This is a genomic window from Asaia sp. Ae19-3 (assembly GCF_059801175.1).
Genome location: NZ_JBCHWF010000001.1, coordinates 1,202,597 through 1,317,939 on the forward strand (window position 1 = coordinate 1,202,597; position 115,343 = coordinate 1,317,939).

Here is a 115,343-nt window from a genome sequence, read left to right on the forward strand (position 1 = left end):
TCAATGGCACGATCACTTGGCAAAATGCAGTCCTTTCAAAAACTAGCAATGCTGGCTCCAGAGGGGCTATCTATGGCACGGGTGTGACGGCTGATGGCTATCAGGTCACCTACGCTCCAGCCTTTGATGGCATCAATACAAATACGATCACGCCCGCCCCACTCACGATCACGGCCCTCAACCAGAACGGCGTCTACGGCCAGACGCCGATGCTCGGCAGCACGGCCTTCGCGACTAGTGGTCTCGTCAATGGTGACACTGTGACGGGCGCCACGCTGACCTCAGGCGCCACTAGTGCAAGCCCTGCGGGGAGCTATGCGATTGCTGTATCGAATGCGGTCGGAACGGGACTGGCCAATTATGCCATTCTTTACCGCTCCGCCCTACTGACGATTTCTGCGCCAGCGCCTGTTGTGCCTGAGCCCGTGACGCCCACCCCCGTTACCCCGGCGCCTGTCGCGCCTGTCGCGCCTGAGCCCGTAACACCTGCGCCTATTATTCCAATGCCGGTTACCCCGTCGCCTGCCGTACCTGAGCCCGTCACACCCGCGCCCGTAACACCTCCAGCTTCTGTTGTGGCGCTTGCCAGAATTTTCTGGCCCACGCCGGTTTCGGCACAGGCCAATATCAGCTTCAGCGGGGCGAATAACCGCGCCAGCATTCCGATCGCAGTTTCATCTTCAAACAGTTTAGCAAGTTCCACCCCCTTCCCCGAACAGATCATCCTTGCAGGCGGTCGATCAGCCTATCGCATTACCCTGCCCGCCACCTCTGTTACCAACCAGCTCCGGAAAGCACAGTAATGCGCCCGATCATTCTGTCGGGCCGCGCGCTCGTCCTTCTTCCGCTCCTGGCCCTGCCACATGACGCGCACGCCCAGGCCTATAGTCGCCTAGCGCCCAAACAGCCCGTGGCGCCGGTCATGCCACCCCGCGTCATCCCGCCGGGTCGGGAGAATAATCCCCTGCCCCAGTCGGCCTCCCTCGTGACGTCCTCCCTCAAGGGGCTGGTCTTCGTCTCCCGCAGCCAGGATGTGCAGGTGGCCGGGGTTGCGGTCGATAAAACGGGTATCACCTCTTCCGGCCTGCCCCTGATTGCGGATAGAGCGCTGCAGGCCGCACTCTACGCCCGACTGGGCAAGCCCGTGACGTTCGACGATCTCAACACCATCGCCCGCCAGGTCGATACGCTCTATCGCCGCAAGGGACATCCATTCGTTACCCTCACCATCCCGCCCCAGAATGTCAGTAACGGAATCATCCAGATCCTGGTCACCGAATATCGCCTCGGCGCCGTCAGGACGCAGGGTAATCGCTGGTTTTCCGACGACCTTATCCGACAGGAAAGCGGTCTGGTTCCGGAACAGACCCTGACACTGGCAGGGGTGCAGGACGATCTCGACCGGCTCAACAGCAATCCGTTTCGCAGTACCGATGCCGTGTTTGCTCCGGGCCAGGCCCAGGGCACCACAGACGTCATTCTCCAGACAAGGGATCGTCTGCCGCTCCATGTCTATGGCTCCTATGACAATGCCGGCGTGCCCGTGCTCGGCCAATCCGAATGGGCGCTGGGCGGCACCTGGGGCAATGTTGCAGGTCTGGACCAGACCCTTTCCTATCAGTTCACCCATGCCGCCAGCGATCGCTATAGCGGCCATGCCCTGACATGGACCGCCCCCCTGCCATGGCGGGACAGGCTTCAGGTCTTTGGCTCCTATGCCTGGCAGAAGCCCGATCTCGGGGCCGATAACCGCGATATGGGACAGACCGGCCATAGCGGACAGGCCAGCCTGCGCTATATCCATGATCTGCCCACCCTGTCGCTCGGCAGGAAGATGCGTCTGATCCAGGACATTCAGATCGGTTTCGACTTCAAGACCACCAACAACACCCTCGAATTCGGCGGCATCAGCGTTTTCGACAGCCAGGCCGAGGTGGCCCAGTTCCCTATCGTCTATAACGCCGCCATGAACGATCCCTAGGGGCAGACCACCTTCCAGAACCAGCTGATCTCCAGCCCGGGCGGCATGACAGGGGCCAATCGTCGCAGGAATTTCAATGTGCTCGTGCCTAGCGCCAATGATCGTTACGTTTTCGATGCGATAAGCCTGACACGCACCACATGGCTGCCGGGCGGGCTCTCCTGGATACTTCAGGCCACAGGTCAGGTTTCAAGCACCAATCTGATGTACAGCAACCAGCTTGCGCTTGGCGGGCTCTATACCTCGCGCGGTTATTATACTGACACGGCTCTGGGAAGTGAGGGCGTGAGCGTCACCAACGAAATCCGCTCGCCTGCCTTCAGCCTGCTCGACCCGCTCGGTCTACGCTCGACCCTGCGTGACAGTGAGCAGATCGGCGTGTTCTACGATTATGGCCACGTCACCCAGGTCAAACCCATTCCCAATCTGAGCAATGAGACCGACCTTTCCAGCATCGGTCTCGATCTGCACAGTGCGATGGGGCGCTACGCCACTCTCACCTTCAACGTCGGCTGGCGTTTGCGTGGCCTTTCCGGTTCCTTGCGGCAGAGCCTCTACGGCAACAAGGGCGCTTTCGGAAACATGTCGCTGACCGTCGGTTATTAAGGGCGCAGCGCTGTTTCAGCAGGCGTGGGTGAAATGCGGTTCATTTGCCTCTCGCTCTGACAACAGGAGAGTCAGTGCGAGGGAGTCTTCGCTAGGTTTGTAACATATAGCCAGAACATAACGAATGCGGCGAGGCATTCAGCGTATCAGGACACGGTCTAGCATCTGTCGTCGCGCGTAGTGACGGGGCTCCGGCCCCTGGAGCGTCCTGATATGATCTCGATCCGAATGTAGCACCGGTATTTGCCTTAGTCATAACTTACGAGCATCGTGCGGGATCTACGTCTCATATTGCAGGGTATGCCCTCCTACACCTTCAGTCCGCCTCTGAAACAGTCGCTGTCATAGCTGCGATCACATATAAGCCATTCCGACGCAGGAAGACTGTCGATTCAGGCCACCGCTTCCGTTTAATCGTTGATCGGCCCTGCCGTCATGAAGAAGTTAACCAACTGACCATTGCTATCTGTTAGCGCGTACTACCTCGGGTTTATGCCAACTTTCAAACGCCTGATCAGGCTGCCCACATCCTTTTTCTGATCCGCAGGCTGGACGCAGCGCGGTGCGTCTTCAGATAGGTCGCATCGATCACGGTCGTCTGATAGACTGACCAGCGAGCGGCCAGGCCGATCATCATGCCGACGAAAACCGGGCGGCCTCCCAGCGCTTCCTGCGAGCGTAGAACGTCTTGGGCGGACCATATCTGCGATGCGTCACGCCAACGCAGCTTGTTGCGGTTCACGAAAATGATCCCCGTTAACACGCGCCGATCATCGACGCGTGATCTGCCATGGTACTTCTGAAAGAGCGGCTTCAGACGAGCTATCTTCTCGGCCCTTAGCCAATACAGATTGCTCGCCCTCAGTCTCATCGCAGAGGCTAATTCCGGTTTTACCGTCCGAGCCAATAGCTTTAGAGCCTAGTCGAGAAATATATCTATCACCGATGAAACGATCGCATTATACAAATAAACGGAGAGATATATGCTTTTTCCGTCTATCACCAAAACGCCTGGAGATTGTATTTTTCTCGCAAACTCCCCAATAGAAATGGACTCTACACGGTATAGCGCCCTATCGGGCTTGATATTGCCTACGATATTTTTCGCTTTTATGGCCCCTCTGCCGGCATCCCACAAAACAGCTTTCTTTATGCTCTCTTCCGGGAAGTCATGTACGATCTGTATCGACGAAGACGTCTTTCGATCCTGGTCGTAAGGAACAAAGCTGGCACCTTCTCCTTTCTGTATATAATCAAGCTGTCTTTGCGTGGCATAGGCCGTGATCCGGCTTTTACCAGGGGCTACCAGAACGGCAATTTTCTGGTGCCGCGCGATCAGGTTGCCCTTTCGTATCGAATCGGAAACGTCGCGCAGAACGCCACTAAAGGGCGCACGCAAGGTCAGGCTCGCTTCACGTTCATTCGCTTTTTCGAGGGCAGCGAGCGCAGCCGCTTTATGGGCGATACTATCATTCAGGGATTGGAGACCGACGGAGTTGCGCATGAGCTGCGTGGTAATGTCAGACCAGTATCTCAGCTCAGCTCGGGCATGGACGATATCTCTCGCAATTGCATCATCGTGCAGCACGAGGATCGGCTCTCCCTTGGCGACGGGCATCCCTTCGGTTCCGACATACGCTATGGTGCCGTGCTCGCGACTTGTCAATTCGGTCTCTTCCGAAGCCTCCATGACAGCGGGGAGATGGATTGCAGACGGCAGAGGCAGAAAGAGGGCAAGCAGCAGTAGCATGCAAAGCCCCAGAAACCGGGCACGCCCATGGTGGGGTGCCTGCGTAAACGAACGCGCCCAGATGTGGGCTTCACGCATGATAGGCATGATGATGAAGACCCCTATCTCAATCGCCATAAGTACGAGACCAAGCGCCTCGAAAGTGGCATGGTAAACGAGCAGAGCGATGCCGAAGAACAGGAAGAAACGATAAATCCATGTACTGAAAGCCCAGCAAGCGACCAGCGGTTTTTTATGCGTCGGAAGCTCACCCGGCTCACGATCGGCTGTTACGTCTCCGAATACCGCGCGACGCAGTATCCATCGCGAATAAGCGAAGGCACGTTCCTGTAGATTTTCAGTTCCGATCAGATCTGAGAAAATATAATAGCCGTCGAACCGCATGAGTGGATTGAGATTGACGGTCAGCGCCATTACCCAGCTCGATGCGGCAAGAGCCAGCGCTGCTTCGCGCGCGGTTCCATCCGGAAGGACGATCCACAACCACGCCGCCAAGCTGCCCAGAAAAAGCTCTGCGGTCATTCCGGCAATATCGATGGCTATCCGCGCACGCGGCGACGTCAGACGCCACGCATTGGTTGTATTGGTCCAGAGTACCGGACAAAGCACCAAAAGCGCGAGGCCCATTGACGGAACACGACAACCGAGGCGCTTGGCCGCAAGGCCGTGTCCGATCTCATGCATGATTTTTGACAGGAAATATGCGCAGCCAACGAGGGCAAAGCCGCGCCACGACCAAAGGTCGCCAATATCATGAACGAACATATCCCATTGCTGCGTGATAACGCAGAGGGCGCTGATGCCGAGTCCGGCGATTATCAACCATACCCTTCGGCCCGTCATGAAGCGCAGCCTGGCCTCCCACCTGCCGAGTAAGGCATCTGGATTACACAGCGTGACTGAAATGAAGAGATAGTGGTGAATCAGCCATTTCACCGGGTTGGAGCGCTTACGCGCCAGAATTTCGACGAACTGCCGCGTGTGGTCTGCTGTGTTGGGCAGGGTTAGTCGCGCACCTATCAGGAATTTTCGCAATCGTTCTATATCATCCGGACTAACACGGATCGCTGTCTCAGACCGCATGGCATCGGCGATGCGACTGGCATCGGCGAGATGCCAGCGGTTCAACGCCTCGATATCGTACCAGGGCAGTTTGATGTAGCGATGGGCAACGGGATCATAGAGGATCCACGTCGGATGACCATTCTCAGGCTGGCCGGGTAGAAGCTGCAAATCCTCCCTTAGCAACGGCCAGGCAGATTGCGTGGTCGGAGACATCACAGCCACGGGCGGATGACCTGCCACGGCCTACGAAAGATCCATAGGGCCAGCAGCGTACGTGGGCCAACGATCTTACCCGTTCCCTCGTCACCCAGATGCGCCTCGTTATCGAGATCAGCCCGGAACTCGTAGACCGATGACATATCGCCAAGTTGTTTGGGGGCATACGCGTGACTGATTAGCTGCCCATGTACAGGATGCTCGGGCCGACTGTTGTTGTAAAAGACCACCGGAGCGCTATCCGCGACATGCCAAAGCCCATCGGGCGCAATTGCGATCTTGAGCATCCTCGATCTGCGTGGCGCGACAACCAGTATTTTCTCACCCGTCTGGGCGGGCTTGCCAGTCCAGGCAAGGCGGTCGGCAAACAGGGCTATGCCATCGATGGGGGCCCGGATGACAGTTTTTTCGAGGAGAGAGGCCTGATATGTCACATCGGCTTTCGCGGATTCGATTTTGTCCTGAAGAGGGCCGATTTCAGTGCGAGCCTTGACGTCGTCAACGCCGGACTCCAGCGCTTCCTGATACTGAGTTTCGGCCACGGCCAGGCTTTCCCGCGCCACGGAAAGTGCATTCTGGATCTGCGCCCGGTCCAGCTCGATCAGCACCTGTCCTTTTTTCACTGGCTGGTTAGGGTCGACCTTGAGATCCAGCACTACGCTCTCGAAAGGGGCCACAAGCTGAGCAGGCTCGGAAGGAATGATTTCGGCACGTCCAATCATGGAGCTGTGGACAGGAAAACAACCAAGGGCGAGTAAACCTATACCGGCAATCATGACCGACCGCCTGACCCGCGGCACCTTGCGGGGCTGAGCCTGCACGCAGAATAATGCCTGGCCGATCGCGGGGCCTATACGCTGCAGAATGGCCAGTTCGTGGCCGTCGCTAAAAGCCGTATGTCGGCCGAGGAGTAGTATTCCTAGCTCATGACCATTCCATTCGAGAGGCAGGGAGAGGAAAAACGGGGGCAGAATATCTGCATTGTCGGCCCCACCCGCCAACGCATCACTCTCATGGCTCTCAGGCTGCTTCGACAAGAAACTGCCGGAAACCGCTTTGAGCCAGCGGGCAAAGGTACCATCAGGGTCAAAATCGGGAGTTCCAGATACGGCGCGCAGCTCGCGTGTGCGATCCTCAAAGAAAGCTGCATGTGAGTACTGCACGACATTACGCGTCTCGTTGACCATAACGAACGACAACGTCTCCCTGTCATGCGCCGACCTGAGCCTGTCTGAGAAAGCGATAAATCGTGCGAGGGTTTCTGCCTGCCGATGGCGATCCTGTGGCGTGAAAAGCTCAGAAATTGGCGTCACCTGTCATTCCGGGAAGTAGCCCGGGATGCTCCGATGTGATCGCCGCATACACCCTGATGGTCCTGCTGACCGGATCAGCGGCACCCGAGATACGCGAAAGAACCGCGTCGTAGGTCTTGCCTGTCTCGTCGATCGTCACGTGAAACGCCGTGCCGGTCTTGTGTGTGGTCAAAAGACGCGCCGGAATCAGAAAGGAGATTTCGAGATGCGAAGGATCAACGATACTGATCATCGGTCCACCAAGCGTCAGAAACTGATCGCGGTGCACGGCGATTTCTGACACCGTGCCATCGAAGGGAGCCACAACCGAGCAATAGGATAAGGCCGCCTGGGTTACACCCAGATCAGCCTGTGCCGCGGCAAGATCGGCTCGGGTCGTCTGATAATCTGCGTTGGACCAGCTCTGCAGCTTGCGCAGATTGTTCTGTGTTTCGACGAGCGAACGGTATTTCTGCACTTCCGCCTGCGCATGCAGATTCTGGCTCTGCGCCATCAGGCAATCAAACCCGACCAGCAAATCACCCTTGTGAAAGCTGTCGCCATCCCTGAACGGCAGCGTGGTAACCCGACCTGCCATCGGAGATGAAATCTTCGCACTTTCTGTGGCCAGAATCTGAACCGTATAGTGGTGCTGCGTGTCGCCGGAAAAAGACGTGCTCGCTCCGGCGCTTGTGCCAGGAACAACCGGTAAGCTCGCGACCCCTGGCAGGGGCGCTTGGGGCAGGCCAGGCGCGTTGCCTGACGCCGGGGCCATCGTGTCAGCCTGCCCCGCGCTGGGCAGACCAAGGACTATCGCTGCCAGCAATAGGCAGGTGCAGGGAGATTTATACGGCATGATCTTCCATCATCTTTCGCGTGTTTAAAGTGGCGCTTTTTCAGGCATGCGATGCAGCAGTGATCTGAGACAGGGTTTGGCCACCGGTTACAGGCGCCAGCCTGGGCGGATTACTTTGGGGGGCTCCGGCGTCATGGCTGTCGATCGGCGGAGGCGCCGCCGGTGCGTGGATGATCTGTGCAGGCGTGGCCGAGCCAGCCGCTGAGTTGTTTGCAAGCGTCATGTCAGGAAGAACGCCGCTCTTCCATGCAGTGATAGAGCGCGCGACCTGCGCTGTGAGGTGATCGATATGGCTCAGATCAGCATTGGCAGGCACGATATCGAGACCGACGGAATTATAGAGGTTGGCCAGAGCCCCGTGTGTCTGGGCAAGAGTACGGGCATAATCGACCTCAGCAATGAGACCAGCCATTTCGTGACGGATCATGTCCGCACCCGATTGCGCACCAGCCTGTGTGGCGCGTGTTGCGACGGTTTCCATCTGCTTGCCGATATCGTCGGTCTGTCGCGCCGAAGCAAGCATATCCAGACTATTGAGATATTGCTGCGCGCTCAGGTTGGTTTCGGCAATGAGTGATACCGAGAGCGCCATCTGACGCGCACGCGAGGCATCAATGGCGCTGTGTGCCACTGCAATTGCTCTTGGTCCCCTGATCAGATTCATCAGGTTGAAGGTCGCCCGTACGCCTACCTGCCCCCAAACATTATTATAGAGCAGTTTGTTGGTATCGTAATTCTCGCTGCCCAATGCCCCCACGCCCGGCGACATGCGCACGATCTGAGCATAAATATCCTGCCGGCTGATTTTTTGCTGATAGCTTTCTTCGCGCAGCTCGGGCCGCATCACCAGTGTAATTTCTTCCAGTTTCGCCATGTCCTGTATGGGGCGCGCCGTCAGCACCTCATCCGATGTGATCAGCGTAACAGGCGTGCCTGGAGCAACGTTGATGAAAGAACGCAACTGGATCTGGGCAGATACCAGATCATTGCGCATCTGATACAGCTGACGTAACAGCTGCATCACGTTCTGCTGGTAATCGAGCAGGATCAAAGGGTTCTGCAAATGCGCATCTGCAGCGTGTTTTGAATTATCGAGCATGACACGCGCATCAGCGATCATAGGATCGATTTTCGGCAGAATGGCCTGCGCTGCACGAGCACGCCAGTAAACTTCAGCGGTATTGCGCACGAGCGTATTGATGGCGCGACGGCGGCGTTCCACAGCAATCAGGGCACGATATCCCTGCTGACGTGCCTGAAAATAGCTTACTCCGATATCGGTCAGATCCCATGAGAACTGGACATCTGCCGTGCCATGGGTGGGAACTTCGGAGTAAGAATAATCGAGCGAACGCTGATTGGTAAATTCATCTATACTTTCTGCGGCATTGTTGTTGTTTCGGGTGGTATAGCCTGCATCAGCGGCCAATTGCGGCAGCATGTTCGTCAGCGAGAGATCAAGCTGCTTTTCCTGCTGGGTGATCTCGAGCTTCGCGACCTCGATCTGATAATTATAGGCCAGAGCTCGGGCTATGGCTTGCTCCAACGATAATTCGGGGGTTGCAAGCGGCACGTAATGCTTCTGTATTTCACTACGATCATTCACCGCACGCGTGATATTTTCGTTCATCGTCATTGGTTGCGGACGGATGCCGCAGGCCGTGAGGGATACAAGCCCTATGACAGCGGTGCCGCTACGGAACAGGGTTTTCAGACGCATTGTTTTCCTCGGAGTGAAAAGAGTTTGTTTGTGAGCCGCCCGGCACCGCCGGGAGCAAAAAATACGGCCCCCGCGCTTTAAGCGGAGCGTCAATGCTGGGCTCCAGAAGTGTCTGGCATCACGACCGTCCGCGTAACGCTGCACGTCCGCCAGGTATGGGCTGCGCCGAGGGCGCAGCGCGCAGCAACTGATGACGTAGCGGGCGATGACCATTCGTAGCGGTATTCAAAGTTGTCGGGGATGCCAGTTCCGGCACATTACCAAGAAGCTCCAGCATCGGGTCCCGCCCGATCGTTATACGGATACTGCTCTCGGCAAAGCGAAGCGCAGTGTCGCGTGCCTCTACTTTCAGATCTACAAAGTCCGGAGCCTCTATGGGGGCCACAACGGTGAAGCAGCCTGTCAACGGGTCGAAGATGATCCAGTCTGGCAAGGGTGCGCCGTTTTTCTGTGTCGCTCGCATCTCGAGAGCAGCAAGCGGACCGCTGCTGTCGAACACGCCTGCAATTGAGACCGCATCCTGCGTCTGCACGAGAACGAAAGCCTGCCTGTCGGTACCGCGCAGCCAGCCAGAGGGTGTGTCTGTCAGTCCCGTCTTTTCATAAGGGCCAAGCCAGGCCTGTACGACCGGCTCCGCAAGTGCCGAAGCCGAAAAGCCTTCGCGCAGTGTATCGGTTGTCAGTCGCGGCAAACCGAAGCGTGCACCAACATCCTGTGCAGCAGCGGTGCCGGTCAGGAAGAGTGCTTGAGCCGACGTATGGCCAAATGGTCCGGTACCAGTGTCGAGAAATCCGATAGTGGCCACATTGTTCCGCAGGAGATGTGCTTCCAGCGTGGCACTGCCAGTAAAAGTACCAGAGCCCTGAAACATGATCGTGGCATTGGCAGGCACTACGAAAGCGTGCTGCGGCGATACCTCCACCGGAATGACAACCCAGCTTTTGCCGCCATCGGTAGTATAGCGCCAGGAACCTTCAGAGGGCTGAGTCGGATTTGCCGTGATGACAATCCCGCCGAACACATCGCTTGTACTGCCTGTCGGATTGAGCGCGGTCTTCTGATTCCGCCTGAAATCCGTAAATCGGTCGGAAATCAGATCGTGAAGGTTGCCCCCCCCATTGGGCACGTTGATGTTTCCATCACCGGGCATAACCTCCGGGCGCAGCAGGTTGGCCTGGACTGTTGTGTTGAGTGGAATGGCGTCAAGGGCGACGGCTCCGTTGGGATCGGGGTTGGAGAGATCAATATTCTGTACAACGTTCTTGAGCGCATTGCCCGCCAGGCCCGGGGTGATGAGTGCATTATTTGTGGCGATCGGCCGTCCATCGAGAGGCAGAGGCGCCCCGTTGAAATCCGGCGCAGGCGCAAAGGCAATAAGCACGTCCTTCGGCAGGATCAGCGCATGCGCCGGATCGATCGATGTCGGGATTGAGATCCAGTGCTGTCCACCATCGGTGGAATAGACCCAACTTCCCTCGGAGGTCGGTGTCGGATTGCCGACGATGGCTACACCAGCAATGGGTACCGAGACGGAGCCTGTCGGGTTGATAGCGGTTTGCTGCTGGTCGGAAGTATTTCCGTACCCGGGTCCGAACAGGGTTTCGACCGTCTGCCCCTGCGGCACTCCGTCCTGCGTTATGCCCGGCAGAAAGGCCACACCGGAAGCCGTTGGTGCATCAGGTATGGCCGCAATACTCGTATTGAGATCGACCGTACTGGCCGACACGGCCATCGTACCACCATTCTGGCTTACATCGACATTGGATTGAGCGACACCACCCTGGGCGATGACTTGGCCTGTCGTTCTACCGAAAACCGGAACTGCAGAGCTGTCGATCAAGTGGGCGCTGAGCGGCAGGGGGGCGCCATTGAAATCGGGGGCCGGGGCAAACGAAAGCAGTACATCGGCACTCAGTACCAGCGCTGAGCTATCTGAGACGGTTCCGATACTGGTCCAAGTCTGCCCGCCGTCAGTAGAGTAGCGCCATACCCCTTCGGAAACTGGGGTCGGATTGGCCGTGATGGCGATACCGGCAAAGGTGTTGGCCAGCGACCCCGTCGGGTTGGCTGTGCTCTGCTGCTGGTCCGCAGCATCATTGAAGCTGGCCCCGAACAAGGTGGCAACGTTCTGGGCTGGCGACGCCATATCTTCCATCCCGGTCGGAAGTGTTGCCGAGCCTTTAGCCACAGGGGCATCATTTACCGCCACGATCGCTGTGTTGAGATCGACACTCGCAACGGAAATCGGCGTCGTGCCGCCATTATCGCGAATATCCACTCCAGACTGAACGAGGCCACCCTGAGCAATCATGGCCCCTGTCGTGGTGCCGAAAACCGAAACCGTAGAGCTGTCGATCAAATGCGCGGTAAGTGGTGGCGGCTGGCCGTTGAAGTCCGGCGCCGGGACGAACGACAAAAGCGTGTCGGCACTCATCACCAGAGCCGAGGCGTCAGAGACCGTACCGATAGCGGTCCAGGTTTTGCCGCCATCGGTAGAGTAACGCCATACTCCCTCGGAGACCGGCGTGGTATTGGCCGTTATGGCGATGCCCGCAAGAATGTTGGCCTCCGACCCCGCGGGATTGTTCACGTTGAGCTGTTGGTCTGTGCTATCGTCGAAGTTGCTACCGAAGAGAGTGGCGACGCTTTGCGCAACCGGTGTCTGATCTTCCATGCCAGCAGGTAGTGTGGCCATGCCCGTAGCTATTGGGGCGTCATTGACGGGCGCGATAATCGTTTCGATTCCGATTATATCGGCACTTACTGCGCTCTCTCCACCAAACAGCGGCACATAATCGTGCCGCGCCGTAGCCAGCGCCGCAATGTCAGAGCCCCTCATCGAGGTGGTCGCCTGTTCGGTGCTGTCATCTACCAGATGCACCTGCAGTGACATCGGTGCACCGTTGAAGTCGGAAGCTGGGGCAAAATCCAGCAGCGCACTCTTGCTCAGGACGAGGGCATTGGCTGCTGAAACCTGACCAACCGCTGTCCATGTCTTGCCGCCATCAATGGAGTAGCGCCAGAAACCTTCGGAGACCGGGGTCGGATTACCGCTTACGATAATACCCGCAAGGTGGGATTCCACCGAGCCGGTCGGGTTCTGTGGCGTTCTCTGACGGTCGGCCGAACTGTCGAAAGACGAAGAGAACAACGCGTCGACGCTTTTGCCGGAAACGGGACCGTCATCTTCAGTCCCTGTGCCGAATGCGACGTTGCTTGTGGCTCGTGGTGATGAATGCACAGCCGTGACAGACGTGCTGAGGTCGACACTGGCCGACGAGATGGCGGTGATGCCGCCATTGCTGGTTACATCCACCCCCGGTTGGGCAACATTATTTTGTGCGACGAACGCCCCTGTCGTGGCCCCGAAGACCGGCATCGTGGAGCTATCGATCAGATGGGCGCTGAGCGGCATGGGGATGCCATTATAATTGGGCGCCGGTGTGAAGGTGAGCAACGCATTGGCGTTGAGAACGAGCGCGGAGTGTGGCGAAACCGTACCTACCGCTACCCACGTCTTGCCCCCGTCAATGGAATAGCGCCACGCCCCCTCGGAAGACGGGGTGGTGTTGCCCGTAATTGCAATACCAGCCAATATATTGGCTGTGGATCCGGCAGGATTGGCCTCGCTCTGCTGCTGGTCGGCCGTATCGTCAAAATTGTTACCGAACAGGGTGAGCACGCTCTCGGAAACAACAGGGCCGTGCTCGATGGAAGCCGGCAGGCCAGCCTGATTTGTCGAAACGACCGGGGCATCGTTAACCGAGGCCACAGTCACGCCGAGAGATGACTGGCCAGCAGAGACAGCCGTCGTGCCACCATTGCTGGTCACATCCACACCCTGCTGCACAATACCACCCTGAGCGATCATTGCGCCGGTGGTGGTCCCGAACACCTGAGTTGCAGAACTATCAATCAGACGCTCGCCGAGCGGGGCGGGCTGACCGTTGAAATTGGCAGAGGGCGAGAAGGACAGCTTGATGTCCCGGCTAAGCACCAGAGCGTTGCTGTCCGAAACGCTTCCCACGGGCAACCAGGTTTTGCCGTTATCAGTCGAGTACACCCACTGGCCCTCTGACACCGGGGTCGTGTTCGAAACGATGGCGATCCCTGCGAGGGTGTTGGCTTGCGAACCGGTGGGGTTATCAGCGGTCTGTTGCTGATCGGCCCGATCGCTGAATTTCGTGTCGAATAGCGAGCCGATCGACTGTCCCGTGCTTTCGGGACCCTGATCTTCTGTTCCATTGGCCAGAGTAGCATTGCCGGTGACGATGGGGGCGTCGTTGACCGCTGACACTGCTGTGCCCAGAGGCACGGTATTCAGGGAAACTGCGCTATCGCCACCCTGATTTTTGCTGATATCTACGTTTCTTTGCGCCGTGCTGGTGCCCGCGAGCGCCTCTCCCGTTACCGCACCATAGACCGGGATCTGGGATGAAGAATCGATGAGGTGCGCGTTTAGCGGCTGCGGTGCGCCATTGAAATCGGGCGGCGCCTGATAGGTCAGCAGCGTATTGCTGCCCAGAACCAGCGCATTGGTCTCACTCAGATCCGTCGGAATGAATATCCAGGTCTTGCCACCGTCCGTCGAATAGGACCAATGACCCTCGGCATCTGGCGTGGGGTTGGAGACCAGAGCAATACCCGCGAGGGTGTTAGCCTCCGACCCTGTCGGGTTGTCGGCGGTTTTCTGGGCGTCCGCCGTGTCACTGAACTGCGCACCGAACAGCTGCGCCACACTTTTCACGGGAGCGGGCTGACCTTCTGTACCATCTCCGAGCGATGCCTTGCCGTTGGCGATAGGCGCGTTGTTCAGCGCAATGACCGTCTGCGGCAGCGTCTGCAGAGCAGAGGAATACGAGGCCGCCGCATCGGTGCCAGAGCCGAAAGATCCGATAGTAGGCAGGGCTGCAAAGCTTCCGTTTGCATGCGGGTCATATTGATCCCAGGCACGGTAAGTCAGCGCGTTAGGAATGCTGCCATTGAAGTTTTGCGCAGTTGGCACAAAGGCTACACGTGTCTGCGAATCAGCTAGCAGGAACAACCCGTTGGTGCTCGAGACCGTATCGGCCGCGCTTGCGTTGAAAGCAAGCCAGTGCGCGCCATTATCAACAGTGTAATACCAGCTGCCGAATTGTGTGCTCGCGCCCGTAATCACCATACCCGGCACAGAACCGGTTGATCCATCATGAATGTTGTTGGCATCGGGATCGATAACAGTCTGGGCGTTTATCAGCGCCGAGACAAGGGTGCCTACCGCGCCTGAGGGCAGGCCTGGCACCCCAGACTGATTTTCGCTCACCGAAACAAGCGCAACGGGCTTTGTCGTGTCGAGCACAGGTGAATCGTCATGGGCGGCAACGGCAATGGTGACGGCGTTGCTCTGCGTCAAGACGTTACTATTCGAAAGCGTAACGGTCCGAGTCAGCATGCGCGTGCCGGTCGAGGGCGTGTCGCTGCTGTCATAATAACTGATCGCTTGGAGCGCCTTGTTCCACTGCACCTGGGTGGCGGTGTTATTGGCCGATGAGAGGGTAAGAGTGCCGCTCGCAGCGTCATAGACACTGGTTATATTGCCGGTCGCGGCGCTGGCGGTGAAGGCAAGATGATCCTCCCCTGCCGATGCAGCGCCTGTAAGTGAGAGCGACACCTTGCTGATTGAAGCATTGCCAGAAAGTGCCGGAAGCGGGATCTGACTCGCCGCAGTTGACGCAGCGCTGTTATTCGGCTCGTCGAAAGAGATGTTGTTCGCCTTGGTGGCAACCGTATTGAACACCGTGAAGACGGGCGTGCTCGTTTTTATGCCGCCGGTTCCTTGGGCGTTGTCCTTGGCATTGTTGTGATCATCAATCGTGACCCCCAGCGTTGTCAGGGTCTGGTCAGTCGATGTGGCGGTGCTGGCATACGTCAGATTCTGCAGTACGGAAGTGACCGTCTGGCTTGTGGTCCCGGAGCCGAAGGTCAGAGCCAGAACACCGCTCTTGACGGTGTAGGTACCGATAGTGACGCCCCCAAGTATGGCACTACCGTTCGAGAGGGTAAGGCCATTCTGCCCGCCATAAACATCGTTTGCGTTCGGTGCTGGCGTTTTCCTATTGGCCTGATAACGCTGCACCGTCAGCACACTGCCTGAATAGCTGTAAGTGCTCGCGTCGACCGAAATCAGCTTGTCCAGTTCGGCGTCTGATGCTGTGACCGCGCTGGTTGCGCCCGAAGACGTGTGGAACATGGCGCCGGCCACGCCCGCATTCTGCGTAAGCACCGTGCTCTGGTCGGCATTGGCGATGACAGGTGCCTGATCGGGAAGGCGATAGACAATCGAGACATCCGGCATGGTATTGCCGGCAGCTGTCGACTTTGAGATGGCTGAACCAGCGATGCCGCTAGTAACGTAGATATTGGTCTCATAGGCAGGCAGGTTCTGGCTCGACGTAGCACTGTTCGCTGTTTGCGGAGCGGTGATCGTTACCTGACCGTTAGGCAGCCCATAGAAAGTGAAGTTGCCGTTGGCATCGGTCTGTGTCGTCTCGGTGATCTTGCCAGCCGTTGCAGTGACAGTGACATTTGCCAGTGGCGTATCAAGGCGGCTGTCGTAACTGGGCACCGCCCCCTTGATGCCGAGTGCCTGAAAGAGCTGCCCGGAAACAACCGAAAGGCCAACACTCTCTGTGTCGACGTAGTTATTGACATCGGTCTGGCTTACACCCGTACGTCCACCTGTCGCCGAGCTTGCCTTGTCGCCGGTCGTATCGTTCAGCGTCTGAGGAGATGCGCTGACAAGGCCTTCATAAGTGACGGTCGAGTTGTGAGTTGCCGACGGCTTCGTCTTGTCGGTCAGTTGCACCTGATAGGTGTAACTGATGCTATTGGAGCCGGCGGCATTACCGATGCTGCCGATCGAGACATGAAGCCCGGACGTATCAGACGTAACGGTGTTATCGGCAGACCCAGTATAGCTGCCAGTCACATAGGTCGTATTGTCGCCGAGGGGGTCATTAACCTGCACACGGTACGCCGGGCTGGTGCCATTATTGGTGAGGGTTACGGTATAGGTTGCAGTAGCGGTTGCGGTATCGAAACCGGTCTGCACCTGCGTCATCGATATGCTGGGTTCGACGACGGTCTGCGTAACCGGTGCAGAGGGCGCCCCCCCGATACCGGGCGCATCCGCACGGTCGCCGATATACAGGGCCTCGGTGTTGGCCGTCTTGCCTGAGGCCGTGTTGGCGCTCGTATTGGCGATAATCCCGTTGAACTCGAAAATGATCTGGTTGGCGACCGAGGTGCTGTCATCATTCGAGACGGTACCGAAATCGATTACCAGATAACCATTGGATATCTTGACAGAGTTTTTGACAAAATCGGCATTTACTTTGGCGGTGGGCGTAACATTGGCCGGGTCAGTGCGTGACCCGTTCTCCTTGACCTGGATCTGACTATTGGTGCCATCTTTGTCGAGTCTGGACGACGTGATCTGACCGCTTGTGCTCAGAAAGGCGACGCGCATATCCCCCACCAGGGCATCGACGTCATTGGTCGGAATTGTGACGCCTGCAGGGATCGAAACAGAGAGCTCGATATGGTTCGATCCTTTGGGGATATCGACAGAGCCCTTGAGGCGGACAATATCACCGATTGGCGTCGTCACGCTGGTTTGCGGGGACGATTCACTGGCCTGGTTGCCGTTGGACTCACCCACGATCGTGAGTTGCAGGTTTTTATAGGTATCGATCGTATTTGAAACGCTGGCCGCAAGGCTGAATTTATGCCCTGTCGACGAATTAGCATTAGCCACAGTGCTCTGACTCGGCATGCTGTTGTAGCTGCCGGACTGGGTGCTGACAGTATCTGCCGTCCCTGCCGCCTGGCCAGGTTTTACCTTCGCCTGAAAAGTGAAGACAGTCTTTGCTCCAACGGACAGCGCGTTGTTTACACCGCCGATCGTCAGTGTTCCATCGCTGTTTTCAGTGATGGAAACGCCAGATCCCGACTGAACGCTCGCTGAGCCACTGACGAGGGTCAGATTGCTCAGAGACAGGATCTGCGTGAGGTCTTCAGCGATCGATTTGCCGTTATTCTGCAGTGAATATGTATAGGTCACTGTCTGACCACTATACATCGCAGTTCCACCATCGCTCGTGAGGGTGCCAACGACATCAGGGTCAATCTGCGTGAAGCGCAGCGAATTAGAGCCTACCGGGCCACCACTATAAATAAGCTGTGAGACAGTATCGTATGTCGTATCGGGTGCGGCCCCTATGTTGTCCTGCCCATCGGGAAAAGTGGCCTTGAAATCAACCGTGACGGCCTTAGCGCTGTAAGTGCTTTTGCTGTCATCGGAGGTGTTAGAGACGGATGTTCCCAGAGAGACGGTGAGTGTCTTGCCATCCGCGCTCGCTACGGCGCTGCTGTCATAACTCGCGGACGAACTGTCTGACGAGTTTGGATCACCGATCTGGACAGTTACCTTACTGCCGGGCAGGACGATCATACCCTTGGGCAGAGGAACCGTGATGGTCACATTCGACCCGTTATTGCTGATTTGTCCCTCTGGTATCGACACGACAGCGGTAATTTCACGCGTTTCACCTGGCACGACATTCGTGCCGGCATCACCGGTCGGGCTGTTATACGCTGGGTATTTCGTACTCAATGTGATTGTCGGACTTGCAAGTACGGCTTGCGCGCTATCCGTGAGTGTATCGCCCGCCGGATCGGAGCCTGTACCATCTACAAAATTATCACCACCTGCGCGATTTGAGAATGCTGCGACAAGACCTGTGTTCTGAAGCGTCTGGCCCAGAACCACCGCCTGCGGCAATTTGATGTCGTAAATGACAGTCAACAGGTCACGATGATCTGCATCTCCCGTTGCGTAGAGGACGGGATCGTTTGCTGAGGTCGCAATTATTCGCGCACCGCCGGAGCTGAAATAGGCGCTCTTGTCAGTTGAGTAGTTGATCTGGTTGCCGTCAGAGTCGCGTCCAATAACCTGGAAATTGCTGACGTCGTCAACCGTGATCCCGCTCGGCAGGACTCCTGCAAGAAAGACGTCATAAGCGGCATAGGCGCCCGTGTTGCTGACAGTTGTTGCAACACGTATCGTATCGCCGCCATTGATCTGCTTTGAGGCATTGGCGTTGATGGCAATCATATCGAGGTTATCGATGGCTGACGATGCATCAGGAGCGCCCTTGACGAAAGGGTCGCCTGTTGTCCCAGCCTTGCTGAACACGGTGGACGGATCTACGACCGTGCCATCTTTCTGATTGGTGTATTGGAGCGATTTGGCATTGCCCCCATCATCCACCACAGACACGATTCCTGTAACCGTATTCAGGGCAGGTTCAGCCAGTCTGGCGCCCGCAATCTGCTGTGAGACGACCGTTTTTCCGCCGCCATTGATAAGCGCGCCCTGCACCATATTGGTTAGGGGTAGACCATCCGCCATCGGCGCATTCGAGGCCGTGGTTGTGAAATAGATGGTGACAGCGGAGTTTCCTGGCGTTTCCGAAGATTGCGACAAGCCGAAATCGAGGCTGTTGGACCCGGCACTGGCTGTTGCGCCGCCGCTGATACTCACCCCTTTCGGCGCGGAGACCAGAGCGTATTGTCCACTGGGGGGAAAGCCCGAGTTGCTATCTGACTGGCTATAGCTCGTACCGTTGCCACCGGCCTGGGTCGGATCTGTAACGGAATAGACTTGCTGCGGGAGGTAGGAAGTCAGGTGCAGGTTGTTGTAATTGCCTGAAAGCATGGAATAAGTCAGGGCATAGGTGACCTGATCGCCAGGGCGAATAGCGCTTGCGTCGGCGCTTGCGCCATTGACCGCCACAACCTTGATCGTGGCGTTACCATTGGGAACGACCAGCCCTGTCTGCCCCCCATCACCAATCTGTGAGGTATCCGTTGGAGACGACCCATCCGCATTGGCATAGTCACCCTGAACACTGTCCGTACCCCTGAGCGCATCGGACCCGGCAAGAAGCGTACCGGTAGTGGCGGTGCCATTTGCATAATGGGTGAGCGCTTTTGCCTGATAGGTCAGGCTACCTGTCGCACCGGCCGGAAGCAGGCCGTCGGCGATGGCCTTGCCGATATCGAAACGCGCGATTGTATGGCCTGTCTGACTGTCTCTTTCGAAGGACCAGAGGTTATTGCTACCGCTGACATAAACGTTATCACCATTTATTGTCTGGGTGCTGGCATTATCTATCGTGCCGAGATTCAGCGTCTGCTTTGCGCCGCCTTTCACCGAGTAAGTGAAGACCGGACTGGAAGCCGGATCGATGGTCTGGCCATCGTCGATGTCCTGAGTAATGACCGGTTTGCTAAGCGCATTGAAATCCGAGGTCTGAATTGCCGCAGTATATCTGATCGTATCGGTAGGCAGGACATAACCGGGTGTATTGCCGGTCGTTATATCCTGCGAACTGTTCTGCAGCGCAACCGATTTGGCGGTCACAACAGCACTGCTCGTGTCGCCATTACCCGATACCGGTACCTGCGTGCCATTACCGGAAGTCCAGTCATCAGCCGAGTAGGTGACGTCGGGTGCGGCAACATTGGCAGAAGCGCCAGAATTGCCGAGAACCGATGAGCCATCCGCATTATTCTGGGGCACATAAGCCTGCAATGAGACCCTGACATTGGTCGCGCTCGCGTCGAGCGACGGGATGGTGACACTGAACTTTGCGCCGTAACCGTTATCGCTGGAGACAAGTGTCACCTGGGCGTCAGGGACCACCGTCCCGTCGGCATAGAGAACCTGTGGTGCCGTGGAGCCTGGCAGGTAAACGGTGTTCGACGGAAGGGTAATGACTGTTTGAAAATTCTTGATCGGTGCATTGTTATCCTTGGTGGCCGGTGCCGGGGTAATGGTTGTGGTGTAGGTGATCGGGAAATCCGAACCGGTCGCTGTCTCTGCGTTATCTGTGGCGGTTGTGGTCTGAGATATCGTCCTGACTGTCACGAGCGAGGTATCGAGCGGATCAGTCACGGCGGTGCCTGAGATGGGCGCGTCGACGGACGGGTTGTTCTGCGCGTCCTGACCGAGGTAAAATCCCCCCAGCGCTGAAATCGGCAGGGTTGCAGACCCAACAGATGCGGTTGCATCAACCTTGAAAACTGCCTGTATCGCAGCGGCGGGCTGGCCGGGAGAATAGCTTCCGAAGGGCAATTGACTGAAAACGATATTGTCGCCAACAGAAGCCCCTGAAGGCGCTTCTATGAAAATCTGTTTGCCATTTGCATCGCGGACATAGGGATTGTTTACCCCCAACTGACCCTCATGGCCGGAAATCGTGTCGCTTACTGAAACGCGCTGCAGTGTCATCGGATTGCCGAGATAGGTGAGCGATTGCAACGCCGCGCTCTTCCCTTCGGTCTTCGGCTCCAGAACCGCGATGTATGGACCGTAGCCAACCGCGTTCGACGCCGTGTTCGAAAAGGAGATTGTTTCGGTGAACGTCCCACCTACAGGAACAACGCTGTCGGAATGCGACAGTGTGACCGTGGGCTGGGCCTGGTCCAGAACGGTGTGATATCCTGCAACGCCAGACGCGCCGAAAACGTCATGCACGATAAATTCGCGGCTTTTGCTTTCGAGTGTCCAGTCGCCGCCTTCAGCGCTGTCGCCTACGGCGTTAGAACTTGCGGCGACATCGGTCCGGGTCAGATCGTGAAGAGAATTGACAAGGCTCTGTCCGTTGGCGCCCTCACCCGTGTCGCACGCCCATAGCAGGATCTGCCCGTCACTGGCGAAATGTGACGACCAAGAGGTTATCTCGTCCCTGTTCGCTTCCAGCGTCTTCTGATCAAAGCCGCTGCCCAGAGACAGTTTTCCCTCACTACCGTACGAAATGAAGCTGACGGTTTCGAGATTTTGCGACTGGTTGATAACGTCCGTGATCTGCTTCAGCGCATCTGATCCGGGGGCGATCTGCACAACCCGCGTACCCGTAGGCAACGCGTCAGCGATCGTCCTCCAGTCGGCAACCCCCGTGTCGATAAAGGCGAGAGATCGGCTTGAATGCGATGCGGTTTCAGGAGCTCTCTCCACGCCTAGAGAAACACGAATTCCTTCAGCGCGATGATCGCTGATTGGTGCCACAACGTGCTCGTGATGAAGATTTTGTCCTTCGAAGACCCTACGAGGTTCAAGTATTCTTCGCACGCAAACACACCCTTCTCGAGTTTTCCGCGTTGAGGTTCGAGTGCACAACAGCGCTCAAATCCGCCCACCACGTCAAAAATATCGTTACGGCGGTTACATATTTTAACGTTTTGTCCTATTTCCAATTGGTTAATGATAATTAATATGCATTGATTACAATATGTTGCATGTTATGAATTAAATTAGCGATAATAAGAAACTTTTTTGGCACATCATTTTTTCACATTTTTGTCATGAAACACGTTAATTTAACGCCAAATCACTACGGTATTATCTATGGCAATCTCGCACTCCCTTCTAGATCATTATGACTTATTAAAATAGAATCTATTCCTTTCTTTAATTTAAGTATTCGAGTAAAATTTACACGGTTGTGTATTTCCCGCATTAAATATTTAAAAAATATAATTCTAGGCCATGATCTGCTTTGCCGTTACAATATCTCATAGGCCAAGCATCAGACCTCTGCACACACATTGTATCGCCAATCACGTGACCGAGGTCTCTTGCGTGTCCAAGGCCATTTGCGGCGGTCCCTCACCCGCAGGATAAGCTGATGAGGTAGCCCGAGGCTTATGCATATTCATCCAAAATGCCGCAAATGGGCGATCTGATTTAGTCGGTAGTCAAGCAATCTGAGCGTGTTCGGCTAGTTTTATAAAGTCCCCTAACCTTGTGAGATGCCTCTCATCGCATTTTTGACGGCAGCTTTTTGCAAACTGCAGTTCTCAGGACAAAACCGATATGCCTTGCAAATACGGCTTGCAAGAGACATCCCCAATCCCTCGAAATGCTCTAAATCAGGATATTTTGACTGATGAGGTCTGCAATAAGAGATGACGGCAACCATCAAATTCGTAGCAAGGATAAGATTCGAGCCAGTTCACTGTATGATGCGAGATGCCGCGTCGATACGAAGGTCCATATGGATAGGCATGAAACCGAGCGCTTTCGCAACGTCCCTAAAACCGGGATACCCGCGCATGTTGACCTGGAAGCCACCCCCGTTCCCTCTCGGGCCTGTTCCGGTCCGCGCAAAATAATTGACAGAATGCGGCAGCAACCTCGGGAAAAATTCGTCATCGCCATCCGTGATCATCACGGCGCGGCCTAGGCCGTCTAAGTGAAAATATCGCTCCCAGACAATGCAACATTCACAGTTTTCTGCGACAGAGAACGTTTCGTTAACCATTTAACCGCGCTCATGGCGCCTCACTGTCACGAGGGCGCATTATGAAATCTCACATCACAACCATGGCTACGGCGATGATTTTTACCTCGTGCCTTTGTTCCTGCCACAAGAAGCAGGAGCACACAGCAGAATTAAATCTGAAAGATGTGAATTGCCACACACTCGATAAAACGGGACTTTGCGAAGAAAAATATGGTGCCAACGGTTTCGAAATAGCGGAGATCCCCGAGGAATATCGGGAGCAATTTTTAACGGAATGCGGGGCGACTATCCCTTGCGATGTTGTGCTCACGGTGCCGTCAGATATCAGCATTAAAAAAGGTATCTGTCGGATCGTTCGAATGGAGTGGAAACTGACGATGTGAGGCCCGATCCACTATAACCAGAACCGTATCCCACCGAAATGCGGGAAGTTCTCAAAATTTAAGAGAGGGATCGTTTGATATTCCTGTCTTTTATGCCTTTTTTTTGTAATGGATTCGCAATAATACGCTTCCCGAATGTTAAAAAACAGCGTAAGCAACCGGCAATGACGAAATCAATCATCCTCTTCTGCGCGACTGGTCTGGCTTGGGCTGCTTCGTGCCTGCTGCAGGTTCTCAACCTCGAGGGAACCTGCCTTATACAGGACAGAGTGTTACTCCTCGCTAATGTGATGCTCGTCGCTTGCGTTGTCGTCCTTCTGGCGAGGCTAGTTCTACCAAAAAAAATAAGGCTTGATGAGTGAGGCGCCTCGCAAGGGATAAAGTGCAGCACGGACACGTTTTTTTAACGACTGACATTTCACCTAATGGCAGCAGCCTGTTGAGGTAAAATGCGTAGAAACTACGTCGTTGTGCCACTCATCCTATCGGCATTGGCTTTAGCTGGCGTTGCCTCTCGTCGCACCAGCTTGGCGAGACACCCCGTCGAGCTACGCCTGAAACTCGTGCAGTGCCATGTCACAGGTCTCGAAAGCTATTGCGAAGAGATTGGTGGAGGTAAGATGTTCGAAGTCGCGGACATACCTGAAGCCTTGCGAGATAACCTCATAACGCAGTGCAGTATTCGCTCCTACTGTGACATGACCCTGACTGTACCTTATAGGGAGGCTCGGAAAACGCAGATCCACACTATAATGGACGCTTCGTGGGACGAAACCTAGGAGAGCCTCCCAAAGATATTCGTTCCTGATTTAGACAGAGATGTTATCACATTCCGAAACGAGTCTTACGACAGTCATGTGCACTAAGGTCGAACCCCCTTGGCGCTTGCGAAGATGATAGACAGCTCCCTTCCCCTTCCTTCCGCAAGGCAGGTCCAACAGGGCAATTTGCGGCGCACAGCAAGTTGGAAATGCTCAATCGACAACAATCTACACATCATCTGCATGCGCAATCCACAGCCTGACCACTTAAGCCAAACGGACGCAGGGGGTCAAAGGCGCAGCATTCCCCAAATCGTTCTCGGGCTTGCAATTGGGGTTTCCCGTAGAAACTGCTTATCGTCAAGCTGTCTTCCAGCGCAGCAGTTCGTAAGACAACAAGCTGAGTATTCGCAGCCGTGAGGCAACCCTGCGCAGTTGCCGCGCCCTGTTGGAAGGCAACTGACGCTACGGTCAGGGAGAATGTCCGGCGCTCAACACGACGTTTTTTCAGAGACGTTTAGACCAGACGCGAAGCCCGCTCGCCCTTCGGACAATGTAATTGCCCCATAACGAGGTTCCGCAAGGCAACTGAAGCAACTGCCATAATATGAGCTGGTGGATACTCAGGAAGCAAGCCATGGATTGTGCCGGAACTCACAAGAGAGAGCCTTTTTTGACATTCGATTATCTGCTCCTGAAAGCTCATTATGATAATAAAGCGCCTCCGCGCCCATCGTCTTCAGGGCTTCCGATGCACCGATCCTTTGGGGCGGCGGCCCGCCGAGCCATTTTGAGAGAGCTGCAATGAATTTTGTCACCTCCAACGGGTAATCATCTACAATGTTGTAAACGCCAGACGGTGCGCACAATGCAGACACGGTAGCCATCGCTGCGTCATCAACATGGACAAGCGAGAATTTACTGCTCCCAGCCCCGAAGATCGGGCTGGGCGCCGTCCTGATACGCTCGCAAAGCGGACCCTTGTTCCAGTACCACGTGCCCGGACCGTAAAAGAAGCCATAGCGCAGGGCGACCCCCTCCATCGACCGCGCCCCCAGAACCCGGCGCTCAAGTTCTGCGTACATTTTCGCGCTTTGCCCTATGTGCCCCGGGGCCGCAATACGAAGTGCCGAAGCTTCGGTCGCAAGCTGTCCCTCCCCGTCGAGATAGAAACCCGATGATTGCTGGATATAGCGCCTGACACCAAAAGCCTCTGCTGCGGCGAAAAGATTCCCCCCCCCTTCGAGCCTCAATTGCCGATCGAAAGGTAACCGCTCAGGCATCTCAGCAGGATCGGAGGGCAAGGACGTCAGTTGATCGATAACCACATCAGGGCGCACGTCTCGCAACGCATCAAAAAGACTCTCCCGGTCAAGGGCATTGCCGCTGATCGGTGTTGCACCCATGCTAGCCATAAGGGCGGCACTTGCCGGCTTGCTCGCCAATCCATAGGTTTCGACACCGGCAGCGAGCAAACGTTTGATCAGAGGACGCCCCAAAGCGCCTGTGGCTCCTGCAACGAATATTTTCATAGCAGATAACCCTCAGTGTTTTTCCGGCAGGACAAATGGCGTGCTCGCATCCTTGACGAAAAAGGCGAGAAATTTTGCGGGTTTGGTCTGACTGGCGTTTCGCCCAACGAGATGGACGTCATTCGGCCCTTCGAAAAATGTCTCGCCTTTCGTCAGCGTTACCGCCTTCTGGCCGCGCACCTGCATGACAACCGACCCTTCAAGCACATACACAAAAACCGAGGCATTATGACGATGGATCGGGTCGCTGCCTCCAGGAGCGTAATCCACCACAAGCATAGCTCCCTCCTTTCCTGGAATGCCGGAAAGATCGTGCGTTATCAGGGGCGTTACACGCGTCTCTGCCCGTGCCTGAGCTCCAGCAAGGAGTAGAAGGGCTGCAACTGTATAGAGATATTTCTTCATGATGACCTCGTTATCGTCGTTTTGTTTCTCAGAGATTTGTTTTTGCGTGCGGCACCACGACGACGTGTCTTGATCCTGGAATCGAACCAGGATTGTGCGTCGCCAATGAAATGCGGAGGGGCCTTTTCGCGCACCTGCCCGGCCAGATCCGCCAGCGTGATTTGTGCCAGCTCATGTCGCATCGCTTGTTCGGCGCGCAGCATGGCGGCGTGAATGCCGCAGACGCCCTGGGTTGCCCATCGCGGCGGGTCTTCGGCAAACAAGGCGCATCGGCCTCTGATTTCCTGACAATTGAAGAGGCTTTTTCGCCCTTCAATCACATCGACCACCGCCAGAATGCTGATCTCACTGGCAGGCCGGGCAAGACTATACCCGCCCCGCACTCCCTCGGACGCAACAAGCAGCCCAGCTTTTTCCAGCTTCGGGAGAAGCTTGGCCATGAATGCTGCAGGTATGTCTTGCAACTCAGCCAGATCGAGACTGCTGACGGGTTCGTTGTTTTCAACAAGCCAGATCAGGCTGTGAAGAACATATTCAGTGCTTGCGCCGTAGAGTGCCATAACGCGGACTATATGAGTCCGCGTTATGATTCGCAAGAGGCTCATTCCGACTGGACGTGTGGAAGTGTGCCATCTAACCGTTCACCTCAACAGATCCGCACGACCCAATATCCTGTATGAGCTGCGGCCTGCGTCCATCAGTCGAAAGCTGAGCAAAATTTACGTCCAAACGCTGTGCTGCGTCCGACCCAATCGTGAGCCGAGCTTGCAACTGCGAGAGTGCTTTGACGAAGCTTTCGCCGAACCAAGTTCGACCGAACGAACAATAAGAGTTCCACCAAAAAACAGAAAATATTTCGATGGATCCTCGTTTAAAGCCTACGCATCACGGCAAAAGATCTGTTTTCCACCCCCTTTTGGGTGAGCCTCGCCCGACACACTCCACTCGGTCTGGATTTTTCCGATCCACCTCCAAAGATTGGAAAAAATATAAGTCACGATCAACTCAATTGCCTCAATATCGATTTCGTCTGGGGGCTATTTGAAAACGAAAGAGACATTCATGACATTCCTGTTGATATATAGAGATGCTGAAGCGAGGTTTGGCGTTCCCTCTGAAAACACCGCTTATCTTGCAGATTCTTCCATTTCGACTTCATTGTAATACATTTTTTCATCAACTATCAGCATCATTTGCAGCAATACGAATTACTTATCCGTGACATAAATTCGATATAAATATACAAAAAAAATACTTCATTAAATGTTCTTTATCAAACCTCAACTTTCAGGCCTGCTTAGGGCAATATGGATAAGCGTTTCCGCGATTACGGTAAGCCCCCTTAGCTGCGAGGGTCATTGGCTATAAGGCGTTGATGTGGCGCTCGTAGTCCCGTTCGAGACCCCGCGAGCGAGTTATCCAGTCAAAGGTGCGTTTCACAGCCCATCGATGGGGCAGAACCTTTAAGACCTTCGTTCCGTCACAGCGGCCATGATCTAGACGATGAAATTCGGTCGGCTGGGTTATCCACCAGTTGGACGCCGGCATAGGCACCATCGGCAGGCAGATGCTTTAGACCCATGGCCAGCGCTTGCGAATCGCATCTAGGATCGACCCAGCGGCGGCAGTGGCTGAGATTTCGGTCGAAAGCAAATAATCATCAGAAGACGCCCGCCAGGATCAATGGCGATATGGCGCTTACAGCCCACGATCTTCTCACCAGCATCATAATCTTTTGTTTTTGAGGGCTTGTCCTCTATGCTTTGGCTGTAGATTAGCCCGGCTGTTGGGCTCGTTTATTCCCCCGTTCACTTCTGGTCGAGCACAGGTTCACCGTCATGGATGGTCTTAAAGCAAAAACCCTCGCGTCAATTCGCGGAACCTGCCATTGATCGTGCACCAGTGGCCGAAAGGGAAAGGGAACGGCAGCATGAGTTAGCCGCAGCCCGAGCGGGCCAGATAGCGTACCAGTTTGAACACCTCTCGGAATTCGACTTCCGGCGGACGACCCATATGCTCCGCTTCATGCATCGGGCGGGCGAACCGCTCCTATTCCTCGCCTATCATGTCGGACGAACAGCGCTTCGTCTTTCGGGCAGTCCTGGCCACTGCGAATTCCTGTTTTGACGTTCAGATCCAAAGCTTGAATCATACATCAAAAGCTTTAAAGAAAGGCTATGAGGACATAGCCTTTCTGCACCATATCGTAGAAGTATTTGCAGTTTAATACTTTAATGTAAAAATTATTCTGAATTATAGCTAAAATATGATCTTAATTTCCGCCCCCTGTTGCAGTTCCTCTGCGGCACTGCTGCATCTAGCATGCATCTGGTTTGGGCCTGTCCTGTATCGCGCGATCGGTGCTAGTGTGTTGCCATCACTTCCTTTGCAGCGGACCATACTCTGCGGCATCACCGCCTTCTATCTTTTGCGCGGGATAGCCTTCGCACCGATGCAGATCTGCTTCCCCGGTAGAACTATGAACTTCTGGTTCTGGAGCTCTTCCATGTGCTTCAATATTGGGCTGCTCCATGTTGTCGGCTTACGGCAGGCATGGAGCAGGCATCGTCGCCGCGCGCCGTAATCGCTGCAACGCAAAATGGTCTGACCGACGATGAGCCAGGACTGTCACTCGCTTGCTACCCTCTGCCAAAGAGGGAAACGTTGTATTTGATTGGCTAAGCATCGAACGCCTCAATTCGGTCATGGGGCCCGGAAGCGTGTCGATCACAGACTGGGAGCTGTGACGGCCCCCAGCCCGTAATCTTGGCTTAGCGCTTCACTTCCTCAGCTTTCGCAAGGGCACGCTGCGTTGGGGGACGGCCTTCTATTGCCTCACGCCATGCCTTGATCATGGGGAAAGAGTTGAGATTGATGCCCTGCTCTTTCCAGGTGCGCGTCCAGGGATAAGTCGCCATATCGGCAATGCCATATTCATCCCCACTGACGAATGGCTGCGCTTTCAGTCGCGTCTCGAGCACCCCGTACAGGCGTTTCGTCTCATCCTGGTAGCGCTTAATCACGTATGGGATTTTTTCTGGAGCATAGAGGGCGAAGTGATGGTTCTGGCCGAGCATCGGTCCGAAACCTCCCATCTGCCAGAACAGCCATTCGAGCGTCGCAATCTTCTTGCGAGGGTCAGACGAAAGGAAACGCCCCGTCTTTTCCGCAAGGTAAAGCAGGATTTCACCTGACTCGAAGACACTCAGCGGCGCACCGCCATCCGCCGGCTCATGATCGACGATAGCCGGCATCTTGTTGTTAGGAGAGATCTTGAGAAAATCGGGCTTGAACTGGTCACCCTTGCCGATATCCACCGGGATAATCCGGTAATCGAGACCGGCCTCCTCAAGAAACAGCGTAATCTTGTGGCCATTGGGGGTCGGCCAATAATAGAGATCGATCACTGGGCACTATCCTGTTCTGTGAGGCAGATCAGGCGGTAACGTTTCCAAGCACATAGCGTTCGAGGCCGATCGCAAATCCTTCATCCTCACAGGACAAGGTGACGTGAGTTGCTGCAGCCTTGACCGTGTCATTGGCCTGCCCCATGGCGATCGACATACCGCTCTTTGCAAACATCAGCATATCGTTAGGCTGGTCGCCCATCGTCACCATTGCTGATGCGGGAATGTCGAGCAGGGTTTCAAGAGTGGTAACAACCCCTCCCTTGTTGGCGTCACGATTGGTGACATCCACATAATAGGGCTGCGAACACGCCGCAGAGGCTGTCTTTCCGAGAGCTTCCTGCAGGTCCTTTTCGAGTTTCTGCATCAGCTTGAGATCGTCACTGACCCCGGTGATTTTCACCACATCGTCGAGATGCCTTGAGACATCATCGACGCGCGGGGCGAATTTCACTGTCCACTCCTCACGCGACACATGAGGGGCATCCCAGTCGCTCACGAACCAGTCATGACTGGTGTAGATCCAGGGATCGGCCCCATGATCACGAATGATCTTGAGAACCGTATCCACCTGGGCATGGGTCAGGCGCTTGGTGTCGATGACGCTCCAGTCCGGATGGACCAGAACGCCACCATTGAAACCGGCGATCGGCAATTCGAGCGCCAAGGGTTCAATCAGCATCGCCATGCCACGAGGGGGGCGGCCGCTCGTAATGGCAAATCCTATGCCCCGATCTCTCAGGGCATGGACGGCGCGGATGGCGCGTGGCGTCAGGATCTTGTCCTGAGTAACCAGCGTGCCGTCCACATCGGCGAGGACGAGTTGAACCGGTCCCGACATCAGCCCCTGTTCCCCTGCCACTTCCAGTTCAGGATTTCGGGCATGTCCTGACCATACTGGGCGATATAACGCTTATGCTCGACGAGCTTGTCGTTGATCATCTGCGTGACATAGGCCGCATGACCCGAGAGCGACGTCACACGGCGCACGGCGTTCAGGATGATGTGGTAACGATCAAGGTTGTTACGCACAGTCATGTCAAACGGCGTGGTTGTAGTGCCTTCCTCGCGGAAACCATGCACATGGAAGTTTGCACGGTTGCTGCGACGATAGATCAGGCGATGCACAAGCTGCGGATAGCCGTGGAACGCGAACAGTACCGGCTTGTCCTTGGTGAACAGATTGTCGAACATGACATCGTCCAGGCCATGAGGATGCTCGCTGGGCGACTGCAGGGTCATCAGATCAACCACGTTCACAAAACGCACCTTGAGGTCAGGTGTGTGTTCACGCAGAAGCTGAATGGCTGCGAGCGCCTCAACCGTCGGGACGTCACCAGCAGAGGCGATCACGAGGTCGGGCTCATAACCCTTGTCGTTGCTCGCCCACTGCCAGATACCAATACCCTGGCTGCAATGAGCGATGGCTGCGTCCATATCGAGCCACTGGTGCTCGGGCTGCTTGCCGGCCACGATGACATTGATGCGATCCCAGCTTTCAAGGCAGTGCTTGGCCACATACAGCAGGGTGTTTGCATCGGGCGGCAGATACACGCGGGCAATATCGGCCTTCTTGTTCACCACATGATCCATGAAGCCCGGATCCTGATGGCTGAAGCCGTTATGATCCTGACGCCAGACATGTGAAGTCAGCAGGTAGTTCAGCGAGGCAATCGGGCGGCGCCACTGAACTTCTTTCGCCGATTTGATCCATTTCGCATGCTGGTTGACCATGGAGTCCACCAGATGGACGAAGGCCTCGTAGCACGAGAAAAAGCCATGGCGACCGGTCAGAAGATAGCCTTCGAGCCAGCCCTGAATGGTGTGCTCGCTGAGAATTTCCATGACCAGACCATCGGGAGCAAGATGATCGTCGTAAGAACGCGTCTCTGCGGTCCAGGCGCGATTGGTCACTTCAAGCACGTCATTCAGACGGTTCGAATTGTTCTCATCCGGCGACAGCACGCGGAAATTGCGGCTCTCGAGATTCATGCGCATCACGTCGCGCAGCCACGAGCCGAGAATACGGGTGCTTTCAGCCTGAACAGCGCCGGGTGACGGCACTGTCAGGGCGTGACCTTCGATATCCGGCATACGCAACGGACGGCGCAGCTGGCCACCATTGGCATGAGGATTGTCGCTCATGCGCAGTGTGCCCTCAGGCGCAAGCGCTGCGATTTCAGCCTGCAGACGACCATTCTCGTCGAAAAGCGTCTCAGGCTTGTAGCTGCGCATCCAGTCTTCGAGGATCTTCAGATGGCCCGGCTTCTCGATGTCGGTCAGCGGCACCTGATGCGAGCGCCAGTAGCCTTCGCAACGCTGCCCGTCGACTTCCTTCGGACCCGTCCAGCCCTTGGGGGTGCGCATGATGATCATCGGCCAAGTAGGACGCTCGCCCGAGTTTTCGGTACGTGCGCGCTTCTGGATTTCCGCAATCTTGTCAAAGCACTCGTCCATGGCCTTCGCCATCGCCTGGTGCACGACGTCAGGATCGCTGCCCTTAACGATGATCGGCTCGTAGCCATAGCCACGGAACAGATCGAGCAGCTCGGTTTCCGGGATACGTGCCAGAACCGTCGGATTGGCGATCTTGTAGCCATTCAGATGCAGGATCGGCAGAACGGCGCCGTCATTGCGCGGATCAAGGAACTTGTTGCTGTGCCAGGAGGTCGCAAGCGGCCCCGTCTCGGCTTCACCATCGCCGACGACACAGGCAACGACCAGATCAGGGTTATCAAGTACCGCACCATAGGCGTGGGAAACCGAATAGCCGAGTTCACCGCCCTCATGAATCGAACCGGGTGTGGTCGCCGCCACATGGCTCGGAATACCACCGGGGAACGAGAACTGCTTGACCAGACGGCCAAGGCCCTCGACATCCTGCGAAACTTCCGGGAAGTATTCGCTATAGGTGCCTTCGAGATAGGTTGCCGCAACAACGCCAGGAGCCCCGTGGCCGGGACCTGCGATGAAGAGCACGCTCTTCTGGCGCTCCTTGATGATGCGGTTGAGATGCAGATAAAGCAGCGTCAGACCAGGCGTCGTGCCGAAATGGCCGAGCAGGCGTGGCTTCACATGCTCGATCTTGAGCGGATCACGCAGGAGCGGGTTGTCCAGAAGATAGATCTGGGCAACCGAGAGGTAATTTGCAGCCTGCCACCACTTGTCGAAAAGAGCGAGCTGCGCTGTTGAAAGCGGACCTTTTTCGGTCATGACTTGTGACTTCCTTCCATTATTTTTTTTGTTTGGCGAAAGATTGTTGTTTCCTCATCCGCAGGAACAACCAGCACCATGACCCGTCCCGATCGTTGGCTGATCGTGGGACGGCCTGCAAGGTTCGCGTCTTCGCAGAGTTGAACGTCGAGCCATTTGAGTCTCTGACACACAGCGCGCCGGAAAGCGGCGTCGTGCTGTCCGATACCGCCCGTGAAGACGATGGCATCGACCCCGCCCATCTGGGCGATCAGGCCACCTGCCTGCTGCACGAAACGCTCGACAAACATATCGAGCGCAAGCTGCACATTCTCGTCGGCGTCGTTTTCGCGCAGGACACGCATATCGCTCGAAAGCCCGGAAACACCGCGCAGTCCGGACTTGTAATAGAGAGTGTCCTGAACCTCCTTCGGCGACATGTTTTTCTGTTGCAGAAGATAGAGAATGGCGCCGGGATCAATGGTTCCGCAGCGCGTTCCCATCATCAGGCCATCCAGAACCGTCAGCCCCATGGTCGTCGCAGTGCTGCGCCCATGAACAAGGGCACAAAGGCTGGCACCGTTGCCGATATGCGCAACGAGAACGCGTTTATGCGCGATGGTGGGGAAACGCGCCTCAAGCTCACTCGCTATGAAATCATAGGAAAGCCCGTGAAATCCATAGACGCGCGCGCCCCCGTCGAGCAGTTCTGCCGGGAGAGGAAGACGCGTGCGCACTGTCGGGATAGTGTGATGAAATGACGTATCGAAACACGCCACCTGCAGCAGGTCTGGCTTCTGCTCCATCAGCAGGCGCATCGGAGCAATGCTGGGAGGCTGATGAAGGGGGGCGAGAGGCACGAGAGCCTCAAGTTGCCCGATTACCTCGCGATCGACACGGGTCGGACCCTCGAAATGGGGCCCACCATGGACCACACGGTGGCCGACAGCCGCAATGCTTGAACCGCTATCATGATTTTCGACGAAGTTCAGGACATGTCGGATCATCTGACCATGGGCATCGGTCTGGTTATCACCAGACTCGATCACCATACGCTTGCTGACTCCATCCGGAGTACGCGACGTCAAGATGGCGCCCCCGGGCTGGTATTCGACCAACCCCGAGAGCAATCGCTCAGTCGCACTCGCCTCGTCGAACAGAGCAAACTTTATGCTCGATGAGCCCGAGTTGAGCGTAAGAATGGTTCTGCTGTGAGACACGTACCGTCCTCGAAATACCCGGCGCCATTGCCGACATCCGAGTGTTAAACCGCGTGATCTATCGGCGGTTCAAACATAACACGTCCGTAATAGGGTACCCGATTTACCCCAATTCGCAAATTTCCCATGTATTTCCGAGCGTTAGAGTGGAAATCTAGCATTTTTCTACACGGAGTTGTGACAATAGTGCATCATGGCTCGTCAGAAATGGGAACGCCACAGCCCACTATATGATCAGAGCTGAAATACCTGCTTCACAATTTGTCGAAACATTTAGTCAAAGACTTGTGGATACCTCAAACATAAAAAGCCTCAGACCTGTAAGGCCTGAGGCTTTCGTTGCATCCATTCTGCAGGTCTTGCCGGACTACCCGGTCACTCCGGCATATACGCCGAAGACCGCATGCCGTTATTTTACTTCGAACGCGGGCGTGACGGACGACTACCCTGCGGGCGGTTATTGCCGCCCGGACGCCCGCCTGAGGGGCGACCGCCTTCATTGCCACCGCGCGAACCCGAGCCGGGACGGCCACCGCCGCCAGAGCGCTGACCACCGCCACGAGGCTGGTTGCGACCGCGGCCACCGCCACCCAGAACAGGCGGACGCATGGTTGAATTCTGCGCCTCTTCCGAATGATAGGCATGGTCAGTCACAACCGGAATGGCCTTGCCGATGAGCTTTTCAATATCACGCAGCCATGCGCGCTGTTCGGCATCGCACAGCGATACAGCCCAGCCGTCACGGCCTGCACGTGCTGTACGACCAATACGATGCACATAGCTCTCGGCAACGTTGGGAAGATCGTAATTGAAGACATGGCTCACATCGTCCACGTCGATGCCGCGCGCCGCGATATCAGTGGCGACCAGCACCTTGACCGAACCGTCGCGGAAGCCCGCCATGGCACGCTCGCGCGCGCCCTGCGACTTGTTGCCATGAATGGCCTCGGAACGGATACCCTCAGCATTGAGGAAATCGGCCACCTTGTTCGCTTCATGCTTCATCAGCGTGAACACGACAGCGCGCTGTACCTTGGGATTCTTGACCAGAAGCAAGGTCGCGGCGCGCTTGTCTTCCGACTTCACGAACATCACACCTTGGCGGATACGATCGACCGTGGAAGAGGGCGGCGTGACCTCGACCTTTGCAGGATCATGAAGGAGCGAATGGGCCAGATCCTCGATTGCCTTGGGCATGGTAGCCGAAAACAGAACGGTCTGGCGGCTCTTGGGCAGAAGCGCCACGATACGCTTGATGTCGCGCACAAAGCCCATGTCGAGCATGCGGTCAGCCTCATCGAGCACCAGAACCTCAAGGTCGTGCAGATCGATATGACCCTGGCCGATCAGATCGAGCAGTCGGCCCGGTGCTGCTGTCAGCACGTCCACGCCGCGACGCATGGCTTCGACCTGACGCCCCTGCCCTACGCCGCCGAAAATCACGGCATGGCGAAGCTTCATGTGGCGGGCGTAGTTCTTGAAGCTGTCGTCGATCTGGGCTGCGAGTTCGCGCGTCGGCGCAAGCACCAGAACGCGCGCGCTCTTGGGTGTCAGCGGGCGCGGATGGGTCAGCAGGCGATGCAGGGCGGGAAGCGCAAACGCTGCCGTCTTGCCGGTTCCGGTCTGGGCAAGACCCAGAAGATCGCGGCCCTGCAGAAGATAGGGGATCGCGCCCGCCTGAATCGGGGTCGGGGTCGTATACCCTTCCTCGGTCAGCGCGCGCTGGATGGGCATGGCAAGCTGAAGATCGGCAAAACTGGTCATAAAAGAGGCGCCTCCTCGGGCACGAGCCATGCGAATTGCACGCGGCTCACGGGATGACGCCTCTTGGCCCGGACGTCACAAGGGAAAGATGAGATCCGGGAATGACGGGTCAGGCTACGCAAAAGGCGCCCGTTGCCAGACGCCCGTGCCGACAGAGTCAAATCTGGACCGGGAAGGCCCCCATATAGGCAGAGCCCATCCCGGACGCAAGCAGTTCCCCTAACAAAACAGTCAGGATCTTCACAAAAGTCCCGCCGCCGCGCAGATCGGCGCGGCGGTGCGCTTTCGTCAGGAGAAGCGGTTATGAATAATCGTCTCGTTCAGCGGCAGATGCCCGCCATGGGGCGGATATTCCGCCGCCTTCTTCCCGATCGCAACGAACATGACAACTTCGTGGTCTTCGGGCAGGTTGATGAGCGAGCCCACCGCCTTGAAGTCGAACCCGTCCATCGGGCAACTCTGATAGCCATGGGCAGCCGCTGCGAGCATCAATGCATAAGCAGCCATGCCGCAGGAGCGAATGCCCTCGTCACGCTGCAGCTGTTCATTGCCGCTATAGAACTGGTTGATCATGCCCTCATAGGTCGTCTGCATCTTGTCAGGAGCCGCTGCCCAATAGCGCGCCGGGTTCTTTTCCCATGCCTTGAAATCGGCACAGAGAATGATCAGCGCACTCGCCTCTTCGACCTGAGGCTGGTTCCAGGAAACTTCGCGTATCTGCTTTCTCAATGCAGGGTCAGAGACCACGACAAAACGCCAATGCTGGATATTGAACGCCGTGGGAGCCTTGCGCCCGGCGTCAAGGATAGAGCGAAGCTCCGCCTCGGAAATGGTCACATTGGGATCGAAGCGCTTGGCTGAGCGACGCTCGGCAATCGCAGTCAGAATATCGGTCATGGAAACTCCGCTCTCCTGTCATCACAGGGCGTTGGAAAACCTGAAGGAAGAAATCATGCAACCATGGGCTGTGGCGCGAGTAAAGTCTTATTTCGACAAAAATCGAAATAAGACTCGGGCGCAGGGTGCTATTTGCGGCGCAGCAGAAACAGGGCCTGCTCACCAAAGAGATTGGCCAGTCTGATCGAGCGTCGCCACGGCGCACGTTCGCCTGCCTCGTCAATGGCGAGCCAGCGATCGATTACATAGCCCTCTGCTTCGCACAGGGCGAGGAAGTCCTGAATAGTACAGGGGTGGATATTCGGCGTTTCGTACCAGGGCGTGTGCCACACGGCATTCATGGGCATCCGACCGCTGAGCAGGATCTGCAACCTCAGACGCCAGTGACCAAAATTCGGAAAGGAAACGATGGCGTGTCGGCCGATGCGCAGCATCTGGCGCAGCACTTCGCGCGGTTTCTCTACCGCCTGCAACGTGCGCTGCAACACCACATAATCGAAAGCATCGTCGGAATAATGTGCCAGATCATGATCGGCGTCGCCATGCATCACCGGCAGCCCATGCGCGACAGAGCGCGTCACCTCGCCCATATCGATCTCGATACCACGGGCGTCACACTGACGCGTGCGAAAAAGATGGTCGATCAACGCGCCATCGCCACTGCCGACATCCAGAACGCGCGTCCCCGGCTCGATCATTTCAGCAATCAGGTGCTGATCAAGACGCATGACGCCCTCCGAGACCGGCCTGCTCTGCCGCACCGTTGATGAAACCGCGCATGGTTCGCTCGAGATCGGGCTCGTCCAGCAGAAAGGCGTCATGCCCCCTGTCGCTCTCGATCTCGACAAAGGACACGTTGACCCCGGCCTTGTTGAGCGCGCGCGCCAGAAGACGCGATTGCGATGTCGGAAAAAGCCAGTCGGACGTGAACGAGATGATGCAGAACCGCGTCGCGCAGTTACGGAAAGGCGCAGAGAGATCGCCATCGTAATCAGCGCTCAGATCGAAATAATCGAGCGCCCGTGTGATGGTGAGATAGGAGTTGGCGTCAAAGCGACGCACGAAGCTCGACCCCTGATGACGAAGATAGCTCTCAACCTCGAAAATCTCGCCAAAAAGAGACGTGCCCTTCGAGGCCGCGTCATGAGACGGCACGGCATCACGCCTCGTGCGACGCCCGAATTTCTGTGTCAGCGCCTCTTCGGAAAGATAGGTGATATGCGCCATCATGCGGGCCACAGCGAGGCCCTTCGCCGGGATGGTGCCATGCGCCCAATACCGCCCGCCACGCCAATCAGGATCGCCGCAGATCGCCTGACGACTGACCTCGTTGAACGCGATATTCTGGGCTGAGTGAAACGGTGCGGTCGCAATGGGCATGGCAGCGCCGACACGTTCGGGAAAGCTCGCTACCCATTGCAGAACCTGCATTCCACCCATTGAGCCGCCGATTGCGGCAAACAGGCGCCCGATACCCAGATGATCGAGCAGTCTGGCCTGGGCAAACACCATGTCCCTTATTGTGATGGGAGGGAAATCCGTGCCCCAGGGTTCGCCATTGCCACGCAGTGTCTTGGGGCCTGAAGACCCCATGCAGCCGCCGAGCACATTGACGCATATGACGTAGAAACGATCCGTGTCGATCGCATTGCCGGGACCGACCGCCCGATTCCACCAGCCCGGCTTGCCTGTCACCGGATGGGTCTCGGCCACATATTGATCGCCCGTCAGGGCATGGCAGACCAGTATGACGTTATCGCGTTTCGGCGAGAGCGTGCCATAGGCGCAGTAGGCAATATCGAGGGGCGCTATATGGGCCCCACATTCGAGCGTAAGTCCCTCTGCAAGCGTAACGCTGAACGACGTGGAAACGCCACCACCGTCCTTACCACAAGGGGCCTCGGTCACACCGGCACCCTCTGCCCCAACCGCAGATGCGTCAGAATGATTATGCATGGCCTCTCAACTCGCATGAGCGCCGACGCCCTCCGAAGGGTGCGACCGGATCACTCGAACGCCTCATCATGACTCCCTCAATGCCTGCATGCGGCTGCCTGGTGGCGGCCCGAGACAAGGCGGGGAAGCAGATATGGCATTTGCCGCGCGTGGCTGCAATTGGCCGACAACGTCTCCAGCAGAAAGAGTGTTCGCGGGCTGAGCTCCAACTCGTCCGGCGGACGACGCAATATCTGGTCGTTCTTCGTAAAAGCATTTAATGTTTTATTAACGAATCGCCGGAGAAACCGATTATGCCCACGATCCTCAAAACGATTGGCCATTCCGGTCTTTTCGACACGGCATTCTATCTGTCCCGCAATCCCGATCTGCACGAAATCGGTAGCGGTGCGCTCCTGCATTATCACTCGGCGGGATGGCGCGAGGGGCGCAAACCAAATCCATTTTTCGATCCGCTCTGGTACCTTTCCACCTATAGAGACGTCACCGAAGATCCTCTTCACCATTACATCACACGCGGCGAGTATGAAGGACGGCGCCCGGTGCCCTGGTTCGATCCGATCTGGTATCGTCAGGCCAATCAGGTTTCTGCCAACACAAATGCCCTAGCTCATTATCTGGCAAACAGGCAGACACCCGGCATCCGGCCTATGCCCGAATTCGACCCGGAGTTCTATCTACGCAACTACCCCGACGTAGCCTCTTCCGGAATGGACCCGGTCGAGCATTACATGGTGCAGGGCTATCGTGAGGTCCGGCGCCCTTTCGAAAAATTCGATCCCGGCTTCTACCGCCTGCGCTACCTGCGTCATCAGCCTGATGCCAATCCTTTCCTGCACTGGCTCGCCCATCGTCATGAGGCGGGTGTCTTTCCCTGCCTTCCAGACCACGAAACCACCATCGCCAGGGAAATCAGACGGCGGACGCAACCTGGCCCCCTCTATGAGGAGCGCCAGCCCTTGCCGGAAGCCGCCATTCGCCGCGTGCGCCTGCTCGCTTATTACCTGCCCCAGTTTCACCCCAACGAGGCCAATGATCGCTGGTGGGGAACCGGGTTTACGGAATGGACCAATCTTGCCCGGGGCGTGCCGCGCTTCGCCGATCACTACCAGCCACGTACGCCGCGCGATCTTGGGCATTACAGGCTCGACAGCCTGGCCACGCTTCAGGCTCAGGCACGCATGGCACGCGAGAGCGGCATTGAAGGTTTCGTTTTCTATCACTACTGGTTCAATGGCCGCCGGTTGCTCGATCGCCCCATGGAGTTGCTGCTTGGGGCACCGGAGATCGACTTACCCTTCTGTCTGATGTGGGCAAACGAGAACTGGAGCCGCCGATGGGATGGCGGTGACAGCGATGTACTGATCTCGCAAGACTATCGAGAGGAAGACGACGAGGCGCTGATCGCCGATTTCGGTCGGCACATGAAAGATAGGCGGTACATCCGGATCGGATCGCGGCCCCTCTTCATGCTATACAGACCCGGTGCCATTCCCGATGCAGCAAGACGCATTGCAAAATGGCGCACCCTGTTCCGGGAACAGGAAAAAATCGACCCAATCTTCATCATGGCGCAAGCCTTTGACGACAACGATCCACGTCCTTTCGGAATGGACGGTGCTATTGAGTTTCCCCCACACAAATTGTCGGTCAGCTGCACCCCTATCGAAGACAAGGTGCAAATTCTCGATGAAGATATGACGGCCCGGATCTATGATTATGGCGAACTCGTCGAAAATGCTCTAGCTGACCCTGCCCCTGACTTTCCGCTGATCCGTACCCTAGCCCCGTCTTGGGACAATGACCCGAGACGCCAGGGAGCGGGCCTCGTCCTGCACGGTTCCACACCGAGACTGTATGAGCACTGGCTCAAGGAAAGCATTTCCAAGGCACTACTGAACCCGTTCATGGGGGAACCCTTTCTCTGCGTAAATGCATGGAATGAGTGGGCCGAAGGTGCCTATCTGGAGCCGGATATCCACTTCGGTTCAGCCTATCTGAATGCGACCGCACGGGCCGTGACCGGATTTCAGAGCAGACTTGGCGCACATCGTCTCCTGTTGATCGGTCACGATGCCTTTCCTGCGGGCGCCCAGATGCTCCTTCTGGCGCTTGGCACAGCATTGAAGCGCCATCATGGTATTGAGATTACCTTCGTTCTTCTCGGTGGAGGCGATCTGCTTTCGCGCTATCGACATGTGGCGAATGTCGAGATTCTCAATCCGGGCACACCGTCCTGCGTCGAGCGCCTTCAGTCGCTCAAGGCTGAGGGGTTTGCCTCAGCCATCATGAACAGCGCGGTCTCGGCAAGACTTGCCCCCGATCTTGCTCTTGCCGAGCTTCCTTTTATTCTGCTCATTCATGAGCTACCGGGCATGCTTCGCCAGCATCGTCTAGAAGAGCCGCTCACTCTCGCACGCAAACAGGCACGCGCTGTGGTCGTGCCTGGCGCACAGCTGACGAGGCTTTGCCCTGAAGCAATCATCGCCCCTCAAGGGCTCTACAATCAGATCGCATTTTCCAGCAACGACAGAAAACGCGCGCGACTGGCATATGGCATCGACCCAGACGCGCTGCTTATGATCGGCATCGGATATGGGGACGCTCGCAAGGGCTTCGACCTGTTCCTGCAGCTTTGGCAAATGCTCCAAAGCTCAAGCTTTCACGGCTATGATTACCATGCTGACCCCGACCGTAAACCACGCCCGATTCATTTCATGTGGGTTGGCAATCTCGACGCGCAAATGAAGCGCAGCCTACAGACCGATATCGAAGGCGCATTGGCAACACGGCGCTTCCACCTGCCGGGTCGCGTAGAAGACGTGAACCCCTTCTTGTCGGCATCGGATCTGTTTCTCCTCATGTCGCGAGAAGATCCATATCCCTCTGTGGCGCTCGAAGCCCTCGCATCTGGCTTGCCTTGTGTCGCGTTTGCCAGAAATGGAATGATCCCAGACCTCCTGTCAGAGCTCGAGCAGGAAAGAGATACACGCAATCATATCGTCGAACCTGGTGATTTGCCTGCCATCGGCGCAGTTATCCTGCGTCAGACGCATGATCGATCCGACAGCCTCGCAAACCGCATCAAGCGCGGCGCAGAGCTTGCAGAACGTTTCGCATTCGGTCCCTATGTCACGCGCCTTGCTGCACTCGCCATGCCAGACCTGCCCAGCATTTCGGTCGTGGTCCTCTCTTATAATTACGCTCACTACCTGGCAGCGCGTCTGGCAACAATCTTTGCCCAGGATTGCCCGATCAGGGAGATCATCGTTCTCGATGATGCCTCAAACGACGGAAGCGCCGAGTTGTCGGAGCGTATCGCCACGTCATTCGGTCGCACGATCAAGCTAGTCGCAGGAACCAGGCGAAGCGGTTCGGTGTTTGCCCAGTGGCGTAAGGCAGTCGACCTTGCAACCGGTGACTGGATATGGATTGCCGAAGCCGATGACCTCTCTGAGCCAGGATTTCTCTCCGCCTTGAGCAACATGATCAGCCAGTCGCCCGATGCGGTGATGGCCTTCTGCGACAGTCGCGCCATCGACGAAACCGGCGCAGAGATCTCAGCCGATTATCAGACCTATTACCGCAGCCATGTCGGCCATCGGCTCGAGCGGAACATGCTGATCGACGGTGAAAGCTTCGCCCGCGAATATCTGGGCAAATGCAATCTGGTTCTTAATGTAAGCTCAGCCCTGTTCCGTCGTCGTGCCCTGAGTGTGGCAATGGAAGCCTGTCGCGTTGACCTCACCCAGATCCGCCTGGCTGGTGACTGGCGTCTTTATATCGAATTACTGATGCGCCCGGGCAGTCAGGTTGCCTATCTTGCCAAACCTCTCAACATTCACAGACGCCACGACCGCTCAGTGACCGGGTCGCTCGATCAGAAGTCTCATCTGGGCGAAATTGCCATGATGCATGATCTGATCAGCAAGCGTCTGGGACGTCCCCTCGATTTGATGCGAGATCAACGCTCCTATCGCGAGCTGCTGAAAAAGCAGTTCGGCCTCACCTCAAGGCCGCGCAAAAAACAGTTTCCCGCTCCCTGAAGGCAACGGGAACAGGCAGGTGCTGCCCCCGTTCCGGCTCTCGATCCGCAGGAATGCCTAGGCCTGACTGAGCCGTGGCATCAGATCGACGAAATTGCACGGGCGGTGACGGCTGTCGAATTGCTGGCAGAGGATGGAATCCCAGCCATCGGCAACCGCCCCGGTCGAACCGGGCAGCGCAAAAAGAAACTTGCCTTTTGCGAGACCGCCCAGAGCTCTCGACTGGATGGTCGAGGTGCCGATCTTGGCATAGGATAGCCACCGGAAAAGCTCACCAAATCCAGGAATTTCCTTTTCGATCACCCTGAAAAATGCCTCTGGCGTCACGTCTCTGGCCGTAATGCCGGTGCCGCCCGTCGTGATGATTGCGTCGATGTCATCCCGGTCGATCCACAGGCGCAGGCGCTCGACAATTTCCCCCAGCGTGTCCGGCACAAGGTCGCGCGCCGCGAGATGATGTCCGGCTTTTTCGATGCGCTCTGCGAGAAGCGAGCCAGAACGATCGGTCTCCGGCGTGCGCGTATCGGAAATGGTCAACACAGCAAAATGACAGGGCTTGAACTCAGCCTGGTTGTCGATTTCAGTCATGATCGAAGTCTTTCCTCAAAGAAGGAAGTATAGGCTTCCGTTCTGTTTTACCAAGACGCAAAGTGGCGATCAGAGCCCAACATTGTCAGGCAAGATGCATGGTTGCGAGGATTGAGCCTCGCCGGTAGGGTAGTCCGATTAATTCCAGTTCAGGTGTGCGAACAGGTGAATTCCCCGGTGTTTCCTGCTTTTACCGATCCGGCTCCGTTCCTTGAGGTCGGCGCCCCGATATGAGCATCCCCCCAGCGCCTTCGGCTCGCTTCTCCCGGCCTCCCGAACGCATCGCCTTCCTCGCATCACCCACAGAAATCGCCCAGAAGGCTCGGGCAAAACTGGTCGAGAGTTATGGCGATGCCCCCCTCGATGAGGCCGAAGTCGTGGTCTGTCTGGGGGGGGACGGCTTTCTGCTCGAGGTGCTGCACAAGGTCGCCGAACACGGGATACCGGCTTACGGGCTCAATTGCGGCTCTGTCGGCTTTCTTCTCAACACGGTGTCAGATGAAGATCTGGTCGCCAGGCTCACACGCGCTCAGGCGTCGGAACTGCATCCGCTACGCATGAAGGCCGTGGGGCGCGACGGCACACGCCATGAAGGTATCGCCTTCAATGACGTGTTCCTGTTCCGCCAGACGCGTCAGGCGGTCAAGATCCGCATTGAGGTCGATCAGCGCGTGCGCCTGCCGGAACTGATCTGTGACGGGGTCATCGTCGCAACGCCGGCTGGATCGACTGCCTATAACCTGTCAGCCCACGGGCCAATTGTCCCTCTGACAGCCAACCTCCTGCCTCTGACCCCCATTTCGGCCTTCCGGCCACGACGCTGGCGCGGCGCCCTTCTGCCTTCCAACGCCATTGTGCGATTCACCCTGCTCGAGCAGGAAAAACGCCCCTGCGCCGCCGTGGCTGATTTCCTCGAAGTTCGCGACATTGCAGAGGTCATCGTCAGCGAAGACCGCTCGATTACGGCAACGATCCTGTTCGACCCCGACCACGGGCTTTCAGAAAGAATCATAGCGGAGCAATTCGCGGAATAAACCCGACAGCAAAGCCACACCTCCCAACAAGAAGAAGGCGCAGCCAATGAGCAGTCCAACGATACGCCCGACCCACACCCCCTATCGTGACACGCTGGTCAGTGCGGCCATGCGCCTTGCAAATGGAGAAATCACCAGCCGGGCTCTCGTCGAGCACTGCCTCGAAAAGATCGAGGCCTGTGAAAACGCCCGTGCCGCCTATACAGGCGACTTCTCAGCCGACAGGGCCAGACAATATGCCGATGCGGCCGATCGCATACGCGCCAAGGGCTATGAAGCCTCGCCCTGGACCGGATTGCCCATATCGGTAAAGGATCTTTTCGACATACAGGGTCAGGTCACACGCGCCGGCTCGACCATTCTGTCTGATCGCCCTGCCGCTCTCAGCGATGCCGATGCCATCATCCCGCTGCGCGCAGCCGGGTTCATTCTGCTCGGCCGTACGCAGATGACCGAATTCGCCTATTCGGGTCTGGGTCTCAACCCGCATTACCCGCAGCCCTGGAACACCCTTGTGGAAGAAGGCCGCGCCATACCGGGCGGGTCGAGTTCCGGGGGCGCCGTTTCCGTCGCGACCGGCGCCGCCCTCGCCTCGATCGGTTCCGATACGGGGGGGTCATGTCGCATACCTGCCGCCATGAACGCCCTGACCGGTTTCAAACCCACGGCAGGCCATATCAGCCGCAAAGGCATGATTCCGCTCTCACCCAGCTTCGACAGTGTGGGCAGTATCGCGCAGACCGTCGATGACTGCGCCTTGCTCGATCATATCATGGCAAGACGTACCGAAAACTGGGCACCCGTCGAGGCAGCAGAAGGCCCGATCCGCCTTCTGCTGCCGACATCGTTCGTTCGCAACGATGGCGATTCCCAGGTTCTCGCGGTTTTTGAAACCGTGATGAAGCATCTCGAGGCAGGCGGTATCGAGATCGTGCGTCAGCCACTACCCATTCTTCAGGACATAGCGGACCTGAACCTGCAAGGTCAGATTGTCGCCGCAGAGGCCTATCATTATTTTCACGACGACCTGATCCATCACCCCGAAAGCTTCGACCCGCGTGTCAGCGAGCGCATCGCGACGGGAGAGAACACAACCGTCCAGACGCTACGGCAGCTCTATATCGAACGACAGAAGCTCTGCGCGCGCTTCAATGCAGATATGAGCGAGTTCGATGCCCTGATCTGTCCGACCTCTCCCATTCTCCCACCCCTGATCGATTCCTGCAGCGATGCAGCGGCTTACGGACGGCTCAACCGCCTCATCCTTCGCAACCCCTCACTGGCCAATCTGCTCGATGGCTGCTCGTTCAGTCTTCCGTTTTACTGGAAGGGTCTGGCTGCCGGGCTCATGCTGACCGCCTGCCACGGTCAAGATGCCGCCCTTGCCCGTATCGCACGTCGCTGTGAAAGACGCCTCAAGGCCTGACACCAAGGTTCCCTGCATTACCCACCCGGGGTTGAGGTCGGGACGATGCCACAGGTTCGTCACCGCAGCGTTATTTGAGCCCGCCGCTCCCCGAGGGTAGCGTGCCGGGCTCTTTCTCTCTTGCTGGTGAAGCCTGTCCGCGCACGGCATATCGGGTGGAATTTCATGACCGAGACGAACCGGGCTTTCAGCCATCTGCCCTTTCTGACTGCGGCGCTTGTTCTGTCCTACATGGCTGTCGCCATGCCGCTTGCGGTCATTCCCCCCTTCGTCACTTCCTGGCCGGGTTATGGCAACGGCATTGCGGGCATAGCTGTTGGCTGCGCCTTCGTCTCGACCATTCTTACCCGAACGCTCGCTGGCGGATTTGCCGATCGCAAGGGTGGGCGCAGCGCCATGCGTCTGGGTCTCGTTCTCTATATGGCGGCCAGTGCAATCTGCCTCACCTCGGCTCTCGATCTGCTACCGAGAGGAGCCTCTCTGGCCCTGCTGATCGCGGGGCGCCTTCTGCTCGGTGTTGGAGAGAGCTATACGCTGGTCGGCATGCATGGATGGGGCATCGGCCTGACCGGACCCAGCGGGGCTGGCAAGGTGCTCACCTGGACGGGAGCTGCGATGTATGGGGCTTTTGCCTTTGGCGGTCCGCTGGGGCTGGAAATCTACCATCTTGCAGGTTTTTCCGCACTGATGGCGGTCTGCGTCGCGCTTCCCCTGATCGGTCTGGGTATAGTCCAGCGTGTTCCTGCGGCACCGATCCTTGCAGGAGAGCGTGAATCCTTCTGGCCGGTTCTGGGCATTATCCGCCCCTACGGCACGGTCGTCGCGTTACAGGGTGTCGGGTTTGCCGTACTTGGTGCGTTTCTCTCGGTCTATTTTCTTGCCGAACACTGGCGCTATGGCAGTCTGGGCCTGACCTGTTTCGGCCTTGCCTTCGTGGCAGGACGCGTGTTCTGCGGTCATCTGCCCGAGCGTCTGGGCGGAATACACGTTGCGATGCTTTCTCTGAGCATCGAGGCGGTCGGGCAGGCCTGCATTGCTCTCGCCCCCTTTCCCGTTCTGGCGCTCGCGGGCGCGGTGCTGACAGGCGCCGGATGCTCGCTAATCTACCCCTCAATGGGCGTTGAGGTCGTCAAGCGCGTGCCAGCCTCCATACGCGCCACGGCACTTGGCGGTTTCGCGGCCTTTCAGGATCTTTCTTATGCCGTCAGCGGCCCTATAGCAGGCACCCTCTCCGACTATCTGGGCTATAAATCGATCTTCATCATGGGCACCGCCTGCGCCCTGATCGGGCTTGGCCTGGTCGTCTCAATGCGCCGCCAGCCATCGAACCTGCCCGCAAAATGACGCAGCCCCTTTGTCAGAACGCGTGCTGACGCAAGCTTGAGTGCCTAGACGCCGTGTCTGAGATGGAAAAGGGCCATGTCCATCTGCGGTGGATAGGTCAGCTCGGGGGCGCTTATCCTTGCAGGCGCCGGGGACTCTTTGACAGTCTCCGACCCCACCACCGTCATTTCGACTGCCACGGGCTCGGGAACAGTCTCGGGCACCGTCACAGAGAGGTCTACAGGAGGCAAGAAGTCCAGAAGGACGCTGAAATCCGGTTCGCTCAGCATTGAGGGTTTTTCGCCCTTCGCACGCTGCACGATCCAGCCAGCCAATGCCTTGCCCAAGGCTTCCAGAGCAGCCTCACGGGAAACGCCGGACTGACTGCGTACCAGCTCATTGAGATATGAAATATCGTTGTCGTTGATACGACGTGGCTTGGGGTCGTCGCTGGCTTTGATGATCCACCCGCCAACATGTGGCGCAACATTGAGATCCAGTGCCATCAAACCCTCCATCACGTTGAGGCAGATCGCCACTCACGCGGCTCGCCTCGCTTACCCGCCAGACATCGGAACTTCCCGTTCAGCTCCGTTTTCACGAAACGCCAGACATCCCAACCTTGCCGGGCTTACTATCCTCAAAAGACGCGGCTGCAAACCGCGGACAAGCTGATCAAATCATACGATACAATCACATCGCGACCTGCACCGGCATTCTTCATTCTACACAGGTCTTTTACGACGGATGAACGGCCCATCACCGAACGCGGAATTCACGGCTTCTTCGTGAAAAGAAGGGGAAATTCATTGTCCTTGTAACGAGGATATGAGAACTGCTCTCAGGCAGGGCCGTGCCCTCTCGCCTTTTCACAGCTGGATCATGATATTGGCATACGCACTGACAACCCCGCGCAGGTCGGTCAAACGGATCTGGCTTCTCTCCACCGTTTCCGCCCTGTGTGCAGCGCCAGCATTTTCTGCGCGAGCTACCGATGACCCGGCCAAAACTCGCAAAGCCGAGCATATTGTCGTTCGTGCCACAGAACCCGAAAAGCGCGAGGCCGAGCGTGGTGGAGGGCTCATCAAGCCTCAGCATGAAATCCGGTCAGTGAGCAGCGTCGACAGCGCCTTCATTGCCAGACAGGCACCGATTTCGACCGCCTATCAGCTTGTTTCGCTGCTTCCCGGCGCCAATGTCGCCGCCTCTGATGCGATGGGCCTCTCCCCGCAGACCACGATTTCGGTACGCGGCCTGAATACGGATTCCATAGGCTACGTGCTCGAGGGAATGCCGCTCAATGATCTCGCCTTCTATTCGGGCTATCCCAGCCAGTTCGCCGATGGTGAAAACTACCGTCAGGTTGCCCTGAGCCAAGGCGCAGCCGATCTCGACAGCCCTGTTCTCAATGCAGCGGGCGGGCTGATGAGCCTGAGTTTTCGCGACCCGGCCCGCAAGGCCGGAGGAACGGTTTCTGCGTCCTACGGCTCCTATAACAGCAATCGTGAGTTCATCAGGCTCGATACCGGACTGATCGACCAGACCGGATTGCGCGGGTTCGTCTCCTACTCGCATACCAGCGCAGAAAACTGGCGCGGCCCCGGCCATGACATGCGCCACCATATCGATTTCAAACTTGTACGCGACATTGGCGAGCGTTCCCATGCCGGGCTGGTTGGCAGCTTCAACAGCACCGTCACGAGCTATTATCCGCAGGTCTCGAAAGACCAGTTCAGGCAATATGGCGTGTCATCTGGCAATGCGCTTGCAAGCGGGTACGACCCGCAGAACCCGGATGAAGCGCAGCTCTATCAACGCCTCTGGCGCGCGCCCGAGCGCACGCTCTATATGGGCGCACCTGTCAGCCTTTCCCTGACAGATCACCTGACCTTGCGGGCCACGCCCTATGCCCAGGGGGCCTATGGCAATGTTCCGAGTGGCTCCACCCTACCTTTGAGTGGCCTCTATACAGGCACGCAGGCCCTTGCAGACACGCTCGTTCTGCCCAGCTCGCAGGACGGTCAGGCAATCGTGCGCGCCAATTACACCCAGCGCAGCACGCGCTCGGGCTTCACCTCCGAGCTGGCATGGAAGAAGGGCTGGAACGAACTGGTCTTCGGTTACTGGTTCGATTACGGCGATGATCACGAAGTGCAATCGTTCTCGCCCGTCAGTGAAAGCGGGGCTTCTGCCAATATCTGGGGTAATGGCACGGGCAATTTCGTGAGACTTGCCAATGGCAAGGTGTATCTTGCAGGCGATAATCACACGATCAGCATGACCAATGCACTGTTCATTGGCGACCGAATGAATTTTCTTGCCGATCGTCTGCTGGTCGAGCTCGGCTTCAAGGAAGTCATGGTCAGCCGCACTGGCACAAATGCTGTTCCCGGGCCGCAATATCACGTGGGCAGCAACAGCGCCGTGCCGTTGCCGCGCCTTGGCATGCGCTTTCAGATCACGCCGCAGCATCAGGTCTTTTTCAACGCTACGACCAATTTCCGGGCGCCCTCATTTACAGCGCTCTACAACGTCTATGATCCAACCAGCGGTGAAGCCACCACCAACGGCGCCAGTACTCTGCGCAACGAATATTCGATCTCGGAAGAGCTGGGTTACCGCTATACTGGCCCTCTCGTGACGGGCAGCCTGACCTTCTTCAATTACAATTTCACCAATCGTCAGATCGCCACACAAATCCAGATCAACAACACGCCGATTTCCTCCACGATCAATGCCGGTGGCCAGACCTCTCGTGGCATTGATGTCGAACTCGGCCTGAAGCCATGGCATCATTTTGCGCCCTATCTCTCAGGCGAATATCTTCACGCGACCATCGATAACGACATCGCCAGCAATGGCGATCTGCTACCAACACGAGGCAAGACCGCCGTGCGCAGCCCCAGCCTGCAGGCCTCTGCCGGGCTGACTTATGATGATGGCCATGTCTTCGGCTTTGCCTCGGTTCATTATACCGGCAGGCAATATGCGACCTTCCTCAATGACGAGCGCATCAGCGACCACACGACGGGCGATATCGCCCTTGGCTATCGCTTTGCTGATATGGCGCGCTTCAAGGCGCCGTCCCTGCGGCTCAACCTCATCAATATTACCAATGAGCATTACCTTTCAGGCATCGCAGACCCAACCCTGAATGCCCGCGATGCGACGGGTCGCTATGGCACCACCATCGCCGGGTCGTCACCCGATTATTATATCGGCGGCGGATTTTCGGCGCTGGCTACGGCCACTGCCGGGTTCTGATGTCAGAAAGCACATCACCCGGGCAGTTTGGGCTCTGGGGTAAGGAGAGCAAACGCGACTGGCCGCTTATCACGCAGGATGAAGCCGCCCATGCTCTGGCGGCTTTCGCCCTGCACGATGTCACGCCAATCGAATGGCACAGTGCCCGCCCCTTTTCGGCTGTCTCCCGTTTGGGCGATAAGGCAGGCGGCGCCTGGTTTCTCAAACGACATCACAGCGCCTTGCGTAATCGCGAGGCTCTGGCTGAAGAGCACAGGCTGATTGCCCATCTTGCCGAACAGGGAATGACGGTTGTCCGTCCCCTCACAACGGAAAATGGAACCAGTGTCTTCACTCTCGGATGCTGGAACTACGAATGCTTTCCCGCCCTGGAAGGGAGAGATCTCTATCGCGATCGCCTCTCATGGGAGCCCTATCTGTCGCGCCATCAGGCATGGGAAGCCGGGTGTGGCCTCGCTGCGTTCCACCAGGCCGCACAAAGCTATAACGCTCCGGCCAGACCTGACCGCCCCCTCATCTCATCCCTGACGCCACTGCTCGACACGCAGGCCCCCGAAATCGGCCTTGAGCGCTGGATTGCCCGCAACATACCCCTGCGAGACGCGATTGAGGCGCTTGGCGGAATGGCCTCCATACTGGTGGCGCTTCGGCCCCATTTCGAGCGTGCCAAGCCTTTTCTGGAACGCCCTGCCCTGCAATGGGGGCATGGTGACTGGCACGGCTCGAACCTGACCTGGCATGGCAAGGCAGGGCACGAAAAAACTGGCGCGGTGTTCGATTTCAGTATGGCTGACAGGACCACGCGGGGCTTTGACATTGCTGTCGCTCTCGAACGCAGCATGATCGGCTGGATGAAACCGCAGCATGCGTCGAACGACGGCCCACCGGATTTCACCAGTGAGCCGGATCAGATTACCGCGTTTCTGGACGGGTATGACAGTGTACGATCTCTCTCCCCACAAGAGCGCGGAGAGATCGCGGCCTTCCTTCCCCTCGCCCATGTAACCTTCGCCTTTTCGGAAATCTGGTACTATCACTGCCTGCTTGAGAGGCCCGATCTCGCGAAAACGACACGTGGCACCTACCTCATCGACCATGCCACATGGTTTTCAGGTGCCCATGGGCAGGATGTGCTCAGGTTGATCGCCTCCGAAGCAAAGAAGCCCTGATGATGTCGCCCCTCGAAGCTCTTGCCGTGATCATCACAATGGCGGGCATCTGGCTGACGGCACGCAGGCGTGTCATCGGCTGGCCATGCTCCCTGCTCGCCTCGCTGCTTTATCTGGTGGTCTTTGCAAAAGCCCGGCTCTATGCCGATTCCGCCCTGCAGATCGTCTTCTGCCTCTTTCTCGCCAAGGGATGGTACGACTGGCATCGTTTCAGACAGGTAGCCCCGGAAATCGCCGTACAGGCAGCCCCGCCTCTGGTGCTGCTACGTGATCTGCTGATCGGCGTCGTATGCAGTGTCGCTCTCGGTACGGCCCTGCGGCTATGGACGGGCGATGCCGCGCCGATAACGGATGCCACGCTGAGTGTCCTGAGCATTATCGGGCAAATATGGACAGCAAGGCGCTTCCTCGCCTGCTGGCTGCTCTGGACCCTGGTTGACAGCGCCTATGTCGGGCTCTTCATCCTGCGCGATCTCTGGCTGAGCGCCGGGCTCTATGCGGGTCTTGTCGCCATTGCCTGGTTCGGCTGGATGAGCTGGAAAGAATCACTGAAAAACGTCGCGGCGCGTTGAGACAAAGACCTGCACGATCAAGGTCGCAAACGAACGCGTCTTGCATCGTGCAGATCATGGCCCTACCAGCGTGTCGCCAGATCTCCCACCCGCATGAAAGGCAGAGCTCCCAGTGCAGAAGAAACGGATTTTCTATCCGCGCGCCCCGAGACAGCTTATCGGCCAGTTCATGCGCTTTGGTATCATCGGAGCCATGGGACTGGTCTGGGATATCCTTATCGTCACCCTGCTACGCCCTGAACTCGGGCTGACAGCGGCGACGCTCATTTCCTATTTCGTCTGCGCCAGCATCAACTGGATGCTGAACCAGCTCTGGACCTTCCGGAACGTCGCCCATCGCGATCATCCCATTCTGCAATGGCTCCGCTTTCTTGCGGCCAACAGCTTCGGATTCCTGCTCAATAGAGGCACGGTCTACACGCTGTGTTTCACCATTCCGTTCTGCCTGCATCACGTCGCCGTTCCGCTCGCCGCCGGTGCGCTCATGGGGCTGCTGGCCAATTTCAACCTGTCACGCAAGCTTGTTTTCCGCGCCAAAGTGCCTGAGACACCGCTGGAACTGGCAGAGATGACGGTCGATCTGAATGTCGATACGTCCGATCGCGATCTGGAATCCTGAGAGCCCGCGCGCAAAACATTCCCTTTGCGGTCTCTTTGCTCTAGTGGAGATGCCATCTTCACGCCGCAATCGGGATTTTCTGCTCGCGCCATGACCACTTCGATCCATAACACCACAACAAATGAGCTGCGCAGCGCGTTTCTGAAGTATTTCGGAGACCATGGCCACAAGATCGTTCCCTCGGCCTCGCTGGTGCCGCAGAACGACCCGACCCTGCTCTTCACCAATGCTGGCATGGTGCCGTTCAAGAACGTGTTCACCGGGCAGGAAACCCGCCCGTATTCCCGCGCCACGACCGCCCAGAAGGTCGTCCGCGCAGGCGGCAAGCATAACGATCTGGACAATGTGGGTTATACCGCCCGCCACCTGACCTTTTTCGAAATGCTCGGCAATTTCTCCTTTGGCGACTATTTCAAGGCCGAAGCGATCGAGTTCGCCTGGAACCTACTGACCAAGGGCTATGGCCTCCCCAAGGAAAAGCTGCTGGCCACGGTCTATGCCGAGGATGAGGAAGCCGCAGGTCTTTGGCGCAAGATCGCCGGCCTGCCGGAAGAAAAGATCATCCGCATTCCGACAGCCGATAATTTCTGGCGCATGGGCGATACCGGCCCCTGCGGCCCCTGCTCGGAAATCTTCTTCGATCACGGACCCGATGTCTGGGGTGGCCCTCCGGGCTCGCCGGAAGAGGACGGTGATCGTTTCGTCGAGATCTGGAATCTCGTCTTCATGCAGTATCTCGAAGGGCCTCCAGGCACGCGCGCGCCTCTGCCGCGACCCTCGATCGATACGGGCATGGGTCTCGAACGCTTTGCCGCCGTCATGCAGGGCAAGCGCGATGTCTATGACACAGACGTATTGCGCAGCCTTGTCGAGGCGACCGCCAACGCGCTCAGCACCGATCCTGATGGGTCGCTGCGCGCCAGCCATCGCGTGGTGGCCGACCATCTGCGCTCGACAGCCTTCCTGATTGCCGATGGCGTCATGCCCTCCAAGGACGGTCGCGGCTATGTGCTGCGTCGCATCATGCGCCGCGCCATGCGCCATCTGCAGCGTCTGGGCGCCACCGAGCCGGTGTTCTATCGCCTTCTCCCCGCGCTGATCCGCCAGATGGGCTCTGCCTATCCGGAATTGGTGCAGCATCAGTCGCTCATCGCCGAGACCATGAAGGGTGAGGAAGAACGCTTTACCGCCCTGCTCGAGCGCGGCATGTCGCTGCTCGAAGACGAGACGGCGCGCGTCGCCGAAGGCGGCGCCCTGCCGGGCGATGTGGCCTTCAAGCTCTATGATACATTCGGCTTCCCGCTTGACCTCACGCAGGATGCACTGCGCGAACAGGGCCGCACGGTCGACGTCGCCGGGTTCGAAGCCGCCATGGCCGAACAGCGCGCCCGCGCCCGCGCCGCCTGGGTTGGCTCAGGCGATGCCGCCGCAGAGACCATCTGGTTCGACGCCCGCGAACGTTTCGGCGCCTCGGAATTCCTTGGTTACAGCTCGGAAAAGAGCGACGCCGAGGTTCTTCTGATTGCAAAATCTGGCATCGAAAGCGACAGTGCCGCTTCGGGTGACGAGGTTGCTGTCCTGCTCAACCAGACGCCTTTCTACGGCGAAAGCGGTGGTCAGGTTGGCGATCACGGTGTGCTGGTGGGCGAAGGCGTACGTGTCGAGATTACGGACACGATGAAGCGCAATGGCGACCTGCTGGTGCATTACGGCCGTGTGGTCGAGGGCACGCTGCGCCCGGGCATGTCGGTAACGGCAGAAATCGACCATACCCGTCGTCAGGCGGTCCGTGGTCATCACTCGGCCACCCATCTGCTGCATGAGGCGCTGCGTCGCCAGCTTGGCGATCATGTCGCCCAGAAGGGCAGCCTCAATGCGCCGGAGCGCCTGCGCTTCGACGTGTCGCAGCCCCGCCCCATCACGGCAGAAGAGCTGGCACTGGTCGAGCGCGAGGTGAATGCCCGCATTCGCGAGAACAGCGCCGTCGAGACACGCATCATGACGCCCGAAACCGCCGTGGCAGAAGGCGCCATGGCACTGTTTGGCGAGAAATATGGCGATGAGGTGCGCGTAGTCTCCATGGGGCTGGGCGACGAATCGCGTGGCGCCTATTCGATCGAGCTCTGTGGCGGCACCCATGTGGGTCGCACAGGCGAGATCGGCCCCTTCCGCATTGTTTCGGAGAGCGGCGTTTCGGCTGGTGTGCGCCGTATCGAGGCGGTCTGTGGCGTCGCTGCTGACCGTCTGGCGATCGAGGCAGACGAGCGGTTGCGTCGCATGGCTGACCTGCTCAAGGCGACTGTGGCCGAGGCACCCGACCGTCTGGCCGCGCTGGTTGAGGAACGCCGCGCGCTCGAGCGTCAGGTGTCGGAGCTACAGAAGCGCCTCGCCACTGGTCAGGCCGATTCGGCCAGCGAGACCATCAATGGCATCACCTTCGTGCCGCGTGACCTTGGCGATGTGGCCCCACGCGAGCTGAAGAACGTTGCTGAAGCCATCACCAAGCAGATCGGAAGCGGCGTCGTCGCGCTGATCTCGACGGCCGAGGGCAAAGGCAGCGTTGTCGTGGCCGTCACCAAGGATCTGAATGACCGTTTCAGCGCGGTAGATCTGGTGCGTCTGGCCTCGGCCGAGATGGGCGGCAAGGGCGGCGGCGGCCGTCCCGACATGGCGCAGGCCGGTGGGCCGCAGGCCAATAGCGAGGCAGTTTTCGATTCACTCAGAAAAACGCTTTCTGCCTGAGGCTTCATGACAAAGGGTGAACCATGCCGATCCGGCATGGACACCTCATCAAATCCACGGCATCGAAGCTATCTGAGTTCCAGGTGTGGCGTAAAACTCACAGCAAGCCACATCCCTTTTTCAGATGAGGTCTCGATGAAAAGCGAAATCGAAAACAGCTTGATCACCCTGCTCAAGGGCGTGCAGCATTTCGACGACGAGGTTTACGAAGAGCACCGTGAGCTCTTCGAGAGCCTTGCCGAAGGCCAGTCGCCTTCCACCCTGTTCATCACCTGCTCCGACAGCCGTATCAACCCGAGCATGATCACCCAGACTGCTCCGGGTGACCTGTTCATCGTGCGCAATGTCGGCAATATCGTCCCTCCGCATGGCGAAATGCTCGGGGCCGTATCCTCGGCCATCGAATATGCCGTGCTGGTGCTCAAGGTGAAGCATATCGTCGTTTGCGGTCACTCCAATTGCGGTGCGATGGGTGCCCTGTGCGACCTGAATAATCCGAAATTCGATGCCATGCCGACAGTGCAGCGCTGGCTGCGCAATGCCGAAGCCGCGCGCGCCGCACTCGGACCGTTCAAGGCAGAAGATGCCGGTCCGGAGACAGTGCGCGAACTCGCACAGCAGAACGTCCTGCTCCAGCTCGCCCATCTGCGCACCCATCCTGCCGTTGTCGGTGGTCTAGCTGCAGGCGAGCTCGCCCTTCAGGGCTGGTTCTATGACATCGGCACCGGCCAGGTTGTCGTGATCGATGAACAGTCGCGCAAGGAACGCACGGTACGCGATGTTCTCGGCGATCTCGGCATCACCGTCTAAGCTTCGTTACTGCCTGTTTTTCGCCGTATGGGCTCTGTCCCATGCGGCGGAAGCGGCCCCCGTCAAGATTGCCACATGGAATCTTGACTGGCTGACGCTTCTCCCCGCGTCCGCCCCTCAACTGCCAGCCAATATTCCTCATCGTGGCACCCGTGACTGGGCCGCCCTTTCGGATATTGCCCATCGCCTGAACGCCGATATCGTGGCGGTTCAGGAAGTCAGTGACGAAGCCGCACTCAAGCGGCTCTTCCCCTCACCTGACGACACGCTGCTTCTCACCACGGCGCCAATTGCCCAGAATATCGGGCTCGTCCTGCATCCGCCCTGGCGAATGGTTGCCCACGAGGAACTGCGTGACTTCGACCGCTCTCCCTCGCATGGCGGCCATGCCCTGCGCCCTGGCCTCGATGTGACCATCACCAATGGGACACAAATCCTTCGTCTGCTGGTCGTGCATCTCAAATCGGGATGCTGGGACAGGACATGGAAGGAAAATGGACATGCCTGCCCGATCCTGCGTGAACAGATCGATCTGATCGCCAACTGGATGACCGAACGCGACGATGAAGGCGAGGCCTATGCCGTTCTCGGTGATTTCAATCGGCGCCTCACCGTGCATGATCCCTATTATCTGCACATGATACAGGGCATCGACCCGGTTCTGGTGACCAGCGGATTTGCCAATCCATGCGAGGGCGGCAATTACTTTATCGATCATATCCTTCTTGGCGGTCCGGCAAGGAAATGGCTCGTCAGGGATAGTCTGCGCGTTCTTACCTACCGACCGGAAGAATCCGGTCTGACCCTGTCCGATCACTGCCCTGTTTCTGTCCGGCTGGATCTGCCCTGAACCGGCTTTTCGATAGCCTTGACGCTGCGAGATTTTGCGTGCGGCCTCGCCTGATCTAGAGTTGGTTCGGAAATTGAGGAGGCTGATGTGCGCTATCGCTCTCTCGGGCAGTCTGGCCTGATCGTGTCGGAACTTGGCCTTGGCTGCAATAATCTGGGCGGTCGTATCGACAAGGCCCAGTCCTGCCATCTCGTAGATGCCGCGCTCGATCTGGGGGTAACATTTTTCGACGTCGCCGATGTGTATGGACGTCGCGATGCCCATGCCGGAGCGTCGGAAGAAGCGCTCGGCGCCGCGCTTGCAGGCAAACGCACCAACGCTGTCATTGCGACGAAATTCGGCATGAGCATGGTTTCGGGTCCCGATCCGTCTGGCCATGCCTCCGGGGCGTCACGCCGCTACATCATGCGGGCAGTCGAAGCGAGTCTGAAGCGGCTGCGGACCGACTGGATCGACCTTTACCAGCTGCACTGCCCCGATCCGCATACGCCGCTGGAAGAGACACTCCACGCGTTCGATGATCTGACTCGCGCAGGCAAGATACGGTATGCGGGCGTCTCGAACCTGCCTGCGTGGCAGGTGGTCGATGCCTGCCATATTGCCCGACGTGACAGGTTGGCGGGGATCATCTCCTGTCAGGATGAGCTATCCCTTCTCGACCGCAAGGCACAGACCGATCTCCTGCCTGCGCTCAGACAGTTCGGTCTCGGGCTGCTTCCCTATTTCCCGCTTGCCTCGGGTATGCTCACAGGGAAATACCGAAAAGATACGCCGCCGCCTTCAGGGTCGCGTCTGGCGGCCTGGACCTATCTTCAGGACCGCTATCAAGGCGCCCCGGTATGGGAGCTGCTCGATGCACTCGCGGCCCTCGCGCAGCGCCATGAAGTCAGTCTGGTCGATCTGGCTTTCGGATGGCTGCTCCGGCACGAGGCCGTGGGCAGCATCATCGCAGGCGCTACATCGGTGGCACAGATGCAGGACAACGCCCGCTCCTGCGCGGGCAAATTCTCCGACGATCTTTTTGCTGAACTCAACGCCCTGCTTGCCGCCCATGAAGGTCAGTCATGAACCCGATCACGCAAAACTGGACCCTGACCACCCTCTCATCCGATATCGCTGTCACCTGTCACGAGCCGCCGACAGTGAGCGATCGGGTACTGGAGCAAGGCATAGAAGCCATCTGGCAGGAGACGCGGCAGAAACACCCCGGGCTGTATAACGGACGTGTTTTCTGCCTTTCGGATCTGACTGAGAACACCCTATCAGGGTTCTGGTGCGAATATCGATGGGTTCTCGCCCAGATGCGGTCTCCCGAGCTTGCCGCACAGTTGCGCCTGCGCTCACTGGCCGTAACCGCCCTGCTGATTTGCCCTGAAGGTGTCGTTTTGGGTCGTCGGAACCCTAAATCGCTCTATCTGCCCGGCTACTGGCAAGGGGTGCCCGCCGGCAGTGTCGAGGCGCGGCCCGGTGACAAAACGATTGATCTGAAAGCGCAGCTTCTCGCGGAACTGGAAGAGGAAATCGGCCTTGGCGAGGCCGTAAGCATCAGCGGGCCTTTTCTCGCCTGCGAGCACGACACCACCCATGTCGTCGATCTCGGATTTGCCATCCGGACCAGTCTGGGTTTCGCCGCCATACAGACCGCCTGGCGCGCCCGCGCCAATGACGAATATGACGCGCTCGAGTGCCACCCCTGGCACGAGATCGCCCCTCTCACATCGCGCGTACTTCCCACGACGCGCGCCCTGCTGGAGCGTCTTGCCCCATGAGCGCCTACCGCCCCCTCACCGCCTCGACACTGATCGACTACCTCTCTTCCCTTGCCCCCATACAAACCCGGCTCGGCGGCAATGCGGCCGACTGGACCGCTCGCGAGGTCAGTGATGGCAATCTGAACACGGTCTTCATTGTCTCCGGCCCGGCGGGAAGCGTCTGCTGCAAGCAATCGCTGCCCTATGTCCGCGTCGACCCGGCCTGGGCCATGCCGCTTGAGCGCACCCTGTTCGAGGCACGCTGGATGCAGGCACTCAGCCCTGCTGTGGGCCATCAGATCCCGGAGCTTTATCATCTCGATGAAGGACTCTTCCTTATCGTGATGGAGAACCTTTCCACCCATCATGTCCTGCGCAATGCGCTGATCGCCGGTGTGGCGCCTGCCGGGTTTGCCGCGCGTATCGGCGAATTTGTCGGCCATGCAAGCTATGCCACCTCATGGCGTGCTCTCGCCTTCGAGGACGTCTATGCGCTGCGCGATCTGTTTTCCCGCAATCTGGCGCTGACACGCATCACCGTCGATCTGGTTCTGACCGACCCCTATCGCACCGACTGCCCTCGCAATCGGTGGATCAGCCCCGAACTCGACGATCTGGTCGAGTCACTCCAGACAGACAGCGCGCTTCACGCAGCCGTCGAGCGAATGCAGGAGCGCTTTCTCTCAAGCAGCCAGGCCCTGCTTCATGGCGATCTGCATACCGGCTCAGTTATGATTTCGGGCGATGATGTGCGCGTGATCGACGGCGAATTTGCGCTTTACGGGCCTATAGGCTTCGATCTGGGAATGTTTCTTGCCAATCTGGCGATGAACGCCTACGCCCAGCCAGAGCATGATGACTGGATGCGCGATGAAATCGCGCTGCTCTGGTCGAGTTTCCGGCGCGCCTATCTGGAGCGCTGGGAGGCAGGCGCACAGCGCGGGGATATGGCCTCACTGACCAGACCCGCCTCCTGCGCCGCCGAACGGACACGCTTCTTCCAGCAGATCCTGCATGATTGCGCCGGTTTTGCAGGGCTCGAACTGATCAGACGCACGATCGGCTTTGCACAGATCGCCGATTACGAGGCCGGATCAGACCGTGAGAGCGAAATCGAGGCGCGTCGTCGTGGCCTGCTGACAGGGCGCTCTCTCATCCAGAAAGCCTTCCAGATCGACACAATCGAGGCACTTCTCGATCAGATCTGACAGGCTATGCGCCTGCCGTCGGATCAGGCCCGGCGATAGGCGCGGTCGAACCAGACCAGACCGGAAGCTTCCTCACGGGTGAATTCCGCGCAGAGCGGTTCGACAAAGAACACACTATGGGTGCCGATTTCCTGCGTGAGGCTGATGCGGCATTCAAGTGAGACAAGCGCCCCCTCAAGCAGCGGCATACCGATCTCGCCGGTGCGCCACCGTCCGGCAGCGAAACGCGTCTCCATGTCGTAGCGCGAGCTTCCGAACAGGGTGGAAAGCGATTCCTGATCGTGGGTCAGGATATTGATGGCCAGCAAGCCGTGGCGCACCAGATGCGCATGAGTCGATGCCGTACGATTGACGCAGACCAGAAGGGTCGCCGGATCATCCGAGACACTGCATACGGCCGAGGCGGTAAAACCGTGGCGTCCGTTTTCGCCATCCGTGGTGATGATCGTGACGGCGCTGGCAAGACGCGCCATGGCATCGCGAAAAATTTCTTTCGACAAGGGGGGACGTTCAGGCATCGTCTCGGCTCCACGCTGGGTTAACAGGTCCGGTATGCGGCAATTCTCCCCCGCCGCAAGAGGCGAAAGCGCAATTTCCTGAACAGGAGCGTGGATTAGCGCCTTGCTCCCGCCACGGTTTCCTGTGATATAAACACACGATCATCGTGGATAGTTTATAAACCACGCAGTGAAAAGCTCAAACAAGGCGGGAGCGATCATGAAACGGGCGATACGCATAGGCGCTGGCGAGGCACTCGTGCTGACGGCCAACAGACTGCTCGATGGGCTGATCGTCTGGCGCGATGCCAATGGCAGCTGGCAGCGCTCCATCGCCCATGCTGCCATTCTCTCGCCCGAGGAATACGAATCGGCACTCGATGCTGCCACAAAATCGGCCCAGAACGATGGTGTCGTGGGTGTGTATGAGGTTGTGGTAAGGCCCGGTGCAATAGCCGCACCGGTCAGTGTCAGGGAGCGGATCAGGGCTTTCGGCCCGACAGTTCATCCGCAATTTGCTACGGAGTTGAACGCATGAATGCGCCAGTCGGACTCTACCAGTATCAGACGGCAGATCGTGAGTTTCTCGCCTCGCGCATTGCCGAATTCGAGGGGCAGGTTCAGCGTCGCCTCAGCGGCGATCTGACAGAAGACGAATTCAAGCCCCTGCGGCTGATGAATGGTCTCTATCTTCAGCTTCACGCCTATATGCTGCGCGTCGCCATACCCTATGGTGTGCTCGACTCGCGCCAGATGCGCAAACTCGCCCATATCGCCCGGCGCTATGACCGCGATTACGGCCATTTCACCACCAGGCAGAACATCCAGTTCAACTGGATCAAGCTCGAGGAAACGCCCGAAATCCTGCGGCAGCTCGCTGATGTCGACATGCATGCCATCCAGACCAGCGGCAATTGCATACGCAACGTGACCTGCGACCAGTTTGCCGGCGCCGCCGCAGACGAGCTGATGGACCCGCGCGTCCATGCCGAGATCCTGCGCCAGTGGTCGACGCTGCATCCCGAATTCACGTTCCTGCCGCGCAAATTCAAGATCGCCATTTCCGGCAGCCCGCATGACCGTGTGGCCGCGCGCTTTCATGATATCGGCATTCTTGCGCGCCCGGGCGAAAACGGACCGCTCTTTCGCATCTTCGTCGGGGGTGGTCTGGGACGCACACCTCTGGTGGGACATGAGCTTTTCGACTCCGTGCCGGAAGCCGACCTGCTGATGACGCTCGAAGCGGCACTGCGCGTCTACAACGCCTATGGCCGCCGCGATAACATCTACAAGGCGCGCATCAAGATTCTCGTTCAGGCGCTCGGCATCGACGGCTATCGCAAGGCTGTCGAGCATGAATTGTCGCTGATGAACCCTGAGCATTATCGCCTCGACCCCGAGACGGTCGCCGCCATCAAGGCCCGTTTCGCAGCACCTGATCTGACGGCATCCCCCGATGCCGAATCACGCCTCAAGGCAGACCGTCAGAACGACATTGCCTTTGATCGCTGGGTGCGCAGCAATACCCATCCGCATTTCGCACCGGGTCGCATTGCGGTGACGGTATCGATCAAGCCAGCCGGCGGCATTCCTGGCGATGCGACCTCAGACCAGCTCGACCGCCTTGCCGATCTGGCAGACCAGTTTTCGTTTGGCGAGCTCCGGATCACCCATCTTCAGAATGTGGTTCTGGCCCATGTGGCGCAGGATCGCCTGCTGAAGCTGTGGCAGGCACTCAACGCCATCGGGCTCGGTGACGCAAATCATGAGCTGATTGGCGATATCGTCGCCTGCCCCGGCCTTGATTACTGCGCGCTGGCCAATGCCCGGTCGATCCCGATTGCGCAGAAACTGAGCGCGCGCTTTGGCGATAATGCGCTGCAGGAAGAAATTGGCAAGCTGCGCATCAATATCTCCGGCTGCATCAATGCCTGTGGACATCATCATGTCGGGCATATCGGCCTGCTTGGGGTCGACAAGCGCGGCGAGGAATTCTTCCAGATCACGCTGGGCGGGCGCGATGACGCACTCTCCCGCACCGGCGATATTCTAGGGGCGGCTCTGCCCGAAGACGACATGGTCGATGCCATCGCCCGCATCGTCGATCGTTATCTGAGTGTGCGTGAAAAGGGTGAGCAGTTTCTCGATACGCTGACACGTCTCGGCGACGCCCCCTTCAAGGAAGCAGCCTATGAAACAGTTTGATCTCGCTCCGGCCCGGCATCCGGCCCCGGCGAGTCTCGAGATTATACCGGTTGCCGAGATGACCGAGACGACACGCGCCATTCGCCTGACACCGGAATTCGATGTCGAGACGCTTGGTACGGCGCTCGATCATCTCGACCTGATTATCGTCAGCTTCCCGATCTTCCGTGACGGGCGCGGCTTTACCCAGGCGCGTGCGTTGCGCGAGTATTATGGCTTCGCCGGTGAGATACGCGCTGAAGGCCATCTGATCCCCGATCAGGCGCAATTCCTGCGCACATGCGGTGTCGATTGTGTCCTTCTCGAAGACGACGCCGACACGACGCCCTGGTTGAAGGCGCTGTCGCTCTTTCCCGTCACCTATCAGACCCGGCTCGGGCTGCGCTGATTTCCTCAGCGCAGATCTGAACGGTGTCGATCCGGCAATGTCATGGCAAGCAGCGACGAGCTGAGGCTCTTGCCATGAATGTCGAGATTCAGGGTACGCGTGACCCCACCCTCAAGCGCATCGTGCAGAACGAATTTCAGGGCAGCCAGCGCGGGTACCTCGAAGCGCTCCACGCGTCCCTTCACCATGCTTCCGAAATGGGCCCTCACCCGCTCTGACGTCACATAAAGACGCAGAAACTCGTAATCTTCGGGCTCATAGGCGATCACCGAGATGTCGGAAATATTGCCCTTGTCGCCCGCGCGGGCATGGGCGATGTCATGCAGGATCATGGCTCAACTCTCCAGATAATCGACGACGGTACGAACAAGCTCACGCGGTATCAGGACCGAGACGATAGCCAGCACCTCATTTGCGCTTCGCCTTGCGCCACCCCCGCCTGCGGGACCATTGAGCCAGAGCGCCTCGACCTCATGCCCGACGCGCCGGGCCATGCGCATGTCGGCCGTACGACAGGCCACGCGAATGAGAACCTCCTCCGGCTCGAAAACAGGGGCGATACGCACCCCACGGCGCACTGCGTTGACGCCGATCAGCTCAAAACGGTCTTCCGTCGCTTCGACACCGGCATCGATCAGACGCTGACGCACCATTTCAAGAGCCAGTTGCGCTCTTGCGAGAGCATTCGGGCCGCAATAGCCGATCTGCCCCTCGCCGATATAGCTGTCGACATAACCGACTGAAACCTTGAAGCATTCGGGCCTTGGATGACCCTGCGCCCCGGTAACGCGAACCCTGTCCGCAGCGATCTGTTCGAACTGCACCTGACTGAAATCAGCCACGCAATCGGCTGTTGGATAATGGGCCGGATCATGCACCTCGTAGAGCGTCTGCTCTTTCAGCGTCCGCGGCGTCACCATACCTCCGCTCCCCGGCAGCTTGGTCACGATGAAACTGCCATCGGCCTCGACTTCTGCAATTGGAAAGCCGATGCGGGCCGGGTCAGGCACGTCCTTGAAACCCGGATCGGCAAAATATCCGCCGGTTGCATGGGCACTGCATTCGAGCAGATGCCCCATATGGATACCCTTGCCGATCAGATCCCAGTCTTCCGGGTCCCAGTCGAATTCGTGAATCAGAGGCGCCAGAAAGAGCGACGGGTCGGCGATACGTCCGGTCACGATCACATCGGCCCCCATGCGCAGCGCTGCCACCACAGCCTCGGAGCCGGTATAGGCATTGGCCGAGACGATTGTCGCTCCCAGTGAAGAGAGCGTCGCACTGCGTTCCATCAGCGGGTAATCGACCGCTTTGCACGCGTCCAGAACATCATCACCTGTAACGACGGCGATCTTCAGACCGCGCAAACCCAGTCGCCGTGCGACCTCGGCGATCTTTGCTCCCGCCGCTTGCGGGTTTGCCGCCCCCATATTGGTGATGATGGTAATGCCGCGCCGATGGCAAGGCGCAAGACAGGCCAGCATCCTGTCTTCCAGCCACTCATTATAGCCAAGTTCGGGATGGCTCTGCTTTTCACGCTGGGCAAGCGCGATGGTGCGCTCGGCCAGACATTCGAAAACGAGATAATGGATGTCTGCGCGCTCTGCGAGATCCTGCGCCGGCAGGATGCGATCGGATGAAAACCCCGCTCCTGCCGCGATTTTTACAATCTTTTTCATGCACCTTCTTTCCGAGGCTTGGAAACCAGCCGTCTTGATAACGGCGTTTCCTGAGGTCAACGGTCAGGGAGGCCCTTTGGCGCATTCAAACTCTGGCGAGGTACCTTTCAGAAGCGATAATTCGCCCAGCCCGCCACAAAATCGGAGCTGGTATAGCCAGCACGCGTCAGTGCCGGGCCAGCCTGAAGATGCTCATATCGCCCGGTGAAGCTCAATCGCGGTGTCCAGGTCCAGACACCCTGCACACGGGTGGCCTGCGCGACACGACGCGCATGGGTCTTTTGCGTGCCGGAAAATGCCGTGCCATTGGCACGATAGACAGCATCTGTCAGGCTTGCCCGCCAAGCAAACTGGTGCTCGACGGTCAGACGCAGACTCTCGATGGGCGAGACCGTGATATTTGGCGCCAGGGCGATCAGATTGGTCGGCGTCAGAAAGAGCTGATAGCTGTAGTAGATATTGTTACCAAAGGGAGCGAGGGCGTTGCGCAACGTTCCCTTGCCGAACGCCCCGCCACCACTGGCGTAGTCGCCATGCAGACCGATACGCGGTGCCGTGCGCGATGACCCTAGCCGATAGGTCTGGGCGAGAAACACCTGAAATGCCTCGATGCGCCGACCGTCATAATGGCCACCCTGGTAATTCGCGACCCAGTCGACAGTCAGACGATCGACATCGCCCCACAGACGCATGCCGTAATACAGACGGTCTTCCCTCGCAGGGCCACTCCCCCATACGGCACGCCGATTGCGAAGACGCCAGACAAATGGGTCCAGAAACAGTTTGGATTTGCCCATGAAGCTTGTGGGGATCACGATCCCTGCCGTACCTCCGGAGAAGCGTATCCCCCGATCGATCACATCGTCCCGCGCGCCCCCCCGCCCGAGCAGCGTATAGTGAAAATCGAAAAAATCACCACGAAGCTTCTTGCCCCGCAGCCAGAACCGCGTGCCGTTCAGGACGAAGCGCAGCGTATTATTGTCACGCTGCGAAGTCATGAGATTGGCGCCATCCGTAAATTCCTGACGACCGTACCGCACCCCTGCATTGAGATCAGGCAACGGCGCATCAGCTTCGGCGAAATATTGCTGAAGCAGCAGTTTGTTGCGCATGCTAGCCGCAGGAACACCGATATTCGGCCCCGAGACACCGCCATGCGCAAGCTCGCCGAATGCGCGGAAATAGCGTGTGATATGCAGATCAGCACCGCCGACAAGGCGCATGATATCCTGACGCTGGGCAGGCCCTTTCTTCAGATTGGGATTGCTCGTCTGGTTCAGGCGCAGGCGCATTTCACCTGAAAAGGTCAGATAGATATTCTGCTTCTTGTTGAGTGGGATGAACTTCAGACGATCCAGAAAATCACGACGGTTCTTTGCGTCGCGCATCTTCGTCCAGTCTTCGGCCCAGCGTGAGAGATTATAACCCGATGTCGTCAGTCCATCGCCCGCTGCGGGCGCAGGATAGGTACTGACGGCGGGTTCAGCAGGCGCGCGCGTCTGCGACGCAGGATCTGGCGCAGGGTTATGCCCTTGCTGCGCGAATGCAGAAGATAGCCCGCCCCACAGGCAAAGAGCGGTCGTCGCCGCTCCGAGAAGCCGGAGGCGCGTGAAAGGCGAATAATGATTTGCCATGGGCTCAGCCCCTGTTTCTCACTCGGGAATGACAGGTGGGGCCGCTAGGCCAGAGGCGTGACCGCCAAGAGCCTGGGCCAGTTGCTTGCGATTGAGTACGCCCTCCCATCGCGCCACGACAATCGCCGCCACGGCATTGCCGATGAAGTTTGTCAGGCTGCGGCATTCGCTCATGAAGCGATCGACACCCAGAATGAGCGCGATACCGGCAACCGGTATGGTCGGCAAAATCGAGAGCGTGGCAGCCAGAGTGATGAAACCTGCCCCCGTCACACCGGCTGCGCCCTTTGATGAAAGCATCGCCATGCCAAGCAGCAGGATCTGTTGCCCGAAGCTGAGATGAATGTCGTAAGCCTGCGCGATGAAAAGCGCCGCAAGGGTCATGTAGATATTCGTACCATCGAGATTGAACGAATAGCCCATCGGAACGACCAGTCCGACAATGCTCTTGGGGCAGCCAGCCTGTTCCATCTTGGCCATGAGGCTCGGCAGCGCGCTCTCGGAGGATGACGTGCCCAGAACCAGCAGCAGCTCGGCGCGGAGATAGGCGATCAGACGTAGGATGGAGAACCCGGCCAGACGACCGACAAGGCCCAGAATGACCACAACAAAGATGATGGCAGTCAGGTAGAAGGTGACGACCAGTGTGGCGAGATCGGCAAGGCTGCTTGCGCCATATTTGCCAACAGTAAACGCCATGGCACCGAAAGCGCCGATCGGGGCCGCCTTCATCAGAATGGCGACGATACGAAACGCAACCGCCGAAATTTCTTCAAGCACGTCATAAACACGCGCGCCACGCTCGCCCATCAGGGCGAGACCGACCCCCGTCAGAATGGCGACGAACAAGGCCTGCAGGATATTGCCTGTCGTCAGCGCCGAGACAAACGTATCGGGGATGATGTTCAGCACGAACTCGGTAATGCTGCTCTCATGTGCCTTGCCGATATAGCCTGCGACACTGGCGCTGTAGTCGCCAGCAGCGCCAATCTTGGCATGAATGCCCGCCCCAGGCCGGATGACATTGGCAGTGATCAGCCCAACGATGAGAGCAAGCGTGGAAAAGAACAGGAAATAGCCAAAGGTCTTCCCTGCCACACGCGCAACAGCGCGCAGATCGCGCATGCCAGCAATCCCGGTCACGATCGTCAGGAAGATCACCGGCGGGATGATCATCTTCACCAGGCGGATGAAGCCATCACCGAACGGGCGAAGCGCCTGCCCAGTTTCGGGGGCAAAATGGCCGATCAGGGAGCCGACGACGATTGCGAACAGAACCTGAAAATAGGTATGCTTATAGAACGGCTTGCGTTTGGCCTCTGCCTGAACGGGCTCATGCCCTTCTGTGGTCGGAACGATTTTCATGTCTGGCCTCTATGTCCGATCACGCCTGAAATGCCGCGCTCAGGTTACATTATTGTAATTATTTTTGGTATAAGCAAAGACTGTCAGGACGCAAAAGCACATTTTCTTGACGACAGGCAAGCGCTCCTGATGGAAAGTAACGATAGTTCTTTCCAAAGAGCGACCAACGAAAAAGGCCCGACCAGAGGCCGGGCCTTTCAACGGGGAACCGCTTATATTTCTTTGCATGACTACTGCCATACTTAAGAGAGCGAAGCGAAAACGCCCTACCGCTCTCTCGCGGTTAAGTGCCTTCTTGCCGCGTTACGTCTCAGAGTTCGGGATGATCCGAGGCAAAGGCAGCAGCAGCGCCGAAGAGACCCGGCTGCGGATGGGTGATGATCTTGACGGGCATATCCCCCATCATGCTTTCGAACCGGCCCTTTGCGACAAAGCGCTCGGCAAAGCCCGAATGCGGCAGCTTGTCAGCGACACGCAGGCCGAGACCACCGGCAATCACGACGCCCTGTGCACGATGGGCAAGAGCGAGATCGCCAGCAACAGCGCCAAGCGACAGGAAGAAGCGCTCGAGGGCGGCAGCTGCCATCGAATCACGGCCTTCCATGGCCATTTCCCACAACGCCTTGTTGTCGCGCATGGTGATGGGCAGGCCCTGCATCTCGGCGATGATTTCGTAGAGATTGGTCAGGCCGGGGCCAGAGACGATGCGCTCAGCCGAAACACGGCGGAAACGACGGCGCAAAGCGCGCAGGATCTTGTCTTCAAACTCGTCGAGCGGGGCAAAGTCGATATGTCCGCCCTCGGTCTCGATAACGAAATACTGCCCCTTGCGACGCAGAAGACACGCAGCGCCAAGGCCCGTACCCGGCCCGACAATGGTGGTCGTCCCTTCGGTCGGCAGAGGGCGATCAGGACCACAGAGATGCTCGAGATACTGATCATCGATCTGGGCCACGGCATGACCGACCGCACCGAAGTCATTGACGAGGGTGAAATCTTCGAGATGCAGACGCTCTGCCAGCATTGCAGGCTGGATGATCCAGGGATTATTGGTCATCTTCAGCGTCTCGCCCTGAATCGGACAGGCGATGGCGATACCGGCATAACGCGGCAATTCGCGATTAATCGTTCGACCAAAGGCCTCCCAGGCGAGGGCAAGGCTCGCATGATCTGCCGTGCGGAGAGTAGTCGCCTCGCCAAGCTCGACAACACGCCCCTGATCGACCTTGGCGATCGCAAAACGCGCGTTCGTGCCTCCAATATCGACGGTGACAATATCCTGCATCACTAGCTCCATTGCGCGAGGAGATGCCTGAATACGACCCAGCCCCGGCTGACGATCAGGCGTTTCTTGCGGCAAGCAGTCGCAGGCAATCCAGCCTGCGTCAACTCCCGGCACCATGATTTCCGGTCAGAGCGCTTTCTGTTTGACGCGCGCCAGACGCAGGAGGCGATGAGCAATCGGCCGGGGCACCAGAATCGAGACCAGCTTGAGAAGGCTGAAGAGCCGGGGGAAGATCAACACGGCCTTTTTCCGTGCTGCTGCGTCTGCAATGAGGGCCGCTGCCTTTTCGGCCGTTACCAAAAAGGGCCTCGCACCATCCAGCCTGCGGCTCATCGCGGTATCAATGTAGCCGGGTTCGATCAGTGTCACGCCCACCTTGTGAGGCGCCATGGCAGCATGGAGGCAGGTAGCAAAGCGCCCAAGACCGGCTTTGGAGCTGCTATAAGCCGAGGCAAAAGGCAGATCGTGATGCGCTGCGACAGACCCTATCATCACGATACGGCCCTTCTTCCTGGGTGCCATGACCGAGGCGGCCTCGGTCGCCAGTGTGACCGGGGAAGCATAATTGATGAGCGCGGCCTCTTTCACCGCCTCAAGCGTTTCGGTCAACGCGCCCTCAGGCCGGATATCGGAAACACCGGCGTTCAGAACGAGCAGGTCGACAGGCTTGCGGGCATCATCCTGTCTGAACTGGGTAATTCCGGCATCGAGGTCATCCAGAGCAAGAACGTGACAGGTGACCGTACTACCCCGCTGACTGCAGGCTGATGCAACGGCCTCGAGACGCTGCCTGTTGCGCCCCCAGAGCGTGAGGTGGGTTCCCGTCCGGGCGTAATGAAGGGCCAGCGCCCGGCCCAGACCGCCCGACGCCCCGGTGATAAGGGCATGATCGGGTGCAAACTGTCCCTTTGCAAATCGTTCTGGACGTGACATTCAGCGCGCTTTCGTCAATTAAGGTGTGTTCCGGTCAAGCCTTGAGGTCCAACCGGCCTATCGCAATAGAGAGTTTACCTTGCCGGACGCAGCAGATTCCCGCCAGATCGTCTCCGACCACCCTGTCGCTGACCGAGTGGTCACTCCCCGCTCCGTCGCCAGGCCGCGAGAGGCTGAGCAGGACAGCATGAATCCCGCCGGGCTTCCCGCTGCTGACCCTGCGCATTCTGCTTCCGACATAACCGTAAGGCCGGTTATCTCTCGCAAGGAACTCAAGCTTTTCATCCGGCTCCCTCGCCTCCTCTATAAGGAGTGCGCGGGTTACATGCCACCGCTCGACATGGAACAGAATGATCTGCTCGATCCCAAGCGCAATGGCATCTTCCGCCATGCCTCGGTTCGTTATTTCATGGCATGGCGCAATGGCGTGGCTGTTGGCCGCATCTCTGCCGTTGTGGATGGCAAGGCGCTTGAAGCCTGGGATGAGAAAATCGGCTGGTTCGGCGCATTCGATGCCCTACCCGAAAAATCCATCGTCAACGCGCTGCTGGATGCGGCAGAGCTCTGGCTGAGTGATCAGGGCATGGCCCGTATGCGTGGCCCCGTGACCCTTGGCTATCATGGTGAATCCGGCCTGATGATCGAAGGTCAAACCGAAGCGCCGATGATTGGCACCCCCTGGCACCCGCCTGAATTGCAAAGCCTCATCGAGGCCCATGGTTTCGAGACAGGGCGTGATCTGCTCACCTTTAAGCTCGACCTCACAGACGATCTCGACGACAAGCATATCGTCCCGGGCGCGCTCAAACCCGGCCAGGGCAAGCTGGGCGATGTGACGGTGTCGCATCTCTCGAAAAAGCAGATCACGGCTCAGGGCGAGGTTCTGCGTTCACTCTATAACGATGCCTGGGCAGGCACCTATAATTTCGTGCCCCTTCAGTCTTACGAAATGACGGGGCTGATTGAACAGCTCAAGCTCGTTCTGCGTCCCGAGCACTATGTGCAGATCGACCATGCTGGCGAGCCCGCTGCCATGGCGCTGATGGTGCCCAATATCTTCGACATTGTGCGCGATATTGATGGCGCGCCAAGCCCCCTCAACTGGGCAAAGCTCGGCGTCCGTCTGCTCTCGCATCGCTTCGAATCAGCACGCGTCATCTTGCTTGGCGTGTCCCATAAGGTGCGCGGTACCTTGCTCGGGGCACTCATGCCGTCTCTCGCAATCGACGAACTGATCCGTCGTCGGGCAACGCTTCCCTACAAGTCGGTTGAACTGGGATGGATCCTCGACACCAACACGCCGATGCTGAATCTGGTCAAGCGTCTGGTGCCAGAACCAAACAAGATCCATCGTATCTACGAAAAAGAGATTGATCAGACGACGCCCTGAGAAGAAGGTCGTCTCTCGAAAAGAAAAAAGGCCGCCCCTTTCGGAGCGGCCTTTTTTAATGTTCAGAAATGCTGCCATCCCTGGCGTGACAGCTTGACCTCGCGATATGCGCCGTCGAGCAGACGCACGCCTCGACCGGGCGTGACGCGGCCAATACGCGTCACCGGGATACCCCTCGCCCTCCCCGCTTCCTCAATCAGCCCGGCTTGTGGCGAGGACGCTGTAAACAGGAGCTCATAATCATCGCCTCCGGTCAGACAGGTCTCGAACCAGGCAGGACCCGCCGCGCGGGCCTGCGCCGAGAGGGGAACGGTCTCGGCATTGATCTCAATAGCAACGCCGCTCTCATGCGCCAGATGTCCGGCATCCTGAATCAGCCCGTCAGACACATCCATGCCTGAACTGGCAAAATCCCCCAGCGGGAAGCCGACACGCGGCTGTGGCAGACGATATCGCCCCGTCAGGAACTCATCCGGGTCGGGTAGCTCGCCAAGAAGAGCCTGCAACCCGAGCGCTGCATCACCGATCGTCCCCGTCACCCAGAGATCGTCTCCTGCCACCGCGCCAGCCCGGCTGACAGATCTGCCACGCGCCACCTCGCCGAGAATGGTCAGACCGAGCACGAGCGGCCCGCGTGTACTGGTCGTATCGCCGCCCAGCAGATGCACGCCGTACCGGGCCTGATCGAGCGCAAGCCCGGTGCTGAAACTTGCAAACCACAAATCGTCAAAGGATGCAGGACGGCTGATATTGAGCAGATAGGCCTTCGGGACGGCCCCCATCGCCGCGCAGTCTGACAGGCTGACACGCAGCAATTTGCGGCTGATCGTCTCGGCCGGATCGTCCGGCAGAAAATGCACGGCCTCGACCAGCGTATCGGTCGAGAGAATGAGCTGCCTGTCTGACGGCACATCATAAAGGGCTGCATCGTTACTCAGCCCGAGCGCGCCCTCACCCGCAAGCGGCTTGAAGAAACGCTCGATGAAGTCGAACTCGCCGCCGCTCATTTCAGCCAGCGTCAGGCTCGTTCCGGGCGGCGGTCTCTTTTGGGGCGTTGCCGTTCTTGCTGATAGCGTCGAGAACGCCATTCACCAGACGGGCCTCGTCACCTGCAAAGAAACCATGGGCGACATCAAGATACTCATTGATCACGACGCGCGCCGGTGTGTCCTCACCCATCTCCCACAGAGCTGCGCGCAGCAGAGCCCGCAGCACGGGGTCAAGACGGGCAAGCGGCCAATTTGCCGGAAGCGCACCAACAAGAGCCTCGTCGATACGATCCTGAGCGAGGGTCGCGCCCTTGACGATCAGGCCGAACAGGCGAAAATCGGCATCGGGCACATAGCCCTCTTCAAAACCGTCTTCCTGGCTCGACCCCAGACGATGGCGCTGGAACTGATTGATGACCGTCTCGGCATTCTCGCCACCCTGCTCGCACTGGAACAGCGCCTGAACGGCCGCAACGCGGGCAACGGTGCGCGAACGCTTGGGCGGGTTCTTGGTCTGGGCTTGGTCGGTCATTGTCCTGTTTCCTTGTCTTTCTCACGCTCACCGGGAGCAGGCAGCAGCCCTCCCTCCTCGCCGGGACGCATATCCGTCAGGAGCTTCGAGAAAGCCTCTACTTCGCGAAAATCACGATACACACTTGCAAAGCGCACATAAGCGACACCGTCGATACTGTGCAATGCATCCATTGCCAATTCGCCGATGCGTGACGAAGAAATTTCGGCCTCGCCCGATGCTTCGAGCTGGCGAACCAGCCCGTTCACGATGCGCTCCTGCCGCTCTTCCTCGACCGGGCGCTTGCGCAGCGCGATGCGGATCGAGCGTGCCAGCTTGTCCCGATCGAAGGGAACGCGGCGCCCATCCATCTTTGTCACCACGAGTTCACGCAGCTGTACCCGTTCGATTGTCGTGAATCGCTGTGCGCAGCCGGCACAAACACGACGACGACGGATTGCCGCGCCATCATCAGTCGAACGACTATCCTTGACCTGCGTATCTTCATGGCCGCAGAACGGACAATTCATGAGAGTTTCCCCCTGATGGGCAGATGATGGCACGAACCCGGCCTGACGGACCGGGGGCAGAAAGGAGCGTATCGGTGAAAAGAGTGCAAGCTATTCTGGCAACGCTCGTGACAGTTTGCATGACGGGTGCGGCGTTTGCCCCGTCTGGAGCATGCGCACAGACGGACGATAATAGTCTTCCGGGGCAGAAAAACGCCAATCGCGACATCACGATAGATGGCTGGATACGGCGTGCCCCGCATTACCCCGGTCTGGCCGCCGCCTATTTCACAATCGTCAACAAGGGCCACGAGGCTCATCTGATCTCTGGCGTTACGTCGCCCGATTGCACCGATATCGAAGCGTTCCACAGCGAGCAGGAAGTCACGAGCCATACGGCAAGCCTGTTCTCGCATTTCACGATACCGGGTGACATGACCATGGTGTTTCCCGAAGGTGGCTATCACCTGATCTGTCGAAATTTTCCGGACACGGTCAAAATCGGTGACACTGTCCCCCTGACCTTCAAATATCTCGGCGGCTCCACCACCACGGCCAATTTCAAGCTTCACGATTAGCCTTGCGATGCCGTCTCGGCAGAAACGCTATTGTAATGGGGAATACGAGAATGCGTGCCCGCTCTCACCACCAGCCGCATTCTCTCCCCTATGAAATACCTATAAAAACGGAAAGTCCTGCCTCTGTTTTCACTATGGCCTGACGGGCGAAAACACCCCTTCTGAATAGGGGTAAAGAATTTGATAGGTCAGCTCATCCAGAACCGCTGCAGGGCAACAGCAACAATGGCGGTCATCCTTGCCGCCACGACTGCGATGCAGGAATCGGCCCATGCCGAGATCGCCCTGTTCAAGACGGCGTCCAACCCCTGGCTGCAGGGCATCAATCTCTCCGGCCTCATCGAAGGCGGCATCATGGCCAATCCGGCCCGCCCCGATAACGGCATCAATTTCGGCAATTTTCTTGGCGATCACGCCAATCAGGCGCAGCTGAACCAGATCAGCCTCACCCTCTCCAAGGCCATCGATCCGACCAAATCCGAATTTCAGGTCGGGTTCATGCTCGAGGCGCTTTACGGCTCTGACGCCCGTTATTACCACCTGCTCGGCCTGTCGAACAAAATGACGAGCGACCGGTACCAGCTTCTCCCGGCTCAGGCCCATGTCGATGTTCACGCACCGATCCTCTCAAAGGGCGGCATCGACATGCAGGCTGGCATTCTGCCAGCCCCCATGGGCGTCGAGGTGCTCGACCCGACGCTGCGTCCCTTCTACTCACTGGCCTATACGTCGCAGTATTCCGTGCCCTTCGAACATCTCGGCGCCATGTTCCACTGGCATGTCACCCCGATGTTCGATTTCAATTTCGGCGTCGATACCGGTAACCAGACCACATGGGGCCGCAATGACAACAACAATGCCGCAGCCGGGTATTTCGGATTCAACCTGAACGGCCTCGCCCATGGCAAGCTGAACATCGCCGAACTCTCCCGCGTCGGACCTGAAAACGCGGTTGCTGCCATTGGCCCGCGTGCCAATACGGCACAGCGCTGGTGGAATGACATTGCCGCCTTCTACACGGTCAATGACAAGCTGAGCCTGACGGGCGAATTCAACTTCCTGCATGATGATGGCCTGCGCGCCGAAACCTGGAGCGTCGTCACTTTTGCCGCCTACAAGATCACCCCGAGCCTGACCTTCAATTATCGCGGCGAGCTCTATCGCGATAACAGCGGCATGTTCGTCGTCAACTTCCTGACGAACCAGGCGTACATGAATGCCTTCCTTGGCGGCTATGCTCCGGTGCAGACGGCGCCAGCCACCACCTATGGTGCGCTGACGCTGGGCGTTACCTACCGGCCTGATCTGGGTCATGGCGTGCGCGTTTTCGCCCTGCGCCCCGAAATCCGCTTCGACCGCTCGCTCAACGGCACCTCGCCGTTCAACGATGGCCGCAATACAGGCATGTTCACCTTCGGTGGCGATGCCATGATCGGCTTCTGACAACAGGGGTCAGGGAGTGGCTTTGCATTTCCTGACCACCGCGCCGAAGATGTTCGGCCCACTCCAGCAAGATCCTGCACCCTAAATATCGAGTTGAGTCAGCTGCAGATCAAAATACCGACTAGCGCGACAATAAAGCACCGCAGGAGACATTTTCTGATTGAGGCGGTGCAGTTTCAGATGATGGATGGTCTGGAGCTTAAGAAGCTAGGTATCAGACAGAACGTCGATAACGGCGTCGCCGTAGCGCTTCAGCTTCGATGAGCCGACGCCCTTTATGAGGGCCAGCTCTTCAACCGTCTCGGGGTTTTCACGAGCAATCTCCGTGAGGACAGCGTCATGAAAAATGACATAAGGCGGGATTTCCTGCTCGCGCGCCTCATCACGCCGCCACTGACGCAATGCATCGAAGCGATGACGCTCCTGCTCATCCAGAGAGTCGACCAGCGTCGAGGTTGACACCCCTCTTTGAGCGCTCACCACAGGCTTTAGCGGATCGACGCGCAGACGCAGGCTCTCTTCGCCCCGTAAAAGCGGGCGGGCCGCTTCCACATCCAGGCCAAGCGCGCCGTGTTCGCCGCTCATCCTGATTGCGCCACGCGCAATCAGCTGGCGAATGACCCCGCGCCACCACTGCTCTGAATGCTCCTTGCCCACACCAAAAACCGTCAGATGCTGGTGGGCATGGCGCTCGATGGCTTCGGTCAGCTTGCCCCGCAGGACGGTTGTCAGATGTACGGCGCCAAAACGCTGGCCCGTACGATAGATCGTCGAGAGCACCTTTTGCGCGGCCTCGGTCCCGTCAAATGTCTGGGCCGGGTTTCGGCAGTTGTCACAATGACCGCAGGGCGCGGACAGAGCCTCGCCGAAACAGGCCAGAAGTGCCTGCGTTCGGCACTCGACAGTTTCTGTCAGCGCGATCATGCTCTCAAGACGCGCGTGCATGACCCGCTTCTCGGTATCGGGGGCTGTCGACTGCTCCAGCCAGTGACGCGCGCGCGCCATATCCTCGCCACCATAGAGCAGGAGCGTATCAGCAGGCTCGCCATCACGTCCGGCACGACCGATCTGCTGGTAATAGGCCTCCGGCGAGGCAGGCATGTCGAGATGAACCACGCAGCGCACATCGGGGCGGTCAATCCCCATGCCGAAGGCAACCGTCGCCACGATCACCATTGGTTCACCGCTGCGAAACCGCATAAGCGTCGCGTGCTTCTCCTGGGATGACAGGCCTGCGTGATAAGGCAAGGCATTGAAATCGCGCTCTCTGAGGCTTTTGGCCATGCGCTCGGTCCGGTTACGACTGCCGCAATAGACGATTGCCGCGTCTTCACGATGCGGCGCGAGCGCATCCTGAACCTGCTTCGTCTCAGACCCTTTTGGCAAGGCTGCCAGAAACAGATTGGGTCGATGGAAGCTCGACGTCAGCCGCTTCGCCTCGGGCATACCCAGCGCCAGCAGAATGTCGTCCTGCGTGCGTGAATCGGCGGTTGCCGTCAGGGCGATACGTGGCACACCGGGGAACACGCTCGGCAGATCGGCAAGAGCGCGATATTCGGGCCGAAATTCATGACCCCAGGCCGAGACGCAATGCGCCTCGTCGATCGCAAGTACCGAAACGGGGTTGCGTGCCAGCCAGCGCGCCGTACCGGGTGAGACAAGCCGCTCGGGAGAGATATAGAGGAGATCGATACGCCCTTCCCGCAGATCGGCGCGTGTCTGGTCGAGCCGGTCGGGAGGCAGTTCGGAATGAAGCGCCGCGGCATTGACACCAAGCTGGCGCAAGGCAGCCACCTGATCGTCCATCAACGCGATCAGCGGCGAGATGACGATGCCCATACCGTGGCGGCACAGGGCTGGCACCTGATAGCAGAGGCTTTTACCCCCGCCGGTGGGCATGATGACGAGAACGTCCTCGCCCGCCATGACTGCACTGATCACATCCTCTTGCTGTCCGCGAAAGGAGTCGAAGCCAAAGACGCGCTTGAGTACCGCATCCGGGGTTTCGTCAATGCCTGAAGCAGAGGGATCAGTGCCGGTCAAAGAGCAGAATGTATCGTGTTGTGGGAAGATCAGGGCGTCGAGGGATCGACTTCAATCGTTACCAGACGTGAGGCAACGCTTGCATCTTCGTTGTTCTTCGGCGGATGAGCAATCTGCGTGATCTGGGCACTGCCGATGCCGGCCTTCGTCAGGGCTGCGGCCACAATCTTGGCACGTTCCACAGACAGCATCTCATCGGCAGAGAGATTGCCGCGGGCGCCCGCATGACCGATCACTTCGACCGTCTTGGCATGATTGTCGCGCGCATCTGCGGCGGCCTTGTCAATAATAGCCTGTGCCGTTGGCGAAACCGTTGTCGAAGCGGGTTCGAAAAATACCGGATAGCGATCGCGATCGGCCCCGTTTGTACAGGCCGCGAGACCTGCGAGGGCGCAGACCGACAACATCACAGGCAGACGACGCATCATTATTTCCTTTTCGAATCGCCGTGACATCCACGGAGCCGTATCTCTGTCACTGCCGTGTGACACTCTTTCCGTCAAGCAGACCCACCCTGCGCCCCTCAGAGCGGAAGGGGATGCGCCTTTCCACCCTCAAGCCGCCAGGCGTGATCAAGTTTCTCTACCCCGGTCAGTCGATGGGCGATGAGAATGACCGTACGCCCCGTCATCGTGCGACCGAGCGTTTCCAGAAAGGCCCGTTCGGTTGCTGAATCGAGCCCGGTTGCGGGCTCATCAAGCACCATGACCTGCGCATCCTGCAGCAGGGTGCGCGCCAGGGCGATACGTCGGCCCTGCCCGCCAGAAAGCCTCGTACCACTCTCGCCAACCCAACTGTCCAGCCCGTCAGGCAGAGCCTGCACGGCTTCGGCAATTTCCGCCCGTTCGAGCGCATCCCACAGGCGCGCATCATCAACATTCTCACGGCCAAGCAGCAGGTTGTTGCGAATGGTATCCGCAAAAAGATGCGTCGCCTGCGACAGCCAGCCAATACGAGAACGCAGGCTCTCTGTATCAAGCGTGTCGAGCGTATGCCCTCCAAACAGGATCTGGCCGCTCTCTGGCGCCGCCACCTTGAGCAGCAAGGCAGCCAGGCTCGATTTTCCGGCTCCGGAAGGCCCGATCAACGCCACATGCTCGCCCGCATGTATCGTCATCGAGAGCCCATCCAGCACCGCCGCACGGCTGCCTCCCCAGCGGAAATGGACATCGCGCAGAACGATGTCGCCTCCCTCAGGCGCCAGACAACCAGCGGCAGCGGGTTTTTCCTGATCCGCAATCGCGACCACGCGCTGCGCCGCCTGGCTTACCTGCCCGGCGAGGACGCTGGTGCGCGCCAGAGTGGCGACAGACTCAAAGACGGTCCCCGTGAGGAAGACCAGCGCCACACCGGACAGAAAGCTCACTCCCAACCCGGCGATACCGGCAAGGGCCAATAAAATGACCGCCAGAGCCATCTGCCCACTGAGATAGGAAAATGCCCCTGCCCCTGCCATCGCCCGTTGCTGCGCGCGCTGGGCGTCATGCAAACGGGCTTCCTCACGGATGATACGCTCCGCCAGGCGGTCTTCACCGGAAAAGGCGCGCGCCTCACGCAGACCGGTTGCCAGATCGAGCGCTGCCACACGCAGCGATGATTCCGCATGGCGCATTTTGCCGCTTCGCTTCGCCGCTCGTTGCGCTGCGAGAAGCGGAACAAGCACGGCTGCAATCAGGAAAAGTCCGGCCAGCAGGACACCGAGATGCCAGTCCTGCCTGCCTGCAACAAGAGCGAGAACAGGAAGCGAAACCAGGATGCCCAGCACAGGCACGGCGATGCGCAGATAGAGATTATCGAGGAGTTCGATATCGCCCACCAGACGGTTCATCAGATCGCCAGCCCGACGAAAGCCAAGCCCAGCTGCCGCGCCTCTGGCAAGATGAGTGAAGAACCAGACACGCAAGGCGGCAAGAGCACGGAACATCGCATCATGCGCGAAGAGCCTCTCGGCGTACCGCAACACGATACGCGCCCCGCCGAAAAGGCGCAGCACCCCAAGGGCAAGGGCCGTCCCGACAGCCAGAGCCGAAACACCGAGACCCGCATTCCACATCAGCGCGAGGCTGCTCAACAATGCGAGAGCCGATAGCAGCAGACCGAAGCCCAGCCTGCCGTAGAATGGGCGCCAGATGCTCAATATGCGTCGCAGCGCGCCGCGCCTGTGGTGTAACTCGGCCTGACGGCGAGCCGTCATGCAGGGCGTTGCCTTCATGCTGTCACTCATGCGCATGGCTCCACTGATGCGGAAAGGTCAAGCTTCAGCGATTTCGTGCCGAGCGCCTTCATCGCCTGCGAATGGGCACTGAGGATCACGGTCCGCCCCTCGGAAAGACGACGCAGTGCCTCGATAATCCCGGCCTCGGTTTCCGGATCGAGATGGGCGGTGGGCTCATCGAGCAGCAGCAGCGGCGCATCCTTGAGATAGGCCCGTCCGATCGCCACACGTTGGGCCTGGCCGCCCGACAATCCGAAGCCCCCTTCACCGATGACTGTATCGAGCCCCTGGGGCAGGTCTTTCAGAAAATGGTCTATCGCTGCGGCCTCGATCGCGCGCTGCAAACGCATCTCGTCGGCATCGGGGCGGGCAAATAAAAGGTTCTCGCGCAGCGTGCCCGCGAACAGAACCGGTTTCTGACCGATCCAGGCAAGATGACGCGCAATGTCGCGACCTCGAAGCGATGCGATATCGCGATCATTGAACCGGATGGTCCCAGCACTCGGCTTGATGAAACCAAGCAGCAACTCGATAAGGGTTGACTTGCCTGCGCCAGAGGGGCCGTCGAGCACGAGTATTTCATCAGGCGAGACCGAGAAATCGAGATCCTTGAAGACGTAAGGCGCTGTCTCATTCCAGCGATAGGAGAGTGCCTTTGCCTCGACGGTCACGACCAGAACCGGAGGCGCGAGGGCGGATTGGTCGTCCGTCCCCGGCAGGGACTCACCATTGTCGATTGCTTCCATGGCCTCAGCGGCACCCGCAGCATGGGCGCGATCCTGATAGGCCAGAGCAAGCCCCCGGAAGGGAGCAAAAAACTCCGGCACGAGGAAAAGCGCAAAGAGCGTTTCTGTAAAATGCGGCGCGGGATAGATGCTCGGCGCTGCGAAAGCATCGATATGAATGAAATGCCCCTGTGTCAGCACGATCATGATGATGGCAATCACCATGGCGATGTCGATCGCGGCTGAAGAAAGAAACGCGATACGGAGAATCTTCATCGTGCGTTTGCGCAGATCATCAGCCGCACCCGACAACGCCTTGGCCTCGCGATCTGTCGCGTTTGACAAGACGATGGTCGCGATACCTCTGATCCTGTCAAGGAACCGCGCCTGCAAACGCACCATGGCCAGAAACTGGTTACGTGAGGCGAGAGCCGCCCCGATACCGAAAACCGCCTGGGAGACCGGAACAAGCGCGCCACAAACGGCCAGGATGAGCGCCGCGCGCGGATCGACCACAAAGACAGCCACCAGCACGAAAGCAGGAAACACCATCCAGGTCATGGAAGCGGGCAGCCAGCGGGCAAAATACCCGTCAAGCACCTCGATACGATCAACCAGCAGGGCGGCGATTTCAGCGGAGTGCTGGCGACGCAGCAGAGCAGGCCCAATGCCGATCACGGAATCCAGCACCGAGCGGCGAAGACGTTCCCGGGCGGCGATACCGGCGCGAGCGGCCAGATTTTCCTGGAAATACAGGCACAGGGCGCGACAGGCCGAGAGCACGGTAAAAGAAGCGATCAGGCCTAGCACCTGAGCTCCACGGGTCTGGAGCAGCGACCCGATGACGGAAGCCAGACACCAGGCCTGACCGATACCGATCAGCGTGTTGAGACACCCGACAGCGACTACGGGCAATGCCGCCCTTCTGGCTGGGCCGGATTGCTGCCGGACCCAGGCCCGTACCAGTTTCTTATCTACACCGCTCATGATGGGGGGATATAGGCAATCCGGGCACGAAACGGTAGAGTTCCACCAAAGAGATTGCAGAACATTAAGACAGCCTGCGGTGCTCACCGCCCGGAAAGTCGATGCCTGTGAGTGAGCTTTCCCCGACAGCCCTCAGATTGGCCTACGGAACTTTCCTGCCCCGCCCAGCGCAGTTCGTTGGACGAATGACATAGGGAGTCTTTGTTACGGCATCTGATGGCGCGCCCGGCCCTGCAGGCCGTGCAGAAACGAAAAAACCCCGCCGCAATGCGACGGGGTTTCCTGCGTCCCTGAACCGTCTGAAAAGGCAGTTCAGGAAAACTGCGCCTCTTACTGGCCCGAGCTGGCCGGCATGCTGGAGGACGGCATCTTCATCGAGGGGTCCATCGGCATCGGAGCAGGTGCCGGAGCCGTTGCGCTGGCGGCAGGCGCTGCTGCCGGAGCCGTCACCGGAACCGGGGTCTGTGCCTGCTGCAGGCTGCGCGCGTTGAGGTCTTCGGTTGCTTCCGAACCCTTGGCGGCCTTGGCAGCCTTACCACCCTTCTTGTGCATTTCGCTCTTGCTGGCATGAGCCTTGTGCGGCGCGTGCTTGGCGAAAGCGGGGGTTGCAACAACGAAGGTGGCTGCCATCAGGGTAGCGCCCAGCTTGGAAAACTTCATGTCTCTTCCTTCCGATAGTCTGAAATCTGGAAGTTCCGAAAAGGCAGAGTGCCGCTAGGGAACTTTTCGATGACCACAGAACGTAACGGAAGTGGTGCGGTTGCGCTGTCTTGAAAAAACGAGAGCGTGATCAGTCTCTAATAACCGCACCAGGCTGGGAAGAGACGCCGTAAATATCGCGGGCGCGTTTTATAAAGGCCGATACCATCAGACGCACGCCTTCATTGAAGACGACACCGATCGCGTTCTGCAGCAGGCGCGACCTGAACTCGAAATCGACAAAGAAATCGACCAGACACCCACGGGCATCGGGGGTGAAGGTCCATACATTGTTCAGGTAACGGAACGGCCCTTTCTCGTAGCGCACGCGAATGCGGTTCGGGCGCTCGAGCGAAACGCGGCTGGTAAAGGTCTCGCGAAAGGGGCCAAACCCGACGGTAAGATCGGCAACCAGTTCCTGCTCGGTCCTGGATTTGACCGTGGCCTTGACGCACCACGGAAGGAATTGCGGATAGGCACCCACATCGGCCACGAGATCGAAAAGCTGTTCAGGACTGTAAGCGATCAGCCGTTGCTCGGCATGGGTGGGCATTTACTGTTTCTCCGACTGGAGCGGATCGAGCCCCAGCCTGTTTTGCCTCGCCTCTCTGAGCGCGGCGAAGTCGGAATCGGCATGATAGGAGGATCGCGTCAGCGGGCTGGCGCTCACCTGCAGGAAGCCCTTGGCACGCGCCATACGGGCATATTCGGCAAACTCATCCGGCGTCACGAATTTGGCGACGCCCGCATGTTTGGGCGTGGGCTGGAGATACTGGCCCATGGTGATGAAATCGACATCGGCAACGCGGAAATCATCCATGACCTGAGCCACTTCCATCTTCTCTTCTCCAAGCCCAAGCATGACGCCGGATTTGGTGAAGATCGAGGGATCGAGTGCCTTCACATCATCCAGCAGGCGCAGAGACTGGAAATAGCGCGCGCCTGGACGGATAGACGGATAAAGCCGGGGTACGGTTTCGATGTTGTGATTGAAAACATCGGGCCTGGCTTTGACCACCACCTCGAGCGCACCCGGCTTGCGCAGGAAATCCGGCGTCAGGATCTCGATTGTGGTGGTCGGCGAGGCTTCGCGAACACGCGCAATGGTCTGGGCAAAATGCAGCGCTCCGCCATCGGCCAGATCATCACGATCGACCGAGGTGATCACCACATGACGCAGGCCCAGTTTGGCGACGGCCTCTGCCACGCGCTGCGGCTCGTCACCATCCAGCGCCTTGGGCATGCCGGTAGTCACATTGCAGAACGAGCAGGCTCGGGTGCAGATCTCACCCATGATCATCATAGTCGCATGACGCTGCGACCAGCACTCACCGATATTCGGGCAAGCCGCTTCCTCACAGACCGTTACGAGCCTGTTGTCGCGCATGAGCTTGCGCGTCTCCTGATAGACCGGGCTGTTTGGCGCCTTGACCCTGATCCAGTCCGGCTTGCGCTGGATCGGATTGTCGGGCCGGTTGGCCTTCTCGGGATGACGGAGCGAGCCCGGCTTCCGGTGATCGATGGTGATACGCTGCATGGTCATGACTAGAAGTGGAGTGCTCCACCCCAAGCTGCAAGAACCGATTCATGCATCGTTTCCGAGATGGTCGGATGCGGGAACACCGTTTCCTTGAGTTCCGCCTCGGTCAGCTCGGAGGTACGCGCAATCACGTAGCCCTGGATCATTTCCGTCACTTCGGCACCGATCATATGCGCGCCGAGCAATTCGCCGGTTTCGGCGTCGAAAATGGTCTTGGTCAGGCCATCGGGCTCGCCCATGGCCAGCGCCTTGCCATTGGCCATGAACGGGAAGCGACCGATCTTGAGCTTGCGGCCCGTTGCCTTTGCCTTCTCTTCCGTCAGACCGACAGACGCCACTTGCGGACGGCTATAGGTGCAGCCCGGAATATTGAGCGGATGCAACGGCTCGGGGTCGTGTCCTGCGATCTTCTCGACGCAGATCACACCTTCATGGCTTGCCTTGTGGGCAAGCCAGGGCGCGCCAGCCACGTCACCGATAGCCCACAGACCCGGCTCGCCGGTACGGCAGAATTCATCGACGATGATATGCGTCTTGTCGATCTTCACCTTGGTCTTTTCCAGACCGAGATCCTCGACATTGCCAACGATACCAACCGCCAGAATCACCTTGTCGACAACGAGATCATGCGATCCGGATGCCGTGGTGATCTGGGTGGAGACGGTGCCGTCCTTCTTGTTCAGCGGGCCGACCTTGGCGCCTGTCAGCACCTTGATCCCCTGCTTTTCGAACGCCTTCTGCGCCATGGCACTGATCTCGGCGTCCTCGGCAATCATGATCCGGTCGGCAACTTCGGCAATGGTCACTTCCGCGCCCATATTCCGATAGAAGGAGGCGAATTCAACCCCGATCGCTCCGGAGCCGATGACCAGCAGACGCTTGGGCAGTTCCTTGGGGACCATCGCCTCGCGATAGGTCCAGACCAGCTCGCCATCGGGCTCGAGCCCGGGGAAGTGGCGGGCACGGGCGCCAGTCGCCAGAATGACATCGGGAGCAGCAATGCGCGTGACTTCCGCGCCGTCCTTGCTGACCGATACCACATGCGCATTGCCGTCACGACCGGCCAGTTTCGCACGGCCGTCGAACACCTTGACCTTGGCCTTCTTGAGAAGGCCGGAGACGCCACGGGACAACTGACGCGATACCGCGCGCGACCGGGCGACGACCTTTTCGAGATCGAAGCTTACCTTTTCGGCGCTGAAACCGAACTCGGCGAGGTTTTGCAGCTGGTGGTTCAGTTCAGAAGCGCGCAGCAATGCCTTGGTCGGGATGCAACCCCAGTTGAGGCAGATGCCGCCGAGATGGGTGCTTTCGACAACCGCGACATTCTTGCCAAGCTGTGCAGCACGCAGGGCGGCGACATACCCGCCCGGACCGCCGCCAACGACGATCAGATCGAATTTGTCCATGGCTCAGATCACCAGACGATAGGGGTTTTGAACGATGTCACGCAGCGCGTTCAGCCATTGAGCGCCAAGCGCCCCATCGACCGCACGGTGATCGACGGAAAGCGTGGCCGTCATGACGGTCGCAACCGCAAGCTGGTCCCCACGCACAACAGCACGCTTCTCACCCGCTGCAATAGCCAGAATACCGGCCTGAGGCGGATTGATGATGGCGGAGAACTCACGCACACCGAACATGCCCATGTTCGAAATCGAGAATGTACCACCCTGAAACTCTTCGGGTTTCAGCTTGCCATCGCGTGCACGCTTGGCCAGATCGCGCGCTTCTGCACTGATCTCACGCAAGGATTTACGATCGGCCTGACGGATGATCGGTGTGATCAGACCATCAGGGATGGAAACAGCCATCGAGATATCGATATCGGGGAAATGCAGTGTCTCGGCTTCGGTGAACTGCACGTTCAGACCAGGGCAGCTGCGCAGCGCAAGCGCCACGGCCTTGATCATCATGTCGTTGACCGAGATCTTGAACTGCCCCTCGCCTTCACTTGGCGATGCGGCGTTGAGCTGGGCGCGCAGCGCGAGCAGCGCGTCAAGTTCGATATCGACAGCCACATAGAAATGCGGGACGTTCTGCTTGGACTCGCTCAGGCGACGCGCGATGACCTTGCGCATCGTGGAGTTGGCAACACGTGTCACTTCTGCCGGTGCCGATGTTGTCACTTCGGCTTTGGCGGGTGCCGCGACCTGCGCATTCTCGACATCGCGACGCAGAATACGGCCATTGGGGCCCGTACCCTTCACGCCAGACAGATCGAGCCCCTTCTTCGCAGCGATACGACGCGCGAGAGGTGACGCAAACACGCGCTTGCCCGACGATGCCGCGGCAGGCGTAGCATGCGAGGGCACAGTCGGCGCAGAGGCGGCCTCGGCAGAAGCTGGCTGGGCTGCCGTCTGCGGGGCAGGCTCGGCCTTCTTTGCAGGCGCCGCCTCAGCCTTTTCCGGCACGGCTTCGCCCTCTTCGACGAGGATGGCGATGGGCGAGTTGACCTTCACCCCTTCGGTCCCTTCCGGCACGACAATGCGGCCGAGAATGCCCTCATCAACGGCTTCGACTTCCATCGTTGCCTTGTCGGTCTCGATCTCGGCGATCAGATCGCCGGACTTCACCGTGTCGCCCTCTTTCTTCAGCCAGCGCGAGACCGTTCCTTCGGTCATGGTCGGCGAAAGCGCGGGCATCAGAATATTGATAGCCATGGTCGCAGCCCCTCAGAACAGTTTGCGAACCGCGTCCACCACCCAGTCAGGCTGCGGAAGCGCATGTTTTTCGAGATTGGCGGCATAAGGCAGCGGGATATCGAGACCGCAGACGCGCGCGGGCGGGGCATCGAGATAATCGAAGGCCTGTTCACACGCTACGGCGCAGATCTCGGCGCCGATACCGGCCACGGGCCAGCCTTCCTCGACGGAGACGATGCGGCTCGTCTTCTTCACACTGTTGACGATGGTCTCGGTGTCGAGCGGACGGATTGTACGCAGATTGATGACTTCAGCCTCAATCCCCTGCTCTGCCAGCTTGGCCGCGGCTTCAAGCGCCACACCAACCATGATCGAGAACGCGACGAGGGTCACGTCCTTGCCTTCACGCTCGATCTTCGCCTTGCCGATCGGCAGGATGAAATCCTCATCGACCGGGCAAGGGAATTTCTGCCCGTAGAGAATTTCGTTTTCGAGCATGATTACCGGGTTCGGGTCACGAATAGCGGCACGAAGCAGGCCCTTGGCATCTTCGGACGACCAGGGGGCAACCACTTTCAGGCCCGGCACATGGGCGTACCAGCTTGCATAGCACTGCGAATGCTGGGCACCGACGCGCGCAGCCGCGCCATTGGGGCCGCGGAACACGATCGGACAGCCCATCTGGCCACCCGACATGTAGAGCGTCTTGGCTGCGGAGTTGATGATATGATCGATGGCCTGCATCGCGAAGTTCATAGTCATGAATTCGACAATGGGCTTGAGGCCGGTCAGCGCTGCACCAACGGCCATGCCGGTAAAGCCATGCTCGGTGATCGGCGTATCGATGATACGCTTCTCGCCGAACTCGTCGAGCAGACCCTGGCTGACTTTGTAGGCGCCCTGATACTGGGCCACTTCCTCACCGAGCAGGAAGACATCCTCGTCACGACGCAGCTCGGCGGCCATGGCGTCACGCAGCGCTTCACGCACGGTGATGACAGAAGTCTCGCCCCATTCGCGATCCGGTGTTGCCACCAGGTCCTTTGGCTTTTCGGGCGCCTTCTCTTCAACTGCGGTCTGCGCGGCCGGAGTCTGGGCTGCTGCCGGGCCGTTTTCAAGCGCCGAAATATCCTCGCCTTCTTCGGCAATGATGGCAATCTGGGTGTTTACGGCAACGTTTTCCGAGCCTTCCGGCACCAGGATCTTCGCGAGGATGCCGCTATCGACAGCCTCGACTTCCATGGTGGCCTTGTCGGTCTCGATCTCGGCAATCACATCGCCAGAGTTGATCTTGTCACCCTGCTTTACCGTCCATTTGGAAAGCGTGCCTTCGGTCATGGTAGGCGAAAGAGCCGGCATGAGAACAGGAGCGGCCATAACTTACGCCTCCACCAGAATATCGGTCCAAAGTTCGGAGAGATCGGGCTCAGGGCTGTTCTGGGCGAAATCGGCAGCGTCATTGACGATCTGCTTCACTTCGGCGTCGATCGCCTTGAACTCTTCATCGCTGGTGCCCTTGTCGCTCAGGAGCTTGTGCAGCGCCTCGATCGGGTCACGCGTGCGGCGCATTTCCTCGACTTCCGAACGGTCGCGATAACGCGCCGGATCGGACATCGAGTGACCGCGATAGCGATAGGTTTCCATTTCGAGAAGGAAGGGTCCCTTGCCTGCGCGGCAATGGGCGACGGCTTCCTGAGCGGCTTCATGCACGGCAAACAGGTCCATGCCATCGACCTTGCGTCCGGGAATTTTCCACGGTGCGCCGATCTGCGAGAGATCATGGGCGGCGGCGCTGGAGCGCTCGACGCTCGTGCCCATGCCGTAGCGATTGTTCTCGATCACATAGATGCAGGGCAGCTTGTGCAAGGCGGCGAGATTGAAGCTCTCGTAAACCTGACCCTGCTGGGCCGCACCCTCGCCGAAATAGGCCACGCCCACTTCATCGGTGCCGCGGTATTTATTGGCGAAGGCAAGGCCCGTACCGATGGCTACCTGGGCCCCCACGATGCCATGGCCGCCGTAGAAATTCTTCTCGCGGGAGAACATGTGCATCGAGCCGCCCTTGCCATGCGAATAGCCGTCCTTGCGTCCGGTCAGCTCGGCCATCACGCCCCCCGGGCTCATGCCCATCATGAGCATGTGAGCGTGGTCACGATACGAGGTAACGATCTTGTCGCCCGGCTTCATGGCCAGCGACATGCCGACGATCACGGCTTCCTGCCCGATATAAAGATGGCAGAACCCGCCAATAAGCCCCATGCCGTAAAGCTGTCCGGCCTTTTCCTCGAAACGGCGGAGCAACAGCATATCGCGATATGCCGTACGAACGGTCTCCAGTGGCAGGATCGGTCCGTTGTGATCCGCGAGCGGCTGAGCCGCCCCTTTATGGGCTTTGCCGGACATGCTGAGTATCTCCTGAGCCTGACTGATGCGCCATGCGCAATTCAGGGACCGGTATTTACCAGTCCCGTTGCGCAAGTCCACAACCTAAGCTGTTAATATGTGCGTTAGAGCGTCCCGAGAAGGCGGCGGGCAGCAAGGCCCGGGTCTTCTTCTCTCAGGAGACTTTCGCCAACAAGAATGCCGCTCGCCCCTACGGCACCGACCCGTTTCACATCTTCGAGCGTACGAATGCCGCTCTCCGAAACAAGGATGCGATCAGGGGGTACAAGCGGTGCGAGTCTGGCCGTCGTGTCGAGATCGGTCACCAGGCTACGCAGATTGCGGTTATTGATGCCGATCAGCGAGGTATCGAGCGCCAGCGCACGGTTGAGTTCCGCCTCATCATGCACCTCGCAGAGCACATCGAGATCGAGCCCGCGCGCCAGGGCGATCAGCTCGGCTGCCTCAGCGTCGGTCAGGGCAGAGAGAATGATCAAAATGCAGTCAGCACCAATCAGACGGCTCTCATGCACCTGCCAGGGCTCGAGAATGAAATCCTTGCGCAGGATGGGCAGCGGGCAGACTTCCTTGACCGCCTTGAGATCCTCAATCGAGCCGTGGAAGCACGAGCCCTCAGTGAGAATGGACAGGCAGATCGCCCCTGCTGCCTCATAGGATTTTGCAATACCGACCGGATCGTAATCGGGCCGCAGGATACCAGCTGAAGGCGAGGCCTTCTTGATTTCCGCAATCAGGCCAACGCGCTGGTCAGCTGCCATCTGTTTGAGCGCCTGACCAAAGCCGCGCGTCGGCACATTGACCTCACGAGCACGTGCCGTAATTTCCTTGAGCGGCATGATCAGGGCGCGTTGTTCGACATCGATACGGGTTCGCGCACAGATACGGGCCAGCACGTCGGGCATGTCACGCCCGGATACGGGAAGAGCCGTGTCTTCCTGCACGATCGTACCCGGCACCTGCACATCCGGATAGCCGGAAGGCGTGTCATGAATAGGTGTGGACGATTGATCGGTCATGTTAGTCCTGACGTGTGGATCAAAGAAGATGAGCGAACCGGCTCGGCAGGTCGCTGGCTGCCCTGCTGGGCATGAACGAGGGCAGAGAGAGCGAGCCCGCTATCGATGGCATTGGCTGCGATCTCGATATTCCTGCGCAGGAGAGTGGGGACGATCGTACCGTTTTCAAGAATGGTCGACCGGCCGCCGACGTGAAGCGCCACAGCCGCATTCAGCAGGACGGTATCGCGATAGGCCCCTTCCTGCCCGGAGAGCATGTCGAGCAGCTTGCCGGCATTATGCGTGGGGTCGCCCCCGGCAATATCGGCAATCGGGCGGCGCGCCAGACCGGCCATATCGGGTGTGAGAACAAGTTCGAGAAAACGCTCATCGTCCCAGGCGCGAATATGCGAGACGCCGGCCAACGTGATCTCGTCACTCCCGCCAAGATCGGTCTCGCCGTGAACGGCCCAGACACGCTCGGCACCGAGAGAGGCCATGGTTTCGACCACAGGGCGCAGCCAGCGATCGTCATAGATACCGATCATCTGGCGGCGCACCTGCGCCGGATTGCACAACGGCCCGATGAGATTGAAAATGGTGCGAAAGCCCAGCGTCGTGCGTACTGGTGCTGCAAAGCGCATGGCGGGATGATGCAAAGGCGCAGCCAGAAAGGCGAGATGCCCGTCACGCAGGCGTCTTGCCTGCTCCTCAAGATCATCGCATGGCGCGATGCCCAGCGCCATGAGCGTGTCAGTGGCGCCGGCCCGTGAGGAAAGGGCGCGATTGCCGTGTTTGGCAACCGGAACACCCAGCCCGGCGAGAACGAAAGCAACAGCTGTCGACACGTTGAGCGTCCCCAGCCCATCGCCCCCCGTACCGCAGACATCCATGGCATCCTCAGGGGCAAAAGGCAGGCTTGTCATACATGCCCGCACGGCCCTTACGGCCCCGCTCAGTTCATCGACCGTTTCACCCCGCAACCTGAGCGCCATCAGGATGGCGGCAAGCTGCTCGGCGGGGACGGTGCCCTGCATGATTCGGGAGAAGAGGGCTTCGGTCTCTTCCTTGGTCAGCCGCCTGCCCTCGGCGAGATGACGCAGCGTCATAGTCAGGCTGCCAGCATGGGTATCCATTCAGGCCGCTTGCCTTTTCTGACGCGCTGCCCGGGCGATGTTGAGGAAGTTCGCCAGCATCATCTGACCATCTTCAGACGCGATGCTTTCAGGATGGAACTGCACCCCATGAACGGCCAGCGTACGATGACGCACCCCCATCACCACGCCATCTGCCGAGCGGGCATTGACGATGAGCGTGTCGGGAATCGTTTCCGGAGCAAGAGTCAGGCTGTGATAGCGCGTGGCCTGGGTCGGGCTCGCAAGCCCCTGAAAAACGCCAGTGCCGTCATGAAGGATCGCGTCGACCTTGCCGTGCATCGGGCGCGGTGCGCGCACGACGCTCGCGCCAAATACCTGACCGATAGCCTGATGGCCAAGACAGACACCCAGAACCGGGATCGTGGGTGCCGCCGCCTCAATGAGAGCGCAGCAGATACCGGCCTCGTTGGGCGAACATGGGCCGGGCGAGATCACGATGGCCTCCGGCTTGAGGGCCAGAGCCTCCTCCACACTCAACGCATCGTTTCGCCATACCGCGCATGCTTCGCCAAGCGCCCCGAAATGATGGACGAGGTTGAACGTGAAACTGTCGTAGTTGTCGATCAGCAATATCATGGCATCAAGATGGCGTCGTCTCGGGTGAAGGTCAAATTCGGTTACATTCCGGCGCTGCCGCTGGCCTGCTGAACCGCGAGTTCGGCGGCACGGAAAATGGCGCGCGACTTGTGACGCGTCTCCATTTCCTCACTGGCCGGATCGCTATCGGCAACGACACCGCATCCAGCCTGCACATACATCCGCCCCTTGTTTAGAATCGCCATACGCAGCCCGATACAGGTGTCCATGTCGCCATCGGCCCCGATATAGCCGATGCACCCGGAATAGGGCCCACGACGGGTCACTTCCAGTTCGTCGATGATCTCCATAGCCCTGATCTTCGGGGCGCCCGTCAGGGTTCCGGCAGGAAATGCCGCAGAGAGCGCGTCAAGCGCGTCGCATTCCGGCCTGATGACACCCTGAACGGTCGATGAGATATGCATCACATGGCTGTAGCGTTCGACCACGAAGGACGACGGAACGGTCACGGAGCCCATGCGGGCAACACGGCCCACATCGTTGCGCCCGAGATCGATCAGCATCAGATGCTCGGCCCGCTCCTTCTGATCGGCAAGCAACTCCGCCTCGAGACGCTCATCAGCCTCACGGTCAACGCCACGCGGACGCGTTCCCGCCAGCGGACGCACGGTGACAGCCCCTTCGCGCAGACGCACGAGAATCTCGGGGGATGAACCCACAAGCGAGAAACCATCCATCTCGACCAGAAACAGGAACGGCGCCGGATTGACCCGACGCAGGGAGCGGTAAAGCGCCAGAGCCGGGAGCGGAAACGCCGTCTCGAAACGCTGACTGGGCACAATCTGGAAGGCATCGCCTGCAGCAATATAGTCCTGCGCCTTGCGAACCTTCGCCATGAACGCTTCCGCCGATACGGTCGAGACTGGCGCGGCGAGCTCGGTGCCTTTGGCAAGCGTACAGGCCGCATCGAGCGGCGCCTCGACCAGCGCTGCGCGGGCACGATCGAGCAGCGCCTGCGCAGCGTCGCGCGACAACCCGCCTTCTCGCATCGGCACAGCAAGATGAAGCTCGTCACGCACCGAATCGAAGACCGCAAACAGGCTTGGACGCATCATCACGCCGTCAGGCAGATGCAGATCATCCGGTGGCGCGTCAGGCAGAGCCTCCATCTGGCGCACCATGTCATAGCCGAGATAACCGAAAACCCCGCCGATCATCGTCGGCAGACCCTCAGGCAATTCTGCCCGACTCTCTTCAACAAGCTTACGCAGCGAAACGAGAGGCTTGTCGGCACTTTCCTCAAACACGGAACCCAGCTCGAACGGCGCAGTATTGACTGAAGCCACACCGTGAGCACAGCGCCAGACCAGATCGGGCAGCATGGCGATAACCGAATAACGCCCTCTTGTTGCCCCGCCCTCGACGCTCTCAAAGAGCAGGCGATAGGGACGCCCCTCCCCTGATTGAGGCACGAGCGAAGAGAGCTTCATGAACGCCGAGACCGGCGTCAGCAGATCGGCAGCCTCAATGCTGTAGAGGAACTCTGCTGTCATTGCTGACCTGCCACACTGCTCATGACCTGCTGGAGCACAGGCATGTTCGGCACCGGCTTGAATTCGCTCTCGAGGCTATGCACGAAAACGGTCGGAACATCGCCCTGGAGCGTCTGCTCGAGCTGCCCCTGCATGTTCTCACGCAATGCCTTGGTGCTCTCCGGGCTCGCGGCTTCCGTGCCGGTAACCGTAAAGACGTAGAGCGCGTCGCCAACGGCGATCATGCCGGTCTTTCCCGGTTTGGTCGCAAAAATCTCCGAAAGGAGTGCGGAAGGCAGGCCGCCATTCTGCATTCTTGAAATCGGGAGATCCTTCTGCATGGCAGCGGCGTCGGTCGTGCCTGCCACGGCCTTATCAAGACCGCCGGAGTTGCGGGCAGCAAGCATTATCGTGGTCGCGCGCTCATCGGCCAGACGCATCTGCTGCGCCTTGAGCCAGTCATGACCAACCTGCTCGCGCACGCTTTCATAGGGCTTCACCTGGCCGGGTTCGATCGAGTCCACGAGCACGGCAAAGCCGCTATTGGACGGACCATTGATCAGGGTCGGCTTCTCACCCTGCTTTTGCGAAAAGATGCGTGCGATGATCGCCTTGCGTGTCGCGTCGTCACCCGGCAGAGGCGCCATTTCGCCATCCTTGGTGAGACCCTGCGCATCGAGCGAACCCTGAGCAGGGACAGCGCCCAGATCGGTTGGCACCCGCTCGAGATCGGCGCTGCCTGCGATCACATCCTGCAACGAGGCGAAACGCTGAGCGAGGAGCTGAGGCGCCTGTGAGCGGGCGACCTCATCGCGGATTTCAGCTTTCGCCTGATCGAAATCTGTCTTGTGCGGCGGCGTGATGGCCGTCACGCGAAACACGATCCAGCCCGTCGGCGTCTGGATTGGCCCGATGACCATATTGGCAGCAGATGCAAAAGCTGCCTTTGCCAGTTCGGGGCTGGGAATGTCGATCTCGCGTGCATGCGGGAAGGCGACAGAAGCAGCAGACGGGTTGGCCTTCTGAATTGCCTCCCAGTCGGCATTCGCCTTCCAGGTGGTCGCCAGCGCCTCGGCAGCATCGCGGCTCTGAACGGTCAGAACCTCGATATCACGTGTCTCGGGCACGTTGTATTTCGCGCTCTCGAAATCATAGATCTGACGAAGCTGTGCGTCCGGCACGGTGAGGCCGCGCGCCACGCTCTCTGCCGAAAGCAGAACAATCTTGGCGTGGCGATATTCGGCAGAGCGGTATTGCGCCTGGTGATTGTCGTAGAAACGACGCAGCTGGGCCTCTTCAGGCGCTGTCGGAACCGTCACGCCATCGCTGTCTATGCGCAGCAGGTCCGTCCTGAACTGACGCGTGTTATAGGCAAGCAGCTGGTCGAGCACCGAAGCGGGCACGACCATCGTCTTGCCGAGGCCTTCCAGCAGGTCGCGCGCGCCGAGATCATCACGCACCGAGTCGAGGAAAGGCTTCTCCTGCAACCCGAGCTGCCGGAGCTTGGCATCGAAGATCTTGCGGTCGAAACGACCATCCGTTCCCTGAAAAACCCGGTAGCCGAAGATCTCATTCCGCACCAACGCATCGGGAACCTTCATTCCATTGCGATCAGCAAGGGCCAAAACTTCTTTCTGCGCCAGAAGACGCTGCAACACACCTTGCGCCACTTCACGGCGCATGGCGGGCGTCAGCTGAGACGGATCGGTCAGCCCCATCTGCTGGGCAACGGCTGGCAGCTGGTTGCGAATGCTCCGTTCGAGTTCTTCTGCGCTGATCCTGCGTGTTGCGACCGTCACGACACTGTCGACCTGGGCCTGATTATATTTGCCCAGCATGTCGCCCACACCCCATCCCACAAAGGCGAGAAAAATGAGGAGAGCGATGAGCCGCCCGATCCAGGAGTCGACAACAAAATGCCGCAAAGTCGAAATCATACGCGCTTGAGATCCGCAATTCGCCAGGGATTGAAGCACAGGACCATAGTAGCAGACGCTCATCTTGACCAGTCTGCGCCCCTGATCACAGGCCAACGTCTCCTTTCTGAGCTACAAGGATCACAAAAGTTGTGACACAACTGACAGGAAGATGATGCGTATTAGGGCGTTATCCCCTGTCCTGCTCACAAAGACCCGAGCTATGCAGGTCCATCGCCGGATATGGAGAGACGATCATGCGCCAGATGATTATCGGCAACTGGAAGATGCACGGCCTGCGCAAGGCGGGCACCGATCTCGCAAGCGCGATCACGACAGAAATCAGCACGATCCTCAAGGAACGCGACGTTGTTCTGGCCCCTCCCTTCACTCTTCTCCACCACCTCTTCCCCCTGCTTAGCGAGCATGGCGTGGGGCTCGGCGCACAGGATTGCCATGCCGAACTCGAGGGTGCCTATACAGGCGATATTTCCGCCGGGATGCTGGCCGATAGTGGTGTGAGCCATGTGATCCTCGGGCATTCGGAGCGGCGCGAACACCATCACGAATATAACGCGCTCATAAAACGCAAGGTCATGCGTGCCCGGGAATTCGGCCTGTGCCCGGTTGTGTGCGTCGGTGAAAGCGGACGCCAGAAGGAAGAAAACCTCGCTGAGGAATGGCTCGGAAAACAGATTACCGAATGCCTGCCGCCCGATTTCGACGGGATCGTCGCCTATGAACCGATCTGGGCCATCGGTACCGGGAAGGCCGCAACGCAGCAGGACATCGAATCGCGCCTGACCTTCCTGCATGACGCGCTCGCGCGCCATCTGGAAACGGATGACAAATCGATGCGTGTCCTGTATGGCGGCTCAGTCAAGCCCGAAGATGCCGCGTCCATCCTCGCTGTTCCCGGTGTGGGGGGCGTGCTCGTCGGCGGGGCCAGCCTGTCTGCCAGATCCTTTCTCGGCATTGCACGGGCTGGACTTCCGCTGGCGTCCTGACGGCATATTTATCGTGTTTACCTGAAAGCCGGACATGACCACGCTTCTGCTCGTTCTCAATTTCTTCGTGACCATTGCTCTTATCGGCGTCATCCTCATCCAGCGGAGTGAAGGTGGCGGCCTTGGCATTGGCAGCAGCCAGGGAATGGGTTCGTTCATGACCGGTCGCGGCACGGCCAATCTGCTGACGCGCACCACGGCCATTCTGGCTGGCGTCTTCATGGTGCTCTGCCTGCTTCTCGCCGTTCTCAACCGCGGTGCCTCGACCAATGCCGGCAGTGACATTCTGGCCCAGCCCGCCCCGGCGTCCGCCAGCCCCGCACCGCAGACTGCCGCACCGGCAGCCCCTGCTCCGGCAACCAGCCCGGCACCTGCTCCGGCCGCGCCGACGAAGCAGTAAGGCAACAGGGCGTAAAATTTCTGCCGTCAGAAGCGCTCTGACGGCAATCTTCTCGTTCCCTATCAACGCGATCCAATGTAGGAGAGCCTTCCATGACTCGGTTCGTATTTATCACCGGTGGCGTGGTTTCCTCTCTCGGCAAGGGCATAGCTTCTGCTGCCCTTGCGGCTCTCCTCCAGGCGCGCGGCTACAAGGTCCGCATGCGCAAGCTGGACCCCTATCTCAATGTCGATCCGGGGACGATGAGCCCCTATCAGCATGGCGAAGTCTTCGTGACCGATGACGGGGCCGAGACCGATCTCGACCTCGGCCATTACGAGCGCTTTACGGGGGTTCATGCCCGCAAGGCCGATAATGCGACGACTGGCCGCATCTATTCTGAAGTGATCGCCCGTGAGCGTCGTGGCGATTATCTCGGCGCGACCGTGCAGGTCATTCCCCATATCACCGATGCCATCAAGGAAGCCGTCGTTGCCGGCACCGATGGCTATGATTTCGTGCTTGTCGAGATTGGCGGCACGGTAGGCGATATCGAGAGCCTGCCCTTCCTCGAATCGATCCGTCAGCTGCGCAACGATCTGGGCCATAACCAGACCATGTGCGTGCATCTCACGCTGTTGCCCTACATCCCGGCAGCAGGCGAGCTGAAGACCAAGCCCACACAGCATTCCGTCAAGGAACTGCAGAATGTCGGCATTCAGCCGCAGATGCTCATCTGCCGTTCGGATCGCGCCATTCCAACGAATGAGCGCCGCAAGATCGCGAGCTTCTGCAATGTGCGCCCCGAGGCCGTCATCGCCGCTCTCGATGTCGACACCATCTATGCCTGCCCGATTTCCTATCACAAGGAAGGCATGGACGATGAAGTGCTGCGCTATTTCGGCCTGCCCGTCGAAGGCGAGCCCGATCTGAGCCGCTGGACGAAAATCGTCGAGACACTGCGCCATCCCGACGGCGAAGTGCGCATTGCCGTTGTCGGCAAATATACTGCCCTGCTCGACAGCTACAAATCGCTCATTGAAGCCCTGCTTCATGGCGGCATTGCCAACCGGGTGAAGGTCCGCCTCGAATGGGTGGAATCCGAAACCTTCGAAAAGAACCCCGACTCCATTGCCGCGCTGGGTCGCGTCGACGGTATTCTTGTTCCTGGCGGCTTTGGCGAGCGTGGATCAGAGGGCAAGATCGAAGCGGTGCGCTACGCCCGTGAAAACGGCGTTCCGTTCCTGGGCATCTGCTTCGGCATGCAGATGGCCGTTATCGAATGCGCGCGCTCACTGGCTGGTCTGGAAAAGGCTTCTTCAACCGAGTTCGGCCCGACTGACGAGCCGCTTGTCGGCCTCATGACCGAATGGGCACGCGGCAACGAAATGCTGCGCCGCCGTGAACATGGCGAGATGGGCGGCACGATGCGTCTTGGCGCCTACCCTGCCAAGCTGAAGCAGGGCTCACGCGCTGCCGAAATCTATGGCACGACCGAAGTGCGCGAGCGTCATCGTCACCGCTATGAGGTGAACGTGCATTATCGCCAGCAGCTTGAGGCGACAGGACTCGTCTTCTCCGGCATGTCGCCAGACGACGTGCTGCCGGAAGTGGTGGAATATCCTGACCACCCCTGGTTCGTTGGCGTGCAGTATCACCCCGAATACATGTCCAAACCCTTTGCACCGCATCCGCTCTTTGCGGGCTTCATCGAAGCTGCGGTCAAGAAGGCACGCCTCGCATGACCGATATCACTCTCGGCTCGCTGACCATTGGCAATCGCCAGCCCTTCACCCTTATCGCTGGTCCCTGCCAGATCGAATCCCGAGCGCATGCGCGGGAGATGGCAGCAGGGCTTGCCGAAATCTGCGGCGGGCTCGGTATTAGCTGGATCTACAAAAGCTCGTTCGACAAGGCCAATCGCACCTCGCTCAAAGCCGAGCGTGGCATCGGCCTCGCCGAAGGCCTCGACATTCTGGCTGGCATCCGCGAGGAATTCGGCTGTCCGGTTCTGACCGACGTTCATGACGCCGCACAGTGCAAGCCTGCCGCCGAAGCGGTCGACGTGCTGCAGATCCCGGCCTTTCTGTGCCGTCAGACCGATCTGCTTCTGGCTGCCGGGGAAACGGGGCGCGCGATCAATGTCAAGAAAGGGCAGTTTCTCGCGCCTTGGGACATGGCGAATGTAGCGGCCAAGATCGCCTCGACCGGCAATGACCGGATCATGCTTTGCGACCGCGGCACGAGCTTCGGTTACAATACGCTCGTAAGTGACATGCGCGGCCTGCCGATCATGGCAGAAACCGGCTATCCGGTCGTGTTCGACGCCACGCATTCCGTGCAGCAGCCGGGCGGGCTCGGTGGCTCTTCCGGTGGCCAGCGTCAGTTCGTTCCGACCCTTGCTCGGGCCGCGGTCGCCATTGGCGTTGCAGCGGTTTTCATTGAAACACATGAAGATCCGGATAACGCGCCGAGCGACGGCCCCAACATGGTGCCGCTTGCCGGGATGCGCGGTCTTCTCTCTACCCTGCAAGCCTTCGACAAGCTTTCCAAGTCCAATGGGTTCTAAGCGACACGTCTATTCGGTCGATACCGAATGGACAGGCAATCACGGGCTGGGCACGCAGTCCTGGCATGTCTACGGCCGAAATCACGATATTTCGGCTGAGGGCAAACCCGTCATCCATGGATCGGCTGATCCCAGCTTTCATGGAGACCCCACAGGGTGGAATCCGGGCGAGTTGCTGCTTGCATCGCTAAGCGCCTGCCACAAACTCTGGTATCTCGGTCTTTGCGCTGGTGCCGGAATTGTCGTCACCGGCTATCGCGATTCAGCCGAGGCGGTGATGATGGAAAACCCGCAAGGCGATGGCGAGTTTGAAAGCGCGACGCTGCGCCCCGTCATCACCCTTGCCAGCGGCAGTTCTATGGCACGTGCGCAGGCCCTTCATGATCAGGCCCACGCGCATTGCTTCATTGCTCGATCGGTCAATTTCCCGGTGATCTGCGAGCCGGTCTTTCAGATCATATAAGGCTGCAACGGCGCACTCAGGCACGCGGCAAGGCAAAGCACCACAACAGCCGTCAGAAGGGCACGGAACGGGAAATACCCGGCTGGCAGCGCGCCCTTGCGATAGGCAGCGCGCTCTGCCAGCAGGACCAGAATAAACCCGATCATTTCCATCAGAATGCCGCCACGCGGTGCCCAGACTACGCCTGCATAAATGGCGACCCAGCTCCACAGCGCAGGCAACACCCCGAAAAACAGGCGCCTCCGGTTGATCGGGCCCAAGCCCTGCGCAGGCATGATGGCGGGCTGTTCGAGCGCAAGGCCCCAATGCACGGCCCCAAGAAAGGAGAGAATGCAGCCTCCATAGGCAAGCATGGCTACGCCGATATGGCTGATCGGCCCGAGACTGCCCCAGAACAGAGCAGCCATGGCAAGGCATAGAAACGGCACCAGACCGGCTATGCCGAGGAAAATGACGAGCGGTGACAGGGGTCTCACGGAATATCCATCCTCATTTCACATAACGCCAGTTGACAGCGCCGGTGTCTCGACGCCTTGTGATGCCCGAAGTTCGAACGTTCAAACAGGGAGCCCCCAAATGAGCGCCATTATTGATATCATTGCCCGCGAGATTCTGGATAGCCGCGGCAACCCGACTGTAGAAGTCGAGGTCGAACTGTCCTCCGGCGCCAAGGGCCGTGCAGCCGTTCCGTCAGGCGCCTCTACCGGCGCCCACGAAGCTGTCGAGCTGCGTGACGGCGACAAGTCGCGCTACGGCGGCAAGGGCGTTCTGAAGGCTGCCGCTTTCGCTGAAGGCGAAATTCTCGATGCGCTTCAGGGCGCCGAATCGTCTGATCAGATCGCGATCGACGAAGCCATGATCGAGCTGGACGGCACGCCCAATAAGGCACGTCTCGGTGCTAACTCCATCCTCGCCGTGTCGCTCGCGACCGCCAAGGCGACTGCGCTCGAACTCGACATTCCGCTCTATCGCTATGTCGGTGGCGTCTTTGCGCACACCTTGCCCGTGCCGATGATGAACATCGTCAATGGCGGTCAGCATGCCGATAACCCCATCGACATCCAGGAATTCATGATCCAGCCGGTCGGCGCACCGACGATCATGGACGCCGTGCGTATGGGTTCGGAAATTTTCGCCCATCTCAAGAAGAACCTGCATGCAGCCGGCCACAACACCAATGTCGGCGATGAAGGCGGTTTCGCACCGGGTCTGAAATCGGCAGACGAAGCGCTTGGCTTCATCTCGAAGTCGGTTGAAGGCGCAGGTTACCGCCTTGGTGAAGACGTGACCTTCGCGCTCGATTGTGCTGCCACTGAATTCTATCGCGATGGCCGCTACAAGATGGACGGCGAAGGCCGCGACCTCGACTCATCCGGCATGATCGACTACCTGGCCGATCTCGCCGCACGCTACCCGATCGTCTCGATCGAAGACGGTCTGGCAGAAGATGACTGGGAAGGCTGGGCAGAACTGACTGCAAAGCTCGGTCACAAGCTGCAGCTCGTCGGTGACGATCTGTTCGTGACCAACACGGAGCGTCTGGTGCGTGGCATCGAGAGCAACACGGCCAATGCGCTGCTCGTGAAGGTCAACCAGATCGGCACGCTGACCGAAACGCTCCGCGCCATGGAAACCGCGCATCGCGCCGGCTATAAGTGCGTCATGAGCCATCGTTCGGGTGAAACCGAAGATTCGATCATTGCTGATCTTGCAGTCGCCACGAATTGCGGCCAGATCAAGACCGGCTCGCTGTCGCGTTCCGATCGTACGGCAAAGTACAACCAGCTTATCCGTATCGAAAACGAGCTGGCTACCGCAGCTCGTTACGCAGGCCGCTCGATCCTTCCGCGCGCCTGACTCAATGAAGGGGAGCGAATTTCGCTCCCTTTCCCAAATCCCCGATTGTAAGCGGCGCAGCCCTCAGGGTAGGGTATGTCCCAACAGCCCGCTTGCAACCGTGGAGTTTCCGTGCAGATCGTTCGTGCCATCCGCCGCGTCGTGCGCGCCGTCGTACCCCCTGCCCTGTTTCTCGGGCTGACGGCCTATTTCGGATGGAACGCCCTGCAGGGCGATCACGGTCTCAAGGCCTATCACCAGCAGCTCAAGCTTATGGATCAGGCTATTCAGGCACAGAAAGATGCTGACGACGAGCAGGCTGTCTGGAAACGCCGCATCACAAGCCTTAACGAACGCGCGCTCGATGCCGATATGTTGGATGAACGCTCGCGGGCCATGCTGAACCTCGCCCGCACCGGAGACACTGTAATTCCTTACGGCCCACACGAGAAGCTGTACTGACTTCCGTCACCAGCAGCTTTGCCTAGGAAGACCAGCGCTATCCTGACGGGCTTATCCAGAGAAGCAGGTATAAAAAAAGCGGCTCGAAAGCCGCTTTTTCCATTTATCGGTGAAGCCCGATCTTACTTGATCTTGGCTTCACGGAACGCAACATGCTTGCGGACGACGGGGTCGTACTTGCGCACTTCCATCTTGCCGGTAGCCGAACGGGCGTTCTTCTTGGTGACGTAGAAATATCCGGTCTCTGCGGTCGAGACGAGACGGATCTGAATGACGTTGGTCTTTGCCATGGGGTCCTCGCAAACTGATCTGTCGCTGCGCGCGACATGAACGGCAGCGTTTTCAAGCTGGGGCCTAAATGCGTGGATTACGCGCGCAGGTCAAGTGTTTCCGGTAAAACGGTGGATTAATTTTGATGTTCCGGGGAAAAAATCTTGAAGAGATCGAAGCAAGAACTTAATAAGAACATAGTGATTCCGGGCTGACGCGGTCTCAGGCTGCCCCGACCCTGGAGAGAGGAACCCCATGCTCACGCGCAAGCAACACCAGCTCCTGCTTTTTATCGACTCCTATCTGAAGCGGACCGGGTTTTCTCCCTCTTTCGACGAAATGAAGGAAGCGCTTGATCTACGGTCGAAATCGGGAATTCATCGACTGATCTCAGCCCTTGAGGAGCGTGGCTTTCTTCGTCGTCATCATCACCGCGCCCGCGCGCTAGAAATTGTACGCCTTCCGGTTACCGAGGCCCCGACCACATCCGTCATTCAGACCCCGGCCTCTGAGAGCGGCAGCTTCCCCCGCCTTGCCCATAGTCAGGAAAGGGCTGTTTCTACTTCCGTCGAAGCCAGCCAGACGCCCGTCGTCGGCGTGCCGCTTTATGGCCGCATTGCTGCGGGCCTTCCGATCGAGGCCTTTCGTGATTCTGGCGAGCAGATCGACATTCCGGCGGGTCAGCTGACCAATGGACAGCATTACGCGCTTCACGTCTCCGGCGATTCCATGATCGATGCCGGCATCTTGGATGGCGATACAGTGATCATCCGCCAGGGCGAGACAGCAGAAAACGGACAGATCGTTGTGGCACTGGTCGATGACCAAGAGGTCACGCTCAAGCGCCTGCGTCAGAAGGGCAAGTCAATCGCGCTTGAGCCCGCAAACACGAATTATGAGACCCAGATCTTCCCGCAGAATCGCGTGCGTATCCAGGGTGTGCTGATCGGGTTGTATCGTCAGTACAACTGAGGCGGCACGTTTCATGGCGGCAAACTGCCTTTTGACAAGCACCTAGCCTGACGAGGCGCCACGCCCCAGCAAAACCGCCAGTTGGCCGATGATATTGTTCTCGGCCATCTGGGCAACGTTGAAGCGCATAAAGCGCGACGTCTCGCCAGAGGCGCTGAAGACTGCCCCCGGGGCGAGCACAATTCCCTCTTCCAGCGCGTTTCGCGCCAGATCTGTAACATCGCAGCCAGCAGGCATTTCACACCAGAGACTGAAGCCGCCTTCAGGCATGATGACAGGTTTGATCCCGAGCGATCCGAGCTGCCCAGCCCCGTCCTTGCGCGCCTTAGCCAGACGACGATGAAGCGCCTCGATGTGACGGCGATAGGAGCCGCCAGTCAGGACGTGTTTCACGATCTCGGCTGCAACAGGACTGACACCGGCAAAGCCAGTCGCAATCAGCAGATCCCCGAGCCTCTCGATCATCTCTGAAGAGGCGGCGATGTAGCCACAGCGTAGTGAGGCCGAGAGGGTCTTCGAGAAAGAGCCGATCCGGATCACACGGTTAAGCCCGTCTAATGGGGCAAGGCTCGCAAAGGGGCGTGGCGCGAAATCGGCGAAGATGTCGTCTTCGATTATCGTGACGCCATGCGCCTTGGCCAATGAGAGTATCTCATGCGCCTTGTGCAACGTGATGGTGCAGCCCACCGGGTTCTGCAATCCGGAATTGGTCAGATAGAGCATCGGCGCTTCCTGCCTCAGTAATCTGGCAAAAGCATCAAGGTCAGGGCCATCAGCAAGGCAGGGAACCCCTATAACCCTTACGCGGTGCTCGGCCAGAAGCGCCCGAAAGTTAAAGTAGCAGGGATCATCGACCAGAACCGTATCGCCGGGGCTAAGCATCAGGCGGCAGACCAGGTCGACCGCCTGCGTGCCGGAGCTTGTCAGCAGGATCTGCTCTGGTGCCACATGCAGCTGATCTTCAGCCCAGCGTCGCGTCAGCAACTGGCGCAAGGGCAACGAGCCTCTGGCGGGCCCATAGCCGGTCAGCAATACGCCTTCCTCTCGCGATATCGCGCGAAGCGCATGGCGAAGAGCGGGTAGTGGCATCCAGGACTCTGGCAACCAGCCGCATCCGGGCTGCATGATCGAAGGATCGGCTTCAAGGGCCTGACGCGACACCCAGAACGGATCCACCGCGTGATCGCGTTTCGTGTTCGGGACGAAACCCGCGAGCGTGCCGCCCGCGACAAAATAGCCTGACCCGGGTCGCGCATGAATCATCCCCTCCGCAACGAGGCGGTCATAGGCCTCGGCGATGGTCGAAGGAGAAAAGCCATGCTGACTGGCGAGCCGACGTATCGAGGGCAAGCGCTCACCTCGCGCCAGACTGCCTGAGGCGATACGTGTGCGCACAGCGGCAATGACCGTTTCGGTCCGGTTTTTTTCGCGCATGGGAGCCTGCAAACTGTATGCCTACTGGATGCCATACAGTTTTGCCCAACTGTACTGAACTGTCCATGGTCTCTCGAGCAGGACGACAGCACACTGACCGCTCGGAACAGGGCGTAAATCGCCCGTCAGGTACAGGCGGAAAAGACCCATGAAACAATCGAGTGGCTATGTCAGTGGTATGATCGGCATAGCCATCTTCAGCGGCTCACTGCCGGCAACGAGGCTTGCAGAGACTGGCTTCCCACCCCTGTTTTTGACTGCAGCACGTGCCGTCATAGCCGCCCTACTCGCCATCGCTCTTCTCACCGTATTCCGCCAGAAAAAGCCGGGGCGCGATGCATTGCTGCCTCTTGCGATCGTCGCCCTCGGCGTGGTCATCGGCTATCCCCTGCTTTCAGCCTGTGCCTTGCAATATATCGAGGCCGTGAGATCTGCGATGTGGACGGGGCTTTTGCCTCTGAGCACGGCGCTGTTTGCGGTTCTGCGCAATGGCGAACATCCCTCGCTCCGTTTCTGGATCTTCTCGCTCTGCGGCGCTGCCGCTGTGCTGTTCTACGCGCTGACCCAGACCCATGGCGGATCGCTTGTCGGCGACGGATTAATGCTGGCTTCGATCCTTGTCTGTGGGCTTGGCTATGCTGAAGGCGCCGCCTTGTCGCGCCAACTGGGTGGCTGGCAGGTGATCTCCTGGGCGCTGATCCTTGCCCTGCCGCTCATGAGCGTGCTGGCATTCGCCAACCATCCCGTCAACTGGGTTCAGATCTCGCCCTCAGCCTGGGTATCACTGTTCTATGTCGCCTTCTTTAGCATGATGCTGGGCTTTGTGTTCTGGTATCATGGCCTGGCTCAGGGCGGAATCGCCCGTATCGGGCAGTTGCAGCTCCTGCAGCCTTTCGGCGGGCTGGCACTGTCAGCGTTCGTTTTGCATGAGGTCATTCCCCCCCTGCTAGTCGGGGTTACCTGCCTCGTTCTGTTCTGTGTCTTTGGCGCGAGACGCGCCGCCTGAAAACGGAAAGGGCGTAGTCCGGCGGACGCGCCCCCTCCTCATCGGTTTCAATGAGTCGCAGACTTGTCTTTCGTCACACGCACCGTCCCGTCAGGGTCGATCTGTGTGCTGGTGCCATCACCATTGGGGATAATGATCGTGCCGCTTCGACTGGGCGAGATGTATCTATGGGCGTTATCTTCAACAGAAGACGAAAGCGACGGACGTGCTGCCCCACGTACCCCGTTGACCACGCCGTCATGCTCGCCGATGGCGAGCGATCCGCCATCGCCGAGCTGGGTTCCGCTTGCGTCCAGCCCTTTCGTCATCGAACCGAAATAACTGTTCGTGTCGGACATCGCATCGCGCAGCCCGTTGGGTGACCCTTCGACGTCGCGCAGGGTGGGCAGAGGCTGAGGCGCGCCCGGCCAGATATTACCACTCTCCGGCAGGATCGGCATGGCGATATAGGCGTGACCCTTCACTTTCTCCAGATTCTCCGACTGGCCTTCAGGCATATTCGGATTGGCTCCAGGAAGGGTCGCCGTGTCCTGAATAGATTTCCCAAAACCGGAACAGCCACTCAAAAAAAGAGGGATCGCTAAAAGAGCGGCCTTTCGCATCATTTACTCCAGAGATGTCTGCCCTGCTCTTTTAAGCGTTAAGATCGTCCAACGCCAGATACAGAACATGTATAGACCGGAATACTTGCCTGCCTGCTTCAAAGCCTTACAATTCTCTCATCTTGAGTTTGTATCTGCGTGAAATTCGTCAGGCGAAATCCCCCAGCAGCGGAGGCTGCTCGATGAAACGGAAGCTGTCGTAGTTTGCGCATGAGCCGACTGACCTCCGGATCTACCGTCTCAGGCGTAACTCAACTGCGCCAAACCGCTCGCCCGACCTTATCGCCCGGAACTTACCACCCTTGAGCCGCGAGGTCAGAGAACGCATGAGGCTGCGTAACAACGCCATGAACACAGGCGCACCGAAGACCCAGACACATGTGACAACCCAAAGTATTGATAGCCGTTGATCGAATAAATCCTCCCAATCCGGTTGGTTGGGGATATGGGCGGCGTTTTGTGCCGGACCGACCGACACACACGATCGTCACTCAGAAAATCGGCGTTTCACAGCAACAGGCGGGCTCTTCCGCTGGCAGAATTTTGTCCTGCAGCAAATCCAATGTGTCATCTCGCTTTCCATACGCATATCCGTGCCTGCAAGCTCTCCAAAAGACGTTGAGAGACCAGAAGCGCCGAACGACTTCACCCGCCATATCCGCCGAGACGCCAATGGTCGACCTTAATTAAGGCGGGGTCTGACGCGCTCTTCCATGCACAGAGAAGGAAACGTGCTCTACTCGCTATCAGCGGGGGTATTTCCCTTTTGAACGCCACCGTCAGGCGACCATAAACTTCGAGGAGTGCGCTTCAACGACCGCCAAGGCGAGTGCCTACGCATTTGGCCCGCCAGGCAGAGCCACCTGCCTTATTAGACAGGACGTAGGTCGCCCCGCAGACCAAAATACAGGAGAAGCCACTCAATATTGCGGGTGACAGAGAGGCAAACCCCTGTGGATTCATCCACTCGGAGCATTGTCAGCAGACACATCACCACAACGCACGGCCAAGACGCAAAGGCCGACCGAACCCCTCTGTACCCTGCTCAGCAGATCAATGACTGACCTTGGCAGAAGAGCCATCGGGACGGTTCCCCATCATCCGAGACAACCCCGTCACAAGGTAGCCCCAGCCGCTCAGGACAGTCGGGATAACCGAGAACCACAGCAGGACGGCGCCCAGGGTGGAGAATGAGATGCCATCCAGCCCGATCAGGCGCGGCATGGCATCGCCGGCCAGCAGACAGCCGATCGCCACCATCTGGATGCCGGTCTTCCACTTGGCTAGACGCGTCGAAGGCAGGGTCGCGCGCTGACTGGCCATAAACTCGCGCAAGCCACTGACCATGATCTCACGTATCAGAATGATGATCGCTGCAAAAAGCGCCCCGTCTACCAGACGTCCATAGCCCGCCAGGGCGAGCAGCAGGGCACCGACCAGCAGCTTGTCGGCGATGGGGTCCATCATCCGCCCCAGCTCCGACCCCTGCTTCCAGCGCCGCGCCAGCATGCCATCGAGATAGTCGGTAATGCAGGCCGCGATATACACAATGCAGGCCAGACCATCCGTAACCGGACTTGCGAAAGCAATCAGGGCAATCAGCACCGGTATCGAAGCGATACGCAGCAAGGTCAGGATATTGGGCAGATCTGTCAGCATTAATCGTTCCTGAAGCCGCTGGGGAAGCCGCCGGGGGCGTTGCAGAGCCTCGAAATGGGAATCATGCCCCATGATAGGATGGTGTCACCGCACCATCATAGTCACTCTGGCTTCATTGCGGATGAAAAAACGCATAAATCGTACGCGCGGTTTCTGAATTGATACCCGCCACCGAGATGAGTTCCTCCTCGCTCGCACCACGCACACCACGCACCGAGCCAAAGCGATTCAGGAGAGCGCGCTTCCTGACCGCACCAATTCCGGGCACGCTGTCGAGCTCGGAAGTCTTGATGGCCTTGCTCCGCCCTGCACGATGGGTCGTGATTGCAAAACGATGCGCCTCGTCGCGGAGCCGTTGCAGGTAATACAGCACCGGGTCGTTGGGCGGCAGCTGGAATGGCGTCCGTCCCTCCTGAAAGAACCACTCACGCCCTGCATCGCGATCCGGTCCCTTGGCAATGGCCACGATCGGAATATCACGGACATTGAGCTCTTCCAGCACGGCTCTGACTGCGTTGAACTGGCCGAGACCACCATCAATCAGGAGCAGATCGGGCCAGTCCTGCGGACGCTCATCCGGGGCATCGGGATCCCGCTTGCCGAATCGCCGCTCCATGACCTCTCGCATCATGCCGAAATCGTCGCCGGGCGTGACAGGGCCCTTGATGGCGAATTTGCGATAGGCGCGCTTGGTGAAGCCTTCCGGCCCTGCCACCACCATGACGCCATAAGCGTGCTGTCCCATGATATGCGAGTTGTCGTAAGTCTCGATACGCCCAGGAGGGGCCTCCAGCCCGAAGACAGATGCCACGCCGTCAAGCAGCTTGCTGACCCCGGCACTCTCTGCAAGACGGCGCTCGAGCGCCTCACGCGCATTGGTCTCGGCATGGCGCACGACATCGCGGCGTTCACCACGCTGTGGTTGCAGCAACTCGACCTTTCGGCCCCGCCTGAGACTGAGCGCCTCTGAGACCAGATCGAGCTCAGCGGGATCGCAATTGAGCAGGATCTGCGGCGGTGGCGGCTTGTCGTCGTAGAATTGCAGCAGAAACGCACTGAGAATATCAGCTGCCTGATCGTCATCCGCATGTTCGGGATAAAAGGCCCGATTGCCATTGTTGCGGCTGTTGCGAATGAAAAAGACCTGAAGACAGGTCTTTCCTGCCTGCTGCCACAAGGCAATGATGTCAGCGTCACCGATAGAAGCCGGATTGATGATGCCGGATTCCTGCATACTGGAGAAACCGCGTATCCGGTCTCGGATCGCTGCAGCCCGTTCGAATTCGAGCGCTTCGGAGGCCTTCTCCATTTCCTCGACGAGCGCCTTCTGAACATCCGTGCTCTTGCCGGAGAGAAACTGCTTTGTCTCCTCGACCAGTTCGCCGTACTCCCCCGGGGTCACGCGGTCGACACAGGGCGCCGAGCAGCGTCGGATCTGGAACAGCAGACAAGGGCGCGTACGCGTCGAAAGCACTGAATCGCTGCACGAACGCAGCAGAAAGCTGCGCTGGATGAGATTGAGCGTCTGATTGACTGCCCAGGCCGACGCAAAAGGCCCCCAATAGGTGGCATCCTTGATCGGCCTGCCACGCTGCTTGGTAATCTGCGGAAACTCATGACCCTCGGTGAGCATGATCCACGGGTAGGATTTGTCGTCCCGCAACAGGATATTGAAGCGCGGCTTCATCTTCTTGATGTAATTGGCTTCGAGAAGCAGCGCCTCGGCCTCTGTGCGTGTCGTCACAATCTCCATTGAGCATGTGAGGCTGACCATGCGGCGCAGGCGCTCCGGCAGCTGATTCAGACGCAGATAGGATGACACGCGCTTCTTGAGACTGAGGGCTTTGCCGACATAGAGCACCTCCCCCTTGGCGCCGAGCATACGATAGACGCCCGGCGACAATGGAATGGTCTTCAGCGCCTCACGAATGGCGTCTGGGCCCTGTCTGGGGCCAGTCTGGTCAGAGAGGCCCGCGCCAATATCGCCCGCTTCATTCGCTTTGTTCATGGCTGCGAGCCCGATGCCATGATGACGCCAACTTCATCCACGGAACATGTGGATAAGTCTGTGGGGGATCGCGTGACAAATTGATGACGGGCGCAGTTTGGCGCGCTTTGCGACGCTTTGCCTAATTTTTGGGCATCGAATGGTAAGGCACTGAAAAATAACAATTTTGCCAATCCGTATGGAAGAAACCGCGTCAAGACCTTGGAATCACAGGGTGTCAATACCGGAACGGGCCGGAAAGTGGACAAATTTTGCATCCCGCCACACAGAACGATCCTGTTTTGTTCGAAGTTCCGTTCAGCGTGCCTCTGCCTGCTCCAGCACGCGCAGAAAATTGCCTCCCCAGATGGCTGCAAGCTCGCTTCCAGCGAACCCCTCCCGGCGCAGCGCCTCCGTGACCGACGCAGTCTGCGATGCATCCGCCCAGCCCTCGATCTGCCCCCCACCATCAAAATCGGAAGACACGCCCACATGGGCCACGCCGATCAGATCGGCCACATAGCGCACATGACGGGCGAGATCCGCCACAGAGGCCCTGCCCTGCGCGCTGGGCTTGAGGAAAGACGACATGGCCGTGATCTGGATTACGCCTCCCGCATCACGAAGGCTGAGCAGCTGTTCGTCATCCAGATTCCGCGGGTGATCACACAGGGCGCGCGCGCAGGAATGGCTGGCGACGATCGGCCGCGACGACAGCGCAACCGCCTGCATCATGGTGGTCTTCGCTGCGTGGGAAACATCGACCACGATGCCTGTCTCGTTCATACGCGCAATAACGGCCCGCCCCAGCGGCGAGAGCCCGCCATGCAGAGCGCGATCATTGCCAAGCGCAGGAAGAGGAATCGCGGCATCGGCCAGATCGTTATGGCCATTATGGGTCAGGGTCATATATCGCACGCCATAAGCGGCCAGTCGGTCGACACGGGAGAGATCGCCCCCCAGCGCATGGCCGTTTTCGACAGCAGGCACGACTGCCACGCGCCCTGAAGCCACCGCCTCACGCACTGCCTTGACTGACGCGCAGACAGACACAGCCTCACTGCCAAGGCCATTGATCACCTCAAGCATCGCCTGAACACGCTCCCAGGCCTGCTGGCGCGGCGCGTCTTCAAGTCGGGTCTGGGGAATATAGGCGGCAAGGCAGACTGCCTTGAGGCCACCAGCACGAAGCTTGGGCAGATCGACCTGGCGTTCGGCTGAGCCGGTTTCGAAATCGTTCCGGTCGGGCCAGGGGATATCGATATGGGAGTCGAGTGTCAGAAGGCGGTCATGAATATCGCGTGTCATGATTGCTTAAATGGTCTGTTGCAACGCCCCCGCAAGGGGTATTCCTCCTCCTCCTGCCAATTTGAAAGGCCCTGTCCCATGCGACTGATGACGTGGAATATCAATTCGTTGCGGCTGAGACTGCCTTTGCTCCAGCGCCTGGCAGAAGAACAGAACCCGGACATCATCTGCCTGCAGGAAACAAAAGTGCCGGACGCTCTGTTTCCTGCCGAAGCGCTGCGTGAAATGGGCTATCCACACCAGCATTTCCTCGGGATGAAGGGCTATAACGGGGTTGCCATTCTCTCACGCCACGCCATGACCCCGCTTGAAGCCGTGCCCGACTGGTGCGGCAAAAGCGACACGCGCCATGCCGGTATTCTGTTCGAGACCAGCACAGGGCCAGTCATCCTGCATGATTTCTACGTCCCTGCCGGAGGTGACATTCCCGACCCGGCCGTGAACGACAAATTCGCTCACAAGCTGGCTTTTCTCGAGGAAGTAACCTCGTGGTTTAAAGAGAACGTGCCAGTGCGTTCGATCGTCGTCGGTGACCTGAACATCGCCCCGCTCGAACATGACGTCTGGAGCCACAAACAGCTTGCTACGGTCGTCAGTCACACCCCACCAGAGATCGGAAGGCTGCAAGCCTGGCAGGACACCGGCTTCGTGGATGCCATGCGGCTCGTCGTACCAGCGCAGGAAAAGCTCTATACGTGGTGGTCGTACCGTAATCGTGACTGGAAACTCTCCAATCGCGGCCGCCGCCTCGACCATGTCTGGCTGACACAGGATCTGGCGCCCGCCCTGAAGGGAATGGAAGTACTCCGGGACGTGCGCGACTGGGCCAGCCCGTCGGACCACGTGCCCGTAATGGTTGATCTCGATCTGACCTTCGCCTGAAACGCGCTGCGCTTCACCAGGGACCAGTAACCGGCCAACAAGGGAGCATGACGCTCCCGAACATGGTGACGCAGACAGACAACTCCACCTGAGGCCCTGATATGAAAAAACCCGGCACCTTGCGGAGCCGGGTTTTCTGTCACTCAGTCCTTGCTGGCTGCTCAGCCCATCAGGGCGTCGCTACCTTCCGGATTGAGGCGATAACCGCCCCCTTCCGTCAGAAGCAGGGAGGCATTTGCCGGATCGGGCTCAATCTTCTGGCGCAGACGATAGATATGCGTCTCAAGCGTATGCGTTGTGACGGCGGCGTTATAGCCCCAGACTTCGTTCAGCAGCACCTGACGCGCAATCGGGCGGTGCCCGGCACGATAGAGATATTTCAGGATGGCCGCTTCCTTTTCCGTCAGGCGGATACGGCGGTTCTTTGCCGGTTCCTGCAGGATCTTGGAAGAAGGACGGAACAGATACGGCCCGATCGGAAAAACAGCATCTTCACTGTTTTCGAACAGACGCAGCTGGGCACGCAGACGGGCCAGAAGCTCGGCGATACGGAACGGCTTGGCGACATAGTCGTTCGCCCCGGCATCCAGCCCTCGCACCACGTCGGCTTCGTCATCCGATCCGGTCAGGATAATAATCGGCATGCGGATACCCTGACGACGCAGCTCGGCGCAGAAATCGCGACCATCGCCATCGGGCAGGGTAACGTCGAGAAGAATGGCATCGACACGCACATCGGTAACACCGAGCTTCTCTTTCGCTTCGGCAACGGAGGCAGCCTGAATGGGCTCGAACTCACCCTCGAGCTTGAGTTGTTCGACCAGCAGTTGGCGAAGCGTATCATCATCGTCAACAATCAGGACAGGACGCGGACCAGGCATGTATAACCTTCTCTCACCATCTTTGGGGTAATACCCCTGAGCCAAGACCACACCCTTCAATAGTGAAGAAAGGGCCTTGTTTTAACCGTGAGACTTACACGGATATCGTGACAACGCCAATGCGACTGATGCCAATCCACTGATGGATACCGGCGTTTAGACGTAATTTACCCTTAAATTAATGTTCAGGCGTGAGGTTTGTGACATGCTCGTCATATTAAGACATGGTGAGGGGCGCACCGGGACACTTTTCGTCAATAATCGCCCCCTTCCGGCCCTGATTGGGGCCGGCGGGATCCGATCGGACAAGTCAGAAGGCGACCAGGCCACTCCCACAGGGTTTCTTCCGTTCCGTCAGGTTTTCTATCGCGCCGATCGTGTTGTGCGCCCTCAAACACGCCTCCGCATTGAAGCGCTCAGCCCTGATGATGGCTGGTGCGACGACCCCGATCATCACGATTACAACAGGCACATCTCATTGCCGCATGAGGGCAGGCATGAGCGACTTTGGCGCGAGGACCACTGCTACGACCTCTGTGTCGTCCTCGGCTGGAACGATGATCCGGTCATACGCAATCGGGGTTCCGCCATCTTCCTTCATCTGCCGCCCGAGAGCGGTGTCACGGAGGGCTGCATCGCGCTGGAAGAGCTCCTGCTTCGCGAGCTGATTGCCTCAGATGCAACAGGCGTAGAAGTGCGCGCCGGCTGAGTATCCGATGCCGCGACAGAATGCGCGGCATCAGGGGGTTTCAGGGCGCCTCGCCTTCCGCACCAGCTTCCACAGCAGGCTCGACGGGGGGCGCCATATAGACCAGCAGATCGCCAAGCGCAGGCGTTACGGGAAACTGGTCTTCTGCCGACCGGATGGAGATGGATTGCCCGCGCCGGATCGACAGGAAATCGAGGCGGTTCGGCACCGAGCCGAAAGAGGCAGCACTGGCCTCGTCTGCCATTGCGGTAGCGAAGCGCCAGCCTTTTTCGAAAAGCATGTCGATAAGTGTGAAGTTCCAGGACGGATCGCCGAGCAACTTGCCACGCGCATCGCGCGAGAGGCCGTGATAGAAATCGAGCCGCGCAACACCGGGGCTGATCTGGAAAACACGCTGGCGCCCCATATGAGGCGCCATGTGGGCGCAAACGAGGCCGTTATAGATGGCATCAGCCGTCGTCGAGATGAGATAATCGGCAGGGCGCTCTTCCAGCGCCTCTTCACCATATTGAGAAAGCAGCTCCGCCCGCAGGACCGGTACCCCCTGACGCATGGCCGGGATAAGCGTGTTCGACCGGTTATCAACCAGCAGAATGGGAATGCCTGAGGCGCTCAGGCATTTGGCAAAATCGATCGACCAGGAAGACGCCCCGACAATGGCCAGAGCAGGCTCATTGGAAAGCGTCAGCTTGAGCCAGCGCGCAATGGGGCGCAGAGAGAACCCGTGAAAGATCATCGTGCCGCCAATAATGGCGAAGACGGCAGGCATGATCAGATCGGCACTGTGATAGCCCGCATCGGTCATGCGATAGCCAGCAGCACCCGCCACGGCGGCGGCAACGATACCGCGCGGCGCGATCCAGGCGACAAAAAGACGCTCCTGCCATTTCAGGCCGGTGCCAATGGTCGACAGGAAAATCGCCAATGGCCGCACGCCGAACATGACAGCCGCAGTCAGCAGGCAGATCGGCAGCGAGAGATGGGCCAGCACTTCGCGATGCAGGTCAGCGGTCAACATGATGAACAGGACAGCGACCACCAGGACGACGAGCGATTCCTTCATGCGGCGCAATTCGGAAAGACCCGGCACATGCAGATTGGTCAGGGCCATGCCGAACACGGTGGCACCGACAAGCCCGGCACCCTCCATGCTCATATTGCACACGCTGAAAATGAGCAGAGCCAGCGTCAGCAGCAAAGGCGTCTTGAGCGGCTCGGGCATGAGATCGCGCACGAACAGATAGCGCACGAGATAGGCCGGAAGAATGCCTACCGCCAGAGACTCTGCGGTCGACGCCAGCAGATCGGGCAAAACCGTTGTCAGAAACACATCTGTGCCAATCGGCACACGGGTCGCCACGACCTGAAGCACCACAGCGGCCAGAATGGCGCCTATCGGATCGTTGATGATTGCTTCCCAACGCAGGAAGGCCGCCACACGCGGCTGCAGCTTGTTATGGCGCAGCAGAGGAAGCACGACAGTTGGACCGGTCACGGTGATAATGGCACCGAAAAGCGCGGCCACGCCCCATTCCATATGAGCGATATAATGGGCCGCCACCCAGCCAAGCCCCCAGGAAATGGGTAGCGCCAGCATGGTGAGACGCGTCACCCCCTCGCCGGCTTCGCGCAACTGTCGAAAGTCGAGAAGCAACCCGCCTTCGAACACGATGATCGCGACAAGAAGCGAGACGAGCGGTCGAAAGATCCAGCCCAGCGCGGCAGACGGATGCAAAATGCCAAGGCCCGGTCCGAAGATCAGGCCAAGCGCAAATAACAGAACGATGGCAGGAAGACGAAAACGCCACGCAACCCACTGCGCGCCGATGCCCGCCCCGAGGGTGAGCAGCAGCCCGATAAATATTGTCAGCGCCATAACCCTGCCCTCACCCCTGCCCGGTCAAAAAATCACACCTGATGACGTACTCACTGCGCCTTGCGCTGAAGAACCGCGGCAAAGAAGCCATCGGTCTCATTGCGATGCGGCGTGAGCGCGAACCCACTCTGGCTGCGCAGCGGTTCGGGCAGCATGTCTCCGCCCGCTGCCACGCGCTCGAAGCGGTCATTGCGCGCGAGAAACGCAGAAACCTGCGCTTCGTTTTCTTCGTTCAGCAGCGAGCAGGTCGCATAGACCAGACGACCGCCCGGCTTCACGAGTGTCGAGGCACGATCAAGGATATCGGCCTGCTTGGTCTGCAATTCGATGACGTCCTGTTCGACCAGACGGATGCGGGCGTCAGGGTTGCGGCGCCAGGTACCGGTTCCCGAGCAGGGAGCGTCAACCAGAACGCGATCGAAGGCCCCGGCACGGCGCTTGACCCATTTATCACCGCTCACCAGCAGATGGCGCTCCACATTATGAA

Annotated in this window: 89 protein-coding genes and 2 pseudogenes (2 of these 91 running past the window's edge); 35 read left to right on the forward strand and 56 right to left on the reverse strand. The window is 58.6% G+C overall.

The window, feature by feature from the left end; translation table 11 throughout:
* The 3 genes in view from AAID99_RS05135 to AAID99_RS05145 are tightly spaced (at most 45 nt apart) and all read left to right on the forward strand, a layout consistent with a single transcriptional unit that may run on beyond the window.
* Window positions 1-803, forward strand: partial view of a GLUG motif-containing protein gene (locus AAID99_RS05135; protein WP_498493344.1) — the 3' portion only. The gene continues 739 nt to the left of window position 1, outside the view; the window shows 803 of its 1,542 coding nt (coding positions 740-1,542); its start codon lies beyond the left edge, outside the window; the stop codon is at window positions 801-803.
* The gene (locus tag AAID99_RS05140; RefSeq protein ID WP_498493345.1) at window positions 803-1,981 is read left to right on the forward strand and encodes a POTRA domain-containing protein; all 1,179 of its coding nucleotides are present in this window, start codon (window positions 803-805) and stop codon (window positions 1,979-1,981) included. Before AAID99_RS05135 ends, AAID99_RS05140 begins: the two co-directional genes overlap by 1 nt.
* 45 nt (window positions 1,982-2,026) lie before the next feature.
* Window positions 2,027-2,587 carry a ShlB/FhaC/HecB family hemolysin secretion/activation protein gene (locus tag AAID99_RS05145; RefSeq protein ID WP_498493346.1) on the forward strand — a complete coding sequence of 187 codons (561 nt, stop codon included), beginning with the start codon at window positions 2,027-2,029 and terminating at the stop codon, window positions 2,585-2,587.
* Between the two features lie 71 nt (window positions 2,588-2,658).
* On the opposite strand, the pseudogene AAID99_RS05150 reads toward AAID99_RS05145, so the two are convergent.
* The 6 genes and pseudogenes from AAID99_RS05150 to AAID99_RS05175 all read right to left on the reverse strand — a co-directional run bounded on the left by AAID99_RS05150 (window position 2,659) and on the right by AAID99_RS05175 (window position 21,598).
* Window positions 2,659-3,458: pseudogene (locus AAID99_RS05150) on the reverse strand (IS5 family transposase).
* A gap of 48 nt (window positions 3,459-3,506) precedes the next feature.
* Window positions 3,507-5,642, reverse strand: coding sequence for a hypothetical protein (locus tag AAID99_RS05155; RefSeq protein ID WP_498493347.1), 2,136 nt, complete (start codon window positions 5,640-5,642; stop codon window positions 3,507-3,509).
* Window positions 5,615-6,931 carry an efflux RND transporter periplasmic adaptor subunit gene (locus AAID99_RS05160; protein ID WP_498493348.1) on the reverse strand — a complete coding sequence of 439 codons (1,317 nt, stop codon included), beginning with the start codon at window positions 6,929-6,931 and terminating at the stop codon, window positions 5,615-5,617. The genes AAID99_RS05155 and AAID99_RS05160 overlap by 28 nt, the downstream gene beginning before the upstream one ends.
* Window positions 6,915-7,766, reverse strand: coding sequence for an efflux RND transporter periplasmic adaptor subunit (locus AAID99_RS05165; protein WP_188426413.1), 852 nt, complete (start codon window positions 7,764-7,766; stop codon window positions 6,915-6,917). The genes AAID99_RS05160 and AAID99_RS05165 overlap by 17 nt, the downstream gene beginning before the upstream one ends.
* A gap of 40 nt (window positions 7,767-7,806) precedes the next feature.
* Complete coding sequence (locus AAID99_RS05170) at window positions 7,807-9,486, reverse strand: TolC family protein (protein ID WP_188426412.1); 1,680 nt, start codon at window positions 9,484-9,486, stop codon at window positions 7,807-7,809.
* Window positions 9,487-9,604: 118 nt separating this feature from the next.
* Window positions 9,605-21,598: a DUF4347 domain-containing protein gene (locus AAID99_RS05175; RefSeq protein ID WP_498493349.1), complete on the reverse strand. Its 11,994-nt coding sequence runs from the start codon at window positions 21,596-21,598 to the stop codon at window positions 9,605-9,607.
* A 1,296-nt stretch (window positions 21,599-22,894) separates the two neighbouring features.
* Between AAID99_RS05175 and AAID99_RS05180 the strand changes: the two genes are divergently transcribed.
* On the forward strand, window positions 22,895-23,218 hold the full coding sequence (locus AAID99_RS05180; protein ID WP_188426410.1) for a hypothetical protein: 324 nt from the start codon (window positions 22,895-22,897) through the stop codon (window positions 23,216-23,218).
* A 1,384-nt stretch (window positions 23,219-24,602) separates the two neighbouring features.
* Here AAID99_RS05180 and AAID99_RS05185 read toward each other — a convergent pair.
* The 12 genes and pseudogenes from AAID99_RS05185 to metX all read right to left on the reverse strand — a co-directional run bounded on the left by AAID99_RS05185 (window position 24,603) and on the right by metX (window position 38,352).
* Complete coding sequence (locus AAID99_RS05185) at window positions 24,603-25,511, reverse strand: NAD-dependent epimerase/dehydratase family protein (protein ID WP_188426409.1); 909 nt, start codon at window positions 25,509-25,511, stop codon at window positions 24,603-24,605.
* A 12-nt stretch (window positions 25,512-25,523) separates the two neighbouring features.
* The gene (locus tag AAID99_RS05190) at window positions 25,524-25,916 is read right to left on the reverse strand and encodes a cupin domain-containing protein (RefSeq protein WP_188426408.1); all 393 of its coding nucleotides are present in this window, start codon (window positions 25,914-25,916) and stop codon (window positions 25,524-25,526) included.
* On the reverse strand, window positions 25,913-26,521 hold the full coding sequence (locus tag AAID99_RS05195) for an RrF2 family transcriptional regulator (protein WP_498493350.1): 609 nt from the start codon (window positions 26,519-26,521) through the stop codon (window positions 25,913-25,915). Before AAID99_RS05195 ends, AAID99_RS05190 begins: the two co-directional genes overlap by 4 nt.
* 757 nt (window positions 26,522-27,278) lie before the next feature.
* Window positions 27,279-28,025, reverse strand: a pseudogene (locus AAID99_RS05200) (transposase).
* A gap of 662 nt (window positions 28,026-28,687) precedes the next feature.
* On the reverse strand, window positions 28,688-29,323 hold the full coding sequence (locus tag AAID99_RS05205) for a glutathione binding-like protein (protein WP_188426406.1): 636 nt from the start codon (window positions 29,321-29,323) through the stop codon (window positions 28,688-28,690).
* Window positions 29,324-29,351: 28 nt separating this feature from the next.
* On the reverse strand, window positions 29,352-30,164 hold the full coding sequence (locus AAID99_RS05210) for a Cof-type HAD-IIB family hydrolase (RefSeq protein ID WP_188426405.1): 813 nt from the start codon (window positions 30,162-30,164) through the stop codon (window positions 29,352-29,354).
* A complete protein-coding gene (locus AAID99_RS05215; protein WP_498493351.1) occupies window positions 30,164-32,536 on the reverse strand; it encodes a phosphoketolase family protein in 2,373 nt (790 codons plus the stop codon). The genes AAID99_RS05210 and AAID99_RS05215 overlap by 1 nt, the downstream gene beginning before the upstream one ends.
* Window positions 32,533-33,735 carry an acetate/propionate family kinase gene (locus AAID99_RS05220; RefSeq protein ID WP_188426403.1) on the reverse strand — a complete coding sequence of 401 codons (1,203 nt, stop codon included), beginning with the start codon at window positions 33,733-33,735 and terminating at the stop codon, window positions 32,533-32,535. The genes AAID99_RS05215 and AAID99_RS05220 overlap by 4 nt, the downstream gene beginning before the upstream one ends.
* Window positions 33,736-34,149: 414 nt before the next feature.
* Window positions 34,150-35,499: a DEAD/DEAH box helicase gene (locus AAID99_RS05225; protein ID WP_188426402.1), complete on the reverse strand. Its 1,350-nt coding sequence runs from the start codon at window positions 35,497-35,499 to the stop codon at window positions 34,150-34,152.
* A gap of 288 nt (window positions 35,500-35,787) precedes the next feature.
* Complete coding sequence (locus AAID99_RS05230) at window positions 35,788-36,396, reverse strand: nitroreductase family protein (RefSeq protein WP_188426401.1); 609 nt, start codon at window positions 36,394-36,396, stop codon at window positions 35,788-35,790.
* 128 nt (window positions 36,397-36,524) lie between these two features.
* A complete protein-coding gene (gene metW, locus AAID99_RS05235; protein WP_188426400.1) occupies window positions 36,525-37,124 on the reverse strand; it encodes a methionine biosynthesis protein MetW in 600 nt (199 codons plus the stop codon).
* Window positions 37,114-38,352 carry a homoserine O-acetyltransferase MetX gene (gene metX, locus AAID99_RS05240; protein WP_498493352.1) on the reverse strand — a complete coding sequence of 413 codons (1,239 nt, stop codon included), beginning with the start codon at window positions 38,350-38,352 and terminating at the stop codon, window positions 37,114-37,116. The genes metW and metX overlap by 11 nt, the downstream gene beginning before the upstream one ends.
* A gap of 293 nt (window positions 38,353-38,645) precedes the next feature.
* Here metX and AAID99_RS05245 point away from each other — a divergent pair, with 293 nt between their 5' ends.
* The gene (locus tag AAID99_RS05245) at window positions 38,646-42,398 is read left to right on the forward strand and encodes a glycoside hydrolase family 99-like domain-containing protein (protein WP_498493353.1); all 3,753 of its coding nucleotides are present in this window, start codon (window positions 38,646-38,648) and stop codon (window positions 42,396-42,398) included.
* Window positions 42,399-42,455: 57 nt separating this feature from the next.
* Here AAID99_RS05245 and moaB read toward each other — a convergent pair whose 3' ends face one another.
* On the reverse strand, window positions 42,456-42,986 hold the full coding sequence (gene moaB, locus AAID99_RS05250; protein WP_188426397.1) for a molybdenum cofactor biosynthesis protein B: 531 nt from the start codon (window positions 42,984-42,986) through the stop codon (window positions 42,456-42,458).
* A gap of 230 nt (window positions 42,987-43,216) precedes the next feature.
* Here moaB and AAID99_RS05255 point away from each other — a divergent pair, with 230 nt between their 5' ends.
* The 3 genes from AAID99_RS05255 (at window position 43,217) to AAID99_RS05265 (ending at window position 46,790) form a co-directional block, all read left to right on the forward strand.
* Window positions 43,217-44,020: an NAD kinase gene (locus AAID99_RS05255; protein ID WP_188426396.1), complete on the forward strand. Its 804-nt coding sequence runs from the start codon at window positions 43,217-43,219 to the stop codon at window positions 44,018-44,020.
* A gap of 46 nt (window positions 44,021-44,066) precedes the next feature.
* The gene (locus tag AAID99_RS05260; protein WP_188426395.1) at window positions 44,067-45,446 is read left to right on the forward strand and encodes an amidase; all 1,380 of its coding nucleotides are present in this window, start codon (window positions 44,067-44,069) and stop codon (window positions 45,444-45,446) included.
* Window positions 45,447-45,611: 165 nt separating this feature from the next.
* A complete protein-coding gene (locus AAID99_RS05265) occupies window positions 45,612-46,790 on the forward strand; it encodes an arabinose transporter (protein ID WP_188426394.1) in 1,179 nt (392 codons plus the stop codon).
* A gap of 44 nt (window positions 46,791-46,834) precedes the next feature.
* Here the strand turns inward: AAID99_RS05265 and AAID99_RS05270 are convergent, their stop codons facing one another.
* Window positions 46,835-47,275: a hypothetical protein gene (locus AAID99_RS05270; RefSeq protein ID WP_498493354.1), complete on the reverse strand. Its 441-nt coding sequence runs from the start codon at window positions 47,273-47,275 to the stop codon at window positions 46,835-46,837.
* Between the two features lie 376 nt (window positions 47,276-47,651).
* Here AAID99_RS05270 and AAID99_RS05275 point away from each other — a divergent pair, with 376 nt between their 5' ends.
* The 10 genes from AAID99_RS05275 to mtnK all read left to right on the forward strand — a co-directional run bounded on the left by AAID99_RS05275 (window position 47,652) and on the right by mtnK (window position 59,754).
* Window positions 47,652-50,033 (forward strand): TonB-dependent receptor, encoded by a 2,382-nt coding sequence (locus AAID99_RS05275; protein ID WP_188426392.1) that lies wholly within the window; start codon window positions 47,652-47,654, stop codon window positions 50,031-50,033.
* The gene (locus AAID99_RS05280; protein WP_188426391.1) at window positions 50,033-51,202 is read left to right on the forward strand and encodes a phosphotransferase enzyme family protein; all 1,170 of its coding nucleotides are present in this window, start codon (window positions 50,033-50,035) and stop codon (window positions 51,200-51,202) included. The genes AAID99_RS05275 and AAID99_RS05280 overlap by 1 nt, the downstream gene beginning before the upstream one ends.
* Window positions 51,202-51,774 (forward strand): nicotinamide riboside transporter PnuC, encoded by a 573-nt coding sequence (gene pnuC / locus AAID99_RS05285; RefSeq protein ID WP_188426390.1) that lies wholly within the window; start codon window positions 51,202-51,204, stop codon window positions 51,772-51,774. Before AAID99_RS05280 ends, pnuC begins: the two co-directional genes overlap by 1 nt.
* A 112-nt stretch (window positions 51,775-51,886) precedes the next feature.
* Window positions 51,887-52,393, forward strand: a complete 507-nt coding sequence (locus tag AAID99_RS05290) for a GtrA family protein (protein ID WP_229719782.1) — start codon at window positions 51,887-51,889, stop codon at window positions 52,391-52,393.
* A 90-nt stretch (window positions 52,394-52,483) separates the two neighbouring features.
* Window positions 52,484-55,135, forward strand: coding sequence for an alanine--tRNA ligase (alaS, locus tag AAID99_RS05295; RefSeq protein ID WP_188426389.1), 2,652 nt, complete (start codon window positions 52,484-52,486; stop codon window positions 55,133-55,135).
* 135 nt (window positions 55,136-55,270) lie between these two features.
* On the forward strand, window positions 55,271-55,945 hold the full coding sequence (locus AAID99_RS05300) for a carbonic anhydrase (RefSeq protein ID WP_188426388.1): 675 nt from the start codon (window positions 55,271-55,273) through the stop codon (window positions 55,943-55,945).
* Window positions 55,914-56,795 carry an endonuclease/exonuclease/phosphatase family protein gene (locus tag AAID99_RS05305; RefSeq protein ID WP_498493355.1) on the forward strand — a complete coding sequence of 294 codons (882 nt, stop codon included), beginning with the start codon at window positions 55,914-55,916 and terminating at the stop codon, window positions 56,793-56,795. The genes AAID99_RS05300 and AAID99_RS05305 overlap by 32 nt, the downstream gene beginning before the upstream one ends.
* Window positions 56,796-56,882: 87 nt before the next feature.
* Window positions 56,883-57,863 (forward strand): aldo/keto reductase, encoded by a 981-nt coding sequence (locus AAID99_RS05310; RefSeq protein ID WP_188426386.1) that lies wholly within the window; start codon window positions 56,883-56,885, stop codon window positions 57,861-57,863.
* A complete protein-coding gene (locus AAID99_RS05315; RefSeq protein WP_498493356.1) occupies window positions 57,860-58,564 on the forward strand; it encodes a hypothetical protein in 705 nt (234 codons plus the stop codon). Before AAID99_RS05310 ends, AAID99_RS05315 begins: the two co-directional genes overlap by 4 nt.
* The gene (mtnK, locus tag AAID99_RS05320; protein WP_498493357.1) at window positions 58,561-59,754 is read left to right on the forward strand and encodes an S-methyl-5-thioribose kinase; all 1,194 of its coding nucleotides are present in this window, start codon (window positions 58,561-58,563) and stop codon (window positions 59,752-59,754) included. The genes AAID99_RS05315 and mtnK overlap by 4 nt, the downstream gene beginning before the upstream one ends.
* 23 nt (window positions 59,755-59,777) lie before the next feature.
* Here the strand turns inward: mtnK and AAID99_RS05325 are convergent, their stop codons facing one another.
* Window positions 59,778-60,272 (reverse strand): flavin reductase family protein, encoded by a 495-nt coding sequence (locus AAID99_RS05325; RefSeq protein WP_188426383.1) that lies wholly within the window; start codon window positions 60,270-60,272, stop codon window positions 59,778-59,780.
* Window positions 60,273-60,471: 199 nt separating this feature from the next.
* Here AAID99_RS05325 and AAID99_RS05330 point away from each other — a divergent pair, with 199 nt between their 5' ends.
* From AAID99_RS05330 to AAID99_RS05340, 3 genes are read left to right on the forward strand one after another with little or no spacing between them, the layout of a single operon-like run.
* Window positions 60,472-60,789, forward strand: a complete 318-nt coding sequence (locus AAID99_RS05330) for a DUF2849 domain-containing protein (RefSeq protein WP_188426382.1) — start codon at window positions 60,472-60,474, stop codon at window positions 60,787-60,789.
* Window positions 60,786-62,456: a nitrite/sulfite reductase gene (locus tag AAID99_RS05335; protein WP_188426381.1), complete on the forward strand. Its 1,671-nt coding sequence runs from the start codon at window positions 60,786-60,788 to the stop codon at window positions 62,454-62,456. The genes AAID99_RS05330 and AAID99_RS05335 overlap by 4 nt, the downstream gene beginning before the upstream one ends.
* Complete coding sequence (locus AAID99_RS05340) at window positions 62,443-62,844, forward strand: DUF934 domain-containing protein (RefSeq protein ID WP_188426380.1); 402 nt, start codon at window positions 62,443-62,445, stop codon at window positions 62,842-62,844. Before AAID99_RS05335 ends, AAID99_RS05340 begins: the two co-directional genes overlap by 14 nt.
* Window positions 62,845-62,849: 5 nt before the next feature.
* Here AAID99_RS05340 and AAID99_RS05345 read toward each other — a convergent pair whose 3' ends face one another.
* From AAID99_RS05345 to AAID99_RS05370, 6 genes are all read right to left on the reverse strand, one after another.
* Entirely contained in the window at window positions 62,850-63,176 is a 327-nt protein-coding gene (locus AAID99_RS05345) for an AtuA-related protein (protein WP_188426379.1), read from the reverse strand.
* A 3-nt stretch (window positions 63,177-63,179) separates the two neighbouring features.
* Entirely contained in the window at window positions 63,180-64,523 is a 1,344-nt protein-coding gene (locus tag AAID99_RS05350) for an acyclic terpene utilization AtuA family protein (RefSeq protein ID WP_188426378.1), read from the reverse strand.
* A gap of 107 nt (window positions 64,524-64,630) precedes the next feature.
* On the reverse strand, window positions 64,631-66,157 hold the full coding sequence (locus AAID99_RS05355; protein ID WP_188426377.1) for an alginate export family protein: 1,527 nt from the start codon (window positions 66,155-66,157) through the stop codon (window positions 64,631-64,633).
* 18 nt (window positions 66,158-66,175) lie between these two features.
* Window positions 66,176-67,522, reverse strand: coding sequence for a dicarboxylate/amino acid:cation symporter (locus tag AAID99_RS05360; protein WP_498493358.1), 1,347 nt, complete (start codon window positions 67,520-67,522; stop codon window positions 66,176-66,178).
* A 310-nt stretch (window positions 67,523-67,832) separates the two neighbouring features.
* On the reverse strand, window positions 67,833-68,807 hold the full coding sequence (gene glk / locus AAID99_RS05365; RefSeq protein ID WP_188426548.1) for a glucokinase: 975 nt from the start codon (window positions 68,805-68,807) through the stop codon (window positions 67,833-67,835).
* Window positions 68,808-68,933: 126 nt separating this feature from the next.
* The gene (locus AAID99_RS05370; RefSeq protein WP_188426375.1) at window positions 68,934-69,740 is read right to left on the reverse strand and encodes an SDR family NAD(P)-dependent oxidoreductase; all 807 of its coding nucleotides are present in this window, start codon (window positions 69,738-69,740) and stop codon (window positions 68,934-68,936) included.
* A 325-nt stretch (window positions 69,741-70,065) separates the two neighbouring features.
* Here AAID99_RS05370 and AAID99_RS05375 point away from each other — a divergent pair, with 325 nt between their 5' ends.
* On the forward strand, window positions 70,066-71,130 hold the full coding sequence (locus tag AAID99_RS05375) for a hypothetical protein (protein ID WP_229719781.1): 1,065 nt from the start codon (window positions 70,066-70,068) through the stop codon (window positions 71,128-71,130).
* A 62-nt stretch (window positions 71,131-71,192) separates the two neighbouring features.
* Here AAID99_RS05375 and thiL read toward each other — a convergent pair whose 3' ends face one another.
* Genes thiL through nrdR form a run of 3 tightly spaced genes read right to left on the reverse strand, consistent with a single transcriptional unit; the run spans window position 71,193 to window position 73,160 of the window.
* Entirely contained in the window at window positions 71,193-72,137 is a 945-nt protein-coding gene (thiL, locus tag AAID99_RS05380; RefSeq protein ID WP_188426374.1) for a thiamine-phosphate kinase, read from the reverse strand.
* 1 nt (window position 72,138) lies between these two features.
* Window positions 72,139-72,651 carry a transcription antitermination factor NusB gene (nusB, locus tag AAID99_RS05385; RefSeq protein ID WP_188426373.1) on the reverse strand — a complete coding sequence of 171 codons (513 nt, stop codon included), beginning with the start codon at window positions 72,649-72,651 and terminating at the stop codon, window positions 72,139-72,141.
* Window positions 72,648-73,160, reverse strand: coding sequence for a transcriptional regulator NrdR (nrdR, locus tag AAID99_RS05390; protein ID WP_188426372.1), 513 nt, complete (start codon window positions 73,158-73,160; stop codon window positions 72,648-72,650). The genes nusB and nrdR overlap by 4 nt, the downstream gene beginning before the upstream one ends.
* A gap of 74 nt (window positions 73,161-73,234) precedes the next feature.
* Here nrdR and AAID99_RS05395 point away from each other — a divergent pair, with 74 nt between their 5' ends.
* Window positions 73,235-73,717 (forward strand): copper chaperone PCu(A)C, encoded by a 483-nt coding sequence (locus AAID99_RS05395; RefSeq protein WP_188426371.1) that lies wholly within the window; start codon window positions 73,235-73,237, stop codon window positions 73,715-73,717.
* Window positions 73,718-73,942: 225 nt separating this feature from the next.
* On the forward strand, window positions 73,943-75,160 hold the full coding sequence (locus AAID99_RS05400; RefSeq protein ID WP_498493361.1) for an outer membrane beta-barrel protein: 1,218 nt from the start codon (window positions 73,943-73,945) through the stop codon (window positions 75,158-75,160).
* 207 nt (window positions 75,161-75,367) lie between these two features.
* Here the strand turns inward: AAID99_RS05400 and recQ are convergent, their stop codons facing one another.
* The 16 genes from recQ to AAID99_RS05480 form a co-directional block, all read right to left on the reverse strand.
* On the reverse strand, window positions 75,368-77,203 hold the full coding sequence (recQ, locus tag AAID99_RS05405; RefSeq protein ID WP_229719780.1) for a DNA helicase RecQ: 1,836 nt from the start codon (window positions 77,201-77,203) through the stop codon (window positions 75,368-75,370).
* Between the two features lie 29 nt (window positions 77,204-77,232).
* A complete protein-coding gene (locus AAID99_RS05410) occupies window positions 77,233-77,631 on the reverse strand; it encodes an OmpA family protein (RefSeq protein ID WP_188426369.1) in 399 nt (132 codons plus the stop codon).
* A 95-nt stretch (window positions 77,632-77,726) separates the two neighbouring features.
* Window positions 77,727-79,427: a thiol reductant ABC exporter subunit CydC gene (gene cydC / locus AAID99_RS05415; RefSeq protein WP_498493362.1), complete on the reverse strand. Its 1,701-nt coding sequence runs from the start codon at window positions 79,425-79,427 to the stop codon at window positions 77,727-77,729.
* On the reverse strand, window positions 79,424-81,130 hold the full coding sequence (gene cydD, locus AAID99_RS05420) for a thiol reductant ABC exporter subunit CydD (protein ID WP_498493364.1): 1,707 nt from the start codon (window positions 81,128-81,130) through the stop codon (window positions 79,424-79,426). Before cydD ends, cydC begins: the two co-directional genes overlap by 4 nt.
* Window positions 81,131-81,460: 330 nt before the next feature.
* Window positions 81,461-81,790 carry a hypothetical protein gene (locus AAID99_RS05425; protein ID WP_188426367.1) on the reverse strand — a complete coding sequence of 110 codons (330 nt, stop codon included), beginning with the start codon at window positions 81,788-81,790 and terminating at the stop codon, window positions 81,461-81,463.
* Between the two features lie 130 nt (window positions 81,791-81,920).
* Window positions 81,921-82,382 carry a type II toxin-antitoxin system RatA family toxin gene (locus AAID99_RS05430; protein ID WP_188426366.1) on the reverse strand — a complete coding sequence of 154 codons (462 nt, stop codon included), beginning with the start codon at window positions 82,380-82,382 and terminating at the stop codon, window positions 81,921-81,923.
* Complete coding sequence (lipA, locus tag AAID99_RS05435; protein WP_371869853.1) at window positions 82,383-83,366, reverse strand: lipoyl synthase; 984 nt, start codon at window positions 83,364-83,366, stop codon at window positions 82,383-82,385.
* A gap of 8 nt (window positions 83,367-83,374) precedes the next feature.
* On the reverse strand, window positions 83,375-84,778 hold the full coding sequence (gene lpdA / locus AAID99_RS05440) for a dihydrolipoyl dehydrogenase (protein ID WP_498493365.1): 1,404 nt from the start codon (window positions 84,776-84,778) through the stop codon (window positions 83,375-83,377).
* A 3-nt stretch (window positions 84,779-84,781) separates the two neighbouring features.
* A complete protein-coding gene (locus tag AAID99_RS05445; protein WP_498493366.1) occupies window positions 84,782-86,032 on the reverse strand; it encodes a pyruvate dehydrogenase complex dihydrolipoamide acetyltransferase in 1,251 nt (416 codons plus the stop codon).
* Window positions 86,033-86,044: 12 nt separating this feature from the next.
* The gene (locus AAID99_RS05450; protein WP_498493367.1) at window positions 86,045-87,391 is read right to left on the reverse strand and encodes a pyruvate dehydrogenase complex E1 component subunit beta; all 1,347 of its coding nucleotides are present in this window, start codon (window positions 87,389-87,391) and stop codon (window positions 86,045-86,047) included.
* Window positions 87,392-87,394: 3 nt separating this feature from the next.
* Window positions 87,395-88,417 (reverse strand): pyruvate dehydrogenase (acetyl-transferring) E1 component subunit alpha, encoded by a 1,023-nt coding sequence (pdhA, locus tag AAID99_RS05455; protein WP_188426361.1) that lies wholly within the window; start codon window positions 88,415-88,417, stop codon window positions 87,395-87,397.
* 104 nt (window positions 88,418-88,521) lie between these two features.
* Complete coding sequence (gene trpC / locus AAID99_RS05460; RefSeq protein WP_188426360.1) at window positions 88,522-89,433, reverse strand: indole-3-glycerol phosphate synthase TrpC; 912 nt, start codon at window positions 89,431-89,433, stop codon at window positions 88,522-88,524.
* Complete coding sequence (trpD, locus tag AAID99_RS05465) at window positions 89,430-90,548, reverse strand: anthranilate phosphoribosyltransferase (protein ID WP_498493368.1); 1,119 nt, start codon at window positions 90,546-90,548, stop codon at window positions 89,430-89,432. The genes trpC and trpD overlap by 4 nt, the downstream gene beginning before the upstream one ends.
* Entirely contained in the window at window positions 90,549-91,145 is a 597-nt protein-coding gene (locus AAID99_RS05470; RefSeq protein WP_498493369.1) for an anthranilate synthase component II, read from the reverse strand. It lies immediately after the preceding gene.
* A gap of 41 nt (window positions 91,146-91,186) precedes the next feature.
* On the reverse strand, window positions 91,187-92,659 hold the full coding sequence (gene trpE / locus AAID99_RS05475) for an anthranilate synthase component I (RefSeq protein WP_498493370.1): 1,473 nt from the start codon (window positions 92,657-92,659) through the stop codon (window positions 91,187-91,189).
* Window positions 92,656-94,575 (reverse strand): peptidylprolyl isomerase, encoded by a 1,920-nt coding sequence (locus tag AAID99_RS05480; RefSeq protein WP_498493371.1) that lies wholly within the window; start codon window positions 94,573-94,575, stop codon window positions 92,656-92,658. The genes trpE and AAID99_RS05480 overlap by 4 nt, the downstream gene beginning before the upstream one ends.
* Window positions 94,576-94,811: 236 nt before the next feature.
* On the opposite strand from AAID99_RS05480, the gene tpiA reads away from it, so the two are divergent.
* The 5 genes from tpiA (at window position 94,812) to AAID99_RS05505 (ending at window position 98,972) form a co-directional block, all read left to right on the forward strand.
* A complete protein-coding gene (gene tpiA, locus AAID99_RS05485; RefSeq protein WP_498493372.1) occupies window positions 94,812-95,561 on the forward strand; it encodes a triose-phosphate isomerase in 750 nt (249 codons plus the stop codon).
* A gap of 34 nt (window positions 95,562-95,595) precedes the next feature.
* Complete coding sequence (gene secG, locus AAID99_RS05490; protein ID WP_498493373.1) at window positions 95,596-95,961, forward strand: preprotein translocase subunit SecG; 366 nt, start codon at window positions 95,596-95,598, stop codon at window positions 95,959-95,961.
* A gap of 92 nt (window positions 95,962-96,053) precedes the next feature.
* Window positions 96,054-97,685 carry a CTP synthase gene (pyrG, locus tag AAID99_RS05495; protein ID WP_332350910.1) on the forward strand — a complete coding sequence of 544 codons (1,632 nt, stop codon included), beginning with the start codon at window positions 96,054-96,056 and terminating at the stop codon, window positions 97,683-97,685.
* Window positions 97,682-98,509, forward strand: a complete 828-nt coding sequence (gene kdsA, locus AAID99_RS05500) for a 3-deoxy-8-phosphooctulonate synthase (RefSeq protein ID WP_498493374.1) — start codon at window positions 97,682-97,684, stop codon at window positions 98,507-98,509. The genes pyrG and kdsA overlap by 4 nt, the downstream gene beginning before the upstream one ends.
* A complete protein-coding gene (locus AAID99_RS05505; RefSeq protein WP_498493375.1) occupies window positions 98,499-98,972 on the forward strand; it encodes an OsmC family protein in 474 nt (157 codons plus the stop codon). Before kdsA ends, AAID99_RS05505 begins: the two co-directional genes overlap by 11 nt.
* Here AAID99_RS05505 and AAID99_RS05510 read toward each other — a convergent pair.
* Entirely contained in the window at window positions 98,960-99,448 is a 489-nt protein-coding gene (locus AAID99_RS05510) for a DUF3429 domain-containing protein (protein ID WP_498493376.1), read from the reverse strand. The two genes, AAID99_RS05505 and AAID99_RS05510, sit on opposite strands and share 13 nt — an antisense overlap.
* Before the next feature lie 100 nt (window positions 99,449-99,548).
* Between AAID99_RS05510 and eno the strand changes: the two genes are divergently transcribed.
* Both eno and AAID99_RS05520 read left to right on the forward strand, forming a co-directional pair.
* Window positions 99,549-100,829: a phosphopyruvate hydratase gene (eno, locus tag AAID99_RS05515; protein ID WP_023977385.1), complete on the forward strand. Its 1,281-nt coding sequence runs from the start codon at window positions 99,549-99,551 to the stop codon at window positions 100,827-100,829.
* Between the two features lie 111 nt (window positions 100,830-100,940).
* Entirely contained in the window at window positions 100,941-101,270 is a 330-nt protein-coding gene (locus AAID99_RS05520) for an FtsB family cell division protein (protein WP_188426350.1), read from the forward strand.
* A 122-nt stretch (window positions 101,271-101,392) separates the two neighbouring features.
* Here the strand turns inward: AAID99_RS05520 and rpmG are convergent, their stop codons facing one another.
* The gene (gene rpmG / locus AAID99_RS05525; protein WP_188426349.1) at window positions 101,393-101,560 is read right to left on the reverse strand and encodes a 50S ribosomal protein L33; all 168 of its coding nucleotides are present in this window, start codon (window positions 101,558-101,560) and stop codon (window positions 101,393-101,395) included.
* 235 nt (window positions 101,561-101,795) lie between these two features.
* On the opposite strand from rpmG, the gene lexA reads away from it, so the two are divergent.
* Window positions 101,796-102,512 (forward strand): transcriptional repressor LexA, encoded by a 717-nt coding sequence (gene lexA, locus AAID99_RS05530; RefSeq protein ID WP_188426348.1) that lies wholly within the window; start codon window positions 101,796-101,798, stop codon window positions 102,510-102,512.
* Window positions 102,513-102,554: 42 nt separating this feature from the next.
* Here the strand turns inward: lexA and AAID99_RS05535 are convergent, their stop codons facing one another.
* Complete coding sequence (locus AAID99_RS05535; RefSeq protein ID WP_498493377.1) at window positions 102,555-103,946, reverse strand: aminotransferase-like domain-containing protein; 1,392 nt, start codon at window positions 103,944-103,946, stop codon at window positions 102,555-102,557.
* Window positions 103,947-104,094: 148 nt separating this feature from the next.
* Here AAID99_RS05535 and AAID99_RS05540 point away from each other — a divergent pair, with 148 nt between their 5' ends.
* On the forward strand, window positions 104,095-104,952 hold the full coding sequence (locus tag AAID99_RS05540) for a DMT family transporter (protein ID WP_498493378.1): 858 nt from the start codon (window positions 104,095-104,097) through the stop codon (window positions 104,950-104,952).
* A 47-nt stretch (window positions 104,953-104,999) separates the two neighbouring features.
* Here AAID99_RS05540 and AAID99_RS05545 read toward each other — a convergent pair whose 3' ends face one another.
* The 4 genes from AAID99_RS05545 to AAID99_RS05560 all read right to left on the reverse strand — a co-directional run bounded on the left by AAID99_RS05545 (window position 105,000) and on the right by AAID99_RS05560 (window position 110,508).
* The gene (locus AAID99_RS05545; protein ID WP_306414301.1) at window positions 105,000-105,449 is read right to left on the reverse strand and encodes a hypothetical protein; all 450 of its coding nucleotides are present in this window, start codon (window positions 105,447-105,449) and stop codon (window positions 105,000-105,002) included.
* 1,158 nt (window positions 105,450-106,607) lie between these two features.
* The gene (gene pgsA, locus AAID99_RS05550) at window positions 106,608-107,213 is read right to left on the reverse strand and encodes a CDP-diacylglycerol--glycerol-3-phosphate 3-phosphatidyltransferase (RefSeq protein ID WP_188426345.1); all 606 of its coding nucleotides are present in this window, start codon (window positions 107,211-107,213) and stop codon (window positions 106,608-106,610) included.
* Between the two features lie 112 nt (window positions 107,214-107,325).
* Window positions 107,326-109,221, reverse strand: coding sequence for an excinuclease ABC subunit UvrC (gene uvrC, locus AAID99_RS05555; RefSeq protein ID WP_188426344.1), 1,896 nt, complete (start codon window positions 109,219-109,221; stop codon window positions 107,326-107,328).
* A gap of 297 nt (window positions 109,222-109,518) precedes the next feature.
* The gene (locus AAID99_RS05560; RefSeq protein WP_498493380.1) at window positions 109,519-110,508 is read right to left on the reverse strand and encodes a dipeptidase; all 990 of its coding nucleotides are present in this window, start codon (window positions 110,506-110,508) and stop codon (window positions 109,519-109,521) included.
* 78 nt (window positions 110,509-110,586) lie between these two features.
* Here AAID99_RS05560 and AAID99_RS05565 point away from each other — a divergent pair, with 78 nt between their 5' ends.
* Window positions 110,587-111,390 carry an exodeoxyribonuclease III gene (locus AAID99_RS05565; RefSeq protein WP_498493381.1) on the forward strand — a complete coding sequence of 268 codons (804 nt, stop codon included), beginning with the start codon at window positions 110,587-110,589 and terminating at the stop codon, window positions 111,388-111,390.
* A gap of 161 nt (window positions 111,391-111,551) precedes the next feature.
* On the opposite strand, the gene AAID99_RS05570 is transcribed toward AAID99_RS05565, so the two are convergent.
* Window positions 111,552-112,271, reverse strand: coding sequence for a response regulator transcription factor (locus AAID99_RS05570; protein ID WP_188426341.1), 720 nt, complete (start codon window positions 112,269-112,271; stop codon window positions 111,552-111,554).
* 205 nt (window positions 112,272-112,476) lie between these two features.
* On the opposite strand from AAID99_RS05570, the gene AAID99_RS05575 reads away from it, so the two are divergent.
* A complete protein-coding gene (locus tag AAID99_RS05575) occupies window positions 112,477-112,980 on the forward strand; it encodes a L,D-transpeptidase family protein (RefSeq protein ID WP_188426340.1) in 504 nt (167 codons plus the stop codon).
* A gap of 40 nt (window positions 112,981-113,020) precedes the next feature.
* Here AAID99_RS05575 and AAID99_RS05580 read toward each other — a convergent pair whose 3' ends face one another.
* Together AAID99_RS05580 and AAID99_RS05585 are read right to left on the reverse strand one after the other, a co-directional pair.
* Window positions 113,021-114,856: a cation:proton antiporter gene (locus AAID99_RS05580; protein ID WP_188426339.1), complete on the reverse strand. Its 1,836-nt coding sequence runs from the start codon at window positions 114,854-114,856 to the stop codon at window positions 113,021-113,023.
* A gap of 50 nt (window positions 114,857-114,906) precedes the next feature.
* A protein-coding gene (locus tag AAID99_RS05585; RefSeq protein ID WP_188426338.1) for an RsmB/NOP family class I SAM-dependent RNA methyltransferase crosses the window boundary here: on the reverse strand, window positions 114,907-115,343 show its 3' end. The gene runs 856 nt beyond the window's last position; the window shows 437 of its 1,293 coding nt (coding positions 857-1,293); the start codon falls outside the window, past its right edge; it ends in the stop codon at window positions 114,907-114,909.

Bases quoted from the DNA above. Each gene is read 5' to 3' on its own strand.
- AAID99_RS05140 (WP_498493345.1), top strand. From the start codon at position 803: ATGCGCCCGATCATTCTGTCGGGCCGCGCGCTCGTCCTTCTTCCGCTC.
- AAID99_RS05145 (WP_498493346.1), top strand. From the start codon at position 2,027: ATGACAGGGGCCAATCGTCGCAGGAATTTCAATGTGCTCGTGCCTAGC.
- AAID99_RS05165 (WP_188426413.1), bottom strand. From the start codon at position 7,766: ATGCCGTATAAATCTCCCTGCACCTGCCTATTGCTGGCAGCGATAGTC.
- AAID99_RS05170 (WP_188426412.1), bottom strand. From the start codon at position 9,486: ATGCGTCTGAAAACCCTGTTCCGTAGCGGCACCGCTGTCATAGGGCTT.
- AAID99_RS05180 (WP_188426410.1), top strand. From the start codon at position 22,895: ATGAAATCTCACATCACAACCATGGCTACGGCGATGATTTTTACCTCG.
- AAID99_RS05185 (WP_188426409.1), bottom strand. From the start codon at position 25,511: ATGAAAATATTCGTTGCAGGAGCCACAGGCGCTTTGGGGCGTCCTCTG.
- AAID99_RS05190 (WP_188426408.1), bottom strand. From the start codon at position 25,916: ATGAAGAAATATCTCTATACAGTTGCAGCCCTTCTACTCCTTGCTGGA.
- AAID99_RS05195 (WP_498493350.1), bottom strand. From the start codon at position 26,521: ATGAGCCTCTTGCGAATCATAACGCGGACTCATATAGTCCGCGTTATG.
- AAID99_RS05210 (WP_188426405.1), bottom strand. From the start codon at position 30,164: ATGTCGGGACCGGTTCAACTCGTCCTCGCCGATGTGGACGGCACGCTG.
- AAID99_RS05215 (WP_498493351.1), bottom strand. From the start codon at position 32,536: ATGACCGAAAAAGGTCCGCTTTCAACAGCGCAGCTCGCTCTTTTCGAC.
- AAID99_RS05225 (WP_188426402.1), bottom strand. From the start codon at position 35,499: ATGACCAGTTTTGCCGATCTTCAGCTTGCCATGCCCATCCAGCGCGCG.
- AAID99_RS05230 (WP_188426401.1), bottom strand. From the start codon at position 36,396: ATGACCGATATTCTGACTGCGATTGCCGAGCGTCGCTCAGCCAAGCGC.
- metW (WP_188426400.1), bottom strand. From the start codon at position 37,124: ATGCGTCTTGATCAGCACCTGATTGCTGAAATGATCGAGCCGGGGACG.
- metX (WP_498493352.1), bottom strand. From the start codon at position 38,352: ATGCATAATCATTCTGACGCATCTGCGGTTGGGGCAGAGGGTGCCGGT.
- AAID99_RS05245 (WP_498493353.1), top strand. From the start codon at position 38,646: ATGCCCACGATCCTCAAAACGATTGGCCATTCCGGTCTTTTCGACACG.
- moaB (WP_188426397.1), bottom strand. From the start codon at position 42,986: ATGACTGAAATCGACAACCAGGCTGAGTTCAAGCCCTGTCATTTTGCT.
- AAID99_RS05255 (WP_188426396.1), top strand. From the start codon at position 43,217: ATGAGCATCCCCCCAGCGCCTTCGGCTCGCTTCTCCCGGCCTCCCGAA.
- AAID99_RS05260 (WP_188426395.1), top strand. From the start codon at position 44,067: ATGAGCAGTCCAACGATACGCCCGACCCACACCCCCTATCGTGACACG.
- AAID99_RS05265 (WP_188426394.1), top strand. From the start codon at position 45,612: ATGACCGAGACGAACCGGGCTTTCAGCCATCTGCCCTTTCTGACTGCG.
- AAID99_RS05270 (WP_498493354.1), bottom strand. From the start codon at position 47,275: ATGGCACTGGATCTCAATGTTGCGCCACATGTTGGCGGGTGGATCATC.
- AAID99_RS05275 (WP_188426392.1), top strand. From the start codon at position 47,652: ATGATATTGGCATACGCACTGACAACCCCGCGCAGGTCGGTCAAACGG.
- AAID99_RS05280 (WP_188426391.1), top strand. From the start codon at position 50,033: ATGTCAGAAAGCACATCACCCGGGCAGTTTGGGCTCTGGGGTAAGGAG.
- pnuC (WP_188426390.1), top strand. From the start codon at position 51,202: ATGATGTCGCCCCTCGAAGCTCTTGCCGTGATCATCACAATGGCGGGC.
- alaS (WP_188426389.1), top strand. From the start codon at position 52,484: ATGACCACTTCGATCCATAACACCACAACAAATGAGCTGCGCAGCGCG.
- AAID99_RS05300 (WP_188426388.1), top strand. From the start codon at position 55,271: ATGAAAAGCGAAATCGAAAACAGCTTGATCACCCTGCTCAAGGGCGTG.
- AAID99_RS05305 (WP_498493355.1), top strand. From the start codon at position 55,914: ATGTTCTCGGCGATCTCGGCATCACCGTCTAAGCTTCGTTACTGCCTG.
- AAID99_RS05315 (WP_498493356.1), top strand. From the start codon at position 57,860: ATGAACCCGATCACGCAAAACTGGACCCTGACCACCCTCTCATCCGAT.
- mtnK (WP_498493357.1), top strand. From the start codon at position 58,561: ATGAGCGCCTACCGCCCCCTCACCGCCTCGACACTGATCGACTACCTC.
- AAID99_RS05325 (WP_188426383.1), bottom strand. From the start codon at position 60,272: ATGCCTGAACGTCCCCCCTTGTCGAAAGAAATTTTTCGCGATGCCATG.
- AAID99_RS05330 (WP_188426382.1), top strand. From the start codon at position 60,472: ATGAAACGGGCGATACGCATAGGCGCTGGCGAGGCACTCGTGCTGACG.
- AAID99_RS05335 (WP_188426381.1), top strand. From the start codon at position 60,786: ATGAATGCGCCAGTCGGACTCTACCAGTATCAGACGGCAGATCGTGAG.
- AAID99_RS05340 (WP_188426380.1), top strand. From the start codon at position 62,443: ATGAAACAGTTTGATCTCGCTCCGGCCCGGCATCCGGCCCCGGCGAGT.
- AAID99_RS05345 (WP_188426379.1), bottom strand. From the start codon at position 63,176: ATGATCCTGCATGACATCGCCCATGCCCGCGCGGGCGACAAGGGCAAT.
- AAID99_RS05350 (WP_188426378.1), bottom strand. From the start codon at position 64,523: ATGAAAAAGATTGTAAAAATCGCGGCAGGAGCGGGGTTTTCATCCGAT.
- AAID99_RS05355 (WP_188426377.1), bottom strand. From the start codon at position 66,157: ATGGCAAATCATTATTCGCCTTTCACGCGCCTCCGGCTTCTCGGAGCG.
- AAID99_RS05360 (WP_498493358.1), bottom strand. From the start codon at position 67,522: ATGAAAATCGTTCCGACCACAGAAGGGCATGAGCCCGTTCAGGCAGAG.
- glk (WP_188426548.1), bottom strand. From the start codon at position 68,807: ATGCAGGATATTGTCACCGTCGATATTGGAGGCACGAACGCGCGTTTT.
- AAID99_RS05370 (WP_188426375.1), bottom strand. From the start codon at position 69,740: ATGTCACGTCCAGAACGATTTGCAAAGGGACAGTTTGCACCCGATCAT.
- AAID99_RS05375 (WP_229719781.1), top strand. From the start codon at position 70,066: ATGCCACCGCTCGACATGGAACAGAATGATCTGCTCGATCCCAAGCGC.
- thiL (WP_188426374.1), bottom strand. From the start codon at position 72,137: ATGAGCGGCGGCGAGTTCGACTTCATCGAGCGTTTCTTCAAGCCGCTT.
- nusB (WP_188426373.1), bottom strand. From the start codon at position 72,651: ATGACCGACCAAGCCCAGACCAAGAACCCGCCCAAGCGTTCGCGCACC.
- nrdR (WP_188426372.1), bottom strand. From the start codon at position 73,160: ATGAATTGTCCGTTCTGCGGCCATGAAGATACGCAGGTCAAGGATAGT.
- AAID99_RS05400 (WP_498493361.1), top strand. From the start codon at position 73,943: ATGGCGGTCATCCTTGCCGCCACGACTGCGATGCAGGAATCGGCCCAT.
- AAID99_RS05410 (WP_188426369.1), bottom strand. From the start codon at position 77,631: ATGATGCGTCGTCTGCCTGTGATGTTGTCGGTCTGCGCCCTCGCAGGT.
- cydC (WP_498493362.1), bottom strand. From the start codon at position 79,427: ATGAGTGACAGCATGAAGGCAACGCCCTGCATGACGGCTCGCCGTCAG.
- cydD (WP_498493364.1), bottom strand. From the start codon at position 81,130: ATGAGCGGTGTAGATAAGAAACTGGTACGGGCCTGGGTCCGGCAGCAA.
- AAID99_RS05425 (WP_188426367.1), bottom strand. From the start codon at position 81,790: ATGAAGTTTTCCAAGCTGGGCGCTACCCTGATGGCAGCCACCTTCGTT.
- AAID99_RS05430 (WP_188426366.1), bottom strand. From the start codon at position 82,382: ATGCCCACCCATGCCGAGCAACGGCTGATCGCTTACAGTCCTGAACAG.
- lipA (WP_371869853.1), bottom strand. From the start codon at position 83,366: ATGCAGCGTATCACCATCGATCACCGGAAGCCGGGCTCGCTCCGTCAT.
- lpdA (WP_498493365.1), bottom strand. From the start codon at position 84,778: ATGGACAAATTCGATCTGATCGTCGTTGGCGGCGGTCCGGGCGGGTAT.
- AAID99_RS05445 (WP_498493366.1), bottom strand. From the start codon at position 86,032: ATGGCTATCAATATTCTGATGCCCGCGCTTTCGCCGACCATGACCGAA.
- AAID99_RS05450 (WP_498493367.1), bottom strand. From the start codon at position 87,391: ATGGCCGCTCCTGTTCTCATGCCGGCTCTTTCGCCTACCATGACCGAA.
- pdhA (WP_188426361.1), bottom strand. From the start codon at position 88,417: ATGTCCGGCAAAGCCCATAAAGGGGCGGCTCAGCCGCTCGCGGATCAC.
- trpC (WP_188426360.1), bottom strand. From the start codon at position 89,433: ATGACCGATCAATCGTCCACACCTATTCATGACACGCCTTCCGGCTAT.
- trpD (WP_498493368.1), bottom strand. From the start codon at position 90,548: ATGGATACCCATGCTGGCAGCCTGACTATGACGCTGCGTCATCTCGCC.
- AAID99_RS05470 (WP_498493369.1), bottom strand. From the start codon at position 91,145: ATGATATTGCTGATCGACAACTACGACAGTTTCACGTTCAACCTCGTC.
- trpE (WP_498493370.1), bottom strand. From the start codon at position 92,659: ATGACAGCAGAGTTCCTCTACAGCATTGAGGCTGCCGATCTGCTGACG.
- AAID99_RS05480 (WP_498493371.1), bottom strand. From the start codon at position 94,575: ATGATTTCGACTTTGCGGCATTTTGTTGTCGACTCCTGGATCGGGCGG.
- tpiA (WP_498493372.1), top strand. From the start codon at position 94,812: ATGCGCCAGATGATTATCGGCAACTGGAAGATGCACGGCCTGCGCAAG.
- secG (WP_498493373.1), top strand. From the start codon at position 95,596: ATGACCACGCTTCTGCTCGTTCTCAATTTCTTCGTGACCATTGCTCTT.
- pyrG (WP_332350910.1), top strand. From the start codon at position 96,054: ATGACTCGGTTCGTATTTATCACCGGTGGCGTGGTTTCCTCTCTCGGC.
- kdsA (WP_498493374.1), top strand. From the start codon at position 97,682: ATGACCGATATCACTCTCGGCTCGCTGACCATTGGCAATCGCCAGCCC.
- AAID99_RS05505 (WP_498493375.1), top strand. From the start codon at position 98,499: ATGGGTTCTAAGCGACACGTCTATTCGGTCGATACCGAATGGACAGGC.
- eno (WP_023977385.1), top strand. From the start codon at position 99,549: ATGAGCGCCATTATTGATATCATTGCCCGCGAGATTCTGGATAGCCGC.
- rpmG (WP_188426349.1), bottom strand. From the start codon at position 101,560: ATGGCAAAGACCAACGTCATTCAGATCCGTCTCGTCTCGACCGCAGAG.
- lexA (WP_188426348.1), top strand. From the start codon at position 101,796: ATGCTCACGCGCAAGCAACACCAGCTCCTGCTTTTTATCGACTCCTAT.
- AAID99_RS05535 (WP_498493377.1), bottom strand. From the start codon at position 103,946: ATGCGCGAAAAAAACCGGACCGAAACGGTCATTGCCGCTGTGCGCACA.
- AAID99_RS05540 (WP_498493378.1), top strand. From the start codon at position 104,095: ATGAAACAATCGAGTGGCTATGTCAGTGGTATGATCGGCATAGCCATC.
- AAID99_RS05545 (WP_306414301.1), bottom strand. From the start codon at position 105,449: ATGCCTGAAGGCCAGTCGGAGAATCTGGAGAAAGTGAAGGGTCACGCC.
- pgsA (WP_188426345.1), bottom strand. From the start codon at position 107,213: ATGCTGACAGATCTGCCCAATATCCTGACCTTGCTGCGTATCGCTTCG.
- uvrC (WP_188426344.1), bottom strand. From the start codon at position 109,221: ATGAACAAAGCGAATGAAGCGGGCGATATTGGCGCGGGCCTCTCTGAC.
- AAID99_RS05560 (WP_498493380.1), bottom strand. From the start codon at position 110,508: ATGACACGCGATATTCATGACCGCCTTCTGACACTCGACTCCCATATC.
- AAID99_RS05565 (WP_498493381.1), top strand. From the start codon at position 110,587: ATGCGACTGATGACGTGGAATATCAATTCGTTGCGGCTGAGACTGCCT.
- AAID99_RS05570 (WP_188426341.1), bottom strand. From the start codon at position 112,271: ATGCCTGGTCCGCGTCCTGTCCTGATTGTTGACGATGATGATACGCTT.
- AAID99_RS05575 (WP_188426340.1), top strand. From the start codon at position 112,477: ATGCTCGTCATATTAAGACATGGTGAGGGGCGCACCGGGACACTTTTC.
- AAID99_RS05580 (WP_188426339.1), bottom strand. From the start codon at position 114,856: ATGGCGCTGACAATATTTATCGGGCTGCTGCTCACCCTCGGGGCGGGC.